This is a genomic window from Hansschlegelia plantiphila (genome assembly GCF_027922265.1).
GTDB lineage: Bacteria > Pseudomonadota > Alphaproteobacteria > Rhizobiales > Methylopilaceae > Methylopila > Methylopila plantiphila.
Genome location: NZ_BSFI01000021.1, coordinates 110,241 through 223,557 on the forward strand (window position 1 = coordinate 110,241; position 113,317 = coordinate 223,557).

General features: G+C 67.5%; 105 protein-coding genes and 3 tRNA genes (2 of these 108 only partly in view). 34 read left to right on the forward strand and 74 right to left on the reverse strand.

From position 1 onward, the window contains the following. Window positions 1-953, forward strand: partial view of an ABC transporter substrate-binding protein gene (locus PKE75_RS14910; RefSeq protein ID WP_271169534.1) — the 3' portion only. Its footprint begins 316 nt before the window's first position; 953 of the gene's 1,269 nt are visible here — the last part of the coding sequence; the start codon falls outside the window, past its left edge; the stop codon is at window positions 951-953. A gap of 23 nt (window positions 954-976) precedes the next feature. On the opposite strand, the gene PKE75_RS14915 is transcribed toward PKE75_RS14910, so the two are convergent. The 10 genes from PKE75_RS14915 to PKE75_RS14960 form a co-directional block, all read right to left on the reverse strand. Then, on the reverse strand, window positions 977-1,216 hold the full coding sequence (locus PKE75_RS14915; RefSeq protein WP_271169535.1) for a helix-turn-helix transcriptional regulator: 240 nt from the start codon (window positions 1,214-1,216) through the stop codon (window positions 977-979). Window positions 1,217-1,397: 181 nt separating this feature from the next. Next, entirely contained in the window at window positions 1,398-2,279 is an 882-nt protein-coding gene (locus PKE75_RS14920; protein WP_271169536.1) for a transporter, read from the reverse strand. 163 nt (window positions 2,280-2,442) lie between these two features. Next, window positions 2,443-3,633, reverse strand: coding sequence for an MFS transporter (locus PKE75_RS14925; protein WP_271169537.1), 1,191 nt, complete (start codon window positions 3,631-3,633; stop codon window positions 2,443-2,445). Between the two features lie 130 nt (window positions 3,634-3,763). Then, window positions 3,764-4,786, reverse strand: a complete 1,023-nt coding sequence (locus tag PKE75_RS14930) for an ABC transporter permease (RefSeq protein ID WP_271169538.1) — start codon at window positions 4,784-4,786, stop codon at window positions 3,764-3,766. Window positions 4,787-4,834: 48 nt separating this feature from the next. Next, window positions 4,835-6,367, reverse strand: coding sequence for a sugar ABC transporter ATP-binding protein (locus PKE75_RS14935; RefSeq protein ID WP_271169539.1), 1,533 nt, complete (start codon window positions 6,365-6,367; stop codon window positions 4,835-4,837). Window positions 6,368-6,523: 156 nt separating this feature from the next. After that, a complete protein-coding gene (gene torT / locus PKE75_RS14940; protein ID WP_271169540.1) occupies window positions 6,524-7,600 on the reverse strand; it encodes a TMAO reductase system periplasmic protein TorT in 1,077 nt (358 codons plus the stop codon). Window positions 7,601-7,840: 240 nt separating this feature from the next. Next, window positions 7,841-10,063 (reverse strand): hydantoinase B/oxoprolinase family protein, encoded by a 2,223-nt coding sequence (locus PKE75_RS14945; RefSeq protein WP_271169541.1) that lies wholly within the window; start codon window positions 10,061-10,063, stop codon window positions 7,841-7,843. Window positions 10,064-10,074: 11 nt separating this feature from the next. Continuing rightward, the gene (locus PKE75_RS14950) at window positions 10,075-12,180 is read right to left on the reverse strand and encodes a hydantoinase/oxoprolinase family protein (RefSeq protein WP_271169542.1); all 2,106 of its coding nucleotides are present in this window, start codon (window positions 12,178-12,180) and stop codon (window positions 10,075-10,077) included. 862 nt (window positions 12,181-13,042) lie between these two features. Further along, window positions 13,043-13,543 (reverse strand): GNAT family N-acetyltransferase, encoded by a 501-nt coding sequence (locus PKE75_RS14955; RefSeq protein WP_271169543.1) that lies wholly within the window; start codon window positions 13,541-13,543, stop codon window positions 13,043-13,045. Window positions 13,544-13,735: 192 nt separating this feature from the next. Beyond that, window positions 13,736-14,200, reverse strand: a complete 465-nt coding sequence (locus tag PKE75_RS14960; protein ID WP_271169544.1) for an NUDIX domain-containing protein — start codon at window positions 14,198-14,200, stop codon at window positions 13,736-13,738. A 168-nt stretch (window positions 14,201-14,368) separates the two neighbouring features. Between PKE75_RS14960 and PKE75_RS14965 the strand changes: the two genes are divergently transcribed. Both PKE75_RS14965 and PKE75_RS14970 read left to right on the forward strand, forming a co-directional pair. Next, entirely contained in the window at window positions 14,369-14,494 is a 126-nt protein-coding gene (locus PKE75_RS14965; RefSeq protein ID WP_271169545.1) for a hypothetical protein, read from the forward strand. A gap of 141 nt (window positions 14,495-14,635) precedes the next feature. Next, complete coding sequence (locus PKE75_RS14970) at window positions 14,636-15,517, forward strand: metallophosphoesterase family protein (RefSeq protein ID WP_271169546.1); 882 nt, start codon at window positions 14,636-14,638, stop codon at window positions 15,515-15,517. 25 nt (window positions 15,518-15,542) lie between these two features. Here PKE75_RS14970 and PKE75_RS14975 read toward each other — a convergent pair whose 3' ends face one another. The 6 genes from PKE75_RS14975 to PKE75_RS15000 form a co-directional block, all read right to left on the reverse strand. Beyond that, complete coding sequence (locus PKE75_RS14975) at window positions 15,543-16,106, reverse strand: hypothetical protein (RefSeq protein WP_271169547.1); 564 nt, start codon at window positions 16,104-16,106, stop codon at window positions 15,543-15,545. A 164-nt stretch (window positions 16,107-16,270) separates the two neighbouring features. After that, window positions 16,271-19,768, reverse strand: coding sequence for a pyruvate carboxylase (pyc, locus tag PKE75_RS14980; RefSeq protein WP_271169548.1), 3,498 nt, complete (start codon window positions 19,766-19,768; stop codon window positions 16,271-16,273). Between the two features lie 215 nt (window positions 19,769-19,983). Next, window positions 19,984-21,225 carry an OpgC family protein gene (locus PKE75_RS14985; RefSeq protein ID WP_271169549.1) on the reverse strand — a complete coding sequence of 414 codons (1,242 nt, stop codon included), beginning with the start codon at window positions 21,223-21,225 and terminating at the stop codon, window positions 19,984-19,986. A gap of 122 nt (window positions 21,226-21,347) precedes the next feature. After that, the gene (locus PKE75_RS14990; protein ID WP_271169550.1) at window positions 21,348-22,790 is read right to left on the reverse strand and encodes an MFS transporter; all 1,443 of its coding nucleotides are present in this window, start codon (window positions 22,788-22,790) and stop codon (window positions 21,348-21,350) included. Next, a complete protein-coding gene (gene galE, locus PKE75_RS14995; protein WP_271169551.1) occupies window positions 22,790-23,782 on the reverse strand; it encodes a UDP-glucose 4-epimerase GalE in 993 nt (330 codons plus the stop codon). Before galE ends, PKE75_RS14990 begins: the two co-directional genes overlap by 1 nt. A 120-nt stretch (window positions 23,783-23,902) precedes the next feature. Further along, window positions 23,903-24,631, reverse strand: a complete 729-nt coding sequence (locus tag PKE75_RS15000; RefSeq protein ID WP_271169552.1) for a Crp/Fnr family transcriptional regulator — start codon at window positions 24,629-24,631, stop codon at window positions 23,903-23,905. 130 nt (window positions 24,632-24,761) lie between these two features. On the opposite strand from PKE75_RS15000, the gene PKE75_RS15005 reads away from it, so the two are divergent. The 9 genes from PKE75_RS15005 to PKE75_RS15045 all read left to right on the forward strand — a co-directional run bounded on the left by PKE75_RS15005 (window position 24,762) and on the right by PKE75_RS15045 (window position 32,430). After that, window positions 24,762-25,421, forward strand: a complete 660-nt coding sequence (locus PKE75_RS15005) for a sensor histidine kinase family protein (protein WP_271169553.1) — start codon at window positions 24,762-24,764, stop codon at window positions 25,419-25,421. Window positions 25,422-25,518: 97 nt separating this feature from the next. Beyond that, window positions 25,519-26,316, forward strand: coding sequence for a response regulator (locus PKE75_RS15010; protein WP_271169554.1), 798 nt, complete (start codon window positions 25,519-25,521; stop codon window positions 26,314-26,316). Between the two features lie 203 nt (window positions 26,317-26,519). Further along, complete coding sequence (locus PKE75_RS15015) at window positions 26,520-26,969, forward strand: Dps family protein (protein WP_271169555.1); 450 nt, start codon at window positions 26,520-26,522, stop codon at window positions 26,967-26,969. Between the two features lie 22 nt (window positions 26,970-26,991). Further along, window positions 26,992-27,363 (forward strand): hypothetical protein, encoded by a 372-nt coding sequence (locus tag PKE75_RS15020; protein WP_271169556.1) that lies wholly within the window; start codon window positions 26,992-26,994, stop codon window positions 27,361-27,363. A 190-nt stretch (window positions 27,364-27,553) separates the two neighbouring features. Further along, window positions 27,554-27,748 carry a NepR family anti-sigma factor gene (locus PKE75_RS15025; RefSeq protein WP_271169557.1) on the forward strand — a complete coding sequence of 65 codons (195 nt, stop codon included), beginning with the start codon at window positions 27,554-27,556 and terminating at the stop codon, window positions 27,746-27,748. Continuing rightward, window positions 27,745-28,308 (forward strand): sigma-70 family RNA polymerase sigma factor, encoded by a 564-nt coding sequence (locus PKE75_RS15030; protein WP_271169558.1) that lies wholly within the window; start codon window positions 27,745-27,747, stop codon window positions 28,306-28,308. The genes PKE75_RS15025 and PKE75_RS15030 overlap by 4 nt, the downstream gene beginning before the upstream one ends. Window positions 28,309-28,347: 39 nt before the next feature. Further along, window positions 28,348-29,706: a sensor histidine kinase gene (locus PKE75_RS15035; protein ID WP_271169559.1), complete on the forward strand. Its 1,359-nt coding sequence runs from the start codon at window positions 28,348-28,350 to the stop codon at window positions 29,704-29,706. 51 nt (window positions 29,707-29,757) lie between these two features. Continuing rightward, on the forward strand, window positions 29,758-31,563 hold the full coding sequence (locus PKE75_RS15040) for an ABC-F family ATP-binding cassette domain-containing protein (protein WP_271169560.1): 1,806 nt from the start codon (window positions 29,758-29,760) through the stop codon (window positions 31,561-31,563). 39 nt (window positions 31,564-31,602) lie between these two features. Then, window positions 31,603-32,430: a TrmH family RNA methyltransferase gene (locus PKE75_RS15045; RefSeq protein WP_271169561.1), complete on the forward strand. Its 828-nt coding sequence runs from the start codon at window positions 31,603-31,605 to the stop codon at window positions 32,428-32,430. Window positions 32,431-32,557: 127 nt separating this feature from the next. On the opposite strand, the gene recQ is transcribed toward PKE75_RS15045, so the two are convergent. The 10 genes from recQ to tolQ form a co-directional block, all read right to left on the reverse strand. Next, entirely contained in the window at window positions 32,558-34,396 is a 1,839-nt protein-coding gene (gene recQ, locus PKE75_RS15050; RefSeq protein WP_271169562.1) for a DNA helicase RecQ, read from the reverse strand. 107 nt (window positions 34,397-34,503) lie between these two features. After that, window positions 34,504-35,010: a copper chaperone PCu(A)C gene (locus PKE75_RS15055; RefSeq protein ID WP_271169563.1), complete on the reverse strand. Its 507-nt coding sequence runs from the start codon at window positions 35,008-35,010 to the stop codon at window positions 34,504-34,506. Between the two features lie 67 nt (window positions 35,011-35,077). Next, on the reverse strand, window positions 35,078-35,470 hold the full coding sequence (locus PKE75_RS15060; protein WP_271169644.1) for a hypothetical protein: 393 nt from the start codon (window positions 35,468-35,470) through the stop codon (window positions 35,078-35,080). Then, entirely contained in the window at window positions 35,442-36,464 is a 1,023-nt protein-coding gene (tilS, locus tag PKE75_RS15065; RefSeq protein ID WP_271169564.1) for a tRNA lysidine(34) synthetase TilS, read from the reverse strand. Before tilS ends, PKE75_RS15060 begins: the two co-directional genes overlap by 29 nt. 56 nt (window positions 36,465-36,520) lie before the next feature. Beyond that, on the reverse strand, window positions 36,521-37,585 hold the full coding sequence (ybgF, locus tag PKE75_RS15070; RefSeq protein ID WP_271169565.1) for a tol-pal system protein YbgF: 1,065 nt from the start codon (window positions 37,583-37,585) through the stop codon (window positions 36,521-36,523). Window positions 37,586-37,711: 126 nt separating this feature from the next. Continuing rightward, window positions 37,712-38,221 (reverse strand): peptidoglycan-associated lipoprotein Pal, encoded by a 510-nt coding sequence (gene pal, locus PKE75_RS15075; RefSeq protein WP_271169636.1) that lies wholly within the window; start codon window positions 38,219-38,221, stop codon window positions 37,712-37,714. A gap of 273 nt (window positions 38,222-38,494) precedes the next feature. Further along, window positions 38,495-39,814 (reverse strand): Tol-Pal system beta propeller repeat protein TolB, encoded by a 1,320-nt coding sequence (tolB, locus tag PKE75_RS15080; protein ID WP_271169566.1) that lies wholly within the window; start codon window positions 39,812-39,814, stop codon window positions 38,495-38,497. Window positions 39,815-39,971: 157 nt separating this feature from the next. After that, window positions 39,972-41,189, reverse strand: coding sequence for a cell envelope integrity protein TolA (gene tolA, locus PKE75_RS15085; RefSeq protein WP_271169567.1), 1,218 nt, complete (start codon window positions 41,187-41,189; stop codon window positions 39,972-39,974). A 3-nt stretch (window positions 41,190-41,192) separates the two neighbouring features. Further along, window positions 41,193-41,639 carry a protein TolR gene (tolR, locus tag PKE75_RS15090; RefSeq protein WP_271169568.1) on the reverse strand — a complete coding sequence of 149 codons (447 nt, stop codon included), beginning with the start codon at window positions 41,637-41,639 and terminating at the stop codon, window positions 41,193-41,195. A gap of 3 nt (window positions 41,640-41,642) precedes the next feature. Continuing rightward, complete coding sequence (gene tolQ / locus PKE75_RS15095) at window positions 41,643-42,320, reverse strand: protein TolQ (RefSeq protein ID WP_271169569.1); 678 nt, start codon at window positions 42,318-42,320, stop codon at window positions 41,643-41,645. A gap of 419 nt (window positions 42,321-42,739) precedes the next feature. Between tolQ and PKE75_RS15100 the strand changes: the two genes are divergently transcribed. Beyond that, window positions 42,740-43,465: a trypsin-like serine protease gene (locus PKE75_RS15100; protein ID WP_271169570.1), complete on the forward strand. Its 726-nt coding sequence runs from the start codon at window positions 42,740-42,742 to the stop codon at window positions 43,463-43,465. Window positions 43,466-43,618: 153 nt separating this feature from the next. Continuing rightward, complete coding sequence (locus tag PKE75_RS15105) at window positions 43,619-44,401, forward strand: trypsin-like serine protease (protein ID WP_271169571.1); 783 nt, start codon at window positions 43,619-43,621, stop codon at window positions 44,399-44,401. A gap of 7 nt (window positions 44,402-44,408) precedes the next feature. Here PKE75_RS15105 and ybgC read toward each other — a convergent pair whose 3' ends face one another. The 6 genes from ybgC to PKE75_RS15135 form a co-directional block, all read right to left on the reverse strand. Continuing rightward, window positions 44,409-44,849 carry a tol-pal system-associated acyl-CoA thioesterase gene (ybgC, locus tag PKE75_RS15110; protein ID WP_309298819.1) on the reverse strand — a complete coding sequence of 147 codons (441 nt, stop codon included), beginning with the start codon at window positions 44,847-44,849 and terminating at the stop codon, window positions 44,409-44,411. Continuing rightward, on the reverse strand, window positions 44,846-45,892 hold the full coding sequence (gene ruvB / locus PKE75_RS15115) for a Holliday junction branch migration DNA helicase RuvB (RefSeq protein ID WP_271169572.1): 1,047 nt from the start codon (window positions 45,890-45,892) through the stop codon (window positions 44,846-44,848). Before ruvB ends, ybgC begins: the two co-directional genes overlap by 4 nt. Window positions 45,893-45,967: 75 nt before the next feature. Then, window positions 45,968-46,585, reverse strand: a complete 618-nt coding sequence (gene ruvA / locus PKE75_RS15120) for a Holliday junction branch migration protein RuvA (protein WP_271169573.1) — start codon at window positions 46,583-46,585, stop codon at window positions 45,968-45,970. Continuing rightward, window positions 46,582-47,100 (reverse strand): crossover junction endodeoxyribonuclease RuvC, encoded by a 519-nt coding sequence (gene ruvC / locus PKE75_RS15125; protein WP_271169574.1) that lies wholly within the window; start codon window positions 47,098-47,100, stop codon window positions 46,582-46,584. The genes ruvA and ruvC overlap by 4 nt, the downstream gene beginning before the upstream one ends. A gap of 55 nt (window positions 47,101-47,155) precedes the next feature. Further along, complete coding sequence (locus PKE75_RS15130; RefSeq protein ID WP_271169575.1) at window positions 47,156-47,857, reverse strand: DUF1523 family protein; 702 nt, start codon at window positions 47,855-47,857, stop codon at window positions 47,156-47,158. Between the two features lie 40 nt (window positions 47,858-47,897). Further along, the gene (locus PKE75_RS15135; protein WP_271169576.1) at window positions 47,898-49,172 is read right to left on the reverse strand and encodes a S8/S53 family peptidase; all 1,275 of its coding nucleotides are present in this window, start codon (window positions 49,170-49,172) and stop codon (window positions 47,898-47,900) included. 181 nt (window positions 49,173-49,353) lie between these two features. Between PKE75_RS15135 and PKE75_RS15140 the strand changes: the two genes are divergently transcribed. Beyond that, window positions 49,354-49,980, forward strand: a complete 627-nt coding sequence (locus PKE75_RS15140) for a DUF1345 domain-containing protein (protein ID WP_271169577.1) — start codon at window positions 49,354-49,356, stop codon at window positions 49,978-49,980. Window positions 49,981-50,031: 51 nt separating this feature from the next. Here PKE75_RS15140 and PKE75_RS15145 read toward each other — a convergent pair whose 3' ends face one another. Further along, window positions 50,032-50,697 (reverse strand): DUF1275 family protein, encoded by a 666-nt coding sequence (locus tag PKE75_RS15145; RefSeq protein WP_271169578.1) that lies wholly within the window; start codon window positions 50,695-50,697, stop codon window positions 50,032-50,034. A 56-nt stretch (window positions 50,698-50,753) separates the two neighbouring features. Next, a complete protein-coding gene (locus PKE75_RS15150) occupies window positions 50,754-51,758 on the reverse strand; it encodes an MBL fold metallo-hydrolase (protein ID WP_428979146.1) in 1,005 nt (334 codons plus the stop codon). A gap of 62 nt (window positions 51,759-51,820) precedes the next feature. Here PKE75_RS15150 and PKE75_RS15155 point away from each other — a divergent pair, with 62 nt between their 5' ends. From PKE75_RS15155 to PKE75_RS15165, 3 genes are all read left to right on the forward strand, one after another. Beyond that, window positions 51,821-52,600, forward strand: a complete 780-nt coding sequence (locus tag PKE75_RS15155; RefSeq protein WP_271169579.1) for a helix-turn-helix transcriptional regulator — start codon at window positions 51,821-51,823, stop codon at window positions 52,598-52,600. A 284-nt stretch (window positions 52,601-52,884) separates the two neighbouring features. Beyond that, window positions 52,885-53,859, forward strand: a complete 975-nt coding sequence (locus PKE75_RS15160; RefSeq protein WP_271169580.1) for a LysR family transcriptional regulator — start codon at window positions 52,885-52,887, stop codon at window positions 53,857-53,859. Between the two features lie 135 nt (window positions 53,860-53,994). After that, the gene (locus PKE75_RS15165; protein WP_271169581.1) at window positions 53,995-55,113 is read left to right on the forward strand and encodes a transglycosylase SLT domain-containing protein; all 1,119 of its coding nucleotides are present in this window, start codon (window positions 53,995-53,997) and stop codon (window positions 55,111-55,113) included. Window positions 55,114-55,150: 37 nt separating this feature from the next. Here the strand turns inward: PKE75_RS15165 and PKE75_RS15170 are convergent, their stop codons facing one another. From PKE75_RS15170 to petA, 4 genes are all read right to left on the reverse strand, one after another. Further along, window positions 55,151-56,020: an S-methyl-5'-thioadenosine phosphorylase gene (locus tag PKE75_RS15170; protein WP_271169582.1), complete on the reverse strand. Its 870-nt coding sequence runs from the start codon at window positions 56,018-56,020 to the stop codon at window positions 55,151-55,153. A gap of 101 nt (window positions 56,021-56,121) precedes the next feature. Then, window positions 56,122-56,991, reverse strand: coding sequence for a cytochrome c1 (locus tag PKE75_RS15175; protein ID WP_428979147.1), 870 nt, complete (start codon window positions 56,989-56,991; stop codon window positions 56,122-56,124). A 35-nt stretch (window positions 56,992-57,026) separates the two neighbouring features. After that, entirely contained in the window at window positions 57,027-58,319 is a 1,293-nt protein-coding gene (locus PKE75_RS15180; protein WP_271169583.1) for a cytochrome b, read from the reverse strand. A 56-nt stretch (window positions 58,320-58,375) separates the two neighbouring features. Continuing rightward, window positions 58,376-58,939: a ubiquinol-cytochrome c reductase iron-sulfur subunit gene (gene petA / locus PKE75_RS15185; RefSeq protein WP_271169584.1), complete on the reverse strand. Its 564-nt coding sequence runs from the start codon at window positions 58,937-58,939 to the stop codon at window positions 58,376-58,378. A gap of 187 nt (window positions 58,940-59,126) precedes the next feature. Between petA and PKE75_RS15190 the strand changes: the two genes are divergently transcribed. Both PKE75_RS15190 and hemF read left to right on the forward strand, forming a co-directional pair. Then, the gene (locus PKE75_RS15190; protein WP_271169585.1) at window positions 59,127-59,600 is read left to right on the forward strand and encodes a tRNA (cytidine(34)-2'-O)-methyltransferase; all 474 of its coding nucleotides are present in this window, start codon (window positions 59,127-59,129) and stop codon (window positions 59,598-59,600) included. Between the two features lie 26 nt (window positions 59,601-59,626). Next, window positions 59,627-60,505, forward strand: coding sequence for an oxygen-dependent coproporphyrinogen oxidase (gene hemF, locus PKE75_RS15195; RefSeq protein ID WP_271169586.1), 879 nt, complete (start codon window positions 59,627-59,629; stop codon window positions 60,503-60,505). A gap of 12 nt (window positions 60,506-60,517) precedes the next feature. On the opposite strand, the gene PKE75_RS15200 is transcribed toward hemF, so the two are convergent. The 4 genes from PKE75_RS15200 to PKE75_RS15215 are packed head-to-tail and all read right to left on the reverse strand — an operon-like array spanning window position 60,518 to window position 63,250. Further along, window positions 60,518-61,747: a CCA tRNA nucleotidyltransferase gene (locus tag PKE75_RS15200; RefSeq protein ID WP_271169587.1), complete on the reverse strand. Its 1,230-nt coding sequence runs from the start codon at window positions 61,745-61,747 to the stop codon at window positions 60,518-60,520. Further along, entirely contained in the window at window positions 61,744-62,019 is a 276-nt protein-coding gene (locus PKE75_RS15205) for a DUF6111 family protein (protein ID WP_271169588.1), read from the reverse strand. Before PKE75_RS15205 ends, PKE75_RS15200 begins: the two co-directional genes overlap by 4 nt. Further along, window positions 62,016-62,666 carry an NUDIX hydrolase gene (locus PKE75_RS15210; protein WP_271169589.1) on the reverse strand — a complete coding sequence of 217 codons (651 nt, stop codon included), beginning with the start codon at window positions 62,664-62,666 and terminating at the stop codon, window positions 62,016-62,018. The genes PKE75_RS15205 and PKE75_RS15210 overlap by 4 nt, the downstream gene beginning before the upstream one ends. After that, window positions 62,663-63,250 (reverse strand): DUF1285 domain-containing protein, encoded by a 588-nt coding sequence (locus tag PKE75_RS15215; protein WP_271169590.1) that lies wholly within the window; start codon window positions 63,248-63,250, stop codon window positions 62,663-62,665. Before PKE75_RS15215 ends, PKE75_RS15210 begins: the two co-directional genes overlap by 4 nt. Window positions 63,251-63,469: 219 nt before the next feature. On the opposite strand from PKE75_RS15215, the gene PKE75_RS15220 reads away from it, so the two are divergent. From PKE75_RS15220 to PKE75_RS15245, 6 genes are all read left to right on the forward strand, one after another. Continuing rightward, window positions 63,470-64,480, forward strand: coding sequence for an AAA family ATPase (locus PKE75_RS15220; protein ID WP_271169591.1), 1,011 nt, complete (start codon window positions 63,470-63,472; stop codon window positions 64,478-64,480). Between the two features lie 5 nt (window positions 64,481-64,485). Next, window positions 64,486-65,397, forward strand: coding sequence for a DUF58 domain-containing protein (locus PKE75_RS15225; protein WP_271169592.1), 912 nt, complete (start codon window positions 64,486-64,488; stop codon window positions 65,395-65,397). Continuing rightward, a complete protein-coding gene (locus PKE75_RS15230) occupies window positions 65,394-68,216 on the forward strand; it encodes a DUF4159 domain-containing protein (protein ID WP_271169593.1) in 2,823 nt (940 codons plus the stop codon). The genes PKE75_RS15225 and PKE75_RS15230 overlap by 4 nt, the downstream gene beginning before the upstream one ends. 44 nt (window positions 68,217-68,260) lie before the next feature. Then, window positions 68,261-70,333, forward strand: coding sequence for a hypothetical protein (locus PKE75_RS15235; RefSeq protein ID WP_271169594.1), 2,073 nt, complete (start codon window positions 68,261-68,263; stop codon window positions 70,331-70,333). A gap of 33 nt (window positions 70,334-70,366) precedes the next feature. After that, window positions 70,367-71,041, forward strand: coding sequence for a MarC family protein (locus PKE75_RS15240; RefSeq protein ID WP_271169595.1), 675 nt, complete (start codon window positions 70,367-70,369; stop codon window positions 71,039-71,041). A 109-nt stretch (window positions 71,042-71,150) separates the two neighbouring features. Next, window positions 71,151-71,465 carry a hypothetical protein gene (locus PKE75_RS15245; RefSeq protein ID WP_271169596.1) on the forward strand — a complete coding sequence of 105 codons (315 nt, stop codon included), beginning with the start codon at window positions 71,151-71,153 and terminating at the stop codon, window positions 71,463-71,465. 18 nt (window positions 71,466-71,483) lie between these two features. On the opposite strand, the gene PKE75_RS15250 is transcribed toward PKE75_RS15245, so the two are convergent. Next, window positions 71,484-72,575: an endo-1,4-beta-xylanase gene (locus PKE75_RS15250; RefSeq protein ID WP_271169597.1), complete on the reverse strand. Its 1,092-nt coding sequence runs from the start codon at window positions 72,573-72,575 to the stop codon at window positions 71,484-71,486. Between the two features lie 175 nt (window positions 72,576-72,750). On the opposite strand from PKE75_RS15250, the gene PKE75_RS15255 reads away from it, so the two are divergent. Then, window positions 72,751-72,826, forward strand: a tRNA-Lys gene (locus PKE75_RS15255). Window positions 72,827-72,881: 55 nt separating this feature from the next. On the opposite strand, the gene PKE75_RS15260 is transcribed toward PKE75_RS15255, so the two are convergent. The 14 genes from PKE75_RS15260 to ssb form a co-directional block, all read right to left on the reverse strand. Continuing rightward, complete coding sequence (locus PKE75_RS15260) at window positions 72,882-73,064, reverse strand: hypothetical protein (RefSeq protein WP_271169598.1); 183 nt, start codon at window positions 73,062-73,064, stop codon at window positions 72,882-72,884. A 65-nt stretch (window positions 73,065-73,129) separates the two neighbouring features. Beyond that, a complete protein-coding gene (locus PKE75_RS15265; protein WP_271169599.1) occupies window positions 73,130-74,317 on the reverse strand; it encodes an AI-2E family transporter in 1,188 nt (395 codons plus the stop codon). A 23-nt stretch (window positions 74,318-74,340) separates the two neighbouring features. Then, complete coding sequence (locus PKE75_RS15270) at window positions 74,341-74,829, reverse strand: pyridoxamine 5'-phosphate oxidase family protein (protein WP_271169600.1); 489 nt, start codon at window positions 74,827-74,829, stop codon at window positions 74,341-74,343. Window positions 74,830-74,943: 114 nt separating this feature from the next. Then, the gene (locus tag PKE75_RS15275) at window positions 74,944-76,290 is read right to left on the reverse strand and encodes an HlyD family type I secretion periplasmic adaptor subunit (RefSeq protein ID WP_271169601.1); all 1,347 of its coding nucleotides are present in this window, start codon (window positions 76,288-76,290) and stop codon (window positions 74,944-74,946) included. Then, window positions 76,287-78,041: a type I secretion system permease/ATPase gene (locus tag PKE75_RS15280; RefSeq protein ID WP_271169602.1), complete on the reverse strand. Its 1,755-nt coding sequence runs from the start codon at window positions 78,039-78,041 to the stop codon at window positions 76,287-76,289. The genes PKE75_RS15275 and PKE75_RS15280 overlap by 4 nt, the downstream gene beginning before the upstream one ends. 179 nt (window positions 78,042-78,220) lie before the next feature. Further along, on the reverse strand, window positions 78,221-79,339 hold the full coding sequence (tgt, locus tag PKE75_RS15285; protein WP_271169603.1) for a tRNA guanosine(34) transglycosylase Tgt: 1,119 nt from the start codon (window positions 79,337-79,339) through the stop codon (window positions 78,221-78,223). Continuing rightward, entirely contained in the window at window positions 79,336-80,421 is a 1,086-nt protein-coding gene (gene queA / locus PKE75_RS15290) for a tRNA preQ1(34) S-adenosylmethionine ribosyltransferase-isomerase QueA (RefSeq protein ID WP_271169604.1), read from the reverse strand. Before queA ends, tgt begins: the two co-directional genes overlap by 4 nt. 54 nt (window positions 80,422-80,475) lie before the next feature. After that, on the reverse strand, window positions 80,476-80,940 hold the full coding sequence (locus tag PKE75_RS15295; protein WP_271169605.1) for a peptidylprolyl isomerase: 465 nt from the start codon (window positions 80,938-80,940) through the stop codon (window positions 80,476-80,478). A gap of 28 nt (window positions 80,941-80,968) precedes the next feature. Continuing rightward, entirely contained in the window at window positions 80,969-81,526 is a 558-nt protein-coding gene (locus PKE75_RS15300; RefSeq protein ID WP_428979150.1) for a peptidylprolyl isomerase, read from the reverse strand. Between the two features lie 46 nt (window positions 81,527-81,572). Continuing rightward, window positions 81,573-82,070 carry a pantetheine-phosphate adenylyltransferase gene (gene coaD / locus PKE75_RS15305; protein WP_271169606.1) on the reverse strand — a complete coding sequence of 166 codons (498 nt, stop codon included), beginning with the start codon at window positions 82,068-82,070 and terminating at the stop codon, window positions 81,573-81,575. 33 nt (window positions 82,071-82,103) lie between these two features. Beyond that, the gene (locus PKE75_RS15310) at window positions 82,104-82,280 is read right to left on the reverse strand and encodes a hypothetical protein (RefSeq protein WP_271169607.1); all 177 of its coding nucleotides are present in this window, start codon (window positions 82,278-82,280) and stop codon (window positions 82,104-82,106) included. Window positions 82,281-82,488: 208 nt separating this feature from the next. Beyond that, window positions 82,489-82,564 (reverse strand) — tRNA-Pro (locus tag PKE75_RS15315). Between the two features lie 115 nt (window positions 82,565-82,679). Next, window positions 82,680-85,394: a DNA gyrase subunit A gene (gyrA, locus tag PKE75_RS15320; RefSeq protein ID WP_271169608.1), complete on the reverse strand. Its 2,715-nt coding sequence runs from the start codon at window positions 85,392-85,394 to the stop codon at window positions 82,680-82,682. Between the two features lie 221 nt (window positions 85,395-85,615). Further along, window positions 85,616-86,122 carry a single-stranded DNA-binding protein gene (gene ssb / locus PKE75_RS15325; protein ID WP_271169609.1) on the reverse strand — a complete coding sequence of 169 codons (507 nt, stop codon included), beginning with the start codon at window positions 86,120-86,122 and terminating at the stop codon, window positions 85,616-85,618. 236 nt (window positions 86,123-86,358) lie between these two features. On the opposite strand from ssb, the gene uvrA reads away from it, so the two are divergent. From uvrA to PKE75_RS15345, 4 genes are all read left to right on the forward strand, one after another. Next, window positions 86,359-89,394, forward strand: a complete 3,036-nt coding sequence (gene uvrA / locus PKE75_RS15330; RefSeq protein ID WP_428979148.1) for an excinuclease ABC subunit UvrA — start codon at window positions 86,359-86,361, stop codon at window positions 89,392-89,394. A gap of 276 nt (window positions 89,395-89,670) precedes the next feature. Continuing rightward, window positions 89,671-89,841: a DUF1127 domain-containing protein gene (locus PKE75_RS15335; protein ID WP_271169610.1), complete on the forward strand. Its 171-nt coding sequence runs from the start codon at window positions 89,671-89,673 to the stop codon at window positions 89,839-89,841. A 121-nt stretch (window positions 89,842-89,962) separates the two neighbouring features. Beyond that, window positions 89,963-91,387, forward strand: coding sequence for a methylenetetrahydrofolate--tRNA-(uracil(54)-C(5))-methyltransferase (FADH(2)-oxidizing) TrmFO (gene trmFO / locus PKE75_RS15340; protein WP_271169611.1), 1,425 nt, complete (start codon window positions 89,963-89,965; stop codon window positions 91,385-91,387). Continuing rightward, window positions 91,384-91,653: a DUF3253 domain-containing protein gene (locus PKE75_RS15345; protein WP_271169612.1), complete on the forward strand. Its 270-nt coding sequence runs from the start codon at window positions 91,384-91,386 to the stop codon at window positions 91,651-91,653. Before trmFO ends, PKE75_RS15345 begins: the two co-directional genes overlap by 4 nt. 28 nt (window positions 91,654-91,681) lie before the next feature. Here PKE75_RS15345 and PKE75_RS15350 read toward each other — a convergent pair whose 3' ends face one another. The 7 genes from PKE75_RS15350 to PKE75_RS15380 all read right to left on the reverse strand — a co-directional run bounded on the left by PKE75_RS15350 (window position 91,682) and on the right by PKE75_RS15380 (window position 98,783). Further along, window positions 91,682-93,595: a potassium transporter Kup gene (locus PKE75_RS15350; RefSeq protein ID WP_428979151.1), complete on the reverse strand. Its 1,914-nt coding sequence runs from the start codon at window positions 93,593-93,595 to the stop codon at window positions 91,682-91,684. Between the two features lie 142 nt (window positions 93,596-93,737). Continuing rightward, window positions 93,738-94,529: a YdcF family protein gene (locus PKE75_RS15355; RefSeq protein WP_271169614.1), complete on the reverse strand. Its 792-nt coding sequence runs from the start codon at window positions 94,527-94,529 to the stop codon at window positions 93,738-93,740. Window positions 94,530-94,601: 72 nt separating this feature from the next. Next, a complete protein-coding gene (locus tag PKE75_RS15360) occupies window positions 94,602-95,444 on the reverse strand; it encodes an aldo/keto reductase (protein ID WP_271169615.1) in 843 nt (280 codons plus the stop codon). A 166-nt stretch (window positions 95,445-95,610) separates the two neighbouring features. Then, window positions 95,611-96,435, reverse strand: a complete 825-nt coding sequence (locus PKE75_RS15365; RefSeq protein ID WP_271169616.1) for a glycoside hydrolase family 25 protein — start codon at window positions 96,433-96,435, stop codon at window positions 95,611-95,613. 317 nt (window positions 96,436-96,752) lie between these two features. Next, window positions 96,753-98,174, reverse strand: coding sequence for a magnesium transporter (gene mgtE / locus PKE75_RS15370; RefSeq protein ID WP_271169617.1), 1,422 nt, complete (start codon window positions 98,172-98,174; stop codon window positions 96,753-96,755). 155 nt (window positions 98,175-98,329) lie between these two features. Beyond that, window positions 98,330-98,414, reverse strand: a tRNA-Leu gene (locus tag PKE75_RS15375). Between the two features lie 60 nt (window positions 98,415-98,474). After that, on the reverse strand, window positions 98,475-98,783 hold the full coding sequence (locus PKE75_RS15380) for a FliM/FliN family flagellar motor switch protein (RefSeq protein WP_271169618.1): 309 nt from the start codon (window positions 98,781-98,783) through the stop codon (window positions 98,475-98,477). A gap of 35 nt (window positions 98,784-98,818) precedes the next feature. On the opposite strand from PKE75_RS15380, the gene lipB reads away from it, so the two are divergent. Together lipB and PKE75_RS15390 are read left to right on the forward strand one after the other, a co-directional pair. Continuing rightward, window positions 98,819-99,541, forward strand: a complete 723-nt coding sequence (lipB, locus tag PKE75_RS15385; protein ID WP_271169641.1) for a lipoyl(octanoyl) transferase LipB — start codon at window positions 98,819-98,821, stop codon at window positions 99,539-99,541. 78 nt (window positions 99,542-99,619) lie between these two features. Then, window positions 99,620-101,068, forward strand: coding sequence for a DHA2 family efflux MFS transporter permease subunit (locus tag PKE75_RS15390; RefSeq protein WP_271169619.1), 1,449 nt, complete (start codon window positions 99,620-99,622; stop codon window positions 101,066-101,068). Between the two features lie 4 nt (window positions 101,069-101,072). Here PKE75_RS15390 and PKE75_RS15395 read toward each other — a convergent pair whose 3' ends face one another. From PKE75_RS15395 to ppdK, 10 genes are all read right to left on the reverse strand, one after another. Beyond that, on the reverse strand, window positions 101,073-101,609 hold the full coding sequence (locus PKE75_RS15395; RefSeq protein ID WP_271169620.1) for a GNAT family N-acetyltransferase: 537 nt from the start codon (window positions 101,607-101,609) through the stop codon (window positions 101,073-101,075). Window positions 101,610-101,721: 112 nt separating this feature from the next. Beyond that, a complete protein-coding gene (murI, locus tag PKE75_RS15400) occupies window positions 101,722-102,579 on the reverse strand; it encodes a glutamate racemase (RefSeq protein WP_271169621.1) in 858 nt (285 codons plus the stop codon). A 136-nt stretch (window positions 102,580-102,715) separates the two neighbouring features. Further along, window positions 102,716-103,018: a hypothetical protein gene (locus PKE75_RS15405; protein WP_271169622.1), complete on the reverse strand. Its 303-nt coding sequence runs from the start codon at window positions 103,016-103,018 to the stop codon at window positions 102,716-102,718. Window positions 103,019-103,159: 141 nt separating this feature from the next. Beyond that, on the reverse strand, window positions 103,160-104,170 hold the full coding sequence (locus tag PKE75_RS15410; protein WP_271169623.1) for a P1 family peptidase: 1,011 nt from the start codon (window positions 104,168-104,170) through the stop codon (window positions 103,160-103,162). A 75-nt stretch (window positions 104,171-104,245) separates the two neighbouring features. Further along, on the reverse strand, window positions 104,246-105,679 hold the full coding sequence (locus PKE75_RS15415; protein ID WP_271169642.1) for a cell wall hydrolase: 1,434 nt from the start codon (window positions 105,677-105,679) through the stop codon (window positions 104,246-104,248). Between the two features lie 72 nt (window positions 105,680-105,751). After that, window positions 105,752-106,702 carry an ArgK/MeaB family GTPase gene (locus PKE75_RS15420; protein WP_271169624.1) on the reverse strand — a complete coding sequence of 317 codons (951 nt, stop codon included), beginning with the start codon at window positions 106,700-106,702 and terminating at the stop codon, window positions 105,752-105,754. Window positions 106,703-106,785: 83 nt separating this feature from the next. Further along, window positions 106,786-107,184 (reverse strand): hypothetical protein, encoded by a 399-nt coding sequence (locus PKE75_RS15425; RefSeq protein WP_271169625.1) that lies wholly within the window; start codon window positions 107,182-107,184, stop codon window positions 106,786-106,788. A gap of 107 nt (window positions 107,185-107,291) precedes the next feature. Then, a complete protein-coding gene (gene egtD / locus PKE75_RS15430) occupies window positions 107,292-108,242 on the reverse strand; it encodes an L-histidine N(alpha)-methyltransferase (protein WP_271169626.1) in 951 nt (316 codons plus the stop codon). After that, window positions 108,242-109,513 (reverse strand): ergothioneine biosynthesis protein EgtB, encoded by a 1,272-nt coding sequence (gene egtB / locus PKE75_RS15435; protein ID WP_271169627.1) that lies wholly within the window; start codon window positions 109,511-109,513, stop codon window positions 108,242-108,244. Before egtB ends, egtD begins: the two co-directional genes overlap by 1 nt. A gap of 200 nt (window positions 109,514-109,713) precedes the next feature. Next, window positions 109,714-112,413 carry a pyruvate, phosphate dikinase gene (gene ppdK, locus PKE75_RS15440; RefSeq protein WP_271169628.1) on the reverse strand — a complete coding sequence of 900 codons (2,700 nt, stop codon included), beginning with the start codon at window positions 112,411-112,413 and terminating at the stop codon, window positions 109,714-109,716. Window positions 112,414-112,696: 283 nt separating this feature from the next. Between ppdK and PKE75_RS15445 the strand changes: the two genes are divergently transcribed. Further along, window positions 112,697-113,317, forward strand: partial view of an Nramp family divalent metal transporter gene (locus tag PKE75_RS15445; protein ID WP_271169629.1) — the beginning only. It continues 732 nt past the right edge of the window; 621 of the gene's 1,353 nt are visible here — the first part of the coding sequence; it begins with the start codon at window positions 112,697-112,699; its stop codon lies off the right edge, out of view.

The window sequence follows — 113,317 nt, forward strand, 5'->3', positions numbered from 1 at the left end:
ACAACACGCTGCTGCAGCACCATGACACGGTGATGGGCGATCCGGAGCGCTACTTCGGATGCTTCATGAGCGACCCGGCCGAATACTGGTATGGGCAGGGCTTCATCAAATTCATCTCGTGGCTGAGGGACACCGGCCAGTGGCGGCCGGAGTCGAACCGCCTCGCGATCATCTCAGGATCTCGGCCCTACAGCATCGTCACCGCCAACGCGATGCGCTCCTCGGCTGCCGATTTCGGATGGTCGGTTGTGTTCGGACCGGAGATCGTGCGGACGCCGACGACGGACTGGCAATCTGCGCTCGACCGGGCTCGCGAGACGCGGCCCGCGATCCTCGCCAACACCCATTTCTACGCAAGCGACATCGCGCACTTCCAGCGCCAGTTCATGAAGAAGCCGATGAACTGCCTTGTGTATCTACAGTATGGCGGCATGCATCAGACCTTCATCGACGTCGCGGGACAGGACGCGGAAGGAGTCATCATTGGCACCGTGGTCGGCCTCGTGCATGACGACGACGGCAGGGCTTACAGCAAGCGCTACCGCGAGCGGTTCGGGCTGACCGCGACGCCGGAAGTCGGCGCGCTGTCCTACAGCGCCATGCACCACTTCGCGCTCGCCGCCGGCGTCGCGGGCGGCACGGGCGCGCCCTACGAGTTCACGCAGAACCGCAAGGTCGCCGCGCGCCTGAAGAGCATCACCTATCGCAGCGTGCTCGGCACCATCCACTATCATCCGCAGTGGCAGGCCGCGGTGCCCTACCCCGACGCGACGCGCGATCCGTCGCGCGGCATGCCACATCTGTTCTATCAGGTGCAGGATTACCGCAAGGAGCAGGTCGTCATCGCACCAGTCCCCTACAACACCGGCCGCTTCCAGATGCCGCCCTGGCACCGCGGCTCACGCGCCGCGGAGAACGCGCCGGTCGCGCTGGACATCCTGCCGCCGCCGTAGAGCGCCTGAGCCGGGCGCTGTTCTCAGGCCCAGTTCCGGATTCGGGTCTGCATGCCGACCACGACGGCGCCGACGACCTGATAGGCGATGCCGCTGTTCTCGAAGGCTTGCTGGACCTGCCTGATCGTCCAGTCCGTCGGGATGCGCTCCTCCTTCTCGAACGCGACGATCGTGCCCTTCGAGACATGAGCGCGGGCCGCAAGGTCGTCCTGCGTCCAGCCGAGGACCGCGCGGCTCGCCCGACACCATCGTCCGCTCAGCATGAGTAACGGCCCATCATTCAGAGCTCCCTAGGCTCTCCGCTTGATCTCCGCGCGGCGCCTTGGCGAAACCGGCTGTCGACGACCCCGGGCGGGGGGTCCCGCGCGACGACGTCATGGACGGAGGCCAGGCGCCGCTCACGACGGCGGGACGTGAGCCCCGCCGTCGGACCCGAGGCTTGGTTCAGTACTTCGTGACGATCGGCGCCAATGGCGCCTCGGGCGCCCAGAGCGGCACGATCAGGTTGGTCCAGACCGCGGTCTCCTTGCCGCCATAGTTCTTCTGGCTGACGTCCTTGGTGAGCTTGACCTGAAGCGTCGCGCCGCCGAAGTCGTAGGAGACCAGGCCGCCGAGCGCGAACTGGCTCTGCTTCTGGTAGTTCGAGCCGGGGCTCGTCAGGTCCTTCGACATGTGGGCGACGGGACCGAGGCCCCATTTGCCGAACGCCTTGGTGATCGAGAAGTCGCCGACGAAGTAATCGGGCGCGAGGCGGGAGTCATGGCCGACCGGATTCCCGTACATGAAGTTGGCGGTCGCCTGCCAGCCGTCCTTCAGATAGGTGAAGCCGGCGCGCTGCTCGATCGTGCCGTAGGCGAGCGCCGTCGAGTCGTGTTGCGGGACATAACCGCCGATGCGGTATCCGAAGCGGAGGCCGTCGGCGATCGGCCAGCTGATCTGCGCCGCGAGATAGGTGTTGTAGAGGCCGAAATCGTGCGACGACCCCTCTGACGAGATGTCGACGAGCGTCGGCGCCACGACGAACGAGATCGCCCCGCCGGCCACTTCGAGCGGACTCTGGTAATAGAAGAACAGGATGTTCGCATTGACGCGAACGTCGATTCCGCCGACTTCGCGGAAGCTCGAATCCGTCTGGTTGATGTAATAGAGACCCTCCGGAAGCTTCGCGTAGATCGCGAGGCCCGACGTGAAGCCCGGCGTTGTCGTGCTCGACGCCAGCGCGTCCGTCGGCGCGGCCGCGCCTGCGACCAGCGCAGCTCCGGCCGCCAGCACGCCCACGGCGATCCTGCGCAGCTTGTCCCGCGCCAAGCTTGTCATCTCGCTCATCTCGTTGTCCCCTGATCTCTGATATTTGCGATCTCGCGGACCGGGCTCGGACCGCGAGGCTGTTGTCGAAGAATTTTGTCTTTGCGCATTCATGACGCAGACGCCGTTGCTTGCGACATGGCGGTCTTTTGTTGTTTGAGTTCTTTGTTTGCCTGGGCCCGCTTCACGTTGCTTCAACGTGGCGCGAGACCGGACGCGACGTGTCGACGGGCGTGATCGTGAGCGACGCCGCAGCCCCGACGGCGCAGGCGGCGAGCGCGCTGAGCAGCGCAAGCGTGTAGCTGCCGGAGCCTTCGAACAGGACCGCCGCGACCCATGGGGCGAGCAGGCCTGCGAGCCCGTATGCGAACATCATCGCGCCATAGACTTGGCTGATGCGCTCCGGTCCCCAGTAGCGGCCGACGAGGACGGGCAGGACCGAGGCGCCGCTGCCGAACACCAGCCCGATCGCCGCCACGCCGGCCAGCGACGCCCCCGCGCCGGAGGCGGTCAGCAGCGCGAGCAGTCCCGCGGCGCAGATCGCGTGGATCGCCGCCAGGATTCGCCGGGCGTCCGTCGCCTCGGCCAGACGGCCTCCGAGCAGGGAGCCCGCGACGTAGCTCAGGTTGAGCGCCATCGGCGCCGCTGCCGCGAGACCGGCGGGCGCGCCGGTCGACGCCAGCAGCTTCACAGCATGCGCAACCATCATCAGGCCGGCGTAGTTGAAGACGAAGAAGGCCAGCGCGAGCTTGAAGAACAGTGGCGACAGGAACGGCCCTCGCCCCGTCGTCCGGTCCGGCGACCCCGCCGCGGCGAAGGACGGCGTGTTCGCGGTGAGCGCAAGCACGACGCCTCCAACGACGAGCAGCGCCGCTCCGATGACGGCGAAGGAGGCGGAAGCCCTCATCCCCGCAAAGACCATGGGGAGCAACCCGGCGAGGATGACCCCGCTCAACGCGAAGGCCGAGACCGTCAGGCTGATGAGGATGCTGCGGAGGGAGTCCGGAGCGCGGGAGGCGAGCGCCAGCGCGAGACCGTACCCGAGCCCCGCCCCGACCGAGAACAGCATCCCGTAGCCGATGAACAGCGTCGCAAACGACGGGGCGAGCCCGAACAGCAGATGGCCGCCGCCCGCGAGCGCGAAAGCGAGGGCCACATAGGCGCTGAGCGGGAGGCTCCGCAGCAGCCTGTCATAGATCAGCGCGCCGGCCGTGAAGCAGACCAGCGCCGCGCTGGGGACGAGGCTGAGCGTCGGGCCCGCAACGCCGAGTTCCGCTTCGATCGGGCCGGCGAAGAGGCCCCAGAGATAGATGATCCCCATCGCCAGCATCGTCGTGACAGCTGCGGCGAACGCGGTTCGAGAGGTCGAGGGCATGAGATCGTCGCCTTTCGAGGTCAGCGGGCGGCCGCCGGGGTCACCGGGCCGAGTCGGTCCGCGCCGGTCCCATGGGGACCGGCCGGATGCGTGATGGATGGCACAGCGCGAGCAGCCCCGCGCCGGACCCTCAATCCCGGAGGTCGGCCACGTAGCGCAGGCGGATCTGGTCGGAGATCACGGCCGCGATCAGGATCATCCCGATCACCACGGTCTGCAGATAGGAGTCGATGCGCGCGAGGTTCATGCCGTTCTGGACCAGGTTGATGAACAGCGCGCCGAGAACGACATTCTCGACCCGGCCGATGCCGCCGCGCAGGCTGACCCCCGCGATGACGCAGGCCGCGATCGATTCCAGCGGCATCGAGCTGCCGACGTTCGCCTCGCCGCTGTCGAGCCGCGCGGTCATCAGGACGCCGGCGACGCCGGTCAGGAAGGCCGAGATCACGTAGACGGTGAGCAGCGTGGCTCGGGTGTTGATGCCGGAGAGCAGCGCCGCCCGGATGTTGCCGCCGACCGCGTAGAGCGAGCGGCCGGTCCTGGTCCAGTTGACCAGGACGTAGGCCGCGCAGACCAGTGCGACGGCGACCCAGATCGGGAACGGGATCTGGAGGAACGAACCGAAGCCGATGAACTCGCCGAAGTCGGCCGGCATGCCGTAGACCGGAGTTCCGCCGGTCAGATAGAGCGCCGCGCCGAAGCCGATCGAAGACATGCCGAGCGTCATGATGAAGGGCGAGACGCCGAACAACGCGACGCCGATCCCGTTCAGAAGGCCGACGGCCGAACCGCAGGCGACGCCGACGCAACAGCCGAGCAGGATCGCGAGCGGCAGCATGTCGGGCATCGCCACCGCGAAGGCGGACATCGAAAGCGCGGTTGTGACCGAGGTCAGCGCGAGGATGGTGCCAACCGAAAGGTCGAACCCGCCGGTGAGCAACACCATCATCTGGCCGAGCGAGACGATCGCGAGGAAGACGGACTGGCGGACGACGTTGGTGAGGTTCCGGACGGTCAGGAAGTTGTCCGACATCAGGCTGAAGATGATGAGGGCGAGAAGCAGCAGGATCGGCAGGACGCCGACCTGCACGAACAGGCGCTTCAGCGACTGTCCGGACGGCTTCGGCGTGGAGGCGGCGACGGTGATCGACATCGGATGGTCCTCGGATCGGCGGCAGGACAAGAGTCCGCCCCTGGGCTGTCAGGCGGCGTGCTTGCCAAAGAAGAGAGGGAGAATGCTGGCTTCCGAGATCCTGGCTTTCGGGAGCTCGTCCTGGACGCGGCCGTCGTAGAAGACGTAGGCGCGGTGGGCGAGGTTGAGGATCTCGGGAAGGTCGGAGGAGATGACGACGACAGCGGCGCCTGCTTCGCACAGGCCGCCGATGAAGCGGTAGATCGCGGCGCGCGTGCCGACGTCGACGCCGACCGTCGGCTCGTCGAAGACATAGAGGCTGATCGGCCGGGTGAGGCTGCGCGCCAGCAGCACCTTCTGCTGGTTGCCGCCCGAGAACGCCTGCACCGCGCGGTCGGGGCGCCTGGGATGAAGCTCCAGCTTGTCCGCGAGGCGCCTGGCCTCCGCGTCCTCTTTCACCCGGTTGATGAAGATGCCCCTGGCGATCGGTTTGATGTCGAGCGAGGCGAAGGTCATGTTCTCGGTGCAGGACCGCATCATCGCGAGCCCTTCGACCCGGCGGTCGGGCGGCATGTAGGAGAAGCCGGCGCGGAGCAGTCTGCGCGGGCTCTGGTTGGTGACGTCCTTGCCTTCGAGCGTCACGGTCCCGGAGATCGCGCGCTCCAGCCCGAAGGCGGCCCGCATGATCTCGGACTTGCCGGAGCCGACCAGCCCGGCGAGCCCGACGAGCTCGCCGGCCCGAATGTCGATGTCGGCTCCCTTCACCGAGCCAGACGCCGTCGTCAGGCCGCGGATCGACAGCACGGTGCGGCCGGGGTTCGCCTTGATGTCCGGGAAGATGCCCCCGACGACGCGCCCCGTCATCAGACGGACGAGTTCATCCTGCGTCACGTCGCTGGCGTCGACCGTGGTGATGAACTTGCCGTCGCGCAGGACGGTGATGCGGTCGGCGAGGCGTTCGATCTCGCGCATCCGGTGGGTGATGTAGATGACGCCGACGCCCTGCGCCTTGACCTGGTCGACGAGCGCGAACAGCCGGTCGGCCTCGCGGTCGGTCAGGCTGGCGGTGGGCTCGTCGAGGATCAGCACCGAGAGCTCGGAGCGGAACGCCCGGGCGATCTCGACCATCTGCTGCTCGGCGCGGGTGAGCCGCGCAACGATAGCCTTCGGGTTCAGGTCGAAGCCGAGCCGGGCGAGGATGGCGTGCGCCTCCTCGCGCATCTTCCGCTTGGCGAGGAAGCCGCCGCGCCGCGTCTCGGAGCCGAGGAACAGGTTCTCCTCGACGGTCATCGACGGCACGACGGAGAATTCCTGGAACACCGTGGTGACGCCGCGCGAGCGCGCCTCGTGGACCGATGCGAAGCGCATCGGCTCGCCGCGCATCAGCAGGTCGCCGGAGGTCGGCTGGACCGCGCCCGATATGATCGAGATCATCGTCGACTTGCCGGCGCCGTTCTCGCCGAACAGCACGTGGACCTCGCCCGGCCGCAGGTTGAAGTTCATGCCGTCGAGCGCGAGCACGCCCGGATACTGCTTGCTGACGCGCAGGAGCTCGAGCAGCGGTGGTTCGCCGGGAGTTCTGGGACGAGTCGCATCGGTCATGTCTGGGATCCCTGAGGTCGCGGGACGCGCAACGCCGCGTCGGGCTGCGGAGATCGGGGCGCCCGTCTTCGGCTGTTGAAGAGGGCGTAAGGGCGTCGGGGCGGCTCGTCCGAACCGGGGGAAGCGCAACCGCGCCGTCCCGACGCCTGGCCGGCGTCAGTCGACCGAGAAGGTCGGCTTGAAGCCGGTGGGGGCGAGCGTGGTGCTCATGTCGATCTCGGCGACATTGTCCTTGGTGACGACCTGGATGATCGGGCCGACATGCTTGTAGACGATGTTGCCTTCGACCAGCCGGACCGCCTCGTCGAGCGCGATGCGGCCCTGGATGACCGGCGAGTCGGTCGGCGCCGCGATGATCTGGCCGCGCCGGATGTACTGGTCCACGCCCGGCGTGTAGTAGAACGCGATCAGCTTGATCTGGTCGTTCAGACCTTTCGCGCGCAGCAGCGGCACGGAGGCCTCCGCCGTCACGGCGGTGCCTGCGATATAGTCGAGGTCCGGATGGGCCTGGATGACGTCTTCGACGAGCTTGGCCTGAACTTCCTTGCCCGTGTCGCCGTATTTGACGTCGACGATCTCGACGGCGGTTCCCTTGACGGCCGCGAGGAAGCCGGTGTTCGCGGTCTCCACCCAGCCGGCGCCGGCCGGGCCCGGAAGCCATGCGACCTTCACGGGCTTTGTCCCGGCCGGGTGCTTCTCGGCGAGATACTTGCCGGCCGTGGCGCCCATGTCGGAGAACGAGACCAGCGACTTGGCGCCGACGTCCGGCGACGAGATGCCATTGATCACGTCGACGACCGGGATGCCCTTCTTCTTGAGTTCGGCCACAACGTTGTTGAGGCCGTCGGAGGAGATGCCGCCGATGATGATCGCCTTGGCGCCTCCCGAGGTGCAGTCCTCGATCTGCGAGATCTGCTTGTTGAGCTCGGTGTAGCCCCCGGCTTCCAGCAACTGCACCTTCACGCCCATGCGCTTGGCTTCGTCGATGATGCCGTAGTCAACGCCGAGCCAGTAGGCGTCCTTGAGATGGGGAAACGCCACGCAGATCTTGTGCGACGCGGCCGCCTTGATCAGAGGCGTGTATTCGACCTCCTTGGGAGCTTTCGACATGTCGAAAGGCGGGTCCCAGACGTCGACCTTGAGCGGGAACCAGTCGGCGGCCATGGCGCCGGTGGCCGAGAGCGTGAGCGCGGCGGCGAGCGCGGCGCGGCGGGACGTCCTGGAGGCGATCACGGTAATCTCCCGATATTCGATGGCGACAATTGGCGGCGGCACACACCGAGCGATTGCCCCATATCCGGGCCGTCCCGATGATTTAATGCGAAGTCTTCATGCGTCTTGACTTGGCGTTACATCGGCGGCCGGAGGACGCGCGTCCTCCATCGGGGACCGTGAGGTCGTTCCCGTCGCTTTATCTTCGGGAGCCGCCGAGTCCGGGGCGGCTCCTTCTGTTTGCGATCCCTGGCGGACCGGTCAGTCCAGCGCAAAGTCCACGGTCAGGCCGTCGCCGACGCGGCGGACGTCGACCGCGAGCGAGGTTCCGCACTCGGAACAAATGAACTGGTCGTAGACGAAGCGATCGTCGAGCTTCAGCAACGGACCGAGCTCGTCGCTCTTCGGGTTGCGCAGCGGCACGGATTCCCGCCAGTTGGTCTTGAGCGTCCCGATCTCGGTCGAGCAGTGCAGGCAGCAGACGGCGCCCGCCTTGGTGACCCCGATCGACTCGCCCCACTTCAGCTGGAGGTCGCCGGCTTCGGCCTTCTTCGGCGTGGCGAACTGATCGCGCCCCTTCGAGGCGGTCGCCTTGCGCGTCGCGCGGATCTCGGCGCGCAGAGCGTCGGAGGCCGCGACGTCGATCTTATCCCCCTCCCCAAACACCGCGCCGTAGACCGACCTGGCGATGTCGGCCTTGCAGCGCCCGTCACGCACGTCCCGCTCGATCATGTCGTAGGGCCGCGTCAGCGGGTCGCCGTAGCCGCCCGGGTTCTGCACGACGTTGTTCACGACGTCGCCCGACTTCATGATGAAGGTGCTCTTGGCCGGAAGGTCCTCGAGCTCGCCGCCGATGCTCACCATGTCGAGCGCGGGCTTTCCGGCCTTCATATCCTCCAGCCAGGAGCTGCCGCGCGCGATCGTGTATCCGCACACATTACCGGGATAGCCGCCCTGGATGCCGACGAGGTCCGGCAGCGAGACGCCATGGCTGCAGAAGCTGCCCTGGACCTCCGGCACGTCGTAGCCGGCGGTGGCGTATTCGATGCCGTTGCCGCCACGATAGCGGCCGGCGCCGCCGGAATCCGGCACTTCACGGCGCCAGAGATAGATGATCGGCGAGGTCTTCTCGTGCAGCTCGACGTCGTTGAAGCCACCCGAGCCGATCACCAGCGAGCCGCCCGAATCCACGCCGTCGCGCCAGCTGTGGGCGGGACCGCCCCAGCCGAGCGAGTCCATGAACATGATCGCGAACGGCTCCTCGTACTGGTTCACGCCGCCGAACATCGTCAGCAGCCAGGAGCCGTCGGGAGGACCGCAGAGGTAGTCGTCGAACGCGGGGTTGAAGGCCATCATGTTGCCGACGCACACCGATGCGCAGGCCGCGGCGATGAAGTTGGCCGCGACCGAGCCCGCCGAGATCGGAGCGGGTAGCTCCGCCGAGAGCACGGTCTTCTTGCCGTGGATGATGGTGACCGGCGCCATCAGGCCGGCGTTCCAGCCGATCTCCTGGCCGAACGAGCCCATCATCACGGTGCCGACGGCGCCGAGCGTGCCGGTCATGGTGGCGTTACCCATGCCGATGATCGTCGGGTCGGTGTCGCTGAAGTCGAAGGTCAGCGTGTCCGCCTCCTTCGTCATCACGCAGGAGATCTTGTAGAGATTGTTGGCGTGACCATCGTGGTCGAAGTAGCTGACATGGGTGAACACCCCGTCCGGCAGCTCCTTCAGCATCGCGCGGGTCTTGGCTTCGGTGTCGTTGATCAGCTGGTGGGCGGCGGCGGTGAAGGCGCCGGCGCCGTACTGCTCGCAGAGCTCCATCAGCCGGGCCTGAGCGACGCGGTGCGCCGAAAGGAACGCGCTGAAATCCGAACCGAGGAAGAACGGGATGCGGGAGTTGTAGAGGATGACGTCCCACATGCCCTGGTTCAGCACGCCCTTGTCGACCATGCGCTGCAGCGGGATGCGGAGGCCTTCCTCGTAGCAGCTGGTCGCGTCGGGAACCCAGCCGCCGGGCGCCGCGCCGCCGATGTCGATGACGTGCGCCTGCGCGCCGGTCCAGCCGACGAGTTCGCCCTTGAAGAAGAACGGCGCCACGAACAGGCAGTCGTTCTGGTGCACGCCGCAGACGAACGGATCATTGGTGATGAAGACGTCGCCGGGATGGATGTCCCCTTTGAACTTCTCCAGCACCAGCTGGATCTGCACGGTCATCGTGAACATCGGGATCATGTAGAACGTGCCGCAGACCGCGATGTCGCCGTTCGCCGTGTAGATCGAGAAGTTGTAGTCGGAGCCGTGCACGACGGGCGAACCCGAGGCGTGCATCAGCGTGCTGGAGCCCTCCTCATTGATCGACCAGAGGCGGTGGCGAAGCACCTCGAAGGTGATCGGATCGATCGGGTCGCTCGGTCCCGGCTCTTTGCGGTTGTTGCTGGTCTTGAGGTTGAAGGGAGGGTGATTGGCCTTGACGGTCACATCCATGGGACGCCTCCTCAGCTCGTCTTGATGATGATGTTCAGGAAGCGATCGACCGTCGCTTGCTGGTTCGGGCCGACGACCATCGTGGTGTCGTCGAGTTCGACGATCGCGGGGCCCGGAATGAGAGCGCCGGCCTTGACCGCGCGCTCGTCGTAGATCGCGGCGTCGTGCCACTCGCCGGCCTCGTAGAGCGGCCGCGCGCCGGTCGGGACCATGATGGCGTCGCCGACCGCGACCTCGCCGCTCTGCTCGATGCGCTCGAGCTTCGAGACTGCGACCAGGCGGAAGGCGGACATGTCGATTCCGGCTGACCGAAAGCTCGAGCCGGTGCCGAAACGGGCCTCGTAGGATTCGATGAAGTGCTCGACGAGCGCGTCGATGTCCGGCGGCGTCAGCGGATAAGTCTGCAGGTCGACGGAGAGATCGAAGATCTGCGGCCGGAACCGCATGTCGACGTAGCGCTCGAACTTGACCGTCTCGACCGGCACGCCCTGCGCCGAAAGCTCGACCATCGCCTCGGCCTGGAGGCCTTCGAAGATCGCGTTGACGTCTTCCGCCTTCATGAACTTGGAGAACTCCTCCGAGCCCGGTGGCGAGATGATCGACTGCGAGGTCTCCTTGGTGACCACGAGGTCCGAGATCAGGATGCCGTGGGCCGAGAGCACCGACGCCGTGCGCGGCACGATCACGCTCTTCACGCCGAGATCGGCTCCGTAGCTGTAGGAGTGCGTCGGGCCGGCGCCGCCGAAGGCGACCAGCACGAAGTCGCGGGGGTCGTAGCCGCGGTGGACGGTCGCCTGGCGCACGAGATCGGCCATGTGGCTGTCGACGATGCGCTTGATGCCGGACGCCGCCTCCTCGACGCTGATGCCGAGCGGTTTTGCGATCTTCTCCTCGATCGCGGCCCGGGCGAGGTCGGCCCGCAGCTTCATGCGGCCGCCGAGGAAGTTGTCGGGGTTCACCACACCGAGCACGACGTCGGCGTCGGTCACGGTCGGCTCCGTGCCGCCGGCGCCGTAGCAGACGGGACCGGGCACGGCGCCCGCGCTCTCCGGGCCGACGCGCAGCCTCCCGTTCTCCACGAAAGCGATGCTGCCGCCGCCGGCGCCGATCGTGTCGACGGTGACGGAGGGCACGGCGAGCGGCTGGCGCTCCATGAAGGTCTCGCGCTGGATCAGCGGACGGCCGTCGACGATCAGGCCGACGTCGAAGCTGGTGCCTCCCATGTCGGTCGAGATCACGTTGCCGGAGCCGACCATCTTGCCGACGAGCTGGGCGCCGACGACGCCGCCGACCGGACCCGAGAGCAGGATGCCGACCGCCTCGTCCGCCGCCTTGCCGGCCGCCATCACGCCGCCGTTCGAGCGCATCAGCAACGGCTCGCGCGGCAGGCCGGCCTGGCGCATCGCGGCGTCGAGCGAGGTCATCGCCTTCTTGACCTTCGGCCCGAGGAAGGCGTTCAGCACGGCGGTCTGCGAGCGGGAGTATTCGCCGAGGCGCGGAAGGATGTCGCTCGACAGCGTCACGAACATCTCGGGCGCTTCTTCGAGGATGATCTCCTTGATGCGGCGCTCATGGTCCGGAAACTTGAAGGACCAGAGCAGCGACACCGCGATCGCCTCGGCGCCGGCGTCGATGAGACTCTTCACCGCCGCCCGGGCGGCGGTCTCGTCGAGCTTGAGGATCGCGTCGCCCTTGTAGTCGACGCGCTCCGGCACTTCACGGATCATCGTGCGTTCAAGGAACGGCTGCGGCTTGGTGAGCTTGCGGAAGTTCTTACGCGCGGCCTCGTCGAGGCCGGTCGACTTGTACGCCTTCATGATGAACAGCGTGTCGCCGAAACCCTGCGTGTGGATCACGCCGACCTTGGCGCCGTTGCGGGTGAGCACGGAGTTCGTCGCGATCGTCGTACCGTGTGAGAACAGCCGCATCTTGCCGAGGAATTCCTCGAGGCTGACGCCGCGTTCCGCCGCCGCAAGCTCGAAGGTCGCCAGCACGCCCTTCACAGGATCGCTCGGAACGGTGCTCGACTTGTATCGGGTCAGTATTCCTTCGCCGTCCAGCACGGTCGTATCGGTGAAAGTCCCGCCGATATCCGACGAAGCATAGAATTGCAGCATCCACATATCTCCCCTACGCAACAGCGAATTGGTTCGATGATCGCCAGAATAAAGCGGTCCCGCTCCTCGTCCGCTCATCGCAGTCGAAGTTGAAGGAGGATCTTGTCGACGGATAATCTCGGCTATCCGGCGCACCTTCGATGCAAAACCGTACTCTTAGGAAACTTATTTTCCAATAACGAACATGAGCGCCGGACGCTTGTATTTTATGCTGCCTTTTTTCAGAGCATGCCCGAGAGATCCGGAGGAAGGGACGGAACTCGTTTGACAATAATTACAACCGCTATTCTTGGACGGCGCTGTGATGACTGCCCGCCCGCTTTCGCGGCGATTTCCTGGAAATTGAGGCGTCGAGCCGCGCGGTGAGGTTGCGTCGAGGCGGCGGGAGACGCTTCGGCGCCACCAAAATAAGATTGTAATTATCGATAAGAACAACTTTTGCGATCCGCCTAAAACTTGCGTTCGCACGATCGGCAAGGCGCCTCAGGACTACGCTGCGCAAACAACAGCCGCAGGCCTGATTATAATCACGGCATGCTTGTAAAATTTCTCTGTCTAATCATTATCTAAACGGCGGCGTTGTGCGGGTTCGTTTGGCGAGACCCGCGAACGTGACGGGCGCCCCCTTCCCTTCGCCAGGTCGAGCCATCGAAACTATCGACGGATCGCCATGTTCTGGCCCGTCATCGAACGTGGCCTCCATAGAACCGCCTAAGCCCGAAGGCCCTGCTGCGTTTAAGGACTTCGATGTCCGATTAGTGTTGGCCTATCTAACCAAATCGAGCGGTCCCAGGATTCCAGCCGTCCTCGCTTAGGCGATCATGCGCGTTGAGATCGCAGTCCAGGCTGCCGCCTGGGGCGGCTAGACCGCCGGCCGGACCTCGCCTGCGACGTCGGCCTCGGCCTCAGCGACAAGCGGTCGCCACAGCAGCCGCGCCGGATCGACCGGGCCGGGCAGCTCTATCCGTCCCTCGGGCGCCCGCGAAAAGCCGAGGCGGCCGTAATAGGGCTCGTCGCCCACCAGCAACACAAGCCGGTGGCCGGCCTGCTCGGCGGCCGTCACGGACGCCGCGATCAGCGCCCCGCCGATTCCCCGGCTCCGGAAGGCGGGATCGACGACGAGCGGCCCGAGCAGCAGGGCCGGCGTCCGGCCGATCAGGATCGGCGTCATCCTGTTCGAGCCGACCAGCATCGCGCCGACCCTCGCGACGAACGAGAGCTCGCGGAGCGCCGGCGCGCCCTCGCGCAGGCGATAGGCTGAGCGCGCGTAGCGGCCGGGACCGAAGGCGCGCTCCTGCAGCCGGTCGATCGCAGCTTCGTCGCCGGGCTGCTCGTGGAGGATAGCGAGGGGCAGGGATGTCATGGGGCTCGGCCGATCAGGGTCTCGACAGGCCGCCTTCGCCCCGGATCCGGGACGAGGTCAGCCGCGCGGATAGGGCGCCGGGGGGCGCCGCATGTCGCGTCGTCGCGAGCGGAGCGTGAAAGCCTGTTCCATGACGGGCGGGCGATTAGCACGGCGCGCGCATCCGCGCCAGCGGCGAGGCGCGTCGCGCCGTCACCAGCGGCCGTCCGGCGTTCGCTCGCCGCGGAGCTCCGCGAGCCGACGGCGGGTGGCCGGCGTCGCCTCTGCCGGCGGCGCGTCGAGCGCGAACCAGCGGCGTTCGGCGATCTCGCGGCCCGCCGGCGGCTCCGATCCGATCGAGAATTGCTCGACCCGGAACAGCGCGACATGGTCGCGGCCGCCGAAGGCCGGATTGAAGTAGAGCCCGACGAGCTCCGGCGCGCTCACAGCGACGACGCCGGTCTCCTCCCTCAGTTCGCGGACGCAGGCCTCGGCCGCCGTCTCGCCCGGCTCGACCCCGCCGCCCGGAAAGTGCCACCCCGGCGTGTACCCGTGGCGCACGAACAGCGCCCTGCCGTCCTCGATCAGCAGCGCCCTCGCGCCCAGCGTCATCGACCGTCTCAGCCGGCCCCAGCGCGAGGCGCCGAGCCGCACCAGGCGGGTTTTCAACGTCGCCATCGCTCCCCCCTCCCCCTTTTCCGACCGCCGTGGTACTGAAGCCCGCGCGAAAACGCATGCCCGTCCCGCTGAAGCCTTGGCTGGCGTCGCGGCGCGTGATTCGCCAAATGAGTGTACGCGGAGCGCGAGCGCCCTTGGGGGCGTGGCTTCGCAACGACGAGGACCATCATGTTCTGGCTTTTTTCGCTCCGTTCGGGCGCGCTTTCGCGTCTGGCGGCCAATCCCTTCCTCAGCGCGCTGCGCGCCCCGAGCGGGGCTGCGGTGGCTGCGCTCGCGACCTTTTCGAGGACCTGACGGCGCTTCTCGCGCGCTGAACTGACGGATTGACCGAACGCCGGCCGCGGAGACGCGGGCCGGCGTTTTCGTTTCCGCAGGCCGCCGCGAGCACGACGATCGCTGTCGCGCCGCCCGACCGGCGTCGCTATAACGGCGGCCGTGACAGTCATAGCCCACCTCTCGGATCCGCATCTCGGACCCCTGCCGCGCTTCACGCCGTTCGATCTGATGTCGAAGCGCGGGCTGGGCGCGATCAACTATTTTCGCCGCCGGCGGCGCTGGCACGACATGGCCGTGCTCGACCGGCTGGTGGCGGACGTGCTCGACGAGGCGCCCGACGCGGTCGCGGTCACCGGCGACCTCACCAATCTCGGGCTCGAGGCGGAATTCCTGCCCGCCGCGGTGTTCCTCGGCAAGTTCGGCCCGGCGGATAAGGTCGCCGCGATCCCCGGCAATCACGACGCCTATGTCCGCACCGTCGCGACCGCACCGGCCCGGGTGTGGGGCGCGCATATGTCGAGCGACGACGGCCGGATCGGCTTCCCCTTCGTGCGCCGTCACGGCCAGGTCGCGCTGATCGGCCTGTCGTCGGCGGTCCCGACATGGCCGCTGGCCGCGACCGGCGAGGTCGGAGCCGCGCAGCGCGACGCGCTCGGACCGCTGCTCGAAAGCCTGAAGGCGGAAGGGCTGTTCCGCATCGTGCTGGTCCATCACCCCGTGGCGGAAGACGGCACGCCGTGGATGCGGCGCCTGCGCGACGCGGCCGAGCTCCGCGAGATCATCGCGCGCGAGGGCGCGGAGCTCGTGCTGCATGGCCACAACCACGAGCCGGCGCGCGCCGAGATCGCGGGTCCCGAGCGCCCCGTGCCGGTGATCGCGGTGCCCTCCTGCTCGACCGGCGTCCTCAGCCACGAGCCGCTCGCGGCGTACAATCTTTATTCGGTGGGCGGCCAGCCGGGCGCCTGGGCCTGCGAGGTGGTGACGCGCGGCTTCACCCGTGACGGCTCGATCGCCGAAACCGACCGCTACGCGCTGTATTGAGGCCTGCAGACGCGCCGCGCTCGCGTCATCCGACGCCCGGCAGCAGGCCCTTCGCCGCGGCGCGCATCAGCGCGAACACCATGACGGCCCCCACCCCGCCGCCAACGCCGAACGCAAGCAGCACCGCCAGAAGCCGCGCCCAGCCGGGATAACGCCGCGCGGCGGCCGGCGGCGGCGCGGCCGTCTCCACGTCGTCCGTCGCCATGTCCGCCCGTGCTGCTGCTCGTCTGGCGACGATGGAGGACTGCGGCTCGCCGCCGCTATGGTCCTCGTCCGCCAGCAGCCGCTCGCGCTCCACCAGCCGGTGGGCGACATAGGCCGTCACCGCATCGACGATCGGCTGCACCTGTTCGCTCTCCGCGAGCAGGCTGCGGCCGTTCCGCCCGTCGCGCAGGAAGCGGTAGAGCCGGCGGTCGTGGCCCATTTCGATGAAGGCCACCATGTCGATGAACAGCCGCGGCCGCTCGCCCGCCGTGACGCCGACGTCGAACATGTCGACGTCCGGCGGCGTCTCGGCGAACACCGGCGCCAGCGCATCGCGCAAGATCTCGAGACGGGCGAGCTCCGCCTGACGCAGGTCGATCACCACGTCCGCGCGCTCCGCCGCCTCGAGACGCGCGCGCCGCAGCGCCTCGCGTAGCGAAGGTCCGCGGGACCGGGGATCGGGACCGGGCGGCGCGCCCGCGCTTTCGTCATCTCGCATGCGTCCGAGACTAACCGCTCGGCGTGCGTGGCGGGAGGGGTTTCAACTCGCTATTCCGCGATCACGAGGAGCAGATCCTTGGCGTCGACAGGCGTGCCGGGCGTCACGAGCACCTCCTTGACCACGCCGGCGCGCTCGGCGTGCAGCGCGGTCTCCATCTTCATCGCCTCGATCGAGCAGATCACGTCGCCCTGCTGGACCGCCTGGCCCTCCTTGACGGAGACCGTGGAGATCACGCCGGGCATGGGAGCCGCGACATGGGTCGGGTCGCCCTCCGTCGCCTTGCGGCGCGCCTCACGGATGTTGGCGGCCGAGCGGTTCGGCACCTTGATGACGCGCGGCTGGCCGTTCAGCTCGAAGAACACCTTGACCTGGCCCTCCTCGTCGGTCTCGCCGACGCCGACGCAGCGGATCACCAGCGTCTTGCCGCGCTCGATCTCGACGGCGGTCTCCTCGCCTGCGGGCAGCCCGTAGAAGAAGATCGGCGTCGGCAGCGTCGAGACCGGCCCGTACTTCTTCTCCGCGATCGCGAACTCGGTGAAGACCTTAGGATACATCAGGTACGAGGCGAGCTCGGTGTCGGAGAGCTCGCGGTCGATCTTGGCGGCGGCCTCCTTGCGGATCTCCGCGAAATCCGCCGGCGGCATCAGCGAGCCCGCGCGCTCGGTCAACGGCTGCTCGCCCTTCAGGACCTTGCTGCGGATCCTGTCGGGGAAGCCGCCCGGCGGCTGGCTGAGCTCGCCCTTCATCAGCTGGATGACGCTCTCGGGAAACGAGACGTCGACCTTCGGGTCCTCGACCTCGGCGCGGGTCAGGCCGGCGGAGACCATGACGAGAGCCATGTCGCCCACGACCTTGGAGGTCGGGGTCACCTTCACGATGTCGCCGAACATGTCGTTGACGTCGCGATAGGTCTTTGCGACCTCGTTCCAGCGGGACTCCAGGCCCATGGAGCGCGCCTGCTCCTTGAGGTTGGTGAACTGGCCGCCAGGCATTTCGTGCAGGTACACTTCCGACGCCGGCGACAGCAGGTTGCTCTCGAACGCGGCGTATTGCGCGCGCGCCGCCTCCCAGTAGAGGGAGATCTCGCGGATCGCGTCCATGTCGAGCCCGGTGTCGCGCGGCGTGCCCTTCAGCGCGGCGACGACCGAGCCGAGGCAGGGCTGCGAAGTCATGCCGGACAGCGCATCCATGGCGACGTCGACCGCGTCGACGCCAGCCTCGACGGCGGCCAGCAGCGTCGCGCCGGCGATGCCCGAGGTGTCATGGGTGTGTAGATGCAGGGGCAACCCCACCTCCTCGCGCAGCGCCTTGATCAGGACGCTGGCCGCAGCAGGCTTGAGCAGCCCCGCCATGTCCTTCAGGCACAGCACATGCGCGCCCGCGGCCTCGAGCTCCCTGGCGAGCGTCACGTAGTATTTGAGGTTGTACTTGTCGCGCGCCGGATCGAGCAGGTCGCCGGTGTAGCAGATCGCCGCCTCGCAGATCTTGCCGGTCTCGTTCACCGCGTCGATCGTGACGCGCATGTTCTCGATCCAGTTGAGGCAGTCGAACACCCGGAAGATGTCCATGCCTTCCTTCGCCGCCTGATGGACGAAGGCCGAGACGACGTTGTCGGGATAGTTGGCGTAGCCGACCCCGTTCGAGCCGCGCACCAGGCACTGCAGCAGCAGGTTCGGCGCGCCCTCGCGGATCTTCGCCAGCCGCTCCCAGGGGTCTTCGGTGAGAAAGCGCATCGCGACGTCGAAGGTCGCGCCGCCCCAGCACTCCAGGCTGAGCAGATCCGGCAGCCCGCTTGCATATGACGGGGCGGCCGCCGCGATGTCGAAGGTGCGCACACGGGTCGCAAGCAGCGACTGGTGCGCGTCGCGCATCGTCGTGTCGGTCACCAGCACGCGGCTTTCGGCCCGCATCCATTCGCCGAACTTCTTCGGGCCGAGCTGCTCCAGCAACTGGCGCGTGCCAACGGCCCGGGCGGCCCCCTCTTCCGAGGAGGCCGGCGCACGCTTGGCGAAAGCCGGCGGCGCCGGCTTCGACGAGCCCGGCTTTGGCTTCACCCGGTCCTTCACCTCCGGATGGCCGTTGACGGTGACGTCCGCGATGTAGGTCAGCAGCCGCGTCGCGCGGTCCTGACGCTTTTCGAAGGCGAACAGTTCCTTGGTGTCGTCGATGAAGCGGGTGGTCGTCTCGCCCTTCAGGAAGATCGGGTGGTCGACGACGTTCTCGAGGAAGGCGAGGTTGGTCGCGACGCCGCGGATGCGGTATTCGCGCAGCGCCCGGCTCATGCGCAGGCACGCCTCCTCCGGCGTCGGCGCCCAGGCCGTGACCTTCTCAAGCAGCGGATCGTAGTAGCGGGTGATCACGGCGCCGGAATAGGCCGTGCCACCGTCCACGCGAATGCCGAAGCCCATGGCCCCGCGATAGGCGGAGATGCGGCCGTAGTCCGGGATGAAGTTGTCTTCGGGGTTCTCGGTCGTGATGCGGCACTGCAGGGCGTGCCCGTTCAGCCGCATGTCGCCTTGCGCCGGCACATGGCTTTCGGGCGTGCCGATCGCCGCGCCCTCGATCACGTGGATCTGCGCCTTCACGATGTCGACGCCGGTGACGACCTCGGTCACCGTGTGCTCGACCTGGATGCGCGGATTGACCTCGATGAAGTAGAAGGCGCCCGTGTCGGCGTCCATCAGGTATTCGACCGTGCCGGCGCCGAGATAATCGGTGGCGCGCGCGATCTTCAGCGCGCTCTCGCAGATCTCCTTGCGGCGGTCCTCGTCGAGATAGGGCGCAGGCGCGCGCTCCACCACCTTCTGGTGGCGGCGCTGCACGGAGCAGTCGCGCTCGAACAGATGCACGACGTTGCCGTGCCGGTCGCCAAGCACCTGAACTTCGATGTGGCGGGCGCGCTCGACGAGCTTCTCGAGATAGACGTCGTCCTTGCCGAAGGCGGACTTCGCCTCGCGCTTGGCGTTAATGACCTCCTGCGGCAGCTTGGCCATGTCGCGGATCACGCGCATACCGCGCCCGCCGCCGCCCCACGAGGCCTTCAGCATCACCGGCAGGCCGATCTCTTGGGCGGCCTTCCGCACGGCGTCCGGATCGTCCGGCAGCGGCTCGGTCGCGGGCATGACCGGCACGCCGCAGCTGATCGCGAGGTTGCGCGCCGCGACCTTGTTGCCGAGCTTGCGCATCGTGTCCGGGCTCGGCCCGATGAACAGGATGTTCGCCTCCGCACAGGCGTCGGCGAATTCCGGGCTTTCGGAGAGGAAGCCGTAGCCCGGATGGATGGCGTCGACCCCGGCCTCGGTCGCGACGCGGATCACCTCGGGGATCGAAAGGTAGGCCTCGAGCGGGCCCATGCCCTTGCCGACCTGATAGGCCTCGTCCGCCTTGAAGCGGTGGAGCGAAAGCTTGTCCTCTTCCGCATAGATCGCGACCGTGCGGATGCCGAGCTCCGCCGCCGCCCGGAACACGCGGATCGCGATCTCGGACCGATTCGCGACGAGGAGCTTGGTGATCTTGCGAGGCTCGACGGAGGGTTTCGCGTTCATCGCGTTGGACAGGCTCCGGAAATGACGACTGGAGCGGCCGATGGCGGGAGACCCGCCAGACGCCGCGACGACGCCCCCGCCGTCAGGGCGGACGTTAAACGAAAGTTGCCCGCGGGCGATGGGCGAAATCGCGTCACGCTGGAAAAACTGGCCGATCCGGCAAGCGCCCGCGGCGCTCCGGGCTCGAGCCGGGACAACCGCGCGGCGCTATCGCTTTAGGAGGCCGCAGCGGCCGACATCCCGCGCAGGGGCGAAGGCTCGGGATCGCGCGCTCTCGGATCGGCGCGGGTCTGCTTCGGAGCGGGCGGTCCGCCGCGGCCGACCTTGCCGAGCGCGTCCATGACCTGGGCGAGGCCCGCCAGCACGCCGACCATCGCGAGCGAATAGATCACCTGCACGGAAATCGCATGATTGAACCAGTCGAACAGGCCGTGCGTGAACGCCGCGAACACGCTGGAGATCACGAACATCGGCAGGCTCCGCCGCCCTATCAGCACCAGCCAGCGGCCGAAGAACGTCAGGTCGAGACGCGACTCCCGCTTCACGAACACGGTGGCGATATGCGCCATCGCCAGGAAATGCACGAGCCGGATCGGCGAGGCGAAGGACTTGTCGGCGATGTCGGTGAGGATCGAGAGCGGACGCCACTCGACGAAGCCCGCCGTCGCCCAGGGCGCGGCGGCGACAAAGCCGACGATGACGATGGTGATCGACAAAGCGAGGGTGGCCGGCGCGGCCATCACCCGCCGCAGCCAGGGCTCATCGCGGATGAGGAATGTGACGAATCCGGCGAGGAACACGGCCTGCCAGCACAGCGGATTGAATGTCCAGTGCCGGGTGTCGGGATAGGAGGACAGCGTCGCACCGGTCGCCCAGGCGAAGCACCAGACAACGATCGCGAAGCCGATATAGGGCGCGATACGGTCCCGGAAGGCGGTGAACAGCACGCCGATCATCAGAGTGAGCAGGATGTAGAGCGGCAGGATGTCGAGCAGCGGCGGCAGATAGGCGAGCGTCGCCAGTTTCGGCAGCATCGTCTCGGTGGAGAGCAGGAACGGCCGGATGAACAGGTCGCGCTCCACGACGCTGGAGCCGGCCCATTCCCGGTAGAACACCGCGAACGCCGCGATCACCACGAATGCGGTGATGTGATGGAGATAGAGCGTGAACGCCCGGCCGACGCAGTAAGGGATCGCCATGCGCGGGCGGGCCGAAAACTTGGCGGCGAACATGCTCGCCATCGCGAACCCGGAGAGGAACACGAATAGCTCGGCGGAATCCGAGAGGCCGACATATTTCGTCGTCAGCCAGCTCATGACGCTGTTGTCGGAGTGGTTCCAGAAGATGAAGACGATGGCGAGCCCGCGCCAGAAATCGATGCGCCAGTCGCGCGCGGACGGCCCCGGCGCCGCGCTCGGGACCGCGACCGTCCCGTCTTCAGGACCCGCCTTAGCCATTCAATCTTCCCCGCCAGAAATGCGCCGGGCAGGCGCGCGGATCCGCACGATCCGCACGACGCCGGCTAACGCGCGGAACAGGACCAAGGTTGCGTCGCGGCGCCGTTATCCGCAACACGCAATCATGCCGCCAGCGACAGCGGCGGCGCAACGTCCTCGAGCGATTTGCCCTCGGCGTCGATCCCGAAAAGCAGGGCCGCGACGCCTGCGACGATCATCAGCGCCGCCGCGCCTGCATAGCCCCAGAAGATCGGCCACGGCTCTCCGCTCCCGATCAGCAGCCCGAACAGATAGGGCGCGACGACGCCCCCGATCGCGGTTCCGAGCGCATAGAACGCCGCGATCGCGAGCGCCCGCATCTCGAGCGGGAAAACCTCGCTCGCGGTGAGATACGCCGCGCTCGCCGCGGCGGAAGCGAAGAAGAAGATCACGCACCAGGCGGTCGTCTTCGTCAGCGCCGTGAGCGCGCCGATCGCGAACAGCCAGCCGGTCACGAACAGCAGGAGGCCGGCGACGCCGTAGGACATGAAGATCATCCTGCGTCGACCGACGGTGTCGAAGAACGGTCCCAGCACGATCGGCCCGACGACGTTCCCGATCGCGAACGGAACCAGATAGAGCCCGACATGGTCCGGCGCGACGGCGTAGAACTTCGTCAGCACGAGCCCGTAGGTGAAGAAGATCGCGTTGTAGAGGAACGCCTGCGCCACCATCAGCAGCAGCACCAGCGCGGAGCGCCCGCGATACCGGCCGAACATGGTGGAGAAGATCAGCCCGAAGCCGAAGGTCTTCTGCGGGTGGATCCGGATCCTTCCCTCAGCGCGCGGCAGGGCCCCGCCGGCCCGCGCCTCGATCGTCCGCTCGATCTCGGCGACGACCGCCTCGCCCTCCTCGACCCGGTCGTGGCAGGCGAGCCAGCGGGGGCTTTCCGGCACGAACCTGCGGGTCAGCAGGATCAGCAGCCCGAGCGCCGCCCCGATCCCGAAGCCGAGACGCCAGCCGAGGTCGACCGCGAAGAGCGTGGGGTCGAGCAGGGCGACGGTCGCGAGCGAGCCTAGCGCCGCGCCCGCCCAGAAGCTGCCGTTGACGATCAGCGCCACGCGGCCGCGAAGCCGCGCCGGGATGAGCTCGTCGATCGCGGAGTTCACGGCTGCATATTCGCCGCCGATGCCGACGCCGGTGAGCAGGCGGAAGGCGGCGAGGCTCCAGAAGTCCCAGGCGAAAGCGGAAAACAGCACGCCCGCGACGTAGAGGCCGAGCGTGACGAAGAAGATAATCTTGCGGCCGTAACGATCTGTTAACCAGCCGAAAATCAGCGCGCCCATCACCGCGCCGACGAGATAGGCGGAGGCGAGGCCGCCGATGTCGGCTTCGGTCAGCGCGAGCGCTCTGGGGTCCTGCAGCCGCGGCCCGAGGGCGCCGACGATGGTGACCTCCAGCCCATCCAGCACCCAGGTCACCCCAAGCGCGAACACAACGAGCACATGGAAGCGCGACCACGGCAGCCGGTCCATCCGCGCGGGGATGTTGATCTCGACGGAGCTTGCCGCCGCCGGAGACGCCATCAGGTCGCGGCGTTCCGCGACGCCAGCCGCTTCTCCCAGGCGAGCGCGTGTCCGACGATCGTGTCGAGCGCGTCGTGGTCGGGCGTCCAGCCGAGCGTCCGGCGCGCGACCCCTGAATCCGCGATCAGCGAGGCCGGGTCGCCGGCGCGCCGCGGCGCCAGTGCGACGGGGAAGTCGACGCCGGAGACCCGCTTGACGGAATCGATCACCTCGAACACCGACGCGCCGCGCCCGTAGCCGCAATTGGCGACGAGGCTGGCGCCGCCGCCGGCGAGATAATCCAGCGCCAGCACATGGGCCTTGGCGAGGTCGGAGACGTGGATGTAGTCGCGGACGCAGGAGCCGTCGCGGGTCGGATAATCGTCTCCGAACACCGCCATCCCGTCGCGCTTGCCGACGACAACCTCGGCCGCGACCTTGATCAGATGCGTGGCGCGCTCGCTCGACTGGCCTGCGCGGCCCGCGGGGTCTGCGCCCGCCACATTGAAATAACGCAAGGCGGCGTAGGCGAAATCATAGGCGGCGCTGGAGTCCGACAGCATCCGCTCGGTCATCAGCTTCGAGGCGCCGTAGGGCGAGACCGGGTCGAGCGGCGAGGTCTCGCTGAGCGGCTCGGACGACGCCTCGCCGTAGACCGCGGCGGTCGAGGAGAACACGAACCGCTTCACCCCGCCTCCGACCGCGGCTGCGATCAGCGCGCGCGAACGGACCGTGTTGTTGAGATAATAGGCGAGCGGGTCGACGACCGAATCCGGCACCACGATCGAGCCCGCGAAATGCACGATCGCGTCGACGCCGTGCTCTGCGATCACACGGCCGACGAGCGCCTCGTCGCCGACGCACCCCTCGACGAACGGGACCCCGTCCGGAACAACGGAGCGGAACCCGGTCGAAAGGTCGTCGAGCACCACGACGTCGCGTCCCGCGTCCAGCAGGGCGAGCACCATATGGCTGCCGATGTAACCGGCGCCGCCGGTGACGAGGACTGTCATCCCTGGTCTTTTCCCTGTTCGAGCGCCACCGCGGGCGGGGCGAGACGAACGGCCCCGGCGGCGGAAGTCAAGCTCGGGTCGATCCCACCGCAGTCGTCGGCGCGCGACAGAAGAGTGCGTTCAAAGGATCGGCCGCGGCGCCGGATCCTTCTCGAAATGCTGTGCGAGGCGACCGACGGCGCGCGGATTGACGAGGCTCAGCTTGCCGTCGCTGAGAGAAAACAGCCCCTGCGCCTTCAACCGCGCGATCGTCTTGTTGGTGTGAACCAGCGAAAGGCCGAGCGCGTCGGCGATGTGTTGCTGGGTGAGCGGAAAGTCGAGCACGCCGTTGCTCACCATGTCGAGCGTCTCGGCGCGCCTGTAAAGCGCCGCGATGAGAGCGCAGATCCGTTCGGCGGCGTTGCGCCGGCCGGCGGTCAGAAGATTATCATCGACGATCGCGTGCTCCTGCGAGCCCAGCCACGTGACGTCGTAGGCGACCTCGGGCGCGCTCTTGAACAGTGAATAAAGCTTGCGGCGCGGGATGACGCAGAGCTCGACGTCGGTCAGCGCGACCGCACCGTAGAGCGACTTGTCGAGCAACGAGGCCTGCAATCCGATCAGATCGCCCGGAAGCGCGAAATTGAGGATCTGCCGGCGTCCGTCGTCGAGCTCCTTGAAGCGGAACGCCCAGCCGGAGAACACGGTGTAGAGCTCGGCGTCGGCCTGTTCGGGATTGATGAAGTCCGAGCCCGCGGGGATGCGCAGATGGTCGCTCTTCAGGCGGTCGATGACCGCGACCTCCTCTTCCGTCTTCGGCGTGAAGGCACGCTGGACGCGTAAGGGGCATTTGAAGCAGCGAACATACATCGTCGGGCAGCCGACACCTGCGCGTGAATGGAGTTCGAAGATGGGAACGAGTTTCCATCCACCAAATTCCCCAGGATCGCTATGTCAAAACACATAGCTCCAGATGGGGAGAGGCATTAAGTCCTCTGGCATGGACCTCACCCAGCCTTCGCATGGCGGCGACGCCGCGGCCAGCGCCCCTGTGGAGGCGGATTCAAGGCGCGTCGCTGAACTGCGGCATCAGTTCCGCAACCAGATCCAGACGATGAGCAGTCTGATCTCGCTGTTCGGCGACCGGCTGCCGGAAGGCGACGGCCGCCGCGTGCTCTCCGATCTGCGCGTTCGGTTCGAGGCGGTGGCTGCGCTCCATGGCGACGAGTTCTCGACCGGCGGTCCGATCGCCTGCGACCGTCTGCTCGCCGGCCTCGCCGTGCGGATCTGCAGCCACTACGACCCGTCGCGGCGGCGCGCAGTCGCCTTCGCGGCGACCCCTTTCCGGACCGATCCGCGCCGCGCCGGGATGCTTGCGCAGATTCTGGCCGAAATGCTGATCGACCTGTTCCGCGCCGGATTTGCTGACGGGGCGGCAGGCCCGGCGGACGTGACCGTCCGGGCCGCCGAGGACGGGGCGATCTCGATGCGGGTCGATCTCGCGGAAGCCGGCCCGGAGCCCGCAGCCGGACAGGTGGGCGACCTCGGCGTCGCCATTCTCCGGAGCCTGGCGCAGGGACTCGACGGGTCGCTCACCCGCCGCCGCGGCGACGGGCTGCGCATCGAGGTCGCTATTCCGGGCCGGACGGCGCAAAGTTGACTTCGACCCAAACCACTTGCTCTCTTCCGCCGGAGCGCCATCTTGCGCCGGCTGCTCACCATCGACCCCACGTCTTCGCCGCCTGGACGAACATCGCATGGCCCTCGCCGACACGATCGCACCGCACCTTCCTTTTCTTCGCCGCTACGCGCGCGCGCTGACCGGCAGGCAGGACAGCGGCGACGCCTATGTCGCTGCGGTGCTCAAGGCGCTGATCGCCGATCCCAGCATCTTTCCGAGCGAGACCGATCCCCGGGTCGGGCTTTATTCGATCTTCTCGCGCATCTGGTCGTCGGTCGCCCTCAACGTCGAGACCGGCCTCGAGGGGCCCGATTCCGAGCGGACGATCGAGGCTCTCACGCCGCGCTCACGGCAGGTGTTCCTGCTGGTCTCCGTCGAGGGCTTCACGCCGTCGGAAGCCGGACAGATCCTGGGCATCCCCGAGCGCGAGGTCGGCCAGGCGATCGACGACGCGGGCCGAGAGATCGCGGAGCAGGTCGCAACCGACGTGCTGATCATCGAGGACGAGCCGATCATCGCGATGGACCTCGCCAAGCTGGTGGAAGGCCTCGGTCACCGCGTCATCGGCACCGCTCGCACCCACACCGAGGCGCTGGCGCTCGCCGGGCGCTCGTCCCCCGGCCTCGTGCTCGCCGACATCCAGCTGGCCGACGGCAGCTCGGGCCTCGAAGCCGTGAACGAGATCCTGCCGAACCTCGAGGTTCCGGTGATCTTCATCACCGCCTACCCCGAGCGGCTTCTGAGCGGCGAGCGGCCCGAGCCGGTGTTCCTGGTGACCAAGCCGTTCCAGGCGTCGACGGTGAAGGCCATCGTCAGTCAGGCGCTCTTCTTCGGCGCGAAGGCTCACAGCTCCGACCGGCGCGGCGCAGCCTGACGCCAATACCCTGATCTCGGATCAATTTAAGTCGTTTCCCGCCGCAACCATCCGTCCGTTCCCGCGTTACCGATACAAGCCCCAAGCGGGGGGTCGGATAGGGCGCCGCCCGTCCGTCGATGGTTTCGATAGCGGGACAAACGATGTCGAAGGCGGGCGCAGTTCTTAACGTACATCCGATCGTAGAACGGCCCGACATCGGCTTGAAAGACGGCGATCGCAAGATGATCGCCGAGGTTCTCAGCGAGCTCACTGTCCAGACGTACCGGACGCTGCTTCGTTCGCAGGTCGTCCACTGGAATGTCGTGGGGCCGTTGTTTCAACCGATCCATGTCCTGACCGAACAGCATTACACGGACCTGTTCGCGGCCATTGACCAGCTGGCGGAGCGTATCCGGGCGCTCGGTCATCCGGTTCCAACGGGCAAGGCCGCCGCTGGCCTCGACAAGGCGCTGTCGCTCGACGGTCGCCTGACGGCCCGCACGATGGTCGAAGAGCTGGTCGAGGACCACGAGGCCCTCGTGCGGCTCATCCGCGAGGGCGCGGGTCAGGCCGAGGACGTTAACGATTTCGTGACGCACGATCTGCTGACGGAGCGGCTCGCCTTCCACGAGAAGGCGATCTGGATGCTTCGGGCGATCGTCGCCGACTGATCAAACCGAGGAGGACGCGGTCATGGCGTATGTCAGCCACAGTCAGTATCGGGCGTATCCCTTCAGCGCCGTTCGCGCCAGAGCCTCGCGCCTCGACGCGGCGCTCCTGATCCGCGTCGCCTTCGTCGCCGTAGCGGCGGCCGCGGTGATCGTCGCGCTGTCGGGCGTCGCGATAGAAGGCGGGGTCCCGACTCTCGCGAGGGGCGACCGCCTGTCCTCGCGATCGATCGAGGTCGCGAGCGTCGATGTCGTTTCCCGGGATGCAAGCGTCGCCCGCGACGCCGCCGGACGCGTGGTTTATCTGAACGATCCCGCCGCCCAGACAACGACCGTTTCGAAGGGAGTCACAGTTCCTCTCGCGCCGAACTCTCCCTTAAATGATGCGACAAAGTGACTTCTTCGGTCGCAAAGGAGTTCACGCAGTGGGATCGTCCCCAGATAAGCGGAAATCCATTATCGTTAGCGGATCTTCAACTGAACGCTGCGAGCATTCTGCTGGGGAACGGACGAACCATGTCTCGGCCTCGGTTATCGAAGGCCGCTTCGGCCCGATCGGTTCGGGGCAGAGGCGGAAAGGTGAGTTGATGACGCAGCGTAAGCCCGACAACAATCTCGACCTCGACGTGCAGGCCCATATCGGCCGGCAGCTCAGGGCGGGCTACGTCGACATCCTTAACCAGCCCGTTCCGGACCGCTTTCTCGAACTCCTCGCGGAGCTAGACAAAAAGGAAGATGAGGCGGGCTCTAACCAGAGCATTCTGCAGAACGGCGCTCGATGAGCGGCCCGGACGTCAGACCTCCACGCGAAGAGCTTCTGATCCACATCCCAAGCCTGCGCGCATTTGCGGTGTCGCTGTCCGGTCAGCTGGACCGGGCGGACGATCTCGTGCAGGAAACGCTGGTCAAAGCCTGGCGGAACCTCGGCAGCTACACCGAGGGGACGAACATGCGGGCGTGGCTCTTCACCATCCTGCGCAATGTCTACATCTCGGAGATCCGCCGACGGCGGCGCGAGGTTCAGGACACGGACGGCGTTTTCGCCGAAAGCGTCGCCTGCGCGCCGCAGCAGAACGGCCACATGGACCTCGCGGACTTCCACACCGCGCTGGCCGACCTTCCGGAAGAGCAGCGTGAGGCGTTGATCCTGATCGGGGCGGCTGAGTTTTCCTATGAGGAGGCCGCCGAGATCGCGGGCTGCGCAGTCGGCACCGTGAAGAGCCGCGTCAACCGCGCACGGACGGCGCTTGCGCGGCGGCTCAATCTCGACGTCAGCGAAATCGGTCTCGAGCCGGCGCTGCGGGCGGCGCTCGGGTCGCCGGCGCGCTCGGGAACCGCCTGAGGGACCGTCAGGGTCTTCACGGCGAACGGTAGGCCTTCCGTGTTCAACACGCTTCGACGCCGGATCGCGCTTCTTCTCATCGCGGCGAACCTGCCGGTCATCGCGTTCGCGATCGTCATCGGCAAGCAGGAGTTCGCCCTCGCCGACCTGTTCGGCCGGGACCGGCTTGTTCAGGCGGCCGAGCTCGTGGCGGCGCGCGCCTCGGGTATTCCCCTCGACTCGGCCGCGATCGACGACACCCGGCGCAACCTGATCTTCCGCGACCGGGGCTCCCGCGCCGACATCGCCGCCGCGATCGTCGGCCCGGACGGCGCGTCGATCGCGAAGGACGACGAAGGCAGTCCAGTCGGCCGCGACTGGCTTCCGGAAGAGGGCCTGCCGACCCTCGCTTTGCCGGACGACCCCCGAATCCTTAAGGCTCGGGGCCGCGACGGCCGGGCGTACCGCTATGCGATCGCGAGCGTCCGTGGCGGCGACGCGAAGGCGATCGTCGCCGCCCCCTTCGACATCCTCGGCCACAGTCAGACGCAGTGGCTGTTCCTCGCGCTCGCTTTGCCTGCCCTCATGGCGCTGCTCTGCGTGGGCCTCGTGCTGTTCGGAATCGAGCGCTTCGTACTGCGCTGGATCCGCGCGCTGAGACAGATGGCGGCCTCCTATGACGGCGGAAAGCTCGAAGGCAAGCTCGTGCCGCTCGACGGCGCGCCGCAGGAGTTCGTGGAGCTCGGCGACGCCCTCCAGGCCATGTCGCGCCGCGTCGAGGAACGCTCGGTCGCGCTGGAGCAGGCCGTCGACGCCCGCGACCGGCTGCTGCGCGAACTGCACCACCGCGTGAAGAACAACTTCCAGATGATCGCGAGCCTGCTCGCGCTGCAGCGCCAGGAGGCGCCGGACACCCTGAGCGCCGTGCTGCGGGCGCCCGAGGATCGGGTGCGCGCGATGGCGGCGGCCTACAAGGTCTCCTACGCCTCGGGCGAGATCGGCCATGTCGGCGTCGCCGATCTGATCCGCGACGTCGCCCAGCAGGCGCGGCAGACGTCCGGCGGTCGCACCTTCGAGGTCTCGGCGCATTTCCCGGAGGACGAGTTCGAGATCGATCTCGACTTCGCGGTCTCGCTCGCGCTGCTGATCACCGAGCTCCTCAGCGCCGCCTCGGCCGCCTCCCCCGTGGCCTCGGTCACCGCCGAGGCGCGCGACGGCGACAAGATCGCGCTCACCATCTCCGGGCCCGCCGCCGGCTGGCTGCCGCCGGCCGGGCTGTCGCAGCGGCTCATCCGCGCCTACGCCGACCAGTTGTCGACCGGCATCGAGGAGCAGGCGGACGGCTCCATCCGTCTCATCGTTCCGCTCGCCTCCGAACTGCCCTCGATCGGCATGAAGAAAGCGGCGCCAAGGGCCTGAGGCCCTGCGCCGCCTTGCGGGCCGGCGCCTGCGCGGACTATCACCGGGCGCATGGCCCCTCCCCTGATGCTGCTCAAAAACATCCGCCTGACTTTCGGCGGCCGCCCGCTGCTCGACGGCGCCGAGATCTCGGTGTCGGCCGGCGAGAGGCTCGGCCTCGTCGGGCGCAACGGATCGGGCAAGTCGACCCTGCTGAAGATCGCAGCCGGCTCGGTCGAGGCCGACGACGGCGAGCGCTTCCTGCAGCCAGGCGCGACGGTTCGCTACCTGCCGCAGGAGCCGGACCTGTCGGGCTACAAGAACGTGCGCGCCTATGTGGAGGCGGGCCTCACGCAGGGCGACGACGCCTACCGCGCGCAGTACCTCATGGAGTCGCTTGGCCTCAGCGGCGACGAGAACCCCACCAGGCTCTCCGGCGGCGAGGCCCGCCGCGCCGCGCTCGCGCGCGCCATCGCGCCGGAGCCCGACATTCTGCTTCTGGACGAACCCACCAACCATCTCGACCTTCCGGCGATCGAATGGCTCGAGGCCGAGCTGCGCTCGTCGCGCTCGGCGCTGGTGCTGATCAGCCATGACCGCCGGTTCCTGCAGACGCTGACGCGCGCCACGCTCTGGCTCGACCGCGGCAAGACCCGCCGGCTCGACCAGGGCTTCGCCGCCTTCGAGGCCTGGCGCGACGAGGCGCTCGCGCAGGAGGAGACCGATCGCCACAAACTCGACCGCCAGATCGAGCGCGAGAAGGACTGGCTGCGCTACGGCGTCACCGCGCGGCGCAAGCGCAACATGGGCCGCATGCGCGCGCTCGACGTTCTGCGCGAGACCCGCAGGAACGCGCGGGGCCCGCAGGGGACGGTGAAGCTCGAGGTGACCGAAGCGGAAAAATCCGGCGCTCTGGTGATCGAGGCGAAGCACGTCGGCAAGTCGTTCGGCGAACGGACGATCGTCTCCGATTTCTCGATCCGCATCGCACGCGGCGACCGCATCGGCCTCGTCGGCGCGAACGGCGCGGGCAAGACGACGCTGCTCAACCTGCTGACCGGCGCGCTCAGTCCCGACCAGGGAACCGTGAAAGTCGGCTCGATCGTCACGATCGCGACCATCGACCAGCGCCGCGCCAGCCTCGACCCCGACATGAGCCTTCGCGACGCGCTCACCGGCGGGGGCAGCGACAGCGTCGACGTCGGCGGCCAGACCAAGCACGTCGTCAGCTACATGAAGGACTTCCTGTTCTCGCCGGAGCAGGCCGGCTCGCCGGTCAAGGCCCTGTCCGGCGGCGAGCGCGGCCGACTGCTGCTCGCCCGGGCGTTGTCGCAGCCGGCGAACCTGCTGGTGCTCGACGAGCCGACCAACGACCTCGACCTCGAGACCCTCGACCTGCTGCAGGAGATGATCGCCGACTATCCCGGCACCATCCTGCTCGTCAGCCATGACCGCGACTTCCTCGACAGGACCGTCGGCTCCGTGGTCGTCGCGGAGGGCGAGGGCCACTGGGTCGAATACGCCGGCGGCTATTCCGACATGGTCGCCCAGCGTGGCCGCGGCGTCGACGCGAGGGCGGCCGCGGCCGGAGCCGAACGCGAGCGTCAGGCGTCCGCGGGCCAGACGTCTCCGACGTCGCGCAAGAAGCTCTCCTTCAAGGATCAGCACGCCCTCGACAGTTTGCCCCAGCAGATCAAGAAGCTCGACGCCGAGATCGCGAAGCTCGAGAAGCGCCTCGCCGACCCCGCGCTCTACGCCCGCGACCCCGCGGCCTTCGCGTCGGCGACCGAGGCGCTGACCAGGGCGCAAGCCCAGCGCTCCGATGCCGAGGATCGCTGGCTCGAGCTCGAGATGATGCGGGAAGAGCTGGCGGGATAGGCGAGACACCCGCGACGCCTGACGCAAGCGGAGCGAGCAGTGCCCCTCATCGCCATCTCCGACCCCGACGACCCCCGCATCGCCGCCTACCACGCGGTGCGCGAGCGCGACGTCGTCGGCCGCGGCGAACGCTTCGTCGCGGAGGGCGAGGTTGTGCTGCGCCTGCTCGTCGGCGACGCCTCGCGCCATGCGATCGAAAGCGCGCTGATCGCGGAAACGCGCGTCGAGGCGCTGGCGGCGGAACTGGCCCGCGTGCCGCCGGAGACGCCGGTCTATGTCGCGGGCCAGACCGTGATGGACGCCATCGTCGGGTTCCAGATCCACCGCGGCGTGCTGGCGATCGGCCGCCGCGCGCCTGCGCTCAACTCAGTCTCGCTGCTGGCGCGTCTTCCGCAGACGGCGGTGGTCGTCGCCCTCGTCGGCGTCTCGAACCACGACAATGTCGGCGGCGTGTTCCGCAACGCCGCCGCCTTCGGCGCCGACGCGGTGCTGCTCGACGGCTCCTCATGCGACCCGCTCTATCGCAAGGCGATCCGCGTCTCGGTCGGCGCGAGCCTCGTCATGCCGTTTACGCGCGGCGGCTCGGGCGAGGCGCTCGTCGACGCGCTCGACGCCGCCGGCTTCGAGACGCTCGCGCTCAGCCCGGCCGGAGACCGCACGCTTGAAACCGTCACGCCGGCGGCCCGCGCCGCCCTGTTGCTCGGCGCGGAAGGGCCTGGCCTGCCTGCGGCGCTGATGGCGCGAACGAGGACGGTGAGCATCGCGATGGCGCCCGGCTTCGACAGCCTCAACGTCGCGACCACCAGCGGCATCGCGCTCTATGCGGTCACGCGGGGCAAAGCGCCCAAATTTAGAACGCGCAGATAGCCGTCATTCCGGCCGAAGCGCCGGAATCCAGACGCGCAACGGGGATTGAATTAACGTGGCCCGCGCGAGCGCCACTTGGTTCAGCCGAGGCGCGTCTGGATTCCGGGCCAAGCCCGGAATGACGAGCTCACCCGCCCCGGAGAACCTTGAGGAAATAATCCCCGAACGCCTCGAGCTTCGCGGCGCCGACGCCCTTCACCCGCGCCAGCGCGTCCTCGTCCTGCGGGCGGACGGCCGCCATCTCCATCAGCGTCTTGTCGGCGAAGATCACATAGGCCGGCACCGCGCGCTTGACCGCTAGCTCCCGGCGCAGCGCCTTGAGCTTGGCGAGGAGGTCGAGGTCGACGCCTTCGGGCGCCATCGCCTCCGCCGTCATACGCCGCCGCTCGCGCGACTTCGGCTTCGGCTTCGCGATCGAGATCCGCTCCGCCCCGTCGAGGATGCGCCGCCCCTTCGGCGGGATGGTCAGCCCGCCATAGGCTCCGGTCTCCACCGTGAGAGCGCCCGCAGCGACCAGCTGGCGCAGGATGGCGCGCCATTCCGCGGCCGGCCTGTCGGCGCCGCGGCCGAACTCCCTGAGCTTGTCGTGGCCGCGCGCCTGAACGGTCTCTGACAGATGCCCGACCGCGAGCGCCACGACATGCGCTGCGCCGAAGCGCTCGCCGGTGCCGGCGACCAGCCCCAGCAGCAGCCGGGCCTCCGTCGTGCCGTCGACCACCTCCGGCGGATCGAGGCAGACGTCGCAGTTGCCGCAAGGCTTCGAGGTCTCGCCGAAATAGGCGAGCAGCGTGGCGCGCCGGCAGGCGGTCGTCTCACAGAAGCCGACGAGGGCGTCGAGCCGCTGCGCCTCCATGCGCTTGCGCTCCGGCGCGCTGTCCTGCTCGTCGATGAAGCGCCTGCGGGTCCGGATGTCCTCCAGCCCATAGAACATCAGGGCTTCGGCGGGTTCCCCGTCGCGGCCCGCGCGGCCGATCTCCTGGTAGTAGGCCTCGAGTGAACCCGGCGCGTCGCCGTGCAGCACGAAGCGCACGTCCGACTTGTCGATGCCCATGCCGAAGGCGACGGTCGCGACCATCACAACGCCGGGCTCGGCCAGGAACGTCTCCTGCGCGGCGGCGCGGTCGGCGGCGTCCATGCCGGCGTGATAGGCCAGCGCCTTGACGCCGCGCGCCTGAAGCCGGGCGGTGGTCTCGTCGACCTTCTTGCGCGAGATCCGGTAGATCACGCCGCTCATCCCCGGCCGGCTCGCGACATAGGCCTCGATCGCCTGACCGACGTCGCGCTTCTCCGCGACAGAGATCGAGATGTTCGGCCGGTCGAAGCCGGCGACGAAGGCGTCGGCGCGGCCGTCGAACAGCTTCTGCAGGATGTCGTCCTGCGTCGTCTGGTCGGCGGTGGCGGTGAGCGCGACCATCCGCGCGCCCGGCAGCGCTTCGCGCGCCTTACCCAGCGACAGATATTCCGCGCGGAAACTGTGGCCCCATTGCGAGACGCAGTGCGCCTCGTCGATCGCGATCAGCGAGACCGGCAGCCGCGACAGCGCCTGGAGCATGCGCTCGGTCATCAGCCGCTCGGGCGCGAGGTAGAGCAGCTTGGCCTCGCCCGAAGCGACGCGTCGCCAGGAGGCTACGTTCTCCTCGCGCGACTTGGCCGAGTGGATCGCCTCGGCCTGCACGCCGTCGAGCAGCAGCCCCGCGACCTGATCCTGCATCAGCGCGATCAGCGGCGAGACCACGATGGCGAGCCCGCCCATGACGAGCGCCGGCACCTGGTAACAGAGCGATTTTCCGGCGCCGGTCGGCATGACCGCCAGCACGTCGCGGCCCGCCAGCAGCGCGTCGATCACACGCTCCTGACCGGGGCGGAACTCGTCGAATCCGAACGCCTGCTTCAGCACGCGCCGCTTCTCGTCCTCGAGCGCGGGCGGCAGGCCGGAGGGTCTCTGGGCGAGGGCGAGCGCGGTCATGAGCGCCGGACGTTATGGGATTCTCGGGTACCGCGCGACCGGCTTCGGGCCGTTCTCCCCTCCCCTTGCAGGGAGGGGATCGGCCATCCGGCTCGTCGAGCCGAGCGCTATTTTGCGTGGTCCATGTGGTCCATGCCGCTCATGTCGGGCGCGGACTTAGGAGTGGCGCCGGCCGCCTCGACGGCGAACTCGACATCGACCGCGCCGGCCTTCTCGAAGGTCAGCGCGCCCTTGACGCGCTCGCCCTGCCTGAGCGGCTGCTTCAGGCCGACGAACATCACGTGCCTTCCGCCGGGCGCGAACTCGAGTGTCTCGCCGGGCTTGATCTCGAGCCCGCCTTCGATCGACCGCATCTTCGCGACGCCGTCGTCGATCGTGGTCTCGTGCATCTCCGCCTTGTCGGCGAAGGGCGCGGAGACCGAGACCAGACGATCCGGCGTCGAGCCGTGATTGGTGACGGTGAAGTAGCCGCCGCCGATCTTGGCGCCGGGGACGGTCGCCCGCGACCAGGGGTGGCCGATCAGGAGATCGCCGGCCTTGTATTCATGGGCGGCTGCGGCGCCGGCGACGAGGACGCCAAGGGCGGCGACGGCGGCGAACAGGAATCGGGACATTTCGGAAGCTCCAGACGGCCGGGTCCATGACCTCTCGCCGTTATGACGGTCTGACGGAACAATAAGGTCAGACCGGCTGCGGCGGCCCCCGCGCCGCATGCGGGACGTGAACCCCCGCATAGGCTTCGCCCCCCGGCGCCGGCTCTGCGGCGCAACCACGTGTGAGGAGCGGCAGAGCGTCCGGCGGCGGAGAGGCCGCGAGCGCGCTTGCGCCGGCCATCCGGCAGAGATCGGCGCAGACGCCGTCATGACCGGACGGCGCGTCGCCGCCGCCCGCGTTCAGGCACAGCACGGCCGCCGTGTCGCCGGTCGCGAGGCGGGCTGCGTGCGCGCCCATCGCGGAGGCGCCGAGCACGGCCCACACCGCGAACAGGTAGCCCGCGAGCAGGCTGAAGGCGCGGCGGTGGCGCAGACGCAGGATCATCGAGCCGTCATAGACCCGGCGATGTTTTCGCGCCACCGTCGCGGCGCGGGGGCGCGGGCCGCACGGTCGCGGCGCCGTCCGCCCACGCCACGCGGGCGCCGGCGAGGGTCGCGGCCCCCTCGGGGTCCCGCGCGATGCGCCGAGCCAGCCGCTCGAGCCGCTCAAGCCTGATGCGCCCGCCGCCGACGAGCGCGAGCGCGCGGCCGAGCAGGCGCAGCCGGATCTCGTCGGGCAAGGCCGCGGCGCCCGGCGCGATCGTCCAGCCCGCGGCGTCCTGTCCGAGGAGGAGGCGCGCGGCGTCGTCGGTCGCGGTTTCGAGCGCGGCGTCCGCCCGGGCCATGCGGCCCGCAAGCACGCCGAGTCTCGCGGCCGTCAGCCCCTCGCGGGCGAGCGCGTCGCGGGCCGCGCGCAGCCGGGCGCGGGCAAAACGGCCGTCGACGTTCATTGCGTCTTCGAACCACGCGATCCCGCGCGCCTCGAGGGTCGCGACCAGCCTCCGCTTCGCAACCCCGAGCAGCGGGCGGACATGACGGACGCCGTCGCGAAACGTCTCGCCGCGCATCCCGGCGAGGCCTGACGGCCCGCTGCCGGCGGCGAGCCGCATCAGCACCGTCTCGGCCTGATCGTCGAGGGTGTGGGCGGTCGCGATCGCGTCGGCCCCGATCGCACGGGCATGGGCGGCGAGCGCCGCATAACGCAGATCACGGGCGCGCTCCTCGATCCGCGACGCCGAAGCGACCGGCGCGGGCAGCCGGGCGTGGGAAAGGCCCAAGCGAGCGGAGAGCGCGGCGACCCCGGCGATTTCGCGGTCCGCCTCGGCCCTGAGCGCATGGTCGACGGTCGCGACCGACAGCCTCGCTCCGTCTTCGCCTGCCCATTCCGCCGCGAGCACGAGCAGCGCCGTCGAATCCGCGCCGCCGGAGACCGCAAGCAGGACGTGACGCGCCGGGAAGAAGGCGCCGAACAGCGCCGCGGCTTCCGCAGGCGCCACGGCGTCGGAGATGGGGATGGGGTCGAGGCGGTCGAGCATCGGGCGAGAGTAGCGCGTCGCCCGGCTGGAGCGGAGTCCGGCGTTGGACCTGCGCCTCAGCAGGCGATGCGCTTCAGCTCGCGGTCGGACTGCGGCTTGATGCGGGCGTATTTCTTGCCGGCCTCGGCGATCGCGGCGCAGGCCTGTTCCTTCTGGCCCATGCCGTTCAGCGACATGCCGAGCTTCAGCATGCTCTCCGGCGCCTTCGCCGACTGCGGGGCGGAATTGTAGATGGCGAGGAAGCTCTCGGCCGCGTCGGTGTATTTCTTGCGCTGGTAGAGGCTCTCGCCCAGCCAGTACTGCGCCTCGGGCGCCTTGGCGTCCTTCGGATAGGTCCGCAGGAAGTCGCGGAACGTGGCCTCCGCCTGCCCGTAATCGCCGCGCTGGATGAAGCCGACGCCGAGGTCGAACTGGTCGCGCGCGCCGCCGGAGCCGGCGGTGACGGTGGGGGGCGGACCGCGGTCCGCCATGCGGCCGCCGCCGTCGTCTCCGCCGGCCGTGCTGCGGCCGACGCCGGGGGGAGAGATGCGCATCGGCCCGTTCGGGTCGTCGCCGGGGCCGTCGATCAGGCCGCCGATGGCGTCGGCGTTCCCCCGGCCGCCGCCTAGGCTTGAGGGCGGCGCGCCGGGACCGCTCGGTCCGCCGGCCGGGCCGCCGCGCGAGCTGTCCGTCGAGGCGGTGGACGGACCGGAATCGCCGAGATCGCCGCGCTTGGCCGGCTTCGCCCCGCCGCCGCCCTTGCCGTTCTCGATGTCCTGGAAGCGATAGTCGACGTCGCCCTGAAAACGCTTCAGGCCCTCGTCGTTCTTCTTCGACTGGTATTCGAGCTGCTCGAGGCGCCCGTTCAGCGTGCGCATCTGGTTCTCGATGCGGTCGAGCCGCACCGCGACGTCCGCCATCGAGGACTGGGCCGGCTCGACATTGCTCGCGCCCGTGTCGGGCGCATCGCGCGCGCCTAAGAAAGCGAGCTTCTGCTCGACGCCCGTCACGCGCTGCTCGAGCCAGGACGGCGCGGGGTCGCGCCCCGGGTCCTGCGCGAAAGCAGCGGTCGACGACGCCCAGGCGAGGCCCAGTCCGAGGGCGATGCTTCGGGCGGGCGAGAGGCGCGAAAGGTCGAGCATGTGAGGAGAAGATCCCGGCCGAGAATGCGGTGGCAAGCCCCAAAGCCGCTAATCTGTCAGTTCGGCCGAATTAGGGCTGATTCCGGCGGCCTCCGCCAGTGGCGGCCGCCGGAATCATGCGTCGGATCAGTATCCGGCGGCGCCGCCGAGCACGGTGACCGCGCGACGGTTCTGCGACCAGCAGGAGATGTCGTCGCAAACCGCGACCGGCCGCTCCTTGCCATAGGAGATCGTCTTGATGCGGCCGCCGCCGACGCCGCGCGCGGCGAGGTAGTCGCGGGTGACCTGGCTGCGGCGGGCGCCCAGCGCGAAGTTGTATTCGCGGGTGCCGCGCTCGTCGGCGTGGCCTTCGACCGTGATGGCGTAGCGCGGATAGCGGGAGAGCCACGAGGCCTGCTTGTCGAGAATCGAGCGGGCGGTCGAGGTGAGCTCGGTCGAGTCCGTCTCGAAGAAGACGCGGTCGCCGACGTTCACGACGAAGTCCTGGGTGCTGCCCGGAGGGCCGCCGCGGCCGCCATTGGCGCCGTAGCCGCCATTGGCGCCGTCCAGTCCATCACCCGTCTTCTTGGCGCAAGCGCCGAGAAGCATCACCGCGCAGAGCGCCGCAGCGATCTTCCCGGCCTTGCCGATACGCATGGTACGCGTCATGCCCGATAACTCCTTGTGGCATCCGGATGAGCGATCCATAGCAGTCTCCCCGTTAACCGAAGGTTCCGTTAGGCTTAAGAAGCCCTTTATTTCAGAAATTCCGGGCTTCGACCGCCCTCTACCTGCCGCGCGAACGCGACGCGAACATGGCCGAAGCGTGGGGCCGCGCAGATTGGGCGCGGGTGAGTCCGAGAGGACACAGGCGCCGGCTCCCCCTCCCCCAAGGGCAAGGGAAGCTGGAAGGGTCGCGCGCCAGAGGCTTCAGTTCAGCAGCGGCGACCAGGCAGGGTCGGAGGCGAAGCCCGGCGTCGGGACCTTCTGTTCGTTCCGTCCGGTGATGTCGATCGAGTAGATCCGCGGGCCGCCGCCGAGGTCGCGGAAGAACATCAGCACGCGGCCGTTGGGGGCCCAGGTCGGTCCCTCATTGTGGAAGCCCTCGGTCAGGATGCGCTCGCCGGTGCCGTCCGGACGCATTACGCCGATCGCGAATTTGCCGCCCGACTGCTTGGTGAAGGCGATCAGGTCGCCGCGCGGCGACCACACCGGCGTCGAATAGCGGCCTTCCCCGAACGAGATCCGCTGCGCCCCGCCGCCGGAGGCCGACATCACATACATCTGCTGGTTGCCGCCGCGATCGCTCTCGAACACGATCTTGGAACCGTCAGGGGAGAACGAAGGCGAGGTGTCGATCGCGCCCGAGTCCGTCAGTTTCGTCGTGGCGCGCGACCGCAGGTCCATGACGTAGATCGACGAGTTGCCGTTCTGCTCCATGCTCATCGCGACCTTCTGGCCGTCGGGCGAGAAGCGGGGGGCGAAGGTCATGCCGGGGAAGTTGCCGACCGCCTCGCGCTGCCCGGTCTCGATGTTGAGCAGGTAGACGCGCGGGTCGGAGTTGCCGAACGACATGTAGGTGATCTCCTGGCTCGTCGGGCTGAAGCGCGGCGTCAGCACCAGTTCGTTGCCGGAGGTGATGAAGCGACTGCCGTAGCCGTCCTGATCCATGATCGCGAGCCGCTTGACGCGGTTGGTCTTCGGGCCGCTCTCGTCGACATAGACGATGCGGGTGTCGAAATAGCCTTTCTCGCCCGTCAGCTTCTCGTAGATCATGTCGGCGATCAGATGCGCCACGCGCCGCCAGTTCTTGTCGGTGAAGAACTGCTGGCCCTCGAGCTGGCTTCCGCCGAGCACGTCCCACAGCCGGAACTCGGTGCGGATGCGGCCGTCGCCCTGCCGCACCATCTGGCCGGTGACGAGCGCCTGCGCGTTGATGATGCGCCAGTCGCCGAAGCGGGGCGTGGCGTCGAAGTTCGAGATCTTCTCGATGAAGGCGCGCTGGTCGATCGGCGCGAACAGGCCCGAGCGCTGGAGGTCGGCGGTGATCACCCCCGCCATGTCGCGCGCGAGTTGCGGATCGCCGCCATTCGCGAGGAAATCCGGGATGGCGATCGGCAGCGGCTGCACATTGCCCTGGTTGATGTCGATCGAGACCTGGGCGCGCGCCGGCGCGACATGCGCTGAGGCGAGGACAGCGAGTCCGAGCAGAGCGATGGCGCGAAGGAGACGGGCGGAGAGGAGATTCATCAAACTCTTCCCGATACGGCGCAGAGAGGCGCCGAAAGAGGTGAACTGAAAGCGCCGTCTTGCCCGCTTTCGCGGGCATCCACGACTTCGTCGTAAATCGAGCGGATCAAGGCGTGGACACCCGGCTTCGCCGGGCGGGGCGACCGCGGGGGAGCCATCATCCGCCCATCATGTCCTTGGGGTCGAAGTTGATGTTGACCTGCCGCCAGTAATCATAGGCGTCCGCCGGCAGCTTGAGCGGGGAGCAGCGCTGCACGGCGCGGGTCGCGGCCCCGGCGGCCGCGCGGAAGGCGGGGTTCGACGAGCTGTTCATCACCGTCGGGCCGCCCGACAGCGTGCCGTCGGCGTTGAGCGTGAACTGCACCTTGACCGCCAGGCTGCCGTCGCCGGTCGCGCCGACCGGCGGATTCCAGCACTGCATCACCTGCTCGCGCACGGCGTTGTCGATGCCCGTGCGGGCCGACATCGACAGCTTCGACGCGGTCCCGCGCGCGGTGCCGGCCGTCGTCTCGGGCGCGACCTCGCGGGCGGCCGTCGCCTTGCGGCCCGGGTCCCGCGCGTCCTTCATCGCGCTGTCGCTCGAGGACGACTTGTCGCCGAGCAGGCTTGCGACCTTCGACGGGTCGAACTTGCGCTCCTTGGCTTTTGCGGCCTTTTCGGCGTCCGCCTTCTCTTTGGCGGCCTTCGCCGCCGCGGCGGCCTCCGCTTTGGCGACACGGTCGGCTTCGGCCTTCGCGGCCTTCTCGGCGTCCGCCTTCGCCTGTTTCTCCGCCTGCTCCTTGGCCGCCTTATCAGCCTCGGCCTTCTCCTTGGCGGCCTCGGCCTTGGCGAGGCGCTCTCCCTCGGCGGCCTCGGCGAGCTTCTCCGCCTTCTCCTGCGCGGCCTTCGCCGCTTCAGCCTTGGCGGCCTCAGCCTTCGCGGCCTTGTCAGCGGCGGCCTTCTGCTGCTCCGCCTTCGCCGCGGCGGCCTTCTCGGCCTCGGCTTTGGCCGCCTTTTCGGCTTCGGCCTTGGCGGCGTCGAGATCGGGTTTAGGCTCGGGCCTCGGCGGCGGATCCGCCTTGGCGGGCTCAGGCGCAGAGGGCGGCGGCGGCGGGGCCGCCTCGACGTCCTCCTTCTGCACCGGCAAGGCGTCGTCCTTGGGGTCGGTCTCGGCTTCGGCGACCTTCTCGGCCTTGACCTTCGGCGCGTCGACCTTCTTCGAGGTCTTCGAGCCCTTGGTCATGGCGTCGAACTGCTCGGAGCTGATGACCTCGATCGGCAGCGCCTCAGTCGGGCCGACGTCGAATTGCTTCGCCGACGACAGGCTGATCAGGCCCCATGCCAGCAGCAGGCCGTGCGCGGTCGCGGAAACGGTGAGCCCGGGACGAAGCTTCAACCGTCAGCTCCCCTGCTCCAGCTCTGTGACGAGGGCGACGCGCTTGAAGCCGGCCCCGGACAGAGTGCCCATGACCTTCATCACCTGGCCGTAGTTCACGTTCTTGTCGCCCCGCACGTAGATGCGCTCGTCATAGCCGGAATTCGTGATGGCAATGAGGCGCGGGGCAAGCTCGTCGACGCCGATCGGCGTCTCCTGAAGGAACACGGCGCCGTCGTTCTTGACCGTGATCGTCAGCGGCTCCTTCTCCTCGTTGAGGGGATTGGCCGAGGTCTGCGGCAGGTCGATCGGCACGCCGACGGTCAGCATCGGCGCCGAGACCATGAAGATGATCAGCAGAACCAGCATGACGTCGACCATCGGCGTCACATTGATCTCGGACATGACATGCGTGCGGCGACGCCTGCGCGCGCCGTGTCCCCCGGATCCGCCGCTCGAGGTCATGCCCATCGGTCAGGCCCGCTCGTCGATCTGGCGGGACAGGATGGCCGAGAACTCGTCGGAGAAGCCTTCCATACGGCTCGCCTGGCGCGTCACCTGGTTGGAGAACTTGTTGTAGAAAATCACCGCCGGAATGGCTGCGACGAGCCCGATCGCGGTCGCGAGCAGCGCTTCCGCGATGCCGGGAGCGACCACCGCGAGCGACGTGTTCTTGGAGGCCGCGATCGACTGGAACGAGGTCATGATGCCCCACACCGTGCCGAACAGGCCGATGAAGGGGCCGGCGGAGCCGACGGTCGCGAGCACCAGAAGCTTGGATTCGAGCCGCTCGACCTCGCGAGCGATGGTGACGTCCAGCACCTTGTCGATGCGCTGCTGCAACCCGCCGATCGAGCGGCCGCCGCTCTCGTAGGAGCGCTTCCATTCGCGCATCGCTGCGACGAACAGCGCCGCCATCGACGTGTTGGGGCGGTTCGAGAGCGAACGGTAAAGCTCCTCGAGGCTCTGGCCGGACCAGAAGATCTTCTCGAATCGATCCATGTTGCGTTTGGTGCGCGAGAACAGGAGCTGCTTGTCGACGACGATCGCCCAGCACCAGACGGAGGCCGCAAGCAGTCCCAGCATCACGAACTTCACGACGAAGTGAGCCTGGAGGAACAGGCCCAACAGCGACATGTCGGGTGTTGGCATTGCAGTCCGTCTCCAGTCACCGCCGCCGGTCAGGCCGCGCCATAACGGGCGCGAGCGGCGTATGACCGCCGCATGCACGCGCCTAACGACCCCAAGGCTCGGAACGACCGCGCGTTTCGCCCGTCAATGTGTTGAAACTGCGACCCGATCCCGCAGGGCTGACCTCGTTCATCGCGCGTTAGCGTTAAGAGACGGTTACCGACGGCGATGTGTCTCCAGATAGCGACACTCGGATACCCCTTGGCGGACATTGCGTCGCGGCCCGCAGACCCGATGGATCAGAGCGCCGGGGTCCGGATTGGCGCCGGGCGGGAAGCTCGTCATGGTCCGGCCTGACGGGACGATCCATGGTCGCCGGTCCTCCGGTCGCGTCGGCGGACCGGCGGTCGTCACCGCGCTTTCCCCTTTGGAGTCACCGCGTGCGGATTTTCCTCGGCGCCGTTCTCGCTTGTTTGCGCCTGCTGGCTCCGGCCCCGGCCTCGGCCGGCGATCCCGGCGCGGCGACCGTCGCGGTGCAGGCGGTGACGCCGACGGCGGACGGCCGCGCGACCGTCGTATCGTGCAGCGGCGTGCTGATTGCGCCCGACATCGTGCTCACTGCCGGCCATTGCCTCGACCTGATCGAAAGCGCCTCGCAGCTCGCAGTCTTCGCCTATCGCAACGGCGCGCCCCTGCCCCGTCCGCTCGGCGTCGCCGCCTTTGCGCGGCATCCCGGCCACGTCGTCGGCTGGCGGACCAAACCCGGCGGCCCCGAAGCGCGCCAGCGCGAGATCGCAGCCGACCTCGCGCTGCTGAGGTTGGCGACGCCGCTCGCGGAGCCTGGTCCGGCTGCGCTAGGCGCGGGAGCCGAGGCTAACTCCACGATCGCGGGCGTCGGTTCAGGCGGCGGGCGGTTGAGGCGTTCGACGCTCTCGGGCGTGCGTTTCGCCTCCGGCGGCGGCGCACGGGTCGGATTCGCGACCTCCGCTGCGCCCGTCTGCGGCGGCGATTCCGGCGGTCCGGCGTTCGCGAACGGCGAGGTCTGGGGCCTTGTCGCGGCGCTGCTCAGGGCGAAGGCCGGCTGCGGAACGCGCATCGTGGCGACCCCGGTCGACCCGGCGTCGGAGGGCTTTCTGCAGATGAAGGCGAGGATTTCGGCGCGCTGAAGCCGACGCGATGTCGCCGCCCGGACACAGGGCCGGCGCCGTCGCCGCCCCCGCGGCAAATAGTGATCGAACGGCGGTTTGCCCGCATGCGATGGTGCCGTCGTCGATCCGCATGTGGGCGCGGTCGTCGAGCTCTTGTGGAATGGCGGCAGCATGCGATCGACGGTGTGGCGTCTCTCCCTCGCGGTTTGCCTGTCGGTCATCCTCGCATCGCCCTCCGTGGCGCTCTCGGGCGGCTCGCCGGCCCGCGCCAGCGACCGGCTGGCGCGGGCGACCGTCTTCATCACCAGTCTGACGCCTTCGGGCCGCAACCGCGCGCAGGTCGGGAACTGCACCGGCGTGCTGATCGATCGCGACCTCGTGCTCACCGCCGGCCACTGCCTGTCTGACCTCGGCGGCCCGAGCCTCGTAGTGGCGCAGTTCTTCGACCGTTCGAACCGGGTCGTCGGCGCCGTGCAGGTCGCAGCCGGCGCGCTGCATCCGGACTATGCCGGCCGCGCCTCCGCCGACGATCCGAAGCCCGAGCTGCTCGGGGCCGATCTCGCGATCCTCAAGCTGGCGCAGCCCGCGCCGGCCGACCGCCAGCCGATCGCGATCGCGACGCGCCCGATGGAGGCTGCGAAGGCGCGCTCGGTTCTGATGGGCGCCGGGCTGCACATTCCCGCCGACGACAATTCCGCCGGCGAACTCCGTGTCGCGCGCGTCAACGCCGAGGTCGTGACAGGCGGCCCGACCGCGGTCGCGCTCGGCGTGGCGGGCGGCGCCATCTGCCGCGGCGACAGCGGCGGCCCGGTGGTGTCCTCCGGCGGCCTCTGGGGCGTGGTGATCGCGATCGTCCGGAAGAAGAGCCTCTGCAACAGCACCGTGTTCATGGCGGTGCTCGACCCGACCTCGCGGGGCTTCCGGACGATGGTCGCGCGGGCGCGGCGGGGGTGAGACGTCCTCACTCGGTCCGCAGCATCTGCTCTCGCATCCGGGCCGGCATGCGCGCCGGGCGGCCGTCGCGCAGATAGGCGCACTGCACCGCCGCGGCGACCAGCGTCTCGCCGCCGCGCGTCACGGTCTGGCGCAGCACCAGCGAGGCCGCCTTCACGTCCTCCGCCGCCGTCGTCACCGTGATGATGTCGTCCATCACCGCGGGCCGGATGTAGTCGATCGTCATGCGGCGGACGACGAAGCCTTCGCGGCGGGCCTGGTAGAGCTCGTGATGGTCGAAATCGATCGCGCGCAAGATCTCGGTGCGGCCGCGATCGAGGAAGCGGAGATAGCTGCCGTGATAGACGACGCCGGAGAAATCGGTGTCCTCGTAGTAGATGCGCAGGGTGAGGACATGGCGCACCCCCTCCATCCGGCCGCCGAGGCCGTCGGTCGCGTCCGCCGTCAAATCGCGTCGTCCTCGTCGAACAGCGTCGTCTGGGCCCCGGCGCTCGCCGGCGCCGTGAGCCCGAGGTGCTGGTAAGCCCGCGCAGTCAGCATCCGGCCCCGCGGCGTGCGCTGCAAGAAGCCTTGCTGCAACAGATAGGGCTCGATGATCTCCTCGATCGCGTCGCGCGGCTCGGAGAGCGCCGCCGCCATCGTTTCGACGCCGACCGGTCCCCCGCCATAGTTCTCGGCGATCGCGGCGAGATAGCGCCGGTCCATGGCGTCGAGGCCGAGATCGTCGACGTCGAGCAGCCTGAGCGCGCGATCCGCCGATTCGCGCGTCACCTCGGCGTCGCCGGAGACGGAGGCGAAATCGCGCACCCGGCGGAGCAACCGCCCCGCGATCCGCGGCGTGCCGCGCGCCCGCCGCGCGATCTCGCGCGCCCCGTCGCGGGTCATCGGCAAACCCAGCACCCGCGCGCCGCGGGCGACGATCTGCTCCAACTCCTCGACCTCGTAGAAGTTGAGCCGGATCGGGATGCCGAACCGGTCGCGCAACGGGGTCGTCAGCAGTCCGGCGCGCGTGGTCGCGCCGACCAGCGTGAACTTCGACAGGTCGATCCGCACCGACCGCGCCGCCGGTCCCTCGCCGATGATCAGGTCGAGCTGAAAATCTTCCATCGCGGGATAGAGGATCTCCTCGACCGCCGGGTTCAGCCGGTGGATCTCGTCGATGAACAGCACGTCGCGCTCTTCCAGATTGGTCAGCAGCGCCGCGAGGTCGCCGGCCTTGGCGATCACCGGCCCGGACGTCGCGCGAAAGCCCACCCCGAGCTCGCGCGCCACGATCTGCGCGAGCGTCGTCTTGCCGAGGCCGGGGGGCCCCGCGAACAGCACGTGATCGAGCGCCTCGCCGCGCGCCCTCGCCGCCTGGATGAACACGGAAAGGTTCTCGCGCGCTTGGCGTTGTCCCGTGAAGTCGGCGAGCGTCTTCGGACGGATCGAGGCGTCAAGCGCGTCGTCGTCACGGATGTCGGTGTCGCGGACGGGGCTTGGGGCGGTCATCGGGGCGTTCGGTCGGAGGCGATCAGGACCGTGATACGGCATCCGCGCCGATCATGGAACGCGGCGTCCGGGCGGTCATTTCGCGAGCTCCTTCAGCCCGGCGCGGATCAGCGTCTCCGTGGTCGCGGTTTCACCCAGCGCGCGGCTGGCGGCTGCGATCGCGCCGCTCGCCTGCGGCGCGCCATAGCCGAGGTTGACGAGCGCCGAGACCGCGTCGCGCACAGGCGCCGGGCCGCGCTTCTCCGCGACGTCGCCAACGACGCGCGCGAGCCCCGGATCGACATCGGAGAACAGCGGCGCCTTGTCTTTCAGCTCGGCCGCGATGCGCGCCGCGACCTTGGGGCCGACGCCCGGCGCGCGGGCGATCGCCACCTTGTCCTGCAGCGCGATCGCGGTGGCGAGGTCGGACGCCTCCAGCGTCGAGAGGATCGCGAGCGCGACCTTGGTTCCCACGCCCTGCACGGTGTTCAGCAGGCGGAACCATTCGCGCTCGAGGTCGGCCATAAAGCCGAACAGCTGGATGCGGTCCTCGCGGACGTGGGTCTCGATCGAGAGCCGCGCGGTGTCGCCCGCCTTCGGCAGCCGCGACAGCGTGCGCGACGAGCAGCTGACGACATAGCCAACGCCGCCGACGTCGAGGATCACCCAGTCTGCGCCGACCGAATCGACGACCCCCGTCAGCTTGCCGATCATGCCGGAACCTTGGGCGCCGCGAGCCGCGCGGCGGAAACGCGGTGCTGGGCGTGGCAGATCGCGATGGCGAGCGCGTCGGCCGCGTCCGGGCTCGTGACCTGCGACTTCGGCAGTAACACGGCGATCATCGCTTGGATCTGGCGCTTCTCGGCGTGGCCTGCGCCGACCACGGTCTTCTTGATGAGGTTGGGGGCGTATTCGGCGACTGGTACGCCGGCGAGCGCCGGAACCAGCATCGCGATCCCGCGCGCCTGGCCGAGTTTCAGCGTGGCGGACGCGTTGGTGTTCACGAAGGTCTCCTCCACCGCCGCCTCATCCGGCGCATGCTCCGCTAGCACGATGGTCAGCGCCTCGTGCAGCGCAGCAAGCCGCCGGGCGAGGTCGAGCTTGTCGTCAGGCTTGATGACGCCGGCCGCCACAAACGACAGCCGCGAGCCCTCGGACACGATCACGCCCCACCCCGTGCGCCGGAGGCCGGGATCGACGCCGAGGATGCGAATCGGAGACGGGCTCATCCGCGCGATCGTGCGGCGGCGCGAGCTGGTAAGACAAGCGGCGGTGAGGCGGCGCCTAAACCCGCCCGCGCCTCACCCTCACGAAAACATACAGCGCGAGCGCGCCGACCACTGTGAAGAACACGATGTTGAACCACGGGATCACGGTGTCGGCGGGGTCCCAGCGGCGGACGGCCACCGCGTTCGGGAACATCGAGAACAGCTGCACCCGCCAACCATATTTGGTGATGAGCGCGATTCCCTTCTCGCCGGAGATCGCCGAAGCCACCGCCTGCACGTCGGCGCTGTTGAACTTCAGATAGAACGGGAAACCCCAGCCGGTATCCTCGTTGCGATAGACATGCGGTTTCTTGGTGTCCGGATCCTCAGCGTAGATGAAATAGACGTCCTTGCTGGCGCCGGTGTGGTCGCTGTCGATCGGCTTGCCGGAGGAGACGTCGACGCGCCTGACCTCGGTGTTCACGATCCGCACGAGGTCGTGCCGCGGCAGCACGTAGTGCAGGAACCCGCCGATCGGCAGCACGAGCACGATGAGAAAGGCGAGGACTGCGCGAAGCATCGGGGAGATTTCTCCAGGGACCACGATCACCCCACGTCTTAGCGCGGAAGCAGCCTGCGCGGCGTAGATTTCTGGGTTCCGGTCCTCGATCGAGGTCGTCCGGCGCGAACCGCGGCCATGCCCGGAGGCGCCGGACGGCCGCGAATCCTTGCGATCGCCACGCTCCACTCTCACCTCGCTGACGCGAGACAGCGCCATGACACGCTTTTCGCGTCAGCGATCGCCCGCGGGTCGCGTCTTACCCCCGAGACGCAGCCATGCGCTGGCCGCCGAAGGGCGACGGATCCGTCGCGCACAGGTTCGGCGCGGCGAAGGAGGTGGCGTCTTCGGTCTTCAGCTGGCCGGGCGTGTCGTCGCCCATCGGGTCGAACCTCAACACGCCGTCCGCGTCTGCGGTGAAGATCGTGTCGGTGGGAAAATGCATGTACGGCCCCTCGGCGACCGCGCGCGCGAAGCTGCCGGAGTCCTTGGCGTAGCCGTAGGCGGCCATCAGGTCGGCGGTGCGGTAGATCCCCGGCTGCAGCCCCGCGCCGAGATAGCTCATGCGCATATAGGTCGGCACGGACGCCGGGAGATAGCTGACCTCCTCCGGGAGGTCCCGCGCCACGTCCTTGGCGCGCTTGCCCGCGTAGGTCCGGAGCACCGCCTGCTGCTCCGGCAGCGCCGCGCCCTTCAGCTCCACGCTGCGGCCGGCGCTGACGCTCAGACCGTCCGGCGCCTGCGTCAGCACGACGTATCCGCTCGCCCACACCGACACCATCTCCGGCATGCTGGTGTAGCCCGCGCGCCGGCCATACTGGTCGAGCGAGCCGACCGCGTAGACCCCGTCGGAGAGCGCCAGCACGTTGAGCAGACTGTCGGGCGCCGTATTGCCCGCCGCGACGAACACCGGCACCCCGAGCGCGCGCAGCCGGCCGAGCTGGCGGTCGATCTCAGTATAGGGGTTCGCCGGATTGCGCCCGCCGGTGACGACCTCGAGCAGTTCGCGGCGCCGCGGGTTCACGTCGCCGGGCGAGAAGCCGCGTTCGAGCGGGATGCGGGCGTTGATGTCGTCGAGGGAGACCGGCAGCACGATCGAACTCACGACCGCCGCAGGCTTCGCGATCCGGCCGTTCTCGATGTCGCGCGCGAGCCTCGCGAAGTCCCGGCCGAGCGTGCGGACGTTGAAAACCGGGTCGATCTGGTAGGCCACGGGGTCGGAATGCGAAGCCGCGACGATCGCGGCGACGACGTCGCCATGGCTGATGGGGCCAGGCGCCTCGCCGTCCGGCGCCGGCAGGTCGTCGTCGATGTTGGCGGGCTTCAGGAAGGTGAAGGTGTCGAGAACCACGAAGGGCGCCGCGGAGCCGCAGGCGGCGCGGGCCGCCGCTTCGGCGCTGGCGTCCGCAAACTGCGCCTCCGCCCCGCCGAGGCGGCCATAGGCCGCCAGCCCGGCCCGTCCGCCGAACAGCGCGATCGACGCCGCCGCGACGAACGCCGCTCCGATCGCCAGCGATTTCGTCGCCTTGCCCATTCCCCGATCCTGGAGCTCAAGATAGCCGGTGGAAGATGGCCGACGGTCATGCTGCGTGACGGATGATTCTTATGCAACGCTCAAGACGCAACGCTCCCCTGACGCGACGGCGGGCTCTGATCCGGACGCCGCCGCCGCCCGCCGTCCGCCTACGCTCGAAAATCGTGACGGGATCAGCACAGTGAAGGGCTGGCGCCGCCATGGACTCCGGCTCGTGGTCTGCGCGGCCCTTGGGCTCGCCGCGGGCTTCGCCGCACGGATCTGGACGCCGTCGGAGATCGCGCTCGCGCTCGGCTGGGACGTCGCTGCGCTCACCTACATCGTCCGCGTCTGGATGGCGCTGTCGCCGGTGCCGGCCAAAGAGATCAAGACCTGGTCGCGCCGCGAGGACGAGGGCCGCGGGGCGATCACGATCATCCTGACCTTCGCCGTCGCCGCGAGCTTTCTCGCGATCTTCGACATGATCTCGGGCAAGTCGAACGGCGTCCAGCTCGCGCTCGCAGCCTTCACCATCCTCTGCTCGTGGACCCTGCTCCACACTGCGTTCGCGGCGCACTACGCCCATCGCTGCTTCGACGGCGGACCGGACACGCCTGCGATCTCGTTCGAGGGCGAGCCGCCGCGCTTTATCGACTTCGCCTATTACGCCTTCACCGTCGGCATGACCTTCCAGGTCTCGGACACCGACACGCAGACCAGCGCGATGCGCCGGCTGACCCTGATCCACGGCGTCGTGTCGTTCGTTTTCAACACGGTGATCATCGCGATCAGCGTCGGCGTGGCGTCAAGCCTGATCGGAGGTAACTGAAACGCGAGGTCCACCCGCGGGCCCGGCTGAAAACCGTTGGCAGCGTCTGAGTCAGACGGACCCGACCGCGGGCTCGCGGCTTCCAATGCGCTCGATGATCAGCACTGCGAGCGCCACCACGGGCGGCGCCAGGAAACAGGCTTCCCGGAAGCTCGCATAGGCCCAGGCGGCGGCGAAACAGCCGAGCGCGAAGCAAACGATCCCCGGAACCATCGTCGAGAAACGCCTGCGCGCCGCGGCCTTTGTTTTGGCGTCGGCGCCGCGGATGATGTCGGCGAGGTCCACCATGACCTGCGTCGTGGTCAGCGTCATTACGGTGGTCGCAGGCACGGCCGCGAGATGGGTGCGGTGCGTGGCATTCTGGATCGCCATGGCGGCGACCAGCGCAGCCCCAACCGCCAGCGCAAGCAGCGCGTCGCCGTCCGGAAAAGGCCCGAACCGCATGGCGAGAGCCGCGCCCGTCGCCAGCAGCGCGAACTGCGCGCCGAGCATCACCGGCAGCGACAACCGCAGCAGCCGCATCAGCATGATCACGACGCAGAACAGCGGCAGCGCGAGAAGCTTCGCGAGCACGCCGGTCGTGCCAAGCGCGAGCGCCGCGCCGAACGTCACGAAGTTGCCGGTGACGTGTGTCGTGAACAGGCCGTGAAGGGCCAGAAATCCGGCCGTGTCGACATAGCCGGCGTTGAAGCTGAGCAGGGACTGGATCGCTTTCATCCGGTGATGAGGCCCGGCGGGCGTCAGGCCGTCAAGCTGGCGACCGCATCTCGTGCTCAGCCGGCGAACTGGTAGGTGACGGGCAGCCACCGGTAGGCCGCGCCGCTGCGCTCGACCATGCCGAGCGAAGGAAACGACGTGTGGTAGCCGAGCACGGGCACGCGCTCGGTCGCCGCCATGTCGTAGATGCGCTTGCGCGTCGCCTTGCCCTGCTCCTTGTCCATGTCGAAGAAGGCGCTCCATTCGGGATGGGCGAGCGAGGCGACCTCATGATGCGCGCAGTCGCCCCAGGCGAGCAGCCGCTTGCCCTCGCTCTCGAGGTGGTAGGCGAAGTGTCCCGGCGTGTGGCCGTAGGCCGCGACAGCCGTGACGCCGGGCGCGATATCGTCTCCTTCCTTCAGGAAGGTCGTGCGATCGGCGAGCAGCGGCATCGTCCTGCGAAAAAGCTGGGCTGACTTGTTTTCGTTGCCGCCGACGGGCGCCGCGAGCCGCTCGTCCTTCGACCAGAATGCGTATTCGACATCGCCCACCGCATAGCGCGCATTGGGGAATACGGCCTGACCGTCTTCGATCGCGCCACCGATGTGGTCCACGTGGCAATGGGTGAACGCCACGACGTCGATATCGTCGGGCGAGAAGCCGGCGGCCCGAAGACTTTCCACGATTCGGCCGGCGGCAGGTCTCGGAACGAAGCCGTCCGCGCCGTTGCCCGTGTCGATCAGCACGATCTCGCGTCCGGTGTTGATCACGATCGGGCTGAAGCCAGGCTGGAAGCGGCTTTCCGGCAGCAAGCTGTCGCGCATCAACTGCTCGACCTCTTCCTTCGGGCGATCCTCGCCGACGATCGGCCAGGGACCGTCGACCATCGCGCCGCCGTCGGAAACGACAGTAACCTCGAAGGCGCCCAGTCGGAATCGCCGAAAGGGCGGCTCGGACGCTCCCATGAAGGCGACCGACCTCGCCCGTGCGGGCGCGATCGAGCCGCCGAGGACCGCAGGCGCGGCAAGCGCCGCAGCGGAGACGGCGATAAGACGGCGGCGGGTGAAATCTGTCTCGAACACAGCTAGCGTCTCCCGGACGTCTTGTTGGAGACAGACGCTAAAGGCCGATTGACGGAGATCGCTTGTACGAATCCGCTGCGCCAAAGGCCGCTTCGCTCCAGCCGCTGTGGCGGCTCGACGCCGCACGGACTTTGTTCATCGGCCCGCTCCGCTATAACGCCAGCCATCAGCATGGCGCGCCGGTGTTCCTATCGAGCCTCGGCGGCCCCTTCGGCTTGAGGCTCGGCCTCGGACCATGGCTATCCCGCACGGCGGCCATGATCCCCGCTGGCGTCGCACACGAACTCGACCTGCAAGGAGAGCCGCTTGCGGTCCTCTATCTCGAGCCAAGCGTCGCGGGCTCGGAGGCGCTGGCGCCGCTCGTGATGGACGCCACCGAGGCCCACGGCGCTCTCGTCGGCCGTTCGGCGGCGCGCGACCTTTTCCGCGAGCTCTACGAGAACCCTGACAGTCTGCGCTGGGCGGGAGAGGCGCTCGACGGCCTGCTCGGCTTCGCGGCGGCGCGGACGCGACGCGACATCGATCGCCGCATCGTCCGCGCGGTCCGGATGGTGGATCGCACGGACGACGAACGCCCGCAGTCGCTCTCCGAGCTTGCTTGCGCGACAGGGCTGTCCCCCTCGCGGCTGCAGCACCTGTTCACCGAGGAGGTCGGCGTGTCGTTCCGCCGCTATCGCGCATGGACGCGGATGCGACGGGCGATCGGCGAGATCGTCGCCGGCGCGAATTTCACCACCGCAGCCCATGCGGCCGGCTTCTCCGATCAGGCGCATTTCTCGCATGATTTCCGTCGCACCTTCGGCGCTCCGGCATCCGTCAGTCTGTCAGGCGTTCGCCGTTGAAACCGATCGGCTCGCCTCGCCGTATATCCGACGACCGGCGACGCCAATGCCGCCTGTCGTCGCCGCGGCCCCTCACGCCCCCATGGCGGTCACGGCGGAGGGCGGACGCCTCATCCGGGGCGTCCGCCCTTTCCGCTTCAGATCCGGCGCCGAACGAGCGTAGCGGTCACGAAGAACGCGATCCGGTTGGACATTGCCTTTATGCGGACGGGTTCTGATCGGCGAGCCAGGCGAGTTCCTGTCCGACGAAGACGCCCACGTCCATTGTTCAGGTGATCGACGGTATGTTCAAAATCGACCACACCGGTTTGGGAAAGCTCGACCTCAACCTCCTCGTGGCGTTCGACGCGCTGATGACCGAGCGGAGCGTGACGCGAGCGGCGGCGCGGGTCGGGCTCGGCCAGTCCGCCATGAGCCATGCCCTGGCGAGGCTGAGGACGGTGTTCGGCGACGAGTTGCTCATCCGCGGCCCCGACGGCATGCGTCCGACGCCGAAGGCGCTCGCGCTCAGCGCGCCGATCCGCGCCGCGCTCGCGCAGATCGAAGCGGCGGTCCGGCCCGAAAGAACATTCGACCCGGCCACCGAGGACAGGACCTTCACGATCGGCCTGCCCGACAGCGTCGAGGTCCTGCTGGCGCCGAAGCTCGTGGCGCATCTTCAGACCGTCGCGCCGGGTATCCGGCTCCTGCTGCGGACGATGGACCGCATCCGCATCCTCGAGGATCTCGACGCCGCGCGCACGGACCTCGGCATCGGAGTGTTCGACGAGGGGCAGACGCATCACAAGCGCCGGATCCTTCACAAGGAGAACTATCTCTGCATCTTCAACCCGCGGCTGGTCGGAGCGGAGCCGCCAATCACGCTCGCTGACTACCTCCGTCTGCCGCACGTGCTGACGAGCCTCGTCGAAAGCCAGCACGGCGTCGTGGACGATGCGCTCGCGAAGATCGGCGAGAAGCGGACAATCGCGCTCACCTCTCCGCGCTTCACCGCGGTGCCCTTCGTGGTCCTCCAGGCGCCTGTCATCGCGACGATGCATTCGAAGGTCGCGCGCTATTTCGCGGAGGCGATGGGGCTCACCCTGAGCCCGGCTCCCGTGATCCTGCCCGATGTCGCCGTCTCCATGCTGTGGCACTCGTCCTACGATTCCGACCCGGCGCACCAGTGGCTGCGCGAGACGGTTCGAGCTCTCATGGCGACGGAGCCGCCGCCCGGCCTCAACCTTTGGCTTCTGAGAGCTCAGCAGGAATTGCCCTGAGTTCCGAGCGGTTCTAGCGGAATTACGGTCCAAATCGGGCGAGGGTCACGCTCTGGCCGCATTTGGAGGCGACCAACATCGTTCCTGCGACGGCACGGGGACGAGGTTTTGAAGGCTGCTCTTTTAGGGGTCGCGATGGCTGTCGGATGCGCGCAGGGCGCCGGTCACTGCGTCGAGCGCAGCGGCGCAGGCTCCCCGGCCGCGTATGACGCGATCATCGCAAAGCACGCCCGGGCGAATGGCGTCCCTGAGTCGCTGGTGCGCCGGATCATCGTCCGCGAGAGCAAATACAATCCCACCGCCCGCAATGGCGGCCACTACGGCATGATGCAGATCAAGCCGGCCACCGCGAAATCCATGGGCTACCAAGGCGACGCCGCCGGCCTGTTCGACGCCGACACGAACCTCGCCTACGGCGTTCGCTATCTCGCGGGAGCCTACAAGGTCGCGGGCGGGAACGAGGATCGCGCCGTCGGTCTCTACGCCCGCGGTTATTACTACGACGCCAAGCGCAAGGGCCTTCTGGCGGCCGTCGGGCTCGGCAGAGACGGCAAGTTCACGCCGGCCTCCTCCACGCCCCCGTCGACCAACACATTCGAACTTGCAAGCGCCGATCCGTCCGCAAAGATCCGGCAGCTCGAAGTCGTAACCCGCAACGCGCCTGCTCAGGTCGCAGCGAACGCCGTCCCTCTGCCGCCGGCGAGGGATGTCGCGGCGACGACCGCGCCGCAGCCGGCCCCGAAAGCCGCTTTCTCTCTGTTCGGACGTGCTGCGCCGGCTCAGCCGAGCGAGCCCACGCCGATCGTGGTGGCGACCGCTCCGTCCGCCATCGTGCCGCTTCCGCCGGTCCGGGATGTGGCGCCCGTCGCTGCTCGGTCTCCTGCGGTCGCGCCCGCCGCGTTGCGTCCTTCGCTCGGCGCGCCGGCGCAGGCTGGCCAGGCCGTCGCCTCCGCCGACCTAGCCGTGCCTCTTCCGCCCTCGCGCGACGCCGTCGCGAAGGCTGTCCCGTCGCGTGAGGCGACGATGGTCGCGGTCGCGAAGCCCCGCGTCATCGCCGCGACCGCAGAACCGGTCCTGGCGTCGGCAGGGCCCGTCATGCCGATCCGGCTGCGCGCTTCCGCAGCCCCCCAGCCCCCGGCCTCCCCGTCGCTGGCTTACGCGAGCGCGCAGAGCCCCGCCATCGAGGGCGTGCCGCTGCCGCCGACGCGCGACGTCACCGGCAGCATAGGCGGTCGCCGCACCACCGCTCCCTGAGATAGCTGATCGCTCTCCGGCGACCGTCCCGGACGCTCTAGAGAACGCGCCCCGCGACAGCGTCGAGCTTCGCAACGAGCGTTGGATCGCGGTGTGCGGGAGCTGTCAGAAGGGCGAAGTCCAGCGCGCGGTCCGAGCCGATCGGACACGGCTCATGCTCCTCGGGAAAGTCCTGCGCAAGCCGCGCAACGAGGCGCCCCGCCGCGTCTCCATTGCCGCGCATGACATCGAGGATGGACGCGATCTCCGCCCCGCCCTCGTGCGGCCGCCAGGCGTCATAATCGGTCACCATGGCGACGGTCGCGTAGCAGATCTCGGCTTCGCGGGCGAGCTTGGCCTCGGGCATGTTGGTCATGCCGACCACCGACGCGCCCATCGCCTTGTAGGCGACCGACTCCGCCCGCGTCGAGAACTGCGGACCCTCCATGCAGACGTAAGACCCGCCGACCACGTGCGGCACGCGTTCCGCCGCCGCGGCTCTGGCGAGACGCGCGACGAGGTTGGGCGCCACCGGATCCGAGAACGGGACATGCGCCACGCAGCCCGCGCCGAAGAACGAACTCTGACGGCGGAAGGTGCGGTCGATGAACTGGTCGACGAGCACAAACATGCCGGGCGGCAGTTCCTCCCGGTATGAGCCGCAAGCCGAAAGCGAGATGAGGTCGGTCACACCGACCCGCTTCAGCACGTCGATATTGGCGCGGTAGTCGATGTCGGATGGCGAATGCCGGTGCCCGACGCCATGGCGTGGCAAGAAGACAACCCGGGCGTTTCCGACGCGTCCCTCCCGGGGCGGCGCCGACGGCATGCCCCAGGGACTTCCGATGTCGAGCTCGCGCATGTCCTCCAGACCTGGAAGATCATAAAGGCCCGAGCCGCCGATGATCCCGAGCGTCGCCTTAGCCATCGCGTCTTCCTTCAAGCCGTGCGCGCTCAGGCGACGACGCCACACGAAAACGGCGGACCAGACGGTCCGCCGCGGCGCTCATCATGCCCTTATCGCCGCCTTCAGGCGTGCTTTTCCTTGAGGCCTGCCCAGACCCGCTTCTTCGTGAAATAGAGCAGGCCGGCGAAGATCACGAGGAAAAACATAACGACGAGCCCGGTCTTCTTCCGCGCGACGAGATGCGGCTCCGCAGCCCATGTGAGGAAGGACGCCACGTCCTTGCCATACTGGTCCACCGTGGCGGGCGTCCCGTCGGTATAATCCACCTGGCCCTCCTGGATGGGCGGGGCCATGCCGATCCAGTGACCGGGGAAGTATTTGTTGTAGTGCAGCCCGTTCTTCGGAGGCTTCACGCCCTCAGGCGCTTCTTCATAGCCTCCGACAAGGGCATGGATGTAGTCCTGACCCTGCTCCTGGAACTGCGTGACGATGTCGAACAGAAAGGTCGGAAAGCCGCGCTCGTAGGTGCGCGCTTTGGCGAGCGTCGACATGTCCGGCGGATGGGCGCCGCCATTCGCCGCGCGGGCCGCCTGCTCGTTCGGGAATGGACTCGGAAAATAGTCCGAAAGCCGACCAGGGCGTTCGAACATGTCGCCGGAATCGTTCGGACCGTCCTCGATCTTGTATTCCCCGGCGATCGCCTTCGCCTGCTCCTCGGTCAAGCCGAGACCTCCCGGCTCCGCGAGGTTGCGGAACGCGACCATCGAGAGCGCGTGGCAGTTCGAGCAGACCTCGCGATAAACCTTGAAGCCGCGCTGGAGCTGCGCCGGATCGAACTTGCCGAACGGCCCGGAGAACGACCAGCTCTGCCGGGGCGGATGCTCCTGTTCGGCCGCGGAGGCGCGGGTCGCATCGAGGCTGAGCGCGCTAAGACCTACCGCGATGATCAGGGCTACGGCGCGGCCGGCGCCGGCGATCGTCCGAGAGGTCATGTTCTTTCTTTCAACGCGCACAATCATCGCAGCGCTCAAACCTGGCCATGAGTGGAGCCGCCCACGAGCGGCGCGAGGCCGGGTTGTCCCGGAAGCGGGCCCGAGCCGTTGGCGAGCACGGAATCGGCGATCGAGGCCGGCAGCGGCTTCGGCGTCTCGAGACGGCTGACGATCGGCAGAATGACGAGGAAATGGAGGAAATAGTAGGCCGCCGCCAGCTGCGAGAGACCGACATATGGTGAAATCGCTGGCTTCGAGCCGATCCACCCGAGGTAGATACAGTCCGCCACCAGAAGGAAGAAGAATATTCTATAGATAGGCCTGTAATTCGCCGATCTGACCTTCGAGCCATCAAGCCAAGGAAGAAAGAGCAACACCGCTATAGCGCCGAACATCAGCAGCACGCCGCCGAGCTTCGAGGGGACGGCGCGGAGGATCGCGTAGAAGGGCAGGAAGTACCATTCCGGCACGATGTGCGCCGGCGTCACGAGCGGATTCGCCTCGGTGTAGTTGTCGGCGTGGCCGAGGAAGTTCGGCAGGTAGAAGATGAACCATGCGAAGAAGATGAAGAAGCACACCATCGCGAAGCTGTCCTTCAGCGTCGCATAGGGCGTGAACGGAACCGTGTCCTTGCGGATGTCCTTGACCTCGACTCCGGTCGGATTGTTCTGTCCGACGTGGTGCAGCGCCCAGATATGCAGGCCGACGACGCCGGCGATCATGAACGGCAGGAGGTAATGCAGGGCGAAGAACCGGTTAAGCGTCGGATCGCCGACGGAGAACCCGCCCCAGAGCCAGGTCACGATCGACGGCCCGACGAGCGGAAACGCCGAAAACAGGTTGGTGATGACGGTCGCGCCCCAGAAAGACATCTGGCCCCAGGGCAGCACGTAGCCCATGAAGGCGGTCGCCATCATCAGGAGCAGGATCAGCACGCCAAGGATCCAGAGGACCTCGCGGGGCGCCTGATACGAGCCGTAATACAGCCCGCGGAACATGTGAATGTAGACCGCGATGAAGAACATCGACGCGCCGTTGGCGTGCATGTATCGGAGCAGCCAACCGTAGTTCACGTCCCGCATGATCTTCTCGACGGAGGCGAAGGCGAGCGTCGAATCCGGCACGTAGTGCATGGCGAGCACCACGCCGGTCAGGATCTGGGCGACGAGCATCACGGTGAGGATGCCGCCGAACGTCCAGAAATAGTTGAGATTGCGCGGCACCGGATAGGCGACCGCGCTTGCATGCACCAGCCCGACGATCGGAAGGCGGTCCTCGAACCACTTCGCGACGCCGCTCTTCGGCTGATAGACCGAATGACCTTCCATGACGTCCGTCCCCTCCCGTTCCGCTATGCTGCGGACTTCTGGATTTCAGGACCGGCTCAGCCGATCTTTATCTTGGTGTCCGACTCGAATGCGTAAGGCGGCACGTCGAGATTCTGCGGGGCCGGTCCGCGTCGGATGCGGCCGGCGCCGTCGTAATGCGAGCCGTGGCACGGGCAGAGCCAGCCGCCGAAATCTCCGGAATTGGCGATCGGGACGCAGCCGAGATGCGTGCACACGCCGACCACCACCAGCCAGTTCTCCTTGTCCTTCGCAGCGCGGTTGGCGTCGGTCGCGGGCGCGTCCGGCTCAAGGTTCTCGTTGCGGGCCAGGGGGTCGATCAGTTCCTCGAGCTTGACCTCCTTGGCCTTCTCGATCTGGTCCTTCGCGCGGTTCCACACGAAGACCGGCTTCCCCCGCCACTTGATGGTGACGACCTGACCTTCGGCGATCTGTGAGAGGTCGAGTTCGGTGGAGGACAGAGCGAGTTCGGACGCATCGGGATTCATCTGCGCGACGAAGGGCCAGGCGAGAAACCCGGCGCCAACGGCGGCCGCTGCGCCTGTCGCAAGGAACAGCATGTCGCGGCGAGTGGGTTCTTGGGCGTCGTGGGTCGCTGTCACTCTCGGGTCGCCTCCTCGTCGGGTTGGGATGGCGAAAAGAAGCGCCATCACCACCCAGTCGGCCGTTTTCTGGAACGGCTCTTATTGCGACGCTATCCCGCACCCTCCCCCCCCTGTCCACCCTGCGATGACAGGTAAGACACCTTGTCGCATCGCGACCCATTGCCTCTGTGAACTGGAGTTGCCCATGCGGCTCGCTCTCTACCAGCCGGACATCCCGCAGAACGCCGGAACTCTGCTGAGACTCGCCGCCTGTCTAGGCGTGACCGTCGACATCATCGAGCCGGCCGGCTTCCCCGTGTCCGATCGAGCGTTCCGAAGGGCGGGGCTCGACTATCTCGATCACGTCGAGATCGTTCGCCACGTCTCGTTCGCAGCCTTCGAAGCCGTGCGCCGCGCCGAAGGCCGGCGGTTGGTGCTGCTCACGACCCAGGCCGAAACCTCGTTTTTGGACGCCGCCTACCGCTCCGACGACGTGTTGATGGTCGGACGGGAGAGCGCCGGCGCGCCGCCCGAGACGCATGATTCGGCTGATCTAAGGGTCGCCATCCCGATGCGGCCCGGGATGCGCTCGCTGAACGTCGCGGTCGCCGGGGCCATGGCGCTGGCCGAAGCGCTGCGTGCGACCGGCGGGTTTCCTTCCCTGTCCGCTCCGGCGTAAATCGCGGCCCTTACGGAGATATCCCGATGAAACCACTCGAGGACATAGAGGCCCGCACGACGCGGAGCCGCGCCTGGTTCGAGGAACTGCGCGACAGGCTCCACGCCGCGCTCGAATCCATCGAGGACGAATCGGAGGCGACCGGTCCCGCAGGACGCTTCGAGCGCACGCCCTGGACGCGGCTGGACCATTCCGGCCGCGATGGCGGCGGCGGCGTCATGGGACTGATGAAAGGCCGGGTGTTCGAGAAGGTGGGCGTGCACGTCTCGACCGTGCATGGCGAGTTCGCGCCGGAATTTCGCAAGGACATTCCCGGCGCGATGGAGGCGCCGGACTTCTGGGCGTCCGGCATCTCGGTGATCGCGCACCCCTGGAACCCGAACGTGCCCACAGTCCACATGAACACGCGCCACGTCGTCACGAGCAAAGCGTGGTTTGGCGGCGGGGCGGACCTGACGCCGGTGCTCGACAGGCGGCGGACGCAGGATGATCCCGACACCATCGCGTTCCACCGCGCTCTGGAGGAAGCCTGCGCGGACCATAAAGTCGCCGATTATCCGAAGTTCAAAACCTGGTGCGACGACTATTTCTTCCTTAAGCACCGCAACGAGCCGCGCGGCGTCGGCGGGGTGTTCTACGATTGGCTGAACACCGGCGATTTCGAAGCCGACTTCGCCTTCACCCGCGCGATCGGCGACGCCTTCCTGGCCATCTATCCCAAGATCGTGCGGTCCAACCTCCAGACGCCCTGGACTGAGGACGATCGCGCCGAGCAGCTCGTTCGCCGCGGCCGTTACGTCGAATTCAACCTGCTCTACGATCGCGGGACGATCTTCGGCCTCAAGACAGGAGGAAACGTCTCCTCCATCCTGTCCTCCCTGCCGCCGCATGCGGCGTGGCCGTGAGGCGACGGACGCCTAACCGGCCGACGCGACCGCGTTCTCGACGATCGCCGCAATGGCCGCAGGCTCTTCAGGGAAATCCGCGGCGATCCAAGCCGCCTCCGCCAGCCTGAGCGCTCGTCCGAGTTCTGGCCCAGCGCTGACGCCGCGCTTGATGAAGTCGGAGGCGGCGACGGGGAAGACGGGCGGCGTCCAGCGGTCGGGCAGGGACAGGAGATCGATCCAGCGCCCGCCCTCGCCGCCGGCGTCCGCCCAGGCGAGGCGCGCGCGGTCACGATAGCCCTCCGGCCCGAGGCGGTAGAGCGAGGCGCGCGCCGCGGCTTCGTCGCCGGGGTGGAGCGGGGGAAAGAGATCGCCCACGCCCTGAAGCCGCTTCGCTTCCCGGTTCGAGAGTTTGAGGCGGCGGCGCAGGCGCTCGGCGTCTTCGGCGACGAACTGCAGGAGGGCCGCGAGCCCCAGAAGCCCGTCCGGCCTGCCGGCTTCAAGCGCAACGAAGCGTGCGAAGCGCGCGAGGCGCGGAACGCCGCCGGTCAGCGGCGCGAGCAGTCCGGCCTGCGCCATCGCGGCCACAGTTTCGGTCGCGCGCGGAGCGACGAGCAGCTTGAGGAGTTCGGCGCGAACGCGCTCGCCCGACAGGCGCGATAGCCCGCCGCGTTCCGCGATCGCGGCCGCGAAACCTTCGGCGTCGAGAGCTCCCCTGGCGAAGCGCGCGTGGAAGCGGAAGAAACGCAGCGTCCGCAGATAGTCCTCGCGGATGCGCTCGCGGGCCACGCCGATGAAGCGGACGCGCCCCGCCTCAAGGTCGGCGAGGCCGCCGACATGATCATGCACCCTGCCCCTCCGATCGAGGAACAGGCCGTTGATGGTGAGGTCGCGCCGCCTTGCATCCTCCGCCCAGTCCCGGGTGAAGGCGACGATCGCGCGACGTCCGTCAGTCGCGACGTCGCGGCGAAGCGTCGTGACCTCGAAAGGCCTGCCTTCGACGACAACGGTGACGGTGCCGTGTTCGATTCCGGTCGGGACAGGCTTCCAGCCTTTCGCCGCCGCCCGCGCTGAAACCACATCCGGCGTCGCGGTGGTGGCGATATCGACGTCGCCGGGCGGGCAGCCGAGCAGCGCATCGCGCACCGCGCCGCCATTGACACGCGCCTCCTCGCCGTCGCTGTCGAGCGCTGCGAGCACGTCGGCGAGCGGCCGCGCGTCCAGCCAAGCGGCGTGAGAGAGGCGAGCTACGGAGTCGGTCATTTTCTGTCGGGCTCGACGATGCTGCCGGGCACGAACACGCCGTTCTCCATATGGGCCGGCATATAAAGCGCCCTGGTCGAGCCACCGCTTGTGAGCGCGAGAATCCCGAGGCTCGCGAAGGTCAGCGCGAGCCCCGACGCGACGAGCCAGGCCAGAGGCACACCTCGCCAGCGCTCAGGCGCTTTCCATCCGCGGTCCGTCAGATAGAGCCAGACGCCGTAGACAACGAACGGCAGCAGGAACAGAAGCGCCTGGAACGCGATGCGGCTCATCCGGCGTAAAGCCTTTCATACAGATTGCGGAGCAGCCCGGCTGTTACGCCCCAGATATGCCGCTCCCGCCATGGCATATGGTGCACCTCCCGCAGCCCTCCGGACCATTCGCGCATCTCGATCCGATGGTTCTCCTCGCGCATCAGGAAGTCGAGGGGAACCTCGAAGGCCTCGTCGACCTCGGCTCGCGACAGCGTCAGTTGATAGGCAGGGTCGATCTCGGCCACTACGCCGATGACGCCATAGCCGGAATAGGTCACGTAGAGGTCGAGATAACCGAGCGGACGCACCAGATTTCGATCGAGTCCGATCTCCTCCTCCGCCTCCCTCAGAGCGGTCGCGAGCGGCGTGGCGTCGTCGGCCTCCCGTCCGCCGCCGGGAAACGAGATCTGGCCGGCGTGCACCGGCAGCGTCTTGGCCCGCTGCGTGAACAACAATTGCGGTTCGGCCCTCGCCACTATGCCGACGAGCACCGCCGCGGCGCGGGGGACATGGTCCGGAGCGAGCAGCCCGTGCTCGCCGATCGGAACGGTCTCCGGATCGTCCGGATCTGGAGGCGCCGCCAGCAACCGCGCAGCCGCCCGCCGACGCAGCTCCTCAAGCGAAAAGAACGGGCCGCGCGTCGCTTGGGCGACCGTCGCGGTCATGCCGCGGCTCCGTCCGCCTCGCCCATGGCGAAGAATTGGCCGCCGGACCAGACGCCCAGGAGACCCTCTCGTTCTTCGGCGAGAGCGACGAGATCATAGACCACGGAGCGCGCGACCAGCGCCCAAAGGTCGGCGCGGACGCGCGCGTAGGGCCGAAAGCCGGCCTTTCCCTGCTCGAAGCGGAGCGGATGGTCAGGACCAATGTCGACGGTCTCATCGACATTGGTGCGGAAGCGAATCTGACGATCCGGTCCCTCGCCGTCGCTCGCCATCTCCACGGCTACGAACGGCGCGTCGTCGACTGTGATCGAGAGCTTCTCGGCGGGCGTCACCAGGACGTAACCATCCGGATCACGCCGAAGCACGGTCGAAAACAGTTTCACGAGCGCCGGCCGCCGAATCGGCGAGCCTTGGTGGAGCCACGTCCCGTCCGCCTTGATGACGAGGTCCAGTTCGCCGCAATGGTCCGGATTCCAGAGGTGGACCGGCGCCGGCCCGCGAGAGCCGGCCTCCTTCGCCGCGGCGACGAGCGCCTGCATCCGAGCCGCGCCATCCGACGTATGGATCGATGAGACTTCCGCCATCACGTTCGCTTGACGCTCCGCTCCAGCCCTGACGATCGGCCTCAACATCGCCGGTATCGTGGGTCCCTGCTCGACATCACACTTATGGCTTCGCGCTGCTGCGGATAAGGGTCGTCCCCGCGATGGGGCCCGGAGCCGGACATCGAAGGTTGCAATGTCGCCCGGACGGTCGTCCGATGGGCCGGCCGTGCGGATCGGGCGGAATCGAGGAGAGCTTTGATGACACAGCCCTCAAGCGAAGGCGCGACCGACCTCGACGCAGCCATCGTCCGCGGCGCCGAGGCGATCGGCGGCCATGTCGCGGCGGCGCGCGCCGCGATCGGCGAGGTCATCTTTGGACAGGACAAGGTCGTCGACCAGGCGCTGCTCACCGTGCTCTGCGGCGGCCACGCGCTGCTGGTCGGCGTTCCGGGCCTCGCCAAGACCAAGCTTGTCGAAGCGATGGGAACCGTGCTCGGGCTCGACGCCCGCCGCGTGCAGTTCACCCCGGACCTGATGCCGTCCGACATCCTCGGCTCCGAGGTGCTGGAGGAGGACGCGCACGGACGACGCTCGTTCCGGTTCGTGTCGGGGCCGGTGTTCGCGCAGTTGCTGATGGCCGACGAAATCAATCGCGCGAGCCCGCGCACCCAGTCCGCGCTGCTGCAGGCGATGCAGGAGTACCACGTCACGGTCGCGGGCGTCCGCCACGACCTGCCGCGCCCGTTCCATGTGCTCGCGACCCAGAACCCGCTGGAGCAGGAGGGCACCTATCCGCTGCCCGAGGCTCAGCTCGACCGCTTCCTGCTGCAGATCGACGTCGATTATCCCGGCCGCGACGCCGAGCGCCGCATCCTGCTCGCGACGACCGGCGCCGACGAGGTGAAGGCCCGGCAGGCCCTCACCAGCGACGACCTGATGAGCGCCCAGCGGCTCGTGCGCCGGCTGCCGGTGGGCGACTCCGTCGTCGAGGCGATCCTCGACCTCGTGCGGTCGGCGCGCCCCGAGACCGCGGAAAAATCGATCTCGGGCAAGATCGCCTGGGGCCCCGGCCCGCGCGCCAGCCAGTCGCTGATGCTGGCGGTGCGCGCCCGCGCGCTGCTCGACGGCCGGTTCGCGCCCTCGATAGACGACATCGCTGCGCTTGCGACGCCGGTGCTCAAGCATCGCATGGCGCTCACCTTCTCCGCGCGCAGCGCCGGCGACACGCTCGAGGGCCTCATCGCGAAGCTTGTAGAGCGGCTAGGCTGACGCGGATGGCGGTGCGCGCCGAGCTCGTCGAGCGGGAGGCCGCCCGGGTCACCGTTCGCCACGAGGACGCGGCGCTCGATCTCGCAGCCAGCCTTCCGCGGCTGCTGGTCGCCGCAAGGCGCGCGTCGTCGACGGTGGCGCACGGCCTGCACGGGCGTAGGCGATCCGGCGTCGGCGAGAATTTCTGGCAGTTCCGTCGCTTCAGCCAGGGCGATCCGGTCGGCCGCATCGACTGGCGCCGTTCGGCGCGCGACGACCACGTCTATATCCGTGAGCAGGAGTGGGAAGCGGCGCACACGGTCTGGATCTGGATCGACCGCTCGCGCTCCATGGCCTTCAGATCGAGCCTAGCGTCAGTCCCGAAGATCGAACGGGCGGTCGTGCTCGGTCTCGCGCTTGCCGACCTGCTGGTGCGAGGCGGCGAGCGCGTTGGACTGCTCGGCGTCACCCGGCCGACCGCGAGCAGGCTCGCAATCGAACGGCTTGGACAAGCGCTCGTCTTCGCCAGCGAGGATACGAGCGAGCTGCCGCCGGCCGAGGCGCCGATCGCCCGGCTCGCCGAAGCAGTGCTTATCGGCGACCTGTTGGCGCCGGAGGATGAGATCGCGGCGTCCGTCGCTCGTCTCGCGGCCCGCGGCGGACGCGGCCACATGGTGATGATCGCCGACCCCGCGGAGGAGACGTTTCCTTTCTCCGGCCGCACTGAATTCGTCGACCCCGACAGCTCGCGGAGGCTCGTCGCCGGCCGCGCCGAGGACTGGCGCGCCGGCTACGCCGAACGCCTCGCGCGGCATCGGGCGGCGCTCGGCGAGATCGCGCGACGCCACGGCTGGAGCTTCACGATCCACCGGACCGACCGGCCGGCGTCGGAGCCGCTGCTCGCGCTCCATGCGCGGCTTGCGGAGGCGGCGTTTTGAGCGCGCTCCCGCTTGCGTTCCTTAGCCCCTGGATGCTGCTCGGCCTGCTCGCGCTGCCGGCGCTGTGGCTGCTGCTGCGACTGGTTCCCCCGCGCCCGCGCCGGGTCGATTTCCCGCCGCTTCGTCTCCTGCTCGACGTCGTCGCGAAGCGTGAGACGCCGGTCTCTACGCCCTGGTGGTTGCTGCTTCTTCGCCTCGCTCTCGCCGCCTTCATCATCTTCGCGCTGGCGAAGCCGGTGTGGAATCTCCAGCCTACGGCCGCCGCGGGCTCGGGTCCGCTGCTCGTCGTTATCGACAATGGCTGGGCGTCCGCGCCCGATTGGGACGCGCGTGTTCAGGCGGCCGACGCCGCGATCGAGGCCGCCGGCGACGGAGGCCGCGCGGTCGCGCTGGTCGCCTCCGCCGATGCGCCGCGGGACATCGGTCTCGTGACGGCCGGCCAGGCCCGCGAACGGCTGCGCGTCATCACGCCCGAACCTTTCGATCCCGACCGCAAGCCGCTGCTTCCGCCGATCGATAAGCTGATCAAGACCGTCCCTTCGACCGAAGCGCTGTGGATCACAGACGGCCTGGCGCGGGGCGACGCGCATGCTTTCGCCGAAGGGCTGAAGACCGCTCTCGGCGACGGCAGGCTCACCGTACGCGCGGACGCGCGCTCGGCCCGCGGACTTGCGGCCGCCGAGAACCAGCCGGGCGCCCTCACCGTCAAGGCGCTTCGCGCCGAGGCGGCGGGGTCCGAGCCGTTCCGGATTCGCGCGTCCGACCTTCGCGGGCGGACGCTCGCCGACGTCGATGGGCGGTTCGAACCCGGCGCCAGGGACGCGGTGGCGACCGTCGATCTGCCCGTCGAGCTCCGCAACGACGTCGCTCGGCTCGAGATCGTCGGCGCGAAGACGGCCGGCGCGGTGCAACTGCTCGACCAGCGCTCCAAGCGCCGCTCGATCGGGCTCGTCACCGGCGCGTCGACCGACGTCGCGCAGCCACTGCTGTCGCCCACTTATTACGTCTCGCAAGCGCTGAAACCTTTCGCCGACGTTCGCGAGGCGCGCGGCCAGGGCGCGAGCCAGGCGGTCGAGGCCTTCGTCGCGGAAAAACTGCCGGTCATCGTGCTGGCCGACGTGGGAGCGCTCACGCAAGAAGCCCATGAGGCGCTCAGCCAATGGGTCAAGAACGGCGGTGTGCTGATCCGCTTCGCGGGCCCCCGGCTCGCCGGAGCGCCGGAGGACGACCTGTCGCCCGTGCGCCTGCGCCAGGGCGGCCGTATCCTGGGCGGCGCTTTGGCCTGGGAGACCCCGCAGCCGCTGGCGAGCTTCTCGCCGAATGGTCCGTTCGCGCCGCTTACCGTGCCGAAGGACGTGACCGTGAACCGGCAAGTGCTGGCCGAGCCCGACGTCGACCTGCCCGACCGGGTCTGGGCGACGCTCGGCGACGGCACCCCCCTCGTCACCGGCGTCAGGCAGGGCAAGGGCCTCACGGCGCTGTTCCACGTCACCTCGGACACGCGCTGGTCGAACCTGCCGCTCTCCGGCGCATTCGTCGAGATGCTCCGCCGCGTCGTCGACCTCGCGGGGTCGAACCCTCCATCGAAGCCCCAGGAAGGCGCAGCCGCGCCGCAGGCGGCGGCTGGCGCGCGAGCCGCTGTGCTGGCTCCGACCCGCACGCTCGACGGCTACGGGGCCTTCCGCAGCCCGCCGGCGACCGCCCGGCCGGCGCCGGCCGAAGGCCGGCCCGCGGCGACGCAGGATAACCCGCCAGGGTTCTACGGGCCGGTCGATGCAGGCGTAGCGCTCAACGTGCTCGCGCCCGACGCCGCGCTTGCGCGCGCCGACCTCTCCGGCCTCGACGTGAACGTGTCGCCGATCGTCGTCGCCGAACCGACGCCGATCGCGCCGTGGCTGTTCACGATCGCAGCGGTCGCGGCGATCGCTGACAGCCTGATCGTCTTCCTCCTCGGCGGCGGAGCGGCGCTGCTCTCCGGACGGCGCGCCGGAACGGCGGCGCTGATGATCGCAGCCGCCGGACTGGCGCTTGCTGCGAGCGCCGCGCCCGGCCTCGCCCAGCAACCGCCGGTCAAGCCCGCGATCGACGAGAGGTTCGCGCTGGAGGCCACGCTGTCGACCCGTCTCGCTTACGTGCAGACCGGCGATTTCGAGGTCGACCGGCTGAGCAAGGCTGGTCTCGAAGGCCTTACCCAGACGCTCGCCCAGCGCACCGCACTGGAGCCGGGCTCGCCGATGGCGGTGGACCCCGCGAAGGACGAGCTCTCGTTCTTCCCGTTGATCTACTGGCCGGTCGTCAACGGCGCGCCGACGCCCTCGCCCGAGGCGCTGGCCCGTATCGACGCCTACATGAAGCAGGGCGGCGCGATCCTGTTCGACACGCGCGACGCGCTGACCGCCGCGCCCGGCGTCGAGAATGAGGCGCTGAAGCGCCTCCTAGCCGGCCTCGACGTGCCGGCCCTCGAAAAGGTGCCGGACGACCACGTGCTGACCAAGGCGTTCTACCTGCTGAATGATTTTCCCGGCCGCTATTCTGGCAGTCCGCTCTGGGTCGAGGCCCTGCCGCCGGTCGAGGACGGCGAGGAGCGTCCCGCGCGCGCCGGCGATGGCGTCTCGCCGATCCTGATCACCGGGGCCGATCTCGCCGGCGCTTGGGCGATCGGCGCCAACGGCGATCCGCTGCTGCCGACCTCCGGAGACGAGCGACAGCGTGAGATGGCCTACCGCGTCGGCGTCAACATCGTGATGTACACCCTGACCGGAAACTACAAGGCCGACCAGGTGCACGTGCCGGCGCTGCTTGAGAGGCTCGGCCAATGACGGATGCTCGACGTCTTGAACGCGGCGCCTGAAGAAGGACCGGCATGAATCTCGAAGTCGCGTTCGCTCCGCTGATCCCGCTGCCTGCGCTGATCGCGCTCGCTGTGGCGGGCCTCGTCGTAGCCGCGCTGTGCGTCTTCGGGCGCACGCGGGGAGCATGGTTGCGAGCCGCCGCCATCGCCTGCCTGCTGCTTGCGCTCGCCAACCCGTCCTTCACCAGCGAAGACCGCGAGACGCTGACCAACGTTCTGCCGGTCGTCATCGACCGCTCGGGCAGTCAGACGCTCGACGGCCGCAAGGTCCAGACGGACGAGGTCCGCAAACAACTGGAAAGTCGCCTCGCCGGTCTTCCCAACACCGAAATTCGCTGGATCGAAGCTGGACAGGACGCAGCGTCGAGCGACGGCACGACGCTGTTCGCAGCGCTCCGTGACGGGATCGCCGACGTCCCGCCGGAGCGGATCGCGGGCGCGCTGTTCGTGACCGACGGCGTTGTCCATGACGCCCCGCCAGACGCGCGCAGCCTTGGCTTCGCGGCCCCGGTTCATGCGCTCATCACTGGCCATCCGGACGAACGTGACCGGCGGATCGCGCTCACGCTGAGCCCTCGCTTCGGGATCGTCGGCCAAACTCAGAAGATCGGCTTCCGGATCGAGGAGGTGGGCAGGGATCTCGGCCGGCCCGTCGCCATCGTCGTGCGCCGCGACGGCGAGGAGATCATGCGGCTGCAGGCGATCCCCGGCCAGGTCACGACGGTCGACGCGCCCATCGTCCACGCAGGCGTCAACTTCGTGGAGATCGAGGCCGAGGACGCAGGGAACGAGATCACCACTGTCAACAACCGCGCCGTGCTGCCGATCGACGGGGTGCGGGAGAAGCTGAGAGTGCTCCTGGTCTCCGGCGAGCCGCATGCCGGCGAGCGGACCTGGCGCAACCTGCTCAAGGCCGACGCCAGCGTCGATCTCGTGCATTTCACAATTCTCAGGCCGCCGGAGAAGCAGGACGGCACGCCGATCAACGAGCTGTCGCTGATCGCCTTCCCGACCAGAGAACTGTTCGCGCAGAAGATCGACGAGTTCGACCTCATTATCTTCGACCGCTATGCGCGGCAGGGCATCCTGCCGATCGTCTATTTCGACAACATCGCCCGCTATGTCCGGAACGGCGGCGCGGTGCTGGTCGCAGGCGGCCCGGACTATTCGGAGCCCGGCTCGCTCTACGAGACCCCGCTCGCGCAGGTGCTCCCCGCCGAGCCGATGGGCGGCGTGGTGGAGCGCGAGTTCCTGCCCGTGCTGTCCGACGTCGGCCGCAAGCATCCCGTCACGCGCGGTCTCGCTGGCTCCGAAACGAACCCGCCGTCATGGGCGCCGTGGTTCCGCATGGTCGACTCGCGGCTGCGCGAGGGCGACGCCGTGCTGAACGGACCCGAGGACCGGCCGCTGCTTGTGCTGGCGCGGGAGGATAAAGGGCGCGTCGCGCTGCTGCTTTCCGATCACGCCTGGCTGTGGGCGCGCGGCTTCGACGGCGGCGGCCCGCATGTCGACCTGTTGCGCCGGCTTTCGCACTGGCTGATGAAGGAGCCGGACCTCGAGGAGGAAGCGCTGCGCGCCAGGGCGACCGGCAAAACCGTCACGATCGAGCGCCAGACGCTTAAGGACGAGGCGCAGCCGGTCGACGTCACGCTGCCGAGCGGCGAGCAGCGCCGGGTGACCCTCACTCAAACGGAGCCTGGCCTGTGGCGCGGCGTGCTGGAGACGCCGGAGCTCGGCCTCCACCGCGCGGCGGACGGAGCCTTCACGACGCTGGTCAATGTCGGCCCCCCGAACCCCCGCGAGCTTAGCGAGGCCGCAAGCACCGAAGCCCGGATGAAGCCCGTGGCGGACGCGACCGGAGGCTCGGTCAGGCGGGTGGCGCCGGAGACTGGAGCGCTCGACGTGCCACGGATCGTGCAGATCAGCGCCGGAGCGCGGACTTTCGGGACGGACTGGATCGGCGTAAGGCAGGCGGACGCCAGCGTCGTTCGCGGCCTCGGCATCCTGCCTATCTTTTCGGGCGTGCTCGGCCTCATCCTGCTGATCGGCGCCTTCGCCGCGACTTGGGCGCGCGAGGGCCGGTGACCGCCTTCGCCATCTTGCGCTGAGGACGACGATTTGGGCTGGTGGCTCGATATCCTGCAGAACTTCCTGCTCGCTGGCTCGACGCTCTTCTCGATCGTGAATCCCATGGGCGGAGCGCTGATCTTCGCTCAGATGACGGGCGATCGCTCGCACGCCGACCGCATCGCGCTCGCGCGCCGCATCGGCCTCTATGCCGCGGCGGTGATGCTCGTCTCCCTATGGCTGGGCGCCTATCTGCTCGCCTTTTTCGGCATCACGGTGCCGGCGCTCAGGATAGCCGGCGGGCTGGTCGTCGCGACGAGCGGCTGGCGGCTGCTGTTCACCGCCGAACATCACGAGGACCGCAAGCAGGCCCAGGTGAACGACGAGATGGGCTCCGACGACGTGGCCTTCTTTCCGCTGACCATGCCGCTGACGACTGGCCCCGGGACGATCTCGGTTGCAATTGCGCTCGGCGCGAACCGCCCCGGCGAAGGCGCGGAGCTCGCCGCCTTCGGCCTCGGCGCCTCCGCCGCCGCCATCGGGGTGGCCGCCGCCGTCTGGCTCGCCTACAGTTCCGCCGACTGGATCACCAGTCTGCTCGGACCGGGACGGGTCCGAATCATCGCGCGACTCGCCGCCTTCATTCTGCTCTGCGTCGGGGTGCAGATCACTTTGAGCGGCTTCATGGAAGCGTTGCGGGCGGCCGGCATAGGCCATGCCGCATAGCGGCGCCCCTTTCGGTCAGCGGACCGATGGCGTTTAACTCCCCGAGCGTCTCGGCCGCAGCGAGCAGCAGCCCGTGCCGGGCGATGAACGAACAGAGGCGATCCCCTTGATGCTTTTGGCGAAGGCGATATTCGGCGCGCTTGTCTGCCTCGCCGTCCTTTCCAATCCCGCGGCGGCGTCCCGGCCCGCGCTCGCTTATCCCGGAACCGCTTCGGCGATACAGAGCCCGCCGTTGCGAACGGCCGACAGGGAAGACGAGCGCTCTTGCAAGAATGGATCGAACACGCGGCAATTCGGCTGGAAGGTCGTGAAGTTCGGAGTCTCGACCCTGAAATTCCTCATCGGACTCCTGATCATTCCCGTCGGACTGTTCCTGGTCTGCATCGGCGCCGTGATCGAAGCGGTCGAGTGGGTCGCCTGCTGAATCCGGCTTTGTGAGGCCTCAGCGACGCTCGGTGAAAGCTGCGGCCAGAGCCGCGCGCATTGGCTTCGGCCTGAGATCCGCGTCGTAGGGAAGCCCGCGTGGCCGCTGGCCATCCGGCCATTTGTAGTCGGGATAGTCGGCCAGCCAGGAATACCGGTCCGTCAGGCCCCAGGCGAGAAATCCGATCATCGCCGGATTGGCGAGCGACACCTCCGCGAAGCGCCCGGCGACGGCGGCGATCTCGGCGTCACGCTTGACGACGTCGGCTGGACCAAAACGATCCGCGACATCGAATTCTGTGACCATCAACTTCAGACCGAAGCCCTGGAGCTCCCAGAGAAACCTGGCGTAGATCCGCTCGTCGAACCGCGTCCTGAACGGATCGAGATGGCCCTGCACGCCGAAGCCGTCGATCGGCGCCCCCTGCTTCTTCAGTTTCTCGATCACCTTCAGAACCGCGACCCGCTTTTTCTCGTGGTCGGGATGGTCCATCTCGACGCCGTAATCTCCATAGAACAGCAGCGCGTCCGGATCGCTCGCCCGAGCCGCGTGAAAGGCGGTCTCGAGATAGCCCTCGCCGAACGCGCGATACCAGTGCGAGCTGACGCGCAGTCCGTCGGCCTGCCCCTCGGCCGGGTCCACGACTTCATTGACGACGTCCCAGGAATGGATTTGGCCGCGGTAGTGGAGGCAGGATCGCGTGATCATGTCGGTCAGCAGCCGCTCGTCCGGGGCTTCGGCGAGGCGTTGCTTGAGCCAGTCCGGCCCCTCGTAATGCCAGACCAGCGCGTGCCCGCGAAGCTTCTGACCGTTGCGCGCCGCGAACGCCGCGATCGCGTCGCCGCCGCTGAAGTCCCAGACGCCCTCGAGCCTTTGCACGGCCGCGCGCTTCATCTCCCATTCGGCGACAAGGATGCTGGTCTCCCGCGAGACCAGCGCCGCGAAGGAGGGATCGTTCGATAGATGGTCACTCGACACCGCGCAGCCAAAGAGCAGCCCGCTGGCCGCCGCCAGCTCGCCGAGCGTCTGCTCTTCGGCGCGACCAGCATGAGGAAGACCGACGAGAATTGCAGCTGCTGCGGCCAGCGTTTCACGCCGGGACATAGCCATGGGACGCCAACCTCAGCCTACGCCGCCGTCCGATTGGAGGGGTCTACCTATCGACGATAAAATCCGGCCATCGGCATGCCGACAAGAGGAGGACAGACGGCGGCGCACCGCTTCCCGAAAGGCTCGCCTATTCGCGTTCGGGATGCTACAGGACGCCGCTGCCGCATACGGCCGGGAGCGCGTAGCTCAGCTGGTAGAGCAACGGACTTTTAATCTGTAGGTCCTGGGTTCGAGTCCCAGCGCGCTCACCATGGCTCTCCGTCCGCGTCGATCGCGGGCGACCCACCAATCCAGCGGGTCTCTGGCTTACATCAGCGGCTCGATCATCGGTCCTTCGGGCGGGGAAATCGGTTCGTCGATGGACGGGTCGACGCCGGGGTCGGGGTTCGGCACGATGTCTGGATCCTGAACCGGGGCCTCGTCGGGAATTGGCGGCCGGATCGGCTCGCCCGGCTGGGGCGGATTGGGAACGTTCGGGCCAAAATTCATCGCATGCTCCTTGGATCGAGCCAGTCGTCATCAGGACAAGGCGTGCCCCGGCCCGATGGTTCCGATCACTCCGCCGGCGACGGCCTGGAGACGATCTGGGGTTCACGCAAGCGGAGCCTACGGTGGACGAACCTGTACCGGCGGCCCTCCCGGCGCTCTTCCTCTTCCTGAACGGCGATATGGGGAAGCAGCAGGTGCTTCATCAGCACGAACGAGATCACCAGCAACGGCACGGCGAGGAATGCGCCGACCGGGCCCCAGAGCCACAGCCAGAAGGCAAGCGATAGCAACACCAGGAGGGGATTGATGGTGAATCGACGTCCGAGCACCAGTGGCGTGAGGATGTTGCCCTCGACGAAAGCGAGCGCCACGAAGGCGAGCGGCGGCAGTAGAGCGATCAGCGTCGACTTGATCGTCACGAGGCTGACGCCCGCAAGGATCAGGGTCAGCGTCGCGGGACCGATGAACGGCGCGTAATTCAGCACGAAGGCCAGCGCGCCCCAAAGGGTCGGGCTCGGAAGGCCGAGCGCCCACATCATGATCGTCACCGCGACGCCAAGTCCGAAATTGATGATCGTGATCGTCAGCAGATAATCCGAGACGTGCGCTTCGACGTCCCGCATGACGCGGCCGGCGGTGAGCCGCGCTTTGCGCCCCAGACAGAGGTTGAGGAGGCCGGTGCGGATGCCGGTGCGCGTCGAAAGGTAGAAGAACAGCGTGCAGACGAACAGCGCCAGCTGGCCCAGAATCGCAGGCGCGGATTGAGCGGCGCTGGATAGAAGCCCCGCGCTCTCCAGCACCACCCGGGGCGTCTTCTCGCCGCCCATGCTCGTGGCGCGCTCGATTGATTCCGAGACCTCGCGAAGCTGGAGGAACGTCGCGCGCATCTCGATGATCTTGACCTGAAGCGCGCGCCAGAGTTCCGGCGCACGGTCGATCCACGCCTGGAGCGGCAGCGAGAACGCGTAAGCGGCGAGATAAAGAACGACACCGATCCCGATCACGGCGATCAACGCGCCGATCGGGGCCGGCACGCCGCGCCGCTCGAGCCGGCCAATGCCGGGCCCGAGCAGCAGTCCGATGATGATCGCGAACGCGATCGGCATCAGGACTTCCCCAGCGAGCTTGAGCGCTATGGAGGCTGCGATGACGAACAGCCCGATCAGGCTAACTTTAGCGAGCGCGTCGAGCATCGCCGCGGTCGCGGCGCGACGTCTCGATCCGACCTTCGCTTCCGGACTGCCGGCCGTCACGTCGAAAGGTTGTTCGCCGCCATTCAACCGAGAGCGACTTTGCGGTTCTCACCAAGATCAGGCCGTTCGTGCTTGGAGCGGGCCTTGGCGATCTCGAAGGCGACGACCAACGGGTTCGAGGTTCCGTCCCAGAACTCGCCGGAACGCGGCGTAACTTTCAGTAGCCGGATGTTCGGGTCTTCCGGTCCGTCAGGGAACCACGTTTTGGTCATCGAATTGAACCGGGACCTGATCTCCGCTCGGTCGTCGCTGACTTCCGCTTCGCCCGAGATCGAGACATACGCGTTGGATCCGGGCTTCGCGAAAGCCAGGCAGACCTGCGGGTCTGCTGCGATCTCCTCATCCTTGTGCGCGCGGACGTCGGTGAAGAATACGATCTCGCCGCGCTCCGGATCGGACATCGCATGCATCGGCCGGGCATGAAGGGCGTCGCCGTTTTTCGAGGTCAGCATGCAGACGCTGATCTCGTCGACGAGTTCCCAGACCCGGTCGGCGTCGGATGAAGCGGCCATGAAGAAACTCCTTAGGCTTGGGCGCCGATTAAGACGGCGGCCGTTTGAGCTCATGAGCTCAAAACCTCCGGAAGGGGCTCGTGGTTCCTTTCAGGCGCCCATAAGGCCGCTTCGTCACTGCTCGCGGAAGCTTTTGTGGAACGAGTGCAGGACCGGATCGAGGAAATATTCCATCGCCACACGTTTCTTCGCCTCGACATAGGCCTCGACGGGCGTGCCGGGCTTCATGTCCTGCGGGTTGGCGTAGGCGGAGAAGGCGGCGCGGTCCACGGCGACCTGAGCGGTGTAGTAGTTCTCGCGGGTTTGCGGATCGGTGATGATGTCCGCCGCGACCTTGATGACGTGGCCTGGGATCATTGGCATGTCGCGCATCGGGAAAGTCATGAACGACACGCGCGCCGGCTGGCCCGCCTCGATGTTGCGGATGTCCTGCGGGGATACGCGCCCTTCGATCACGAGGTCGCCTTCCGTCGGCACGATCTGGAGAATTTCGACGCCCGGCCGGACCACGCCGCCGACGGTCTTGACCTGTAGATTCAGCACGTACCCCGCATCGGGCGCCAGCACCTGCGTACGGGTGAGGATGTCGGCGCTGCCTGTCAGCCGCGACTGAAGACCCGCAATCTCGGAGCGCGCCTTGGAGAGCTCGCCAGAGGCGTCGCTGACGTAGGCGGTGTCGGTGTTCTGCAGCGTGATCTGTTTCTCAACGGCCTCGAGCTCGGCGCGCCTGATGTCGGATCTGGTCGTCGCGATCTCGGTGTCGAGCTCCGACCGGCGACGCTGCAGATCAAGCAACTGCGGCTTCCGGGCGAGGCCCTTGTCCATCAGGCTCTGGGTGTCGGCGATCTGGATATCCACCAGATCACGTTGCGTCTTGGACCCGTCAATCCTGGCGTTGGCGCCGTCGACCTGGGCGCGAAGCTTCGAAATCTGCGTCTGCAGCAGATCCTTCTTCTCGAGGAGGTTCCGGACGTTCGCCTCGAACAGCCGCTGCTGGCCCGTGACAAAGTCCGCGAAGTTTGGATCGCTTGCGGCGACGGCGATCGCGCTTGAGAAGTCCGGCGCGCTCTCGCGCGCAAGTTCCGCGGAAAGGCGCGCCGCCTCGGCTGAACGGCGCGACAACGCCCCTCTGATCTGACCGACGACCGACTGAGCCTGCTCCCGCTGAAGGGTCAGAAGCGGCTGCCCCCGCTTCACGAAGTCGCCTTCCTTGACGAGAATTTCGCTGACGATGCCGCCTTCGAGATGCGAGACCGACTTGCGGCTGGCTTCCGGCCCGACCGTGCCGCGCACAACGGCGCCGGCCGACAGCGGCGCGGTCGCGGCCCAGACGGCGAAACCGCCCATGAAGCCGAAGATGACGACGCCTCCCGCGACCGCGACCCCGCGGAGCCGGACCGCAAGACGCGGCGAGCGGACGACGACGGACTCGTCGACGCTGACGACCGGGTTCGCGCTCATCGCGCGCTTCCAGGTATGGCGCGTATGTCGGACGACGGCACCGGCGCGACGAGTTCGCGGAGCACCTCGGTCGGCGGGCCGAGCTTGACGATCTGTCCGTTCTGCATGACGGCGACCCTGTCTGCGAGATGCGCGAGCGCCGGCTTGTGCGTGACGATGACGACGGTCGCGCCGCGTTGCTTGAGCGCCGCCAGACAGGCCACAAGCGCGCGTTCGCCTTCACCGTCCAGACTTGCGTTGGGCTCGTCGAGCACGACGATGCGCGTGTCGCCGTACACCGCACGGGCAAGCGCAATGCGCTGGCGCTGCCCGCCGGAGAGCATAGCCCCGCCGTTCGTGAGCACCGTGTCGTATCCCTGCGGCAGCGAAAGGATGAGACCGTGGCAGCCGGAGAGCTTCGCGGCTTCAACGACGGCTGCGTCGTCCGGCTCGTCGAAGCGGGCGATGACGTCGCGGACGCGGCCGGAGAAGAGTTCGGTGCCCTGCGCAAGGTAGCCGACATACTTGCGACGCTGGTCGTCGCGCCACATCAGGATATCGCCGCCATCGAGCCGCACGGCCCCCCTGCTCGGCGCGCGGCTACCGACGATCGTGCGGCAGAGCGTGCTCTTGCCCGACCCCGACGGTCCGATGAAGGAGATGCTTTCCCCGGCCTTCACGACGAGCGACACGTTGTTCAGGATCGCCTTGTTACCGGCAGCCATCACGGTCACCCCTTCGATCGTCAGCCGCCCTTCAGGCGCCGGCAGAGCGATCGGGCTCTCGATCAACGCGCCGGAGGCGTTCAACAGGGATTCGATGCGGCCCCACGCGAGCCGACTCTGCTGAAGGCCGCGCCATGCGGCGATCGCCTGATCCAGCGGCGCGAGAGCCCGTGACAGCAGGATCGAACTCGCGATCATGCCGCCCGGCGTGATGTGCCCGGCGAGCGAGAGATAGGCACCGAGCGCAAGCGTCGCGATCTGCGCTACGACCCGGAGAAACTTACCGGCGCCGATCATGACGGTGCTGCTGTCGGTCGCGGCGGCGAGGATGGCGGTCGACATCGCGTTTGCGCGGCTCGCCTTTTCGGCGAGAGGCCGGCCAAGGCCCATCGCGGACACGGTGTCGACGTTGCGGGCCGCCTCCGCCAGCACGCGCTGGGCCTCTTGTTGACCCTTCGAAACGCGCTCGGTCGCCGGCTTCGTCACGCGATCGTTGAGAAGCGCGAGAGCCACGATCAGCATGGAGAAGCCGAGGCCCAGAAGGCCGAGATAGGGATGGATCAGCGTGCAGCCGATGAGGAACAGCGGCATCCAGGGTATGTCGCAGAGCGACGGCAGCGTCGGACCGGATAGAAACTGGCGAACGGTGCGCAGGTCGTTGAAGGGGGTGCCTTCCTGCGCGCCGGAATGCTTCACGAGGCCGCGTTCGGCGCCCATCGCGGCGGCGAACACCGGTTCGAACAGCGTGTCCTCGATCCATTCGCCAATGCGCGAAAGCGCCCGAAGACGAAGGGATTCAAGCATCGCGTAGATCGCGATCGACCCGGCGGCGATCAGCGTCACATAGATCAACGTTTCGATTACGCCGCTGCGAAGCACGCGGTCGTAAATTTGCATCATGTAAAGAGAGGGGACCAGTAGCAGCAGGTTGATCGCGATGCTAAACACTGCGAGCAGCCCGACGGCGGACTTCAGTTCGACTTTCACGCGCCTCAGAGCGTCGGCGCCGGGGCCTTGGGGCTGATTCTGGTTCTGCGCCATCGACATCGACATCGGTCCCGGCCGCACGGCCGTTTAGCGGCCTTTGTGGGCGCGTGAATATGTCACGCGATACGTTACCGCAATCAGCGAAACTGCGTACGTATTCGAATGATAGTCGCCGGAAGGAGAAATGCTTCGTCACCAAAGATGGTGAATGCAAAACGACGTCGGGCCGTTTCCGGGCGTCAGATGTCGCCCCGCGCCCATCCTTCTTGTGCCGACGCTGCGTAGTCTGCGAAGGATCCGGCCGCGATCGCGGCCCGAGCGCCGTACATCAAGTGTTGATAGTAGGCGATGTTCGCCCAGCTCAACAGCATCATGCCAAGGATTTCGCCCGCCTTCACCAGATGGTGGAGATAGGCGCGGGAATAGTCACGGAGCGCCGGACAGTCGCTCGCCTCGTCTAGAGGACGTGGATCGTCAGCGTGACGGGCGTTCTTGAGGTTGATCTTGCCGAAACGCGTGAAGGCCTGGCCATGCCGGCCGGCGCGTGTCGGCATGACGCAGTCGAACATGTCGATCCCGCGCGCGACGCTCTTCAGTATGTCGTCGGGCGAGCCCACCCCCATGAGATAGCGCGGCCGATCCCACGGCAGCGCGGGAACAGTCTCGTCGAGCATCGCGAGCATCGTCTCCTGAGGCTCGCCGACCGCGAGGCCGCCGACCGCGTAACCGTCGAAGCCGATGTCGACGAGTTTGCAAGCCGAGACTTTGCGGAGATCGGCGACGTCGCCGCCCTGCACGATGCCGAACAGCGCCCTGCCCTGTGGCGCTCCGAAGGCCGCCTTGGAACGCTCGGCCCAGTCGACCGAGAGCAGCATGGCGCGCTCGATCTCTTCCCGCGACGCAGGAAGGCGCACGCATTCGTCGAGTTGCATGGTGACGTCGGCGCCGAGCAGGCGCTGGATCTCGACTGAGCGCTCCGGCGTCAGCCGATGCGTCGAGCCGTCGATGTGCGAGCGGAAAGTCACGCCGTCGCGGTCGAGTTTCCTCAGGGCCGACAGCGACATCACCTGAAAGCCGCCGCTGTCGGTGAGGATCGGGCGCGGCCAGCCCATGAACGTATGCAACCCGCCGAGCCTCGCGACCCGTTCCGCGCCGGGCCGCAGCATCAGATGGTAGACGTTGCCCAGAACGATATCGGCGCCGGTCGCGCGCACCTGGTCGGCGTAGAGCGCCTTGACGGTCGCAGCGGTGCCCACCGGCATGAAAGCGGGCGTACGGATCGCTCCACGGGGAAAGACGAGATCCCCAGTGCGCGCCGCGCCGTCGCTGGCTGCGATATTGAAGGGTATCGCGCTCATGACCTCGCCGGCAGAAACAGGCACGCATCGCCGTAGGAGTAAAAACGGTAACGCTCGGCGATGGCGTGCGCGTAGGCGCGCCTAACCGTGTCGAGGCCTGCGAACGCCGAGATCAGCATCATCAGGGTCGATCGCGGAAGGTGGAAGTTGGTTATCAGCGCGTCGACCGCTCGGAAGCGATAACCGGGAGTGATGAAAATCTCGGTCTCGCCCGAAAACGCGCGGAGACGGCCATCCTCGCCAGCGGCGCTTTCGAGGAGCCGAGCGGCCGTGGTGCCGACGGCGACAATGCGCCCTCCCCGTTCACGGACGGCGTTCAGCACATCGGCGGTCTGCTGGTCGAGGAACCCGGTCTCGGCGTGCATACGGTGGTCGTCGGTGTCTTCGGCCTTGACGGGCAGAAACGTCCCGGCCCCGACGTGAAGCACCGTCTCGTGCCGGCTGACGCCGCGCGCGGCGAGCGCGTCGATCAGGGCGGGCGTGAAATGAAGTCCGGCCGTCGGAGCCGCGACCGCGCCTGGCTCGCGGGCGAAGAGGGTCTGGTAGTCTGACGCGTCGCGGGCGTCGGTCGCGCGACGTCCGGCGATATAGGGCGGCAGGGGAAGTTCACCGGTCTCGGCGATCGCTTGGTCGAGATCGGGCCCGGCAAGGTCGAAGGCGATCGTGACCTCGCCGGCGCCGCCACGCGCCTCGACTGTCGCGGCGAGGCGCGTGAGCGGAGAAGCGTCGCCCGAATCCGGCGCAAGTTCGATGCGATCGCCCGCGGCGAGCTTCTTGGCGGGTCGGGCGAAGGCCAGCCAGCGCGCCGCGTCGAGACGGCGGTGGAGCAGAATTTCGACCCGCGCCACGGTCTCGCCCCGCCGGCGCAGGCCCCGTAGCCGGGCGGGGATGACGCGGGTCGCGTTCACAACCAGGGCGTCGCCCGGCTCGAGGACGCCGGCGAGATCAGAAACCGTACGGTCGTCGATCTCCGGCTCCCCGCCCGGGCGGACGACGAGCAGGCGCGCCGCGTCACGCGGCGCCACGGGGCGCAACGCGATCAGGTCGTCCGGCAGATCGAAGTCGAACAGCGCGACGTCCAAGTGCGTCCGATCTCCGGCGTCCGCCGGCCGCTTCGCGGGTAGGAGCTGCGAGGCTCAGGCGACGTCGGCCGCAACCTTCATCGTGATGATCCGGTCGGGATCCGACACCGGCTCGCCGCGCTTGATCTGGTCGATGTAATCCATACCAGCGGTCACCTTGCCCCAGACGGAGTATTGGCCGTCGAGCCAGGGCGCGTCCCCGAAGCAGATGAAGAACTGGCTGTCCGCCGAATTCGGGTCCATAGCGCGCGCCGCTGAAACCGTGCCGCGAACATGCTTCTCCTTCGAGAACTCGGCCTTGAGATGCTTTCCGGATCCGCCGCGGCCGGTGCCTTCGGGGTCGCCTGTCTGCGCCATGAAGCCCTCGATCACACGATGGAACACCACGCCGTCGTAGAAGCCCTGACGGGCGAGTTCTTTGACGCGCGCGACGTGGACGGGCGCGAGGTCCGGGCGCAGTTCGATGGTGACGGCTCCCTTCGAGGTCTCGAGCAGAAGGGTGTTTTCTGGATCGCTCATGATCGGTCTCCTTGAATGAGGGCGCGCGTCAGCGCGGCGCGTCGGCGATGCGGACCGCCTTCACCTTGTCGGGGCCCTGGACCGCGCCACCGCCGCCCTGTCCCTTCTTAAGCTTGTCGACGACATCCATGCCGGCGGTCACTTCGCCGACGATGGTGTACTGGCCATCGAGCCAGGGAGCAGGCGCGAAGCAGATGAAGAACTGGCTGTTGGCGCTGTCGGGGTCGCTGGTGCGCGCCATCCCGACCGAGCCTCGCCTGAAGCTCTCTTTGGAGAACTCTGCCTTCAGGTCGGGATATTTCGAGCCGCCCTCGCCCGTGCCGGTCGGATCGCCAGTCTGAGCCATGAAGCCAGCGATGACGCGGTGGAACGGCACGCCGTCATAAAACTTCTCGCGGGCAAGCTGTTCGATCCGCGCGACGTGATTAGGCGCGAGGTCCGGGCGCAGCCGGATCGTGACATCGCCCTTGGTGGTCTCAAGAACGATCATAGGCGCGGCGGACGACTTCGTCTGCGCGCTGGCCACGGTGCTTCCAGGCACGGCGAGCGCAACGGCGATTAGGGCGGCGGACAACGCTTTGAGCATCAAAATCTCAACGAACAGAAGAGGGGAGCGGACGGCGCGGCCCGCGTCATTTCGAGAAGCGCGCCGCAAGCCGGGCCGCGATCTCGGATGGAACAAAGGCCGACACGTCGCCCTTCATCGCCGCGATCTGCCGCACGAGCGTGGCGCTGATCGGGCGAACCGAAGGCGCAGCCGGAAGAAACACCGTCTGGAGCGTTGCGTCGAGTTCGCCGTTCATGCCCGCCATCTGCATCTCGTAGTCGAAATCGACGCCGTCCCGCAGTCCCCGGACCAGAATCGTCGCGCCGAACAGCGACGCCGCGGCGACCACTAGCCCATCGAAGGTCGCGACCTCAAATGCGACGCCTGCAGCTCGCGCCAGCGGCGCGCCGCAGTCTTCCAGCATCTGAGCCCGCTCGGCGACGGAAAACAGCGGCGCTTTGCCAGCGTGGGTCCCGATCCCCACGACGACGCGATCCGCAATCCGGCAGGCGCGGCCGAGAATATCGAGGTGCCCGTTGGTCACCGGGTCGAAGGAACCCGGATAGAAGGCGACGCGCGGCATGGAATGATCCGGTTGCGGTCAGCGCGCCGCTGCTTACCCCGCCGAGACGTCTGCCCGCAAGCCGCCAAGGCCGTGAATGACCGATGAATGGCGACGCCAGACGTCGTTCAACCACGAACGGTAGCCTGATGAAGGTTTTTCGGAAGGGATCACGATGGTTTCGAGACTGGTCGATCGAATGACGGGAACGAAGGCCACGGTGCTGGTCATCGCCCTGCTGTTCGCCGCGACCTGTCTCGCCGTCCGAACTCCCTCTTGCGTTGACCCCCGCCGCGAAACGGCGACGAACCGGATACCCGCCCCTCTCCGGTTCGGAGGCGCATGAGGACGCCCGGCAGTCTGGGGAGCCGCCGGGCGACTTCCATTCACGCTCGAAACGAAAACGGCGCCTCCCGGGCAGGAAGCGCCGTTTCTGATTTGGAGGCCCAGCCTGGAATTGAACCAGGATACGAAGACGTTCCCGTCCCCCCGGGTAGCCATTCCCCCACCGGGCCGATGGCGATCAATTCGCACTCTCCAATGCGGCCGGCAAGCGTTACGTTTGATTAACCCTAAGATAACAATCGACCATTCAGCCGAAGGCCGACCGTCGACCTTCGAACATGAGGCCTACTCGCCCTCATCCTCGCCAATGTGGTCGACGGAGACCACACGCTCGCCTTCCGCGGTCGCGAAAACGATCACCCCCTGGGTGCTTCGGCCAGCGAGGCGGATGTTGTCGACAGGGCAGCGGATGGTCTGGCCAGCGTTGGTGACCAGCATGATCTGGTCGGCGTGCTCGACGGGGAACGAGGCGACCAGCGGCCCGTTGCGCTCGTTCGTCACCATCGCGACGATGCCCTTTCCGCCCCGACCGGTGACCCGATACTCAAAGGACGACGAGCGCTTGCCATAGCCGTTCTCGGAAATGGTCAGGATCAGCTGCTCAGCCTCGCTCATGGCGGTATAGCGTTCCTGACCGAGTTCGATGTCCGAGCTCGCCTCGATCTCCGCCTCGACCTCGCCCTCTGGGCCGCCTTCCTCGGCGACGCTCTCGCCTTGGCCGCGCCTGACGGCGTTCGCCAGCCTGAGATAGGCGATGCGCTCGACCGGAGAAGCCTCGAAATGGCGAAGGATCGAGAGCGAGATCACGCGGTCACCCTCGGCGAGCGAGATGCCGCGGACGCCCACGCTGTCCCGCCCCTTGAACACGCGAACGTCGTCCGCACGGAAGCGGATGCACTGGCCGAGGTGCGTGGTCAGCAGGACGTCGTCATCCTCCGAGCAGATCTGGACGTCGACGATCGACTCGCCCTCGTCGAGCTTCATCGCGATCTTGCCGGAGCGGTTGACGTTGACGAAGTCGCTCAGCTTGTTCCGGCGCACCGTGCCGCCCGACGTCGCGAACATCACGTCGTAGCGCGCCCAGTCCGCCTCGTTCTCGGTGAGCGGCATGATGGTCGTGATGCGCTCGCCCGGATCGAGCGGCAGCATGTTGATCAGCGCCTTGCCGCGCGCCTGCGGAGCCGAGAGCGGCAGACGCCAAACCTTGGTTTTATAGACTTGGCCGAGGGAGGAGAAGAACAGCACCGGGGTGTGCGTGTTCGCGACGAACAGTCTGCTGACGAAGTCCTCGTCGCGGGTCGCCATGCCCGAGCGGCCCTTGCCCCCGCGATTCTGCGAGCGGTAGGTCACCAGCGGCACGCGCTTGATGTAGCCGCCATGGGTGAAGGTGACGACCATGTCCTCGCGCTGGATCAGGTCCTCGTCCTCGAAGTCGGCCTCCGACTCGATGATCTCGGTCCGGCGGGGCGTCGCGAACTGGTCCTTCGCAGCGAGCAACTCCTCGCGGACGATCGCCTGGACGCGCTCGCGCGATCGCAGGATATCGAGATAGTCCGCGATCTCGGCCGCGAGCTTGTCGAGCTCGCCGCCGATCTCGTCTCGGCCGAGCGCCGTGAGGCGCTGCAGGCGCAGATCGAGGATCGCGCGCGCCTGCTCGAACGACAGCCGGTAGGTGCCCTCATCCGACAGCCGGTGGCGGGGGTCGTCGATCAGCGCGATCAGCGGCGCGACGTCGACCGCCGGCCAATCGCGGTCCATCAGGCGCTCGCGCGCCGTCGCCGGATCCGGCGCGGTGCGAATGAGGTGGATGACCTCGTCGATATTCGCCACAGCGATCGCAAGGCCCACCAAGACATGCGCCCGGTCGCGCGCCTTGTTGAGGCGGAACTTGGTCCGCCGGCTGATGACGTCCTCGCGGAAGGCTATGAACGCGACGAGCATGTCGCGGAGCGTCATCAGCTCCGGCCGGCCGCCGGTCAGCGCCACCATGTTGGCGCCGAACGTCGTCTGCAGCAGCGAGAAGCGGTAAAGCTGGTTCAGCACGACGTCAGCGACCGCGTCGCGCTTCAGCTCGATCACGATCCGCATTCCCTGGCGGTCGCTTTCGTCGCGCAGGTCGGAGATGCCCTCCACGCGCTTGTCGCGCACAAGCTCGGCCATCTTCTCGATCAGCGTCGCCTTGTTCACCTGGTAGGGCAGCTCGGTGACGATCAGCGCCTCGCGATCCTTGCGGATCTCCTCGGTGGTCACCGTGCCGCGCATCACGATCGAGCCGCGACCCGTCGCATAGGCCGAGCGGATGCCGCTGCGGCCGAGGATGCGGCCCGCAGTCGGGAAATCAGGACCCGGAACAATCTCGAGCAACGCCTCGAGATCCAGCTCGGGATTTTCGATCAGCGCCACGCAGGCGTCGACGACCTCGCCGAGATTGTGCGGCGGGATGTTGGTCGCCATGCCGACCGCGATGCCGCCTGCGCCGTTGACGAGCAGGTTCGGAAACTTGGCGGGCAGAACCGTCGGCTCGCGTTCCGAGCCGTCATAGTTGTCCTGGAAATCGACGGTGTCCTCGTCGATGTCGGCGAGCAGCGCCATCGCGGGCTTGGCGAGCCGGATCTCGGTGTACCGCATGGCGGCGGGGGGATCGCCGTCGACCGAGCCGAAGTTTCCCTGGCCGTCCGCGAGCGGCAGGCGCATCGAGAACGTCTGCGCCATGCGCACGAGCGCGTCGTAGATCGACTGGTCGCCGTGCGGATGATACTTACCGATGACGTCGCCGACCACGCGCGCCGACTTACGATAGGGCCGGTCGGGGAAATAGCCGTTCTCGTTCATCGAGAACAAGATGCGGCGATGCACCGGCTTCAGCCCGTCGCGCACGTCGGGGAGCGCGCGCGCCACGATGACGCTCATCGCATAGTCGAGATAGGAGCGCCGCATCTCGTCGGCGATCGAGACGAGACGGACGTCGGACGGCGACGTCGGATCGGTAGGATCGGCCAAGATCAGGAAACTTTCGGATCGTTAATTCGCGCCGGAACCTAGACGATTCCGCCCGCGAAAGCCAATCCTCAGGCCCCGTCAAAAAACGTCGAATAGCTCATCTATATCAGTAGGTTATAGAGGCCGATCTCAGGCGCGGCCAAACCTGCTCTCGCAGGTTCGACGCCGCAGCGCTCAGGTTGACGCCCCATCCGCGCGTCCGGCGGGACTCATCCCGATCGTCAGAACGGGATGTCGTCGTCCATCGCGTCGGCGCCGTAGCCGCCGCGGGCGCCGGCGGCGGCAGGCGCAGGCTGGCGACGCTCGGTCGGGCTCGACCGACCGAAGCTTTCGCCACCGCCGCCTTCATAGGCGTCGCCGCCGCTGTCCCCGCCGCTGCGGCCTTCGAGCATCGTCAGTTCGCCGCGATAGCGCTGGAGCACGATCTCGGTGGAGTACTTCTCGACGCCGGAGGCGTCGGTGTATTTGCGGGTCTGGAGCTGGCCCTCGATGTAAACCTTCGAGCCCTTCTTCAGATATTGTTCGGCGACCTTGGCGAGGTTCTCGTTGAAGATCACCACCTGATGCCATTCGGTCTTCTCGCGCCGTTCGCCGGACTGCTTGTCGCGCCACGTCTCGGACGTCGCGATCCGCAGGTTGACGACGGGCTCGCCGGAATTCATCCGCCGGACCTCGGGATCCCTGCCGAGGTTTCCGATCAGGATGACCTTGTTCACGCTGCCAGCCATGGCGATCTCCCAAAATTCGAAGGGGCACCTTACGCCGAACGTCCGTGCGGGTCGCGCCGAAGGGCCGCCTTGTCCACAAGCGCGCCATCCACCAGAATTCGTGACCGCTGGCGTTTCCGTTCTTTCTATGTTCTCTACCAGCAGCGGCCTGCGGCGGCAAGCGCTCCTTGATCCGTTCCGCTGGGATACGACCTAAGTGACGACGGCGGCCCCTCCCCGCCACGGGACGATGCGACATGACGAAGACGACGACGCGGTCCGCGACATCGGCGCCGCGCGCCAAGAAAGCTGACGCCAAACCCGCCGGTCGCGCGCCTGCTCCGAAGGCCAAGGCCGCCGCGCTGGAGGCGGCCTTCGACACGGCGGCGGCCAGCAAGGGCGAGCGCCGCGACGCGCGGATGATCAGCGTCCGCGGCGCGCGCGAGCACAACCTCAAGAATGTCGATCTCGACATCCCTCGAGACAGGCTCGTGGTGTTCACCGGACTGTCGGGCTCCGGAAAATCGTCGCTCGCCTTCGACACGATCTACGCGGAAGGCCAGCGGCGCTATGTCGAGAGCCTGTCGGCCTACGCCCGCCAGTTCCTCGAGATGATGCAGAAGCCCGACGTCGACCAGATCGACGGCCTGTCGCCGGCGATCTCCATCGAGCAGAAGACGACCTCGCGCAATCCGCGCTCGACGGTCGGCACCGTTACCGAGATCTACGACTACATGCGCCTCTTATGGGCGCGCGTCGGCATTCCCTATTCGCCCGCGACCGGTCTGCCTATCGAAAGCCAGACGGTCAGTCAGATGGTCGACCGGCTGAAGGAGCTGCCCGAAGGCTCGCGGCTTTATCTGCTGGCGCCGGCGATCCGCGGCCGCAAGGGCGAGTATCGCAAGGAGATCGCGGAATTTCAGAAGAAGGGCTTCCAGCGCCTCAAGATCGACGGGACATATTACGAGATCGCTGACGCTCCTGCGCTCGACAAGAAGCTGAAGCACGACATCGACGTGGTGGTGGACCGCGTCGTGATCCGAGGCGACGTCTCGAGCCGCCTCGCCGACAGTCTGGAGACCGCGCTCGCGCTCGCCGACGGCATCGCGCTCGCCGAGTTCGCCGACGAGAAGGACGAGAACGGCGATCCGAAGCGTCTGACCTTCTCCGAGAAGTTCGCCTGCCCCGTGTCCGGCTTCACGATTTCCGAGATCGAGCCTCGGCTGTTCTCGTTCAACAACCCGTTCGGCGCCTGCCCGGCCTGCGACGGCCTTGGCACCGAGCTCAGCGTCGACCCCAATCTCGTGGTGCCCGAAGGCGGCGTGACGCTGCGCAAGGGAGCCATCGCGCCGTGGTCGCGCTCGACCTCTCCCTATTACGTCCAGACCCTGGATGCGCTCGCCAAGCACTACGGCTTCTCGCTGACGAAGCCCTGGGCCGATCTGCCGGAGAAGGCGAAGAACGTCATTCTCTACGGCAGCGGCGACGAGAAGGTGCGCTTCGTCTACGACGACGGCTTGCGCTCCTACGAGACCGTCAAGACGTTCGAGGGCGTCGTCCGCAATCTCGAGCGGCGCTGGAAGGAGACCGAGAGCGACTGGTCCCGCGAGGAGATCGGCCGCTACATGTCGGATGTTCCCTGCCTGATCTGCGAGGGCTATCGGCTGAAGCCCGAGGCGCGCGCCGTCAGGGTGTCCGACCGGCACATCGGGCAGGCGTCCGCGCTTTCGGTGAAGGCGGCCCACGCCTGGTTCGAGGATCTGCCGAACCACCTGACCCAGAAGCAGAACGAGATCGCCTATCGGATCCTCAAGGAAATCCGGGACCGCCTGCGCTTTCTTGTCGACGTCGGACTCGACTACCTCACCCTCGCCCGCGGGTCGGGATCTCTGTCGGGCGGCGAAAGCCAGCGCATCCGGCTTGCAAGCCAGATCGGCTCGGGGCTCACGGGCGTGCTCTACGTGCTCGACGAGCCGTCGATCGGGCTGCACCAGCGCGACAACGAGCGCCTGCTCGGGACGCTCGAGCGGCTGCGCGACCTCGGCAACACGGTCATCGTGGTCGAACACGACGAGGACGCGATTCGGCTCGCGGACTATGTCGTCGACGTCGGGCCCGGCGCGGGGGTCCATGGCGGCCGCATCATCGCGGCGGGAACGCCGGAAGAGGTGATGGCGAACCCCGACAGCATCACGGGCAAGTACCTGACCGGCGAACTGAGCGTTCCGACGCCTGCCCGACGGAGGCCGTTCGACAAGAAGAAGGTGCTGAAGGTCGTCGGTGCGCGGGCGAACAACCTCAAGGACGTCACGGCCGAGATTCCGCTCGGAACCTTCACCTGCGTCACGGGCGTCTCCGGCGGCGGCAAGTCCACGCTGCTGATCGACACCGTGTTCAAGGCGGCGGCCCGCAAGCTGAACGGCGCGAACGAGAACCCGGGGGCCCACGAGCGGATCGAAGGCTTCGAGGCGCTCGACAAAGTCATCGACATCGATCAGTCGCCGATCGGCCGCACGCCGCGCTCGAACCCCGCGACCTATATCGGCGCCTTCACGCCGATCCGAGACTGGTTCGCCGGCCTGCCGGAATCCAAGGCTCGCGGCTACATGCCGGGCCGCTTTTCGTTCAACGTGAAGGGCGGCCGCTGCGAGGCCTGCCAAGGGGACGGCGTCATCAAGATCGAGATGCACTTCCTGCCTGACGTCTACGTCACCTGCGACGTCTGCAAGGGCAAGCGCTACGACCGCGAGACCCTGGAGGTGCTCTATCGCGGCAAGTCGATCGCCGACGTGCTGGACATGACCGTCGACGAGGCGGTCGTGTTCTTCAAGGCGGTTCCCTCCATCCGCGAAAAAATGGAGACGCTGGCGCGCGTCGGCCTCGGCTACGTCAAGGTCGGTCAGCCGGCGACCACCCTCTCCGGCGGTGAAGCGCAGCGCGTGAAGCTTTCGAAGGAGCTGTCTCGCCGCGCGACGGGGCGGACGCTCTACATTCTGGACGAACCGACGACTGGCCTGCACTTCCATGACGTCGCGAAGCTGCTCGAAGTGCTCCACGAACTGGTCGCGCAGGGCAACACCGTCACCGTGATCGAGCACAATCTCGAGGTGATCAAGACCGCGGACTGGATCATCGACATGGGTCCGGAAGGCGGCGACGGCGGCGGTCAGGTGGTCGCGACCGGCACGCCGGAGCAGATCGCCAAGGCGAAGAGCAGCCACACCGGACGCTTTTTGGCCGAAGTGCTCGAAAGGCGGCCGCTGAAGACCGCGATCAAGGACGCGGCGGAATGAGCAGCGCTTTGTCGTGACGATTTTTTAGGCGCCGTCCCAGCCCGACTTATGGCGCCGCGGCGCCATTTATCCTGATTGATTTTTCAACAGGTCCAAGGAAGAGGCGGTCGTTAACAGTTCGGTTACCGCCCATGATTGGCGCGCATTGCAGCAATGCCTGCTCGCGAATTGCGCAGGAGCCCCGTCGAGGCCCATATGCTCGCTATGACGCTGCGGCGTCGCTTTTGACGCAAGAAGCGTCGAAGGGGTCCACGCCGCGAACTTTGGACGACGACAATGCTTTTCTGGAGCTTCCTTCTCAAGCGGTACCAGGTCTGGAAGATCTACCGCTCGACCTACGCCGAACTCGCCAACCTCGACGACCGCACGCTGGCGGACATCAATGTCGGCCGCAACGAAATCGCCGGCATCTCCCGCCGCGCCGCCCTCAGGGCAGTTGCTGCTTGAACGAGGGCTCGACGCTCTCGCGCTGAAAGCCCCGGCCCCGCCCGGGGCTTTTTTGCATCTGCGGCCCACCGCCGGCCGAGCCCGGATTGCGGCGCTCTCCCGCAGCCTCTAGCTTCCGGCCATGACAGCTCAGCCCAATCAACCCGTTCACGTCGTCGGAGGCGGCCTCGCCGGGAGCGAGGCTGCATGGCAGCTGGCGCAGGGCGGCCAGCCCGTGGTCCTTCACGAGATGCGGCCCCAGCGCGCCACGGAAGCGCACCAGACCGACGGGCTCGCCGAACTCGTCTGTTCGAACTCCTTCCGCTCCGACGACGCCGAACAGAACGCGGTCGGCCTGCTGCATCAGGAGATGCGGGCGCTAGGCTCGCTGATCATGCGTGCGGCGGACGCCAATCAGGTGCCTGCGGGCGGCGCGCTTGCGGTCGACCGGGGCGCCTTCTCGGCCGCGGTGTCGGCGGCGCTCGCGCAGCACCCGCTTGTTACGATAGACCGCGGAGAAGTCGCCGGCCTGCCGTCTGAGGCCTGGGACAGCGTGATCATCGCGACGGGCCCGCTCACCTCCCCGGCCCTCGCGCAGGCGGTTCAGGAGTTGACCGGCGAAGGCGAACTGGCGTTCTTCGACGCCATTGCGCCGATCGTCCATGCCGACACCGTCGACATGTCGATCGCCTGGAAGCAGTCGCGCTACGACAAGGTCGGGCCCGGCGGGACAGGCGCCGACTATCTCAACTGCCCGATGACCCGGGAGCAGTACGAGGCCTTCGTCACCGGACTGGTGTCGGGCGAAAAGGTCTCGTTCAAGGAATGGGAAGCCTCGACGCCGTATTTCGACGGTTGCCTTCCGGTCGAGGTGATGGCCGAGCGCGGCCCCGAGACGTTGCGGCACGGCCCGATGAAGCCGATGGGCCTGACCAACGCTCACGACCCCGCGGTGAAGCCCTACGCGGTCGTGCAGCTCCGGCAGGACAATGCGCTCGGCACGCTGTTCAACATGGTCGGCTTCCAGACCAAGCTGAAATACTCCGCGCAGGTCGAGCTTTTCCGCACGATTCCGGGCCTGGAGCGGGCGGAGTTCGCGCGGCTCGGCGGCCTTCACCGCAACACATATCTCAACGCGCCTAAGCTGCTCGACGCCCATCTGAGGCTGAAACGCGAGCCGCGCCTGCGCTTCGCAGGCCAGATCACGGGATGCGAAGGCTATGTCGAGAGCGCCGCGATCGGCCTGCTGGCGGGACGCTTCGCCGCATTCGAGCGGCGCGGCGAGACGCTTTCGGCGCCGCCGGCGACCACGGCGATCGGCGCGCTGCTCCGCCACGTCACGGGCGGCCATATCGAAGTCGAGGACGAAGGTCCGAAGAGCTACCAGCCGATGAACGTCAATTTCGGACTGTTCCCGCCGGTCGAGGGGCCGATCAAGTCGGTGGACGGAGCGCGTTTGCGTGGCGCGATGAAGGCGCAGGCGAAGAAGAAGATGCTGACCGACCGCGCGCGCGCGGATCTCGCCGCATGGCTCGGCGGCGGTGCGATCGCGCAGGCCGCCGAATGAGCGAGACGCTCGACGCGCTGGTGCTGCGGCTGGTCATCGAGCGCGGCGCCGGCAAGACGATCTGCCCGACGGAAGCCGCCAAGGCTTCGGGCGTCGCTCCCGAGGAGGCCATGTGGGGCGCCCGCATCAAGGCTGTCCGGGCGGTTGCGGTCAGCCTCGCGAAACGCGGCGAGGTCTCGATTTATCGCAAGGGAAAGCCCGTCGATCCCGAGGGCTTCAAGGGCGTCTACCGAATCGGCCTGCCGCCGGAAGGCCCTGCGGACTGAGAGCGGCAGGTCGCGCCGGGTCTGACCCTCACACCACCATCTGGTTGCCGAGTTCGACCACGCGTCCTGCGGGGATTCGGAAGTACTCCGTCGCGTCATAGGACTGGCGGACGAGGCTGATGAAGATGTGGTCCTGCCAGAGCGGCATGCCGACGCTCGCCGAGGCGCGGTACGACCGGCGGCCGACGAAGAACGAGGTCTTCATCATGTCGAAGGGCAGTCCATGCGCCTTCGCCTGCGCCAGCGCACGGGGAAGGTTGGGATCCTCCATGAAGCCGTAGCGCAGCTCCAGCGTCGAGAACTCCTCCGACACCCGTTTGAGCGTGATGCGCTCGTTTTGCGGGACGGTGGGTTGATTGAGGGTGTAGACCGACAGGATCACGTTGCGTTCGTGGAGCACCTTGTTGTGCTTCAGGTTGTGGAGCAACGCCGGCGGCGTGATCTCGGGCGAGCTGGTGAGGTACATCGCTGTGCCCTTCACGCGCGTCGCCGAACTTGTGCTCATCGACTTCGCGAACTCCCTGATCGGGATCGCCTCTCGCTCGATGCGGCCTTCCACGAAGCGGGTGCCGCGAATCCAGGTCCACATCACCACGACGCCGACGACGCCAAGCATCAGCGGAATGTAGCCGCCGTCCTTGATCTTGAGCAGGTTTGCGCTGAGGAACACCGCGTCGGTGACGATCAGCGGCGTCATGATGAGCAGCGCGAGCGGCCAGCCCAGTTTCCAGGTCTTGGCGATCACGACGATCGCGAGGACGCTCGACATGATCATCGTGCCGATGACGGCGATGCCGTAGGCCGCAGCCAGCCGGCCCGATGTCTGGAAGGTGATGACCAGCAGCACCACGCAGGCCAGCATGAGCCAGTTCACCTTCGGCATGTAAATCTGGCCGTGCTGCGTCTCCGACGTGTGCTGAACCTCGAGATGAGGCAGCAGGCCGAGCTGCATGGCCTGGCGGGTCAGCGAATAGGCGCCGGAAATGTTCGCCTGGCTGGCGACCACGGTCGCGACGCAGCTGAACAGCACGAAGGGCAGGCGGAGCCATTCCGGGACCATCAGGAAGAACAGGTTCTCGACGACCTCGGGGTGCGAGATCGCAAGCGCGGCCTGGCCGAGGTAGTTGATCACGAGCGACGGCAGTACCAAGCCGAGCCACGCCGTCCGGATCGGGCCCGGGCCGAAATGCCCCATGTCCGCGTAGAGCGCCTCCGCGCCGGTGACCGCGAGGAAGGTCGCGCCGAGCACGACGAAGCCGAGAAAGCCGTGCTGAAACAGGAAGAGGACCGCGTGATACGGGTTCAGCGCGTTCAGCACCGTGGGCGCGTCGAAGATGTGGATCGCGCCGAGCGCAGTGAGCGACAGGAACCACACCACCATCACTGGGCCGAAAAAGGCCGCCACCCTGCCGGTGCCGAAGGATTGCGCGGTGTAAAGGCCGAAGATGATCGCGAGCGTGATCGGCAGGACGTAGGGTTCGAAGCTCGGGCTTGCGACCTTCAGGCCCTCCGCTGACGAAAGCACCGAGACGGCTGGCGTGATGACGGCGTCGCCGTAAAACAGCGAGGCGCCGACAACGCCGAGCGCTACGAGAGGCCAGCTTCGGCGCCCCAGCGCGTCCTGAGCGAGCGCCATCAGCGAGAGCGTTCCACCCTCGCCGTGGTTGTCGGCACGAAGCAGGATCAGCACATATTTGAAAGTCACGACGACGACGAGCGCCCAGATCAGCAGCGAGGTCACGCCGATCACCTCCTCCAGGCTCGGCTGGTGCCCGAGATGGAGCAGGGATTCGCGCATTGCGTAGAGCGGACTCGTCCCGATGTCGCCATAGACGACGCCGACGCTGCCGATCGTCAGCGACCAGAACCCGTGCCGTTCGCTGGTCGTAGCGGTGGAGGCGGTGGCGCTGGCGCCGTGCGTGCCCGATGCCCCGGGCGTCAGCGCGCCGGGCGTGGGTTCGGAAGGCGCAGACTTCGCGGCCGCGCCTTCGTCGGAGCTAGTCGTCATGGGAAGCCTTGGCCCGCATGGCCGGGAGAAAGCGGATGGCCGCTGTCCGGCGTGTTCCTGGAATTATGAGCGTCGATCAGGGTCGCGGCAACGGGACGCTCACATATCCCAGCAGCCAGTAGCTAACAAGGCCGACCCACTCACGCACCGCGACGTCGACCCGCTGAAGACCTGCTCCGACCGATGAGAACGGCCGCACGACGTCTCTGGCGCCCCGCGTGCGATAATCGACCGGCCAGGCTTCAACAGGAAAGTCCTGCTCGCGAAAGCAGCCGACGGCCCGAGGCATGTGGTAGGCCGACGTCACAAGGAACCAGCGTTCCGTCGGCGCCGGCGACACGAGGTCGCGGGTGAAACGCGCGTTCTCGACAGTGTTGCGCGAACGATCCTCGAGCACGATCCGATCGGACGCCACGCCGAAACTCTCGAGCAGTCGGGCTGCAAGATCCGCCTCGGTCACGCCGTCATATAGTAGCGTGCCGGATCCGCCGCTGAAGACGATCCGCGACTCCGGCCAGCGCCGCGCGAGCTCCGCAACCTGCGTCAAGCGTTCGGCGGCCTTGGTAAGCGCGACGTCGCCCCGGGCGCCGGCGATCACGGTGTCGAAAGCGCCGCCGAGGATGATCAGTCCGGCGGGCGGCTCCCCGTCGGGAGCCCTTGGAAACCGCTCCTCGAGCGGGATGAGCAACAGGTTGCCGAGCGGAGAGAGCCCCGCGATCGCCAGGCAGAAGACCGAGGCCGCCATTATTGTTGACCCGCCGCGCGGCGAGAGGAAGAGCCAGGCGAGAGCGCCAATGACGCCAAGCGCCACAAGCAGGTTCGATGGCGACAGGAAGAAGCTCAGGACCTTCGACGCGAAGAAATACATAACCAGCCCTTCCGTTGACGATCCTGGCGTTCATCCGTCCGCGGCCCGCGGTCGTTGCAGCGATCCCCCGTCTCAATCCCACTCGGGCGCGAATGACGGGGATGTGAGCCGTCCTTCGCGGGTCCTGAGCGCGGATATCCGAGCCATCTCTTCATCGCTCAGCGTGAAATCGAACACGTCGAAATTCTCGGCGATCCGCTCCTTCTTCGATGAGCGCGGGATCGCGATCACGCCGTCCTGCTGGATGAGCCAGCGCAGAGCGACCTGAGAGGCGGATTTGGCGTACGTCTGCGCGATCGTCCTGATCGTCTCGTCGTGCGCCGCCTTACCCCGGGCGATCGGGCTGTAGGCAGTGAGCGCCATGCCGCCGCGGTCGAGTTCAGCCTTGAGCGCGGACTGGTCGAGGAATGCGTGGTACTCCACCTGATCGGTGACGAGAGGCGCGCCTGAGAGGTCGATCGCCTCGCGCAGTTCGCGAGTGGGAAAGTTCGACACGCCGATATCGCGCGCCAAACCCGCCGCGCGAACGGCGTTCAGCGCCTTCATGGTTTCGGCGAGAGGCGTCTCCGGGTTCGGCCAATGCAACAACAGCAGATCGACGTGGACGACGCCAAGCCGCTTCAGACTCTCCTCGACCGAGCGCTGCAGATCTCCGTCGCGGTAATTGGATGTCCAGACCTTCGTGGTGAGGAACATCTCGTCGCGGGCGATCCCCGATAGCCTTAGCCCGTTACCGACATCCGTCTCGTTCTCGTAAATTTGGGCTGTGTCGATATGGCGGTAGCCCACCCTGATCGCCTCGACGACCGCGTCGCGGGCCTCCACCCCTCGCAGTTGCCAAGTGCCGAAGCCGAGAGCGGGGATCGATGCGCCGTTCGCGGCGACGAGAGGCGCCTTGCCAGGTGTCGTAAGCATTAAAGATCCTTCCATGATCCCGCCGCAGCCGAGGCGGCGCCATCGCGGCGGCGGGCGACGAAGTCGCGATTCCGCAAATCATGTCGGAACGTCAGATGGTGCGCCAAGGTCCGATGTCAGCCCGCGGGTCGGTCCCGGAGGTGAACGCAGGACGCTGTCCGCGGCGTCAGAAGCCCGTCGAGGCGAAGCGACGCCAGTTGTCGGTCGAACCGACAAAAACGTTGCGGTCGACGAAGCCGGTGACGCCCGGCACCTGGCCCGTCGCCGTATGTTGCCAGATGGCGAAGCTGCGATCGGAAAATTTGGCGCTCGGGTGGCCCGCGACGCTACGAAGCCAGAACTGGTGCGTCTGGAACGCGCCGACGAGCGCGTCGCGATGGAAGTCGACGCTGGTGTAGATCACCGGGCGTTTGCCGTAGTGCTTCTCGACGATGCGGAGGAAGCTCGACATCTCGCGCTGAACCTCCGCCGCCGGCGGCTGCCGCCGACAGGTCGGCGAGGTGTGGTTCCACTCCATGTCGAGCACGACCGGGAGGGCTTCCGGATCTCTCGGAACATTGCGGATGAACCAGGCGGCCTGCTCGGCGCCGGTGCGGCAGAAATAATAGAAGTGGTAGGCGCCTCTCGGCACGCCGGCGGCCTTCGCTGCGGCCCAGTTCTCGGCGAAGCGGTCGTCAACGCGATCTCCGCCCTCGGTCGCCTTGATATAGGCGAAAGACACGCCCGCCGCCCTCACTGCGGCCCAGTCGACCGTACCCTGATACTTCGAGACGTCGATGCCCTGGATGGCGTGGTCTTCCGGCGTCGTCACGACGCCCGTCAGCGCCGACGAGACCCCGACGTCTGCCGGCACCGTGGTCCTTAGAGCGGTGCGCTGTACGTCGACGTCGCTTCCAAACGAGGAGCATGCCGACAAAACCGCAGCTGCGGCCAGAAGGGCCGCGACGCGGAAGCCGCGCGTGGCCGCGGCGCCTCCCCCGATCCGTCCCATGGTCCCCGCGCGCTCCAAGCTGTCAAAGGCACTCTAGACGTCCGAGCCGACGACGTCGATCACGGACGCGTGAATAGCTGATGTTCGACCCGTTGCTGGATTTCAGCCTGTGCGACCCGTTCCGATTGGCGACGGCGCTCGCTCGGAGCGTCGACCGCGGTGATCAGGCTCGCCAGGAGGCTTGCGAAAACGAGGCATCCTGCAAGGCGCGCGACCATCGGTTCAATCATTTCGGACTCTTCCCGCGTGATGATTCGGCCACGCGCAGCCTAAGTCGTCGAAAGTGGCCAAAACGTTAACGATCCGGTCACCATATTTTAGTGCGGGCCTCCGAGGCCGAACCACCATGTGGCGAGGCCGAGGAACGAGAAGAACCCGACCGTGTCGGTGACGGTCGTCAGGAACACCCCGGAGGAGACGGCGGGATCGAACTTCATCCGCTCCAGGCCGAGCGGAATGAGGATGCCGAACAGGCCGGCGCAGACCAGGTTCATCACCATCGCGCAGGCGATGATCGCGCCGAGCTGGGCGTTCTGGAACCACAGCCCCGCGATGCACGCCACAACCACAGCGCAGATCACGCCGTTGAACAGTCCGACCAGGGTCTCGCGTCGGATCAGGCGACGGGCGTTATGGCCGCCGATGTCGTGGGTGGCGAGCGCGCGAACCGCGACCGTCATCGTCTGCGTGCCGGCGTTGCCGCCCATGGAGGCGACGATCGGCATCAGCACCGCGAGCGCCACCATCTGCTCGATGGTGCCCTCGAACAGGCCGATCACGCTGGCCGAAAAGAACGCGGTGACGAGATTCACCAGCAGCCACGGGATGCGGCTCCGCGCCGTATAGAACACGGGATCGGAGATTTCCTCGTCGCCGGTCACGCCGCCGAGCGCGCGCAGATCCTCGTCCGCCTCTTCCTCGATGACGTCGAGGATGTCGTCGACCATCAGCACGCCGACGAGACGCCCGCCGTCATCCACGACCGCCGCCGAGACGAGGTTATAGCGTTCGAAGGTGCGGGCCGCGTCCTCCTGGTCTTCGGTCGCGCGGATCGTGCGCGGATTCTCTTCCAGGATATCAGAGAGCAGCTTGCTCCGACGGGCTCTCAGCAGCCTGTCCAGCGGCACCGAGCCCAGCAGCTTGTACGCCGGGTCGACCACGAAGATCGTGTAAAACGTCTCCGGGAGTTCGTCGGTGTCGGCGACGTAGTCGATGAGGTGGCCGACGGTCCAGAACTGGGGAGCCGCGACGAACTCGGTCTGCATGCGACGGCCGGCGGAGTCCTCCGGGTAGTCGAGGCTCCGCTTCAGCGCGACGCGTTCGAGCGCAGGGATCTGATCCAGGATTTTGGCGCGGTCGACCTCGTCGAGGTCTTCGAGAATGTAGACCGCGTCGTCCGAATCGAGCCCCCGCATGCCCTTGGCGACGGTTTCCGGGGGCAGTTCCTCGAGCAGCTGGACACGGACCGTCTCGTCGATCTCGGTCAGGGCCGCGAAGTCAAAGTCCTTGCCGAGCAACTCGATGAGTTTCGGCCGGTCGTCGTGCTCCAGCGTTTCGATCAGGTCGCCGAGATCGGATTCGTGGAGGTCGCCGGCGAGTTCGCGGACCCGTGCGGCGTCGTTCGACGAAATCGCCGACGCGACGCTTTCTATAAATCCGGAAGCGAGGCGGCCGTCTTCGGCGCGGATCTCCACATCCGCTCCAGGCTTCGCGTCGCGCGTTTCGGCGTCAGCGGTCATGCGCCCTCGGCTTCACGAATGTGGAAACGGCGTATCAGGCGCCCGTGTAGGTGGTCTCGTTCGGCGCGGCAACCATGGCGCCTGAAAACGAAAACGGCGGCCTGGTAGGGGCCGCCGTTCGTTCGCCGGAATACGTTCCCGGCGACTGCCTATCTTGGTGCGGTCGAGAAGACTCGAACTTCCACGGGTTGCCCCACAGCGACCTCAACGCTGCGCGTCTACCAGTTCCGCCACGACCGCGGCGGCGTGCTGATAACAAATCGATCGCGGCGCCACAAGCGCGATAAGCGGCGCTGAACGTCATGCGGCGACGTCTTCCGCGACGCGCTCGCTGCGGCCCTTCTCCGGCCGCAACGGCATGGTGGTGATTTCGACGCCGATCCGCTCGTCATTTACGAACGCCGCGCAGTAGGCGATGGGATGGTCGTTCGCGAGCAACGTCACCGCGGCGCCCTCCATGGCGGACAGCTCGATGACTGCGCCGCGACCCATGCGCAGAAGCTGATGGATCGGTATCGTCGCGGCGCCCAGCACGACAGAAATATCGAGATTGACCTTGTCGATCGGAGGGACACGATCTCCGTATGCGCCGCGTCGACGCGGGCGCATGTCGTTTCCAGACGATGCGCAAAACATGGTTAGGCATGGTTGATCGGCTTCCTTTCCCGCTTCGCGACGCGCTGTCCGCGACCTTCCTTCCACGGGCCGAGGGTCGCTCCGTCGAATGGCGGGCGACCGATGAGGCTGTCGGCTATCTGGAGGCGCTCGCCGTCATGGAGGAACGCGCCACGGCGGTCGCCCAAGGGACCGCCCCTGAACTCGTCTGGCTGCTGGAGCATCCGCCGCTCTACACCGGCGGGACCAGCGCCGACGCTCGGGACCTGACCGATCCCGGCGGGCTGCCCGTTTTCCGTAGCGGGCGAGGCGGGCAATATACCTATCACGGTCCCGGCCAGCGCATCGCTTATGTGATGCTGGACCTGAAGCGACGGGAGCCCGACCTGCGCCGCTACGTGGCCGCGCTGGAAGCCTGGCTGATCGCGACGCTTGATCGTTTCGGCGTGGCCGGCGAACGGCGTGAGGACCGGGTGGGCGTCTGGGTTCGAAGGCCTGAACGCGGCCGCGAGATGGAGGACAAGATCGCCGCCATCGGCGTGCGGGTTCGTCGCTGGACGACCCTGCATGGCGTCAGCCTGAACGTCGAACCGGACCTCACGCATTACGCGGGCATCGTGCCCTGCGGCGTGCGGGATCACGGCGTAACGAGCCTAGCCGACCTCGGTCGCGTGGTGAGCATGGCGGAGGTCGACATGGCCATGCGCGACACCTTCGAGGACATCTTCGGTCCGACCTTGCGCGAAACCTGACGAGGCGGCGGTTGATCAAACGACCGCTTCGCGCTTCAAGTGCGACCCGCGGGGCGACCTGCGCCTGGACATGCGTGAATGGCGGTCTTCTCCAACGTCGCGATCCCGAACCGCATTCTGGTTCCGCTGATCGTCGCCTGCGCGCTTTTCATGGAGAATCTCGACTCCACGGTGCTTGCGACGTCCCTGCCGGCGATCGCGACCGAGCTTGGCGTCAATCCGATCGACCTCAAGCTCGCGATGACGTCCTATCTGCTCAGCCTGGCGGTGTTCATCCCCGTCTCCGGATGGGTCGCGGACAGGTTCGGCGCGCGGCTGGTGTTCCGCACCGCAATCGCCGTATTCGCGCTCGGTTCGGCGCTGGCGGGCTTTTCCGCGACCATGCCAGAGATGATCGGGGCGCGGGTCATCCAGGGGGTCGGCGGGGCGATGATGGTGCCGGTCGGTCGGCTGGTGATACTGCGGACAGTGCCGAAGTCAGAACTTGTCGGCTCCCTCGCATGGCTCACCGTGCCGGCGCTGATCGGGCCGGTGCTCGGGCCTCCGCTCGGCGGCTTCATCACCACCTATTTCTCATGGCGCTGGATCTTCTGGATCAACCTCCCGATCGCGGCGCTCGGGCTGGTGCTGGCGACGCTGTTCATTCCGGACCTCAAGGGCGAGGAGCGCACGCCGTTCGACCGGCTCGGCTTCGTGCTGTCAGGCTTCGGGCTGGCCGCTCTCGTCTCAGGCGCCACCGCGCTCGGCCTCGAGGCGCTGCCGCATGAGGTCGCGTTCGTCCTGCTGGCGGCGGGCGTCGTCTCGCTCGCCGGCTACATCCTTCACTTCCGGCGGGTCGAACACCCGATCCTCGATCTGAGACTGTTCGCAATCCCGACCTTCCGCGCGGCGATCCTCGGCGGTTCTCTGTTCCGGATCGGGATCGGGGCGGCGCCCTTCCTGCTTCCGCTGATGTTGCAGCTGGGCTTCGGCCTGTCGGCTTTCCAGTCAGGCCTGCTGACATTCGCCTCGGCGCTCGGCGCGCTGTTCATGAAGATGGCCGCGAAGCCGATCCTGCAGCGCTTCGGCTTCCGCGCGACCATGATAGCGAACGCGTTGATCGCGGCGGCCTTCATGACTGCGCCCGCATTGTTCACGGCGGCGACGCCCTCCGCGGTGATGCTCGGCGCATTGCTGGTCGGAGGCTTCTTCCGGTCGCTCCAGTTCACCGCAGTCAATGCGCTGGGCTATGCCGACATCGACTCGGCCCGCATGAGCAGGGCGACCAGTCTGGCGAGCGTCGCGCAACAGATATCGCTGTCGCTCGGCGTCAGCTTCGCCGCCCTCGCGCTGGAGGCGATCCTCGGGCATCGCGCGGGAACAACGCTCCAAGCCAGCGACTTCCCGCCCACCTTCATGATGATCGGGCTGATCTCGGCCTCTTCGGTGTTCCTGTTCGCGCGGCTTGCGCCAAATGCGGGCGGGGAAGTCTCGGGCCACGCCCCGGCCGGCCCGGATCCGCTTGCGGAAGCCCGAGAGCGAGGCTGACGGATCAGGCCGCCTGATGTCTTGCGGCGGTCCGGCGGTACAGAACATGCGGCAGACCGACATGCTCGAAGGACTTGTCGTAGGCGAAGTCGAGCCGCTCGATGACGGCGAGCGAGTGCGTGTTCGTCTCGGTCGTGAGGGCGACGATCTCCGGCAGACCCAGGTTCTCGAACCCCAATTGGAGCGCTGCGCGGCCGATGCGCGTCGCATGTCCCTTGCATCTGAGCTTCGGCACGAGAGTGTAGGCGAGCTCCACGGTTTTCTCGCCGGCGGCCTCGCATCGGCGGATGCCCGCCCAACCCCCGAAGGATCCGTCACGCATGTCACGCAGGAACCAGAGGCCAAACCCCGCGTCGCGCCAATGCGCGCGCGATCGAATGATGAAGCTGCGTGCGGCTTCGGGAGAGCGGACGCCGCCAAGCGTGACCATCACCGCAGGATCGGCGAAGGCGGCGGTCAACGCGTCCGCATAGCCGTCGTGCGGCACGTCGGCGAGGATGCCCTCGATTTCGAGGATCGTCGGATAGCGCTGGCTCAGCATAGCGAGGCGCTCCTGTTTCGCCGTCTTGAAGCGACGTGCGCGCCGGCTCACAACGCGTTTAAGAAAAGACACCGCAGGATCATGTCATCCTGAAGACGTAGCTAGAGCGCTGTCAGTCGAGCGCGAACAAGCAACGCTCGACTTCGGTGACGCCGCGCGCCGCCAGAGCCTCAACGAGAGCCTTCGGAAGCGCGCGATCGGACGTGAAGAGCGCCCGCTGCGCGCCATGCTCGCCCATTGGAGCGTCCCCCACCAGCGCCGCGACGCGTCGCGCCACGGCCGGCGCCGGATCTATCCACTTGACCTCCCAGGGGGCGATCGATCGGAAGCGGTCCATCAGAAGGGGAAAATGCGTGCAAGCCAGCGCGACGGCGTCGGTCCGCCGTCCATCTCTCTCCACGAAGCACGGCGCGATCTCCGCTGCGAGCTCGGCGTCCTCCGCAGGCGATCCGCGAAGCTCCGCCTCAGCGTAGCCCGCAAGGTTCGGCGCGCCGACCAGCGTGACCTCGGCCTCTCCGGCGAAAGCGTCGATCATCGCGCGCGTGTGCTCGCGGCGAACGGTGCCTGCTGTGGCGAGAATCGTCACAAGGCCGGACTTGGTCGCGGCGACGGCTGGCTTCACGGCCGGCACCGTACCGACGAAGGGCAGAGCAAATCGGGTCCGAAGAGCGGGCAACGCCAGGGTGGAGGCTGTATTGCAGGCGACCACGACAAGGTCCGGCGTTTCGCGCGCGATCAGACGCTCCATCACCGCAACGACCCGCGCCACGAGCCGTTGGTCATCGAGAGAGCCGTAAGGGAATGCGGCGTCATCTGCTGCGTAGACGTAATCGGCGCCCGGAAGCGCGACATCCAGGGCTGCGAGAACGGTGAGGCCGCCAAGGCCCGAGTCGAAGACGAGGATTTTCGGCGCGCGCTCGAGCCGCGGCATCGCCGCGTTGGCCAGTCCCGCAAACAGATCGACGCCCATGTCCAGCCTTCTCACCGTCATCCGCCTTCAGAACGATTGAACCCCTGGATGGTTACCGAATCGTGGCGAGATCCACGCAGAAAACCGCCCGCGACAATGTCGCGAGCGGCTGAAATGCAGAGCTGACGGTGAGGCGTTACTGACCCGTCTGGTTTTCCTTGGAGCTCTTGTTGGGATCCTTCGTCGACGCGCCCGGAATTGCGGCGCCGCCCTCCGTCGCGGTGGACTTGCCCGACTGCTGCATCTGCGTGTCCTGAGGACTGGTCGCGACGCCGCCGGCGCTGTTGTTCATCGCCCCGGTCGTGCCAGGCGAGGTCGGCTTGGCGTCGCCGTGAGGCGCAGAAGTCGCGCCCTTGTCCACGTCTGACTTCGTATCCTGAGCATAAGCGCCGCCCACCATAAGCATGGTGGCTGCAATTGCGAGAATGGCCTTCCGCATGGGTGAGATCCTCCTTTTGTTTTTGGTAAAAGGAGAACTCACATACCGGGAAGATGTTCCCGTGCACGCGAGATCGTGACTTTCTCTGACAGCGCCTTGTTGATGATCTTTAGGTTTTTCAGACCTTTCGACGGGACTGCGTCAACTTCCGAACAGTCCCTTCCAACTCGGCTGTGCTCCGGGCGTCGTTCCTGCGGCCTCATAGACGCCTCGCGCCACTGCGCGCGAGAGCGTCAACGCAGCGATATGGCCAAGCCACGTAAGCGCCGTGACGCGCTCTCCCGATAGTTCGGCGTGGCCCGTCGCGGCGGCGAAGACGACGTCGCCGTCGAGCGGCGTGTGACAGGGCACGAGCGCGCGGGCGAGCCCGTTCTGCGCCATGACGGCGAGCGACCGCGCCTCCGTCTTGGTGAGCGCCGCATCCGTCGCGACCATGGCGATGGTGGTGTGGCCTCCCGCCATTGGTTTCGACGCCGGGAACCATGCGTCCTGAGAGACGTCGGCCGCCGGACCGATCCCGCCGAACTCGGACTCAAGCTCGAACGGCGCCGCCCAGAAATGCCGTCCGTCTCCCACTGTGGCCGACCCCAGCGCGTTGACGACCGCGAGCGCGCCGACCGTGACGCCAAGTTCCTCGACCGCGCTCGACGCCGAGCCGAGGCCTCCCTTCAGGTTCGCCGTTCGCGCGCCGAGGCCGGCGCCGACGCTGCCGAGGGCGAAGTCGTGCGACGCCGCCGATGCGGCGGTATGGCCAAGGTCGCGATAAGGCGGGAACCGCCCCCACTCCTTGTCGCCGCCGTTGAGCAGGTCGAACAGGATCGCCGCAGGAACGATCGGAACGCGGGCGGAGCCGACCTGAAAGCCCCTGCCCGCCTCAGCCAGAGCGGCCATAACGCCCGACGCGGCGTCGAGACCGAAAGCGGAGCCTCCGGAAAGGCAGATGGCGTCGATCGCCTGGACGGTGCGCTCGGGCAGCAGCAGGTCGGTCTCGCGCGTCCCCGGCCCTCCGCCGCGCACGTCGACCGACGCGACCGTGGGTTGTTCGAACACGATGGCGGTGACGCCGGACGCTAACCGCCCGTCGTCCGCGTGGCCGACGAGCACGCCGGAGACGTCGGTGATGCTGTTTCTCGGACCGGCGCGAAGGCGCATGTGAACCTCGCGTTGACGACCCGGGCGATCCGAGGCGCCGCGCCCCGGCTTTGTCCCCGATAGATCGAAATGCGGTCAGGCGTCCAGCGGCGGCCGCCAGCGGACACGATAGAAGATGTGCCGCCCGATCTTGTCTTCCTTGACCATATCCCGGATCCAGCGCGGCCGGACATAGGTCGCGTGATAATGCGTGCTGTCGCCGACTTCCGGCAGCCAGGCCCCGTTCTGGGCGACGTCGCGGGCGACGCCGGTCGCGATGCGCCAGGCGTGGAGGTTGGTCACCCGGTCCGGGATGCGGTCGCAGGCGAAGGAGAACTGGCATGCGTTGCGCCGGTTCTTGTTCTGATAGACGACGCCACAGACGTCCGAGGGGTAAAAGCCCGACCGCACGCGGTTCATGATCACCTGCGCCACGGCGTACTGACCCTTAACGGGTTCGCCACGCGCCTCGAAATAGACCGCCTCGGCGAGGCACTGCTCGGCCTTCGCCAGTTCCGCTTCCGGGATGTAGACGCGATGCGACAGCCGGGTTTCGACCGATCCGTCGCCTGTCAGATCTTCGCGCGACGCGATCGTCTCGCCTTCCGACACCGCGCGGTGCGAGGGCGTAAGGGCGACATGAACGCCGCGGCGCTCGTCGCCCGGCACGCGCGCCGCGAAACCGGAGACCGGAAGCGCCGCGACCGCCAGCGGCGTCTCGCCTGGCGGCGTCGTCGTATGCGGCATGTCCCCACCGGCAAGGGCCGCCACGGAGGGGGTCGAGCCGTCATGGTTCGGCCCCGCTTCGCGCGGGATCATCGGCACGCTGGTGGAGCCGGCGTCCGCAGAAAGCTGTTCGCTTGCAGCGCCGCCGTCGACCGCGGGCGGCGCCGGCTTCGGCGTGGTCAGGCCGGCGACAGGGATCGAGGCCGGCGAGGCCGGCGCCGGGCGTGCGTGGGCGCCATCCCCCGCCGCGTCATGCAGGTCAGCGATTGCGGCGCCGATCGCAGGCAGCGCGTTCAGCCCCGTCAGGTCCAGCTTCATCGCCAACGCGAGGCTCGGCAGGGCCGCGAAAGGATCGGCGCGAAGCGCAACATGCGGCGCGGCATGGGTGTGGACAGGGGCCGCGATCGGCCGCCGGTCCCCCTTCAGCGTCCGGTCGACGAAGGGCGCCGGCGTCTCCGCCTTCGAGCCGCTTTCCGGCTTGGGTTCCGGCAGGTCGAGCACCATGAGGCTTTCGCCGCCTGCCAGCGGATCGGGCGCGACCATCGGCCCGCGGCCCGATCCGAACAGATCGGCCGCCTCCAGCGAGGCGAGCTCCATCGGACGGGCGACCATCGCAAGATAATGGCCGCGCCCGTCCTCGCGTTGCTCGGCGGATTGCGGCAGCAGACTGAACGCGTCCTGGCGGGCGATCGAGGTGGTGGCGAACGGAACGACGGCCGCCGCCAGAAGCAGCCTGAGCGCGGGCCGCGCACGGCGGCCTTTGTGGCGCTTCAGCGGGCGCGCGCCCTGTCCTACTCGCCCCATCACTCCACGCACCCCGAACCGAAACGCCGTATGGTTTTCGGCTCTTAACCTTGATGAGCGGTTAACGGGGGATCACTGTATGGGGCGGAGCCGGCCTCTCAACACACGAGCGGCTTCGGCCTCTCGTGCGAACGGGCCGCCGGCGAAGCCGGAGAGAACGTCGTGGGCGGCGCGCGCGCCTTCGGTTCCGAAGCGGCCTTTAAGCGCCGCGTCAAGCCGCGCCTCGGACTGCGCGCGACGGCGACGTTCCAGCCTGTCGCCCTCCCCGAGGAACGCGGAGTGGGCGGACAGATGGCTCCAAAGCGCATCGAGTCCCTCGCCGGTGTCAGCCGACACCAGCGTGACGGGGACCTCCCAGTCCGGATCGGCCGCGGCCGCGAGCGACAGGGCGCTTTCGAGGTCGTCCCGCGCGCGGCGGGCGGGGACGCCGAGGTCCGCCTTGGTCACCACGACGACGTCAGGCAACTCCATGACGCCCGCCTTGATGAACTGCAGCGCGTCGCCGGACGCCGGCTGCACCGCCAGCAGCACGGTGTCGCCGACGATCGCGACGTCCGCCTCGGACTGGCCGACGCCCACAGTCTCGACGATCACCCGGTCGAACAGCGCGCGCATCAGGATGGCGGCGCCGAATGCAAGATCGGACAGGCCGCCGAGCCGGTCGCGGGCGGCGTAGGAGCGCACGAAAACGCCCGTGTCTTCGGGGTCGGTGGGAATGCGGGCGCGGTCCCCGAGCAGCGCTCCGCCCGATCGCATCGACGACGGGTCGACGGCGACGACGCCGACACTCAGTCCATTCGCCCTCATAGCCCGGACCAGCGCTCCGGTCAGCGTGGACTTGCCGACGCCCGGCGGTCCGGTGAGACCGAGAACCTCGCCCTTCGGCTCGGCGGCGGCGGCGTCGAGAAGACGCGCCGCCTCTGGCGTTCCGGCTGCGCGCTCAAGCTGGGCCAACGCTCGCGCCAAGGCCGCCTTGCCGGCTCCGCGCAACGATTCGAGGTCTGGAAACGAAGTGGCGCTCAAGCTCGAATCCGGTGCGGGAGGCGTCGGTTCAGGCGCTCATCTCGCACGTTCCGGGTTTCGGCGCGACGGCGCCTTCGTCTGTCTTACTGCGGCTTTTGCGGCGCCGGCGTCCGAGGCCGAAACTTGTCGCACTCGTTATGGACCATCGTCTCGGCGTTCTGGAGCGCGATGTTGAACTTCATGTTGCGATCGGGGTCGATCGCAGCCCGCTGCGACCGCGCCGTCTCGTAGTCGCCCACCGTGTAAGCGTAAAAAATCTGCCGCTCGGTGACGTCGTTGATGTGCATGTCGGCCACCGCGACGAGGCAGGAGCAAAGCTCCTTCGGAGCTTTCGGCGAGCACGCCGCGATGTAAGCCTCATCGATCGCCTTGGACTGCGCAGGATCGGGCGCTTGCCCAGCACCGTCGTTTCCCTGAGCGTAAGCCGACGGGATCGCGGCGATAAACGAGGCGGCGGTCGCTGCGAGAATGAGACGACGCATGGGGACTGTCCTCCAAAACCAGATGCGCCGTCGGAACGCCGCGCTTATGTTTTTTATTATCGCGAGAGGTCGACCATTGCGACCCCAGTCGTCCGTCGGGGAAGCGCTCAAGTCAGGCCGATAACAGCAAACAGGTCGTCGGCGTCGGTCCACACATCCCCGACGCGCCAGCCCGCGGCTTCCGCCAGCCCGCGGAATTCGGAATGAGAGTATTTGCGCGAGCTCTCTGTGTGGATCGTCTCGCCGGCTGCGAAATCAAAGCGCCGGTGGTCGATGGCGACGGACTGGGCCTTTCGGCTGACGAGATGCATCTCGACCGCAGAACGCTCGGCGTTCCAGCGCGCCTCATGAGCGAATCCCCCCATGTCGAAGTCGCCGCCAAGCTCCGTATTGATGCGCTCGAGCAGGTTGAGGTTGAACGCCGCCGTAATTCCCGCCGCGTCGTCATAGGCGCGCAGCAGCGTCGAGACGTCCTTTTTCAGATCGACGCCGATCACCGCCTTGCCGGTCTCGCCGACATGGCCGCGCACGCGTTTGAGGAAAGCGATCGCGTCCAGAGGGTCGAGATTGCCGACGGTCGAGCCGGGAAAGAACGCGACCCGCGGCGTCAGCCTCGGCAGGTCCGCCGGCAGATCGAAATCGTCGGTGAAGTCAGCGACCACGGGGCGGATTTCGATATAGGGAAAACGCCGCTCGATCCGTTCGGCGGAGATCGCGAGAAAGTCGCCTGCGATGTCGACCGGCACATAAAGCGCAGGGTTCTCGAGCGCGCCGAGCAGTATCTCCGTCTTCACGCCGGCCCCGGCGCCATACTCGACCAGCACCGCCCGCGGTCCGCAAAACGCAGCGATAGCGCCTGCTTTGTCCTGCAGGATCGCGGTCTCCGTGCGCGTCGGATAATATTCCGGAAGCGCCGTGATCTCCTCGAAAAGCTCCGAGCCGCGGTCGTCATAGAGCCAGCGGCACGGCAGCGTCTTGCGCTCCGCGCCGAGCCCTTCCAGAACGTCCGAACGAAACGCTTCACGCTGGGCGGATCGGAAATCAACACGCTCAAGCATCACGCATCCTCGGCGAGGCGAAGGCCGGAGAATTGCCAGCGCTTGTCGGGTTGGAAGAAGTTCCGGTAGGTGGCTCGGACATGATCGTCCGGCGTCGCGCACGAACCGCCGCGCAGCACAAATTGACCGCACATGAACTTGCCGTTGTATTCGCCGACGGCCCCTTCGGCGATCTTGAAGCCGGGATAGGGCGTGAACGGACTGCGCGTCCATTCCCAGACGTCGCCGAACATCTGACGAGGTCCGCCCGTCGGGGGTCCCGCTGGCCTGGGCCGCAAGCGCCCACCGCCTGCGAACGTGCCGTCAACGGGAACATCGGCCGAAGCGAGCTCCCATTCCGCCTCGGTCGGCAGCCGTTTGCCGGCCCAACTCGCGAAGGCGTCGGCTTCAAAATAGCTGACATGAGTGACGGGCGCCGAAGGATCGACGGGCTGCATGCCGCGCAGCGTCATGCTCCACCACGCGCCGTCGCGATCCTCCCAGTAAAGCGGCGCCGTCCAGCGATGCTCGAGGATCTGACCCCAGCCGTCGGCCAGCCAGAGCAGCGGATCGCGATATCCCCCGTCGGTCATGAAGGCCATCCATTCGCGGTTCGTCACAAGCCGATCGGCGATGCGGAACGGACGGACATACGTCTTGTGACGCGGCCCCTCGCAATCGAAGGCGAAGCCCGCGCCGTCATGTCCGATCTCGATGAGACCACCCTCGAAGGCGACGTAGTCCGCATCGCCCGGATCATCCGCCACGGCGACCGGCTCCGGATCGCGGTAGGCCGGCCGCACCGGACTTTGAGCGAAGAGATGCAGGATGTCGGTGAGCAAAAGCTCTTGATGCTGCTGTTCGTGGTGACAGCCGAGCTCGATCAGGTCAGCGAGCGCCCGATCAGGGCCGTCAGCGATCAGCGCCTCCATCGCCACGTCGACATGCGCGCGGAAAGCCAGAATCGCGTCGAGCGACGGCCGGGTCAGCAGCCCCCGTTTCGGCCGCGGATGCCTTGCGCCGATGGTCTCGTAATAGGAGTTGAACAGGAAATTGAAGGTCTCGTCGAACACGCGATAGCCGGGCGCGTTCGGCTTCAGAACCATGGTCTCAAAGAACCAGGTTGTGTGCGCGAGGTGCCATTTGGCCGGACTCGCGTCCGCCATCGACTGAGCGGTCGCGTCGGCGTCGGACAGAGGACCCGCAAGCTTCCTGCTGTGGCCGCGAACCGAACTGTAGCGCTGGGAAAGCGTCGAGGACTGGCGGGCCAGGCGAACCGGATTGCCTGTCATGAGGACTCCTTCGATCGCTCGACTTCGTTCGAGACGACGCATTCGTTACGCGGCGAGGCGCGGAACGGATGGCCCGCGCGCTCGATGCGTAGAAAACACCCCGTCGGATGCGAAGTTCCGCGTGAGCAGAGTCACATGGCCAGCCTCGCGCCGCGGACAAGCAGGCGCGAGGGGCTTCGCCGGTTGCGTTGGCGCAAGCGTCAGGCGGCCGTCTTGGTCCGCTCCGCCTTCATGCGCCTGATCGCCGCCTGGGCGGCCGCAAGGCGGGCGATCGGCACGCGGAACGGCGAGCAGGACACATAGTCGAGCCCGACCTCTTCGCAGAAGGCGATCGACGCGGGGTCGCCGCCATGCTCTCCGCAAATCCCGAGTTTGATGTTAGGCCGCGTCGCACGCCCGCGCTCGCAGCCGATCGCAACCAGTTCGCCCACGCCTTCACGGTCGATCGTCACGAACGGGTCGTGAGCCAGCAGCCCTTTCGCGACATAGGGGCCGAGGAAGGGAGCGGCGTCGTCGCGGCTGATGCCGAGCGCGGTCTGCGTCAGGTCGTTGGTGCCGAAGGAGAAGAACTCGGCCGTCTCCGCGATCTCGCCGGCCATCAGGGCGGCCCGCGGCAGCTCGATCATGGTGCCGACCTGATAGGAGAGCGTCTCGCCGCTCTCGGTCTCGATCTCCTTCGCGACGGCGTCGATGCGCGCCTTGACGAAGTCGAAGTCGGCCCGGCCGACGACCAGCGGCACCATGACTTCGCAGGTGACCGGGGCGCCGGTCGCCTTGCCGGCCTCGACGGCCGCCTCGAAGATCGCGCGCGCCTGCATCTCCGCGATCTCGGGGAACGCGATCGCAAGGCGACAGCCTCGGAAGCCGAGCATCGGGTTGAACTCGTGCAGCGCCTCTGCGCGGCCGCGCAGCTTCTCGGCGTCGATCCCCATCGCCGCGGCAACCTCGGCCACGGCCTCGTCGCCGTGCGGCAGGAACTCGTGCAGCGGCGGGTCGAGCAGGCGGATCGTGACGGGCAGGCCCTTCATGATCTCGAACAACTCGCGGAAGTCCGAGCGCTGGTACGGCAGCAGCTTGTCGAGCGCCTTGCGCCGGCCCGCCTCGTCGTCGGCCAGGATCATCTCGCGCACGGCGACGATGCGGCGCTCGTCGAAGAACATGTGCTCCGTGCGCGACAGACCGATGCCTTCCGCTCCGAAGCCGCGGGCGGCGCGGGCGTCTTCCGGCGTCTCCGCGTTGGCGCGGACCTTCATGCGGCGGATCCCATCGGCCCAGTTCATCAGGGTCGCGAAATCCCCGGACAGTTCCGGCTCGACCATTGCAACGGCGCCGTCGAGCACCTGCCCTGCGGAGCCGTCGATGGTGATGACGTCGCCGGCTTTGTAGACGCGACCGCCGATCGTGAGCGTGCCCTTCTTCTCGTCGATGCGGAGCGAGCCGGCGCCGGAGACGCAGGGCTTGCCCATCCCGCGCGCGACGACGGCGGCGTGGCTCGTCATGCCGCCGCGGGTCGTCAGGATGCCGGCGGCCACGTGCATGCCGTGGATGTCCTCCGGCGAGGTCTCCGTCCGGACAAGTATGACCTTCTTTGCGCTGTTCTCGCCGGCGACCGCCTCTTCGGCGGCCTCCGAGGAAAACACGATCTCGCCCTGGGCCGCGCCGGGCGAAGCCGGCAGGCCGCTCGCGATGATCTTTCGCTCGGCCTTCGGGTCGATCGTCGGATGAAGCAACTGATCGAGGGACGCCGGATCGATGCGCTCGATGGCCTCTTCCTTGCTCAGAACCCCCTCGTTGACGAGGTCGACGGCGACTTTAAGCGCAGCCTTCGTGGTGCGCTTGCCGTTGCGGGCCTGAAGCATCCAGAGCTTGCCGCGCTCAACGGTGAATTCGAGGTCCTGCATGTCGCGATAGTGACGTTCGAGCGCCGTCGCGACCCCCACGAATTCTTTGAACACGTCGGGCATGCGGGTCTCAAGCGACGGCGCGCGGACCTGCCCCGCCTGCCGCGCAGCTTCGGTGATCGGCTGCGGGGTGCGAATGCCCGCGACGACGTCCTCCCCTTGAGCGTTCACCAGGAATTCGCCGTAGAGGCTCTTCTCGCCAGTCGAGGGATCGCGCGTGAAGGCGACGCCGGTGGCGGAGGTGTCGCCCATGTTGCCGAACACCATCGCCTGCACGTTGACAGCCGTGCCCCAGCTTTCGGGAATGGCGTTCAGGCGACGATAGGTGATCGCGCGTGGGTTCATCCACGAGGAGAACACCGCGCCGATCGCGCCCCAGAGCTGTGCGAGCGGGTCCTGCGGGAAGGGCGCGCCGCTCTCGGCCTCCACCTTGGCCTTGTAGGCCAAGACGATCTTCGTGAGGTCGCCGGCGTCGAGCTCGACATCCTCGACGACGCCCTTCTTCTCCTTCGCGGTCTCCAGGATGTCCTCGAACAGGTCGTGGCCGATACCGAGCACGACGTTCGAGTACATCTGGATGAAGCGGCGGTAGCTGTCATAGGCGAACCGGCGATCGTCCGCCTCGACCGCAAGTCCTTCGACTGTCCGGTCGTTCAGCCCGAGGTTGAGGATCGTGTCCATCATCCCGGGCATCGAGGCGCGGGAGCCGGAACGCACCGATACCAGCAACGGGTTCGCCTCGTCGCCGAAACGGCGGCCGGTGATCGCTTCGATATGCTTCAGCCCGTCCGCGACCTGAGCTTCGAGTTCAGCGGGATAGGCGTGCGCGTTGGCGTAGAAATGCGTGCAGACCTCGGTGGTGATGGTGAAGCCCGGCGGCACCGGCAGGCCGATATTCGCCATCTCCGCGAGGTTCGCTCCTTTACCGCCAAGCAGGTCGCGCATTTCGGCGCGCCCTTCCGCATGGCCGTCGCCGAATGTGAGAACCCACTTGGTCATCGCGCACGTCTCCTCGAATTCTCTCAGAAGCTTCTCGCATCTGCGAAGGACAGGTCCAGACGCGATCCGAGGTGGCACGGCGCTCGCTCGCTGACAAGCCGCTCCGAGACATAACTGGGCGATCGGCGCGGCGTTTCGAGCCGTCGCGCCTGCAGCCGCGATCGAAGCCCAGGCTTCGCATCTGCAAAATTGCTTTTGCGACCTACTTGCAAAAACGTCTCCTGCGAACGATTATTATAAGCGTTCCGAATTCCACAGCGACGAGAAAAGGCGAGCCCGGCATATGAGCGACGTCGCCCAAGAGCCGCGATCCACGCCGTTCAGTGGATGGCGCAACGGCCCAGGCGACGCCTCGCTCGCGGAGGTCAATGGCTCGGTCTCTGTAACCGGACGTTCGAAGCTCCGCCGCCTGCTCGCCTTCATCGGACCGGGCTATCTGATCGCCGTGGGCTACATGGACCCCGGCAACTGGGCGACCTCGCTCGCCGGAGGCTCGCAGTTCGGCTACGCGCTGATGGCCGTCATCGCGATGTCCAGCCTGATGGCGATGCTGCTGCAGGCGCTCTGCGCCCGTCTTGGGATCGCGACCGGCCGCGACCTCGCCCAGGCCTCCCGCGACGCGTTCCCGAAGGCGGTCTCGTTCCCGCTCTGGCTGCTCGCGGAGGCGGCGATCTGCGCGACCGACGTCGCGGAAGTCATCGGCACGGCGATCGGCCTCAATCTGATCTTCGGTCTGCCGCTCGAGATCGGCGTCGTGCTGACGGCGCTCGACGTCTTCCTCGTGCTGATGCTGCAGAGGGTCGGATTCCGCTGGGTTGAGGCCTTCATCATCGCCTTGCTGATGGTGATCGCCGCCTGCTTCGCGATTCAGCTCGCCATGGCGGACCCGGATTTCGGCGCCGTC

What these genes read in the sequence shown, in the direction of transcription:
- PKE75_RS14945 (WP_271169541.1), bottom strand. Translation starts at nt 10,063, where the DNA reads ATGGATGTGACCGTCAAGGCCAATCACCCTCCCTTCAACCTCAAGACC.
- uvrA (WP_428979148.1), top strand. Translation starts at nt 86,359, where the DNA reads ATGACGAAGACGACGACGCGGTCCGCGACATCGGCGCCGCGCGCCAAG.
- PKE75_RS15415 (WP_271169642.1), bottom strand. Translation starts at nt 105,679, where the DNA reads ATGGGGCGAGTAGGACAGGGCGCGCGCCCGCTGAAGCGCCACAAAGGC.
- pal (WP_271169636.1), bottom strand. Translation starts at nt 38,221, where the DNA reads ATGCGTATCGGCAAGGCCGGGAAGATCGCTGCGGCGCTCTGCGCGGTG.
- PKE75_RS15020 (WP_271169556.1), top strand. Translation starts at nt 26,992, where the DNA reads ATGGCGTATGTCAGCCACAGTCAGTATCGGGCGTATCCCTTCAGCGCC.
- PKE75_RS15295 (WP_271169605.1), bottom strand. Translation starts at nt 80,940, where the DNA reads ATGAGCGATCCAGAAAACACCCTTCTGCTCGAGACCTCGAAGGGAGCC.
- PKE75_RS14930 (WP_271169538.1), bottom strand. Translation starts at nt 4,786, where the DNA reads ATGTCGATCACCGTCGCCGCCTCCACGCCGAAGCCGTCCGGACAGTCG.
- PKE75_RS15170 (WP_271169582.1), bottom strand. Translation starts at nt 56,020, where the DNA reads ATGGCTAAGGCGACGCTCGGGATCATCGGCGGCTCGGGCCTTTATGAT.
- tolQ (WP_271169569.1), bottom strand. Translation starts at nt 42,320, where the DNA reads ATGCCAACACCCGACATGTCGCTGTTGGGCCTGTTCCTCCAGGCTCAC.
- PKE75_RS14925 (WP_271169537.1), bottom strand. Translation starts at nt 3,633, where the DNA reads ATGCCCTCGACCTCTCGAACCGCGTTCGCCGCAGCTGTCACGACGATG.
- PKE75_RS14965 (WP_271169545.1), top strand. Translation starts at nt 14,369, where the DNA reads ATGTTCTGGCTTTTTTCGCTCCGTTCGGGCGCGCTTTCGCGTCTGGCG.
- PKE75_RS15380 (WP_271169618.1), bottom strand. Translation starts at nt 98,783, where the DNA reads ATGCGCCCGCGTCGACGCGGCGCATACGGAGATCGTGTCCCTCCGATC.
- recQ (WP_271169562.1), bottom strand. Translation starts at nt 34,396, where the DNA reads ATGACCGCGCTCGCCCTCGCCCAGAGACCCTCCGGCCTGCCGCCCGCG.
- PKE75_RS15345 (WP_271169612.1), top strand. Translation starts at nt 91,384, where the DNA reads ATGAGCGAGACGCTCGACGCGCTGGTGCTGCGGCTGGTCATCGAGCGC.
- galE (WP_271169551.1), bottom strand. Translation starts at nt 23,782, where the DNA reads ATGACAGTCCTCGTCACCGGCGGCGCCGGTTACATCGGCAGCCATATG.
- PKE75_RS15270 (WP_271169600.1), bottom strand. Translation starts at nt 74,829, where the DNA reads ATGGCCGCTTCATCCGACGCCGACCGGGTCTGGGAACTCGTCGACGAG.
- PKE75_RS14935 (WP_271169539.1), bottom strand. Translation starts at nt 6,367, where the DNA reads ATGACCGATGCGACTCGTCCCAGAACTCCCGGCGAACCACCGCTGCTC.
- PKE75_RS15010 (WP_271169554.1), top strand. Translation starts at nt 25,519, where the DNA reads ATGGCCCTCGCCGACACGATCGCACCGCACCTTCCTTTTCTTCGCCGC.
- PKE75_RS15310 (WP_271169607.1), bottom strand. Translation starts at nt 82,280, where the DNA reads ATGACCAGCACCGTGGCCTTCGTTCCCGTCATTCGATCGACCAGTCTC.
- PKE75_RS15190 (WP_271169585.1), top strand. Translation starts at nt 59,127, where the DNA reads ATGCGGCTCGCTCTCTACCAGCCGGACATCCCGCAGAACGCCGGAACT.
- PKE75_RS15105 (WP_271169571.1), top strand. Translation starts at nt 43,619, where the DNA reads ATGCGATCGACGGTGTGGCGTCTCTCCCTCGCGGTTTGCCTGTCGGTC.
- ruvA (WP_271169573.1), bottom strand. Translation starts at nt 46,585, where the DNA reads ATGATCGGCAAGCTGACGGGGGTCGTCGATTCGGTCGGCGCAGACTGG.
- PKE75_RS15395 (WP_271169620.1), bottom strand. Translation starts at nt 101,609, where the DNA reads ATGCTGAGCCAGCGCTATCCGACGATCCTCGAAATCGAGGGCATCCTC.
- PKE75_RS15220 (WP_271169591.1), top strand. Translation starts at nt 63,470, where the DNA reads ATGACACAGCCCTCAAGCGAAGGCGCGACCGACCTCGACGCAGCCATC.
- PKE75_RS15280 (WP_271169602.1), bottom strand. Translation starts at nt 78,041, where the DNA reads ATGTCGATGGCGCAGAACCAGAATCAGCCCCAAGGCCCCGGCGCCGAC.
- PKE75_RS15005 (WP_271169553.1), top strand. Translation starts at nt 24,762, where the DNA reads ATGGACCTCACCCAGCCTTCGCATGGCGGCGACGCCGCGGCCAGCGCC.
- ruvC (WP_271169574.1), bottom strand. Translation starts at nt 47,100, where the DNA reads ATGAGCCCGTCTCCGATTCGCATCCTCGGCGTCGATCCCGGCCTCCGG.
- PKE75_RS14915 (WP_271169535.1), bottom strand. Translation starts at nt 1,216, where the DNA reads ATGCTGAGCGGACGATGGTGTCGGGCGAGCCGCGCGGTCCTCGGCTGG.
- trmFO (WP_271169611.1), top strand. Translation starts at nt 89,963, where the DNA reads ATGACAGCTCAGCCCAATCAACCCGTTCACGTCGTCGGAGGCGGCCTC.
- PKE75_RS15260 (WP_271169598.1), bottom strand. Translation starts at nt 73,064, where the DNA reads ATGAATTTTGGCCCGAACGTTCCCAATCCGCCCCAGCCGGGCGAGCCG.
- PKE75_RS15335 (WP_271169610.1), top strand. Translation starts at nt 89,671, where the DNA reads ATGCTTTTCTGGAGCTTCCTTCTCAAGCGGTACCAGGTCTGGAAGATC.
- PKE75_RS15405 (WP_271169622.1), bottom strand. Translation starts at nt 103,018, where the DNA reads ATGCGGAAGGCCATTCTCGCAATTGCAGCCACCATGCTTATGGTGGGC.
- PKE75_RS15135 (WP_271169576.1), bottom strand. Translation starts at nt 49,172, where the DNA reads ATGGGCAAGGCGACGAAATCGCTGGCGATCGGAGCGGCGTTCGTCGCG.
- PKE75_RS15025 (WP_271169557.1), top strand. Translation starts at nt 27,554, where the DNA reads ATGACGCAGCGTAAGCCCGACAACAATCTCGACCTCGACGTGCAGGCC.
- tgt (WP_271169603.1), bottom strand. Translation starts at nt 79,339, where the DNA reads ATGAGCGCGATACCCTTCAATATCGCAGCCAGCGACGGCGCGGCGCGC.
- PKE75_RS15215 (WP_271169590.1), bottom strand. Translation starts at nt 63,250, where the DNA reads ATGGCGGAAGTCTCATCGATCCATACGTCGGATGGCGCGGCTCGGATG.
- coaD (WP_271169606.1), bottom strand. Translation starts at nt 82,070, where the DNA reads ATGCCGCGCGTCGCCTTCTATCCGGGTTCCTTCGACCCGGTGACCAAC.
- PKE75_RS15210 (WP_271169589.1), bottom strand. Translation starts at nt 62,666, where the DNA reads ATGACCGCGACGGTCGCCCAAGCGACGCGCGGCCCGTTCTTTTCGCTT.
- PKE75_RS14955 (WP_271169543.1), bottom strand. Translation starts at nt 13,543, where the DNA reads ATGACATCCCTGCCCCTCGCTATCCTCCACGAGCAGCCCGGCGACGAA.
- PKE75_RS15300 (WP_428979150.1), bottom strand. Translation starts at nt 81,526, where the DNA reads ATGCTCAAAGCGTTGTCCGCCGCCCTAATCGCCGTTGCGCTCGCCGTG.
- PKE75_RS15235 (WP_271169594.1), top strand. Translation starts at nt 68,261, where the DNA reads ATGAATCTCGAAGTCGCGTTCGCTCCGCTGATCCCGCTGCCTGCGCTG.
- PKE75_RS14990 (WP_271169550.1), bottom strand. Translation starts at nt 22,790, where the DNA reads ATGGCGTCTCCGGCGGCGGCAAGCTCCGTCGAGATCAACATCCCCGCG.
- PKE75_RS15360 (WP_271169615.1), bottom strand. Translation starts at nt 95,444, where the DNA reads ATGCTTACGACACCTGGCAAGGCGCCTCTCGTCGCCGCGAACGGCGCA.
- PKE75_RS15410 (WP_271169623.1), bottom strand. Translation starts at nt 104,170, where the DNA reads ATGCGCCTTCGCGCCGGTCCGAGAAACAGCATCACCGACGTCTCCGGC.
- PKE75_RS14920 (WP_271169536.1), bottom strand. Translation starts at nt 2,279, where the DNA reads ATGAGCGAGATGACAAGCTTGGCGCGGGACAAGCTGCGCAGGATCGCC.
- tilS (WP_271169564.1), bottom strand. Translation starts at nt 36,464, where the DNA reads ATGCTCGACCGCCTCGACCCCATCCCCATCTCCGACGCCGTGGCGCCT.
- ruvB (WP_271169572.1), bottom strand. Translation starts at nt 45,892, where the DNA reads ATGACCGCCCCAAGCCCCGTCCGCGACACCGACATCCGTGACGACGAC.
- PKE75_RS15200 (WP_271169587.1), bottom strand. Translation starts at nt 61,747, where the DNA reads ATGACCGACTCCGTAGCTCGCCTCTCTCACGCCGCTTGGCTGGACGCG.
- hemF (WP_271169586.1), top strand. Translation starts at nt 59,627, where the DNA reads ATGAAACCACTCGAGGACATAGAGGCCCGCACGACGCGGAGCCGCGCC.
- mgtE (WP_271169617.1), bottom strand. Translation starts at nt 98,174, where the DNA reads ATGACCGCTGACGCCGAAACGCGCGACGCGAAGCCTGGAGCGGATGTG.
- PKE75_RS15040 (WP_271169560.1), top strand. Translation starts at nt 29,758, where the DNA reads ATGGCCCCTCCCCTGATGCTGCTCAAAAACATCCGCCTGACTTTCGGC.
- PKE75_RS15245 (WP_271169596.1), top strand. Translation starts at nt 71,151, where the DNA reads ATGCTTTTGGCGAAGGCGATATTCGGCGCGCTTGTCTGCCTCGCCGTC.
- murI (WP_271169621.1), bottom strand. Translation starts at nt 102,579, where the DNA reads ATGGGCGTCGATCTGTTTGCGGGACTGGCCAACGCGGCGATGCCGCGG.
- PKE75_RS15000 (WP_271169552.1), bottom strand. Translation starts at nt 24,631, where the DNA reads ATGTATGTTCGCTGCTTCAAATGCCCCTTACGCGTCCAGCGTGCCTTC.
- PKE75_RS15055 (WP_271169563.1), bottom strand. Translation starts at nt 35,010, where the DNA reads ATGTCCCGATTCCTGTTCGCCGCCGTCGCCGCCCTTGGCGTCCTCGTC.
- PKE75_RS15180 (WP_271169583.1), bottom strand. Translation starts at nt 58,319, where the DNA reads ATGGAAGGTCATTCGGTCTATCAGCCGAAGAGCGGCGTCGCGAAGTGG.
- pyc (WP_271169548.1), bottom strand. Translation starts at nt 19,768, where the DNA reads ATGAACGCGAAACCCTCCGTCGAGCCTCGCAAGATCACCAAGCTCCTC.
- PKE75_RS15365 (WP_271169616.1), bottom strand. Translation starts at nt 96,435, where the DNA reads ATGGGACGGATCGGGGGAGGCGCCGCGGCCACGCGCGGCTTCCGCGTC.
- PKE75_RS15355 (WP_271169614.1), bottom strand. Translation starts at nt 94,529, where the DNA reads ATGTATTTCTTCGCGTCGAAGGTCCTGAGCTTCTTCCTGTCGCCATCG.
- PKE75_RS15275 (WP_271169601.1), bottom strand. Translation starts at nt 76,290, where the DNA reads ATGAGCGCGAACCCGGTCGTCAGCGTCGACGAGTCCGTCGTCGTCCGC.
- PKE75_RS15225 (WP_271169592.1), top strand. Translation starts at nt 64,486, where the DNA reads ATGGCGGTGCGCGCCGAGCTCGTCGAGCGGGAGGCCGCCCGGGTCACC.
- tolR (WP_271169568.1), bottom strand. Translation starts at nt 41,639, where the DNA reads ATGGGCATGACCTCGAGCGGCGGATCCGGGGGACACGGCGCGCGCAGG.
- PKE75_RS15130 (WP_271169575.1), bottom strand. Translation starts at nt 47,857, where the DNA reads ATGGCGCTGTCTCGCGTCAGCGAGGTGAGAGTGGAGCGTGGCGATCGC.
- PKE75_RS15390 (WP_271169619.1), top strand. Translation starts at nt 99,620, where the DNA reads ATGGCGGTCTTCTCCAACGTCGCGATCCCGAACCGCATTCTGGTTCCG.
- PKE75_RS15175 (WP_428979147.1), bottom strand. Translation starts at nt 56,991, where the DNA reads ATGACCTCTCGGACGATCGCCGGCGCCGGCCGCGCCGTAGCCCTGATC.
- ssb (WP_271169609.1), bottom strand. Translation starts at nt 86,122, where the DNA reads ATGGCTGGCAGCGTGAACAAGGTCATCCTGATCGGAAACCTCGGCAGG.
- PKE75_RS15165 (WP_271169581.1), top strand. Translation starts at nt 53,995, where the DNA reads ATGGCTGTCGGATGCGCGCAGGGCGCCGGTCACTGCGTCGAGCGCAGC.
- ybgF (WP_271169565.1), bottom strand. Translation starts at nt 37,585, where the DNA reads ATGCTCGACCTTTCGCGCCTCTCGCCCGCCCGAAGCATCGCCCTCGGA.
- lipB (WP_271169641.1), top strand. Translation starts at nt 98,819, where the DNA reads ATGGTTGATCGGCTTCCTTTCCCGCTTCGCGACGCGCTGTCCGCGACC.
- tolB (WP_271169566.1), bottom strand. Translation starts at nt 39,814, where the DNA reads ATGAATCTCCTCTCCGCCCGTCTCCTTCGCGCCATCGCTCTGCTCGGA.
- PKE75_RS14960 (WP_271169544.1), bottom strand. Translation starts at nt 14,200, where the DNA reads ATGGCGACGTTGAAAACCCGCCTGGTGCGGCTCGGCGCCTCGCGCTGG.
- PKE75_RS15160 (WP_271169580.1), top strand. Translation starts at nt 52,885, where the DNA reads ATGTTCAAAATCGACCACACCGGTTTGGGAAAGCTCGACCTCAACCTC.
- PKE75_RS14985 (WP_271169549.1), bottom strand. Translation starts at nt 21,225, where the DNA reads ATGGCTAAGGCGGGTCCTGAAGACGGGACGGTCGCGGTCCCGAGCGCG.
- PKE75_RS15425 (WP_271169625.1), bottom strand. Translation starts at nt 107,184, where the DNA reads ATGCGTCGTCTCATTCTCGCAGCGACCGCCGCCTCGTTTATCGCCGCG.
- PKE75_RS15250 (WP_271169597.1), bottom strand. Translation starts at nt 72,575, where the DNA reads ATGGCTATGTCCCGGCGTGAAACGCTGGCCGCAGCAGCTGCAATTCTC.
- egtB (WP_271169627.1), bottom strand. Translation starts at nt 109,513, where the DNA reads ATGACAGGCAATCCGGTTCGCCTGGCCCGCCAGTCCTCGACGCTTTCC.
- PKE75_RS15145 (WP_271169578.1), bottom strand. Translation starts at nt 50,697, where the DNA reads ATGAAAGCGATCCAGTCCCTGCTCAGCTTCAACGCCGGCTATGTCGAC.
- PKE75_RS14950 (WP_271169542.1), bottom strand. Translation starts at nt 12,180, where the DNA reads ATGCTGCAATTCTATGCTTCGTCGGATATCGGCGGGACTTTCACCGAT.
- PKE75_RS15030 (WP_271169558.1), top strand. Translation starts at nt 27,745, where the DNA reads ATGAGCGGCCCGGACGTCAGACCTCCACGCGAAGAGCTTCTGATCCAC.
- egtD (WP_271169626.1), bottom strand. Translation starts at nt 108,242, where the DNA reads ATGCTTGAGCGTGTTGATTTCCGATCCGCCCAGCGTGAAGCGTTTCGT.
- ppdK (WP_271169628.1), bottom strand. Translation starts at nt 112,413, where the DNA reads ATGACCAAGTGGGTTCTCACATTCGGCGACGGCCATGCGGAAGGGCGC.
- PKE75_RS15205 (WP_271169588.1), bottom strand. Translation starts at nt 62,019, where the DNA reads ATGAGCCGCATCGCGTTCCAGGCGCTTCTGTTCCTGCTGCCGTTCGTT.